Here is a 91,305-nt window from a genome sequence, read left to right as displayed (position 1 = left end):
TTCCAGATCGGGATTGTTGGCGATGCCGGCCTCGATGAGGCTGTTGAGCTGAGGCGAGCCGAAGTGGCGCCACCATTGGGCGGACACATCGGCGCCCCAGACCACACCCGCGGCCGCTCCGGCGCGACCGTCACGGGCCGGGCGTTCATCGGGCAGATAGCGGCTGACATCCGGCGACGGTGGCGTCACGAAGTCCGGTCCCACCGTGCAGGCCGCCAATAGGCCCGATGTGGTCACGACAACCGAGAGACGGCGGCCGAAGGCGAGAGGCCGTTTAAATTTTTGGCGATACACGGTGATGCTCCAAAACAATTGCAGGACTGGCTTGAGGCGCGAGAGCGCGGCTACTGCGCGGCTTGGGCCATGTTCATCTCTGTTTCGGAGGGACGGGGCGGTGTTTCGTCGGTGGGTTTTTCCTTCGCCGTGACCCGGCCAAAGCGGCTGTAGAGCGCTGGCAGCACCAGCAGGGTGAGCAGCGTGGCGCTGATCAGGCCGCCGATGACGACGGTGGCGATCGGCCGTTGCACTTCCGCGCCCGTGCCGGTGGCCAGCGCCATCGGCACGAAGCCAAGCGAGGCGACGAGCGCCGTCATCGCGACGGGGCGCAGGCGCGTCATCGCGCCCTCATAGATCGCTTCGCTGATCGATTTTCCTTCCTCCACCAACTGGCGGATGAAGGTGAGCATGACCAGGCTGTTGAGCACGGCGATGCCCGACAAAGCGATGAAGCCGACGGCGGCGGAAACCGACAGGGGCATGTCGCGCAGCCAGAGCGCGGCGATACCGCCGGTCAACGCCAAGGGTACGGCGCTGAAGACCAGCAGCGCATCGCGCACCGATCGCAAGGCTGAGAACAGCAGGATGAAGATCAGGAAGAAACAGGCTGGTACGACGATCATCAAACGCTGCTGCGCCGCCGCGAGATTTTCGAATTGCCCGCCCCAGGTGACCCAATATCCAGAGGGGACTTGCACCTTCTGTTCGATTTGCGCGCGCGCTTCATGCACGACGGAAGCGATGTCGCGGCCGCGTACGTTGGCGGTGACGACGACGCGGCGCTTGCCATTCTCGCGCGAGATCTGGTTCTGCCCCTCCACCAGCGTGAAGCTGGCGAGCTGTTTCAGCAGGATCGAGCGGCGCGCGCCGTCGGCGCTGACCGGCAGCGGCACCGGCAGGTTTTCCAGTGCGGCAATGTCCTGGCGGGCGCTGTCGGGCAGTCGCACGATGATCGGGAAGCGGCGATCGCCCTCGAAGACGACGCCGGCGCGCTCGCCGCCGATCGCCGAACCGATGACGCCATGGACCGTGCCGAGGCTCAAGCCGACGCGGGCGATCTGCGACTTATCGACATTGATTTCGAGGAAGGGCAGGCCGGCCGCCTGTTCGACGCGCACGTCCTGCGCGCCCGGCACCTGGCGCAGGATCGTCGCGACCTGATTGGCGGTGCGCAGCAGGGTGGTGAAATCGTCGCCGAACACTTTGACGGCGATGTCGCCACGCACACCAGCGAGCAGTTCGTTGAAGCGCATCTGAATCGGCTGCGTGAATTCATAGTTGTTGCCGGGCAGGCGCTCGACCGCTTGTTTGATGCGGGCGACAAGGCTTTCCTTCGGCTCCGATGGATCGGGCCAGTCCGCCTGCGGTTTTAGGATGATGAACGTATCCGACGTGTTGGGCGGCATCGGATCGGCGGCGATCTCGGCCGTACCCGTCTTGGAAAAGACGAAAGCGACCTCGGGGAAGGTGCTCACGGTCTTTTCCACTGCGAGCTGCATGTCCTGCGATTGGGTAAGCGCCGTGCTGGGAATGCGGATCGCATGCATGGCGATGTTTTTTTCGTCGAGCTGCGGAATGAACTCCTGGCCCAGGCGCGACAGCATGAGCATCGCGCCGACGAAGAGAAGCATGGCGGCGATGATGGTGACGCCGGGCTTGGCCAAAGCGCGCATCAGGGCCGGCCGATAGGCGCTCTTGAAGGTGCGCACGATGCGATTGTCTTTTTCCTCGACCGGGCGGCTGAGGAAAATGGCAATGGCGGCAGGAATGAAGGTCAGCGACAGAACGAAAGCCGCAACCAGAGCGATGATGACGGTGAGCGCCATCGGTTCGAACATCTTGCCTTCGACGCCAGTGAAGGTGAGCAGAGGCACATAGACTAGAATGATGATCGCCTGGCCATAGACCGAGGGTTTCACCATTTCGCCGGCCGAGGCGATGACGGTGTCCATTCGTTCCGAGCGTGTCAGTGCTCGACCGAGTTGATGCTGCCGCTCCGCCAGATGGCGCAGGCTGTTTTCGGCGATGATGACCGCACCGTCGACGATCAGGCCGAAGTCGAGCGCGCCGAGGCTCATCAGATTGGCGCTGATTCGGCCCTGCAACATGCCGGTCGCCGTCATCAGCATGGCGATGGGAATGACCAGAGCGGTGATGAAGGCAGCGCGGAAATTGCCGAGCATCAGAAAGAGGACGAGAATGACGAGCAGTGCCCCCTCGCTCAGATTCTTGGCGACAGTTTTCACCGTCGCGTCGACCAGCAGGGTGCGGTTCAAAACCGTCTGGATTTCGATGCCTGACGGCAGGCCGGTGCGGATTTCGTTGACCTTCTTATCGACGGCGGCGGAGACCGTGCGGCTGTTGCCGCCGATCAGCATCAGTGCCGTGCCGACGACCACTTCCTTGCCGTTTTCGCTGGCGCTGCCGGTGCGCAATTCGCGGCCGATGGAGACATCGGCAACGTCTCGCACGCGTACGGGCACGCCCTTGCGGGTGCTGATCACCACGTCGCGAATGTCGTCCATGGTTTCGAGACGGCCGCCGCTGCGCACCACATAGCCTTCACCATTGCGTTCGATATAGCCGGCGCCACGGCTGGCATTATTGGCCTGAACGGCTTCGGTGAGATCGCTGAAGGACAGGCCGAAGCTGTTGAGCTTCGCCGGATCGGGCTGAATGTGAAACTGTTTCTCGAAACCGCCGATCGTGTCGACACCGGCGACACCAGGCACATTGCGCAATTGCGGACGGATGACCCAGTCTTGCAAGGTCCGCAAATAAGCGGTTTTTTCCAGTTCCGTTGTCAGGCGCGCGCCTTCGGGCGTGAGATAGCTGCCGTCGCTTTGAAAGCCGGTGCTGCCGTTGCGGATTTCGTCGGGCTTCACGTCCTTGTAGTGGACGGTCCACATATAGATTTCGCCGAGGCCGGTGGAGATCGGTCCGACGCGCACTTCCGTGCCGACTGGCAAAGTCTCCTTGGCTTCCGTCAGGCGTTCGCCGATCTGCTGCCGGGCGAAATAGATGTCGGTCTTCTCAGAAAAAACGGCGGTGACCTGGGCGAAGCCGTTGCGCGAGAGCGAGCGGGTATATTCGAGGCCCGGAATCCCGGCGAACGCGGTTTCGATCGGGAACGTGACCTGCCGCTCCATATCGATGGGCGACAGCGCTGGCGCAACGGCGTTCACCTGCACCTGATTGTTGGTGATGTCGGGCACGGCATCGATCGGCAGGCGCGACAAGGACCAGGCGCCGAAGGCGCAGGCCAGAAACGTCAGCAGCAGGATGAGCCAACGCTGATGAACGGAAAAAGCGATAATACGGTTGATCATGACAGGTCCATCAATGCGCGTGTTCGGCTTCGGACTTGCCGAGATCCGCCTTGAGGGTGAAGGTGTTGCGCGTGGCGATTTCCTCGCCCGGATCGAGACCGAAGACGATCTGGCTGTTCTCGTCGTCGCTCTCGCCGATGGCGATTTCGCGCTTGGCGAATCCTTCCTTGGTGCGCACAAACACCACCTGTTCACTGCCGATGGTCTGCAAGGCCGACTTGGGCACTTTCAAATCCACCGGCTTGGCGTCGATGACGACCTTGGCGGTGAGATAAGTGCCGGGGCGGAGTTTCGCCTTGGCGTTGTCGAAAGCGGCGATCACTCGCGCCGAACGGGTTTCCTGATTGAGCATGGGGCTGACGAAGACGATCTGGCCTTCGATCGGTCCGGCATCCGTCGTGGCGACGACTTTATCGCCTTCATGGATATGGGTCAGATCCGCCGTCGGCACCGAGAGATCGGCCCAGACGCTGGAGAGATCGGCAATGACGTAGAGCTCCTTTTCCTGGCCCTCGCCGTTGACCGGCGCGCCGACGTCGACGCGCCTTTCTATGATGCGACCATCCATCGGCGCGCGAATCTCCTTGCGGCGCAGGCCTTCGACTGGCTGCTTGGGCAGAGCGTTGACCTCATCGGTGGTGAGATCGAGCGCCGCCAGTTTCTGGCGAGCCAGTTCGAGTTGCAGGCGCGCTTCCGTGGTGGTGGCGCGCACCTTGAGGAATTGCTGCTCGGCGCTAATCTTTTGATCGTAGAGGCGCTTCTCGCGCTGGAACAGATCGTTCTGCAGATCGTAGGTGACGTTGGCAGCGAGAAAGGCGCTTTTCGCTTCGGCCACTTCGCGGCTGTCGATGATGGCGATGATTTCGCCCTTGCGCACGGTGTCGCCGAGCTTCTTGCGCATTTCCGCGACCGTGCCGACGACCTTGGCGGCGACGCGGGCGATCTTGTCGGGATCGGGCGTGACGACGGCTGGCGCAGTCAGGCGGCGATACAATTCGCCTTTTGCCACGGCCGCGACAGCGAATTGGCCAGCCTCGACCTGAGCATCGCTCATGACGATCTCGCCCTCCTTGTCTTCGTGGCCGTGTTCTTCCGGCTTCGGCGTCTGGGCCTGAGCCGGTCCGTCGGACATGATGCCGATCGTCGTCAGCGCCGCGCGCAGCGGTTCGATTTTCGGCGCGATGAAGGCGCCCATGAGAATGCCGGCGAGCAAAGTCGCGGCCAGAACGGTATTGCGTGTCATGATCAGTCCCGAGAGCCCAGCCGGCATCACGCCGGTTGCAAGGCGAGAAATCGCTGCGAGTGGAGACCACTCGAACGGAGGCGATCAGGCTCTGGGGGGTTCGGGCAGGGGCGGCGGATCGCGCGATGCGAGGGGCGATGCCGTCAAAGCGAAACGAAGGCCGGAAACGCTGGGCGCGTCAGGCGAAACCTCTGCCGACTGAAAGGCATAGGTGGTGTGGCAGCCGCAATGGGCGTGGATGTGAACGGCGCCGGAGGTGCCATCTTGGTCCTGATCCGTATCGGAAGCCGCATGGATCTTTTGATCGACCGATGCGTGAGCCATCTGATGTTGGAACGAGGCGATGCCTGCATCGTGCTCGAACGTGACGTTCAAGGGTTGTGCGGTGTTGAGCGTGAAGATCAGAGACACGGCCAGAACCAAAGCGAAAACCAACCGCAGCCCGTAGGGCGCGGAAGCCAGTCGCAGTTGATCGAGGCGGAACATGCTCATGTGATCCGATTAACGCTTGATATCGGTATTATACCGGCCTTTACCGATTTCGCCATCCTGGCCCTTCAGCGTCACAGTGGCGCGGAGGCGGCCGTCAACAACGAAGTCGAACTTACCTGCCAGACGATTGTCACCAGAAGGTGTCAATTCCACGGTCTTCTGTTCATTGCCCTTGGCGAGCACGACGGCGGAGGCGCTGTAAGACGCCGCATTGACCTTCATGTCCTTGGCATCAGTGAGAAAAAGACTGATCTCTCCAGTGCGTGCCACCAGTTCGGCTTCGAGCTTGCCGATGTTGACGATCTGGCCTCCATTGGGCGCGCTATGCGAATGGCCTTGCGCGAAAGCCGGATAAGACAAGGCGACGAGCGCCGTGGCGAGAAGGGTTCGTCGTAATAACATAACGTATGGCTCCTCTGTTGCATCAGCCTGTTCATGTAACGCTATTGCATCACATGCAGCGCGAAGGCTGTGACAGGCCGCACAGGGAGGTAGCGATTTGCCATTAAGCCGCAAGGGCAGATGTTACGGACGTAGAATTTCTGTGCCTATGCGATGCGTGCCCATCGCGGCCGTGTGTAGAGGAAGGCCAGCGGCGTATTCTTCACGGCGATGTCGAGCGCGATCGGTATCGCGACCGCGATTGCGAGAACGATGAGCGAAGCAATATCGACATTGCTCACGCCCGCTTTGAGGAGCGCGATGCGCGTCGCCGCCATCGGCAGAACGAAGGTCAGATAGATCGCCAGTGAATGCGAGCCGATGCGGCGGAATAGGCCGAGGGGCTCATATTTGGCAAGCAGGACTGAGATTGTGACGACGGCCATGGCGCCGGCCAAGCCGAGGATGAAACCAAGGCCCGGCAGGCTGCTATAGCCGGCTTTCCAGATCGCACCATGCACGAGAGCCCAAGCCACGAGCGCTGCGAGCGCTGGCAAGGGTTGAGCCGCGATGCGCGAAGCCCATTGCAGGATGCGCGGGCCGGCTTTCGCGCCGATGTAGAAGTAGACGAAGAACAGGCAGAAGGCGTTGATCGCCGTCCAGCGGGTCAAGGTCGAACTCAGGCCATAGTCGCTGGGATCGAGATGAAAAGCAGCGAGGAGATGCAGCGCCAGGCCGCCGATGAGGACGAGCCAGACGGGCCAAGTCCAGACGAGACGCAGCGCTATGAAGAGCAGCGGCAACAGGTGAATGAACCACAAGGTGCTGAACGGCTCGATGAAGCCCCAGAGATATTCGCTGAGGAAGCTCTGCGGATCGGTGAGGCCCATGCCGCGGGCTTTGACGAGCAGGATGATGGCCATCCAGAGCGCCAGGAAATAGCCGAAGTAGACGAGCTTGCGATCGAGGAAGTCGCGCCAGGGACGTCCCATGGCGGCGGTGGCGAACAGGCCCGAGACCAGAAAGAAGTCCGGCATGCGGAAGGGCTTAGCGAAGGAAATCAGGTGATGCAGCCAGCCCGACGTACCGGGAAAGGCTTCGTCTACGCCGGTGACGGTGTGAAGCATGACGACCATGAGAATGCAGATGCCCTTGGCCGTATCGACCCAGGCGAGACGCGCGCTGGCAGGACGGACGAAAGATGCGCTCGCGTCAGAGACAATCTGAGCAGTCATCGTGAGTGTTCCCCGGTGGGAGCCAGCACAAGACGAATCTGACCCATTGATCGCCGCGCCATGTCTTTAGGCGCCTTGTCTTCCGGCGAAGTCAGCGCATTGTCCCACATGGACAGGCATAGGCCGATGCCCCGCCATCGGCAAGGGAAGTTTCGGATTACGATGAACAAGGCCTTTCCGAACCGCTCGCGCTGAAGCAGTTCGGAAAGACTTGAGGCTTCAGGCTTGCAGCAAGGACTTGCGCTGGCTCCAATCGGCGACCGCACCGATACATTGAGCAAGCTCGGCTGGCTGGCCCAGGAAGTAATGGGTGGCGCCCTTGATCTCGACATATTCCTTGTCGGGCGTGGCCAGCGCGGCGCGGATGGCGGGATTATGCGTCGCCGGCACGGCATCGTCGGCTTCGTTGACGATCTGCAAGACGGGTGTCTTGGTGATGCGGGCAGCATTGACCACGCCGCGTGCATTGGTGTTGTCGATCGACCATTGCGACAGCCATGAGCGCAGCGACGTATAGCGGGCGATGCCGGCCGGTGCCGAATTGGCGATACGGGGGTCGCCCAGGAAACACCAGCCCGGTTTACGGCCGTTCGGATCGACCGCCGGATCGAGCCAGCGCACGTCGCAATTGGTGCGATGGACGACAAAGCCGCGTTCCATCTCGCCGTCGTTCTTCTTCTTCAGCTTTTCCAGCATGGCCTGCACGTTGGCGGTGATGCGCCGATTGCGGGCCACTTGGGCGGCACGGAATTTTTTCACGAAGTCGGCGCTGTAGGGTGGCTGTGCCGGACATTGCGCATTGTAGATGTCGAGTTCGAGATCGCGATCGTCGGGATCAAGCTCATTGCGCAGCGACGGATCGAGCCATTCGGTTAAAGTTTCGGCGCGGCTGAGATGGGCCGCGATGAAGATCACGCCATCTGCCGGTTGCAGATTGGCGGTGGTGAGATCGTAAGGATCGCCGGCGGGCGTGTGGGTAATGGTCGGCGCTTCGGCTTGCGCCTGATAGAACAGGGACAGCGAGCCGCCGCCGGACCAGCCGACCAGCACCACCTTGCGATAGCCCAGGACTTCACGGGCATGACGGACATATTGGCCAAGATCGTAGACGACCTTTTCCATGATTAGGGCGCTGTCGTTCTTGGCATAGCGGCTGCCGCAGCACATCACATGCAGGCCTGAGTCGGCGAGTGCGGTGGGCATCGGCAACAGGTTCAACGTCGTGGCCGGATGCATGAACAGGAAGACGGTATCGGAGGGGCGGTTGCGCGGCACGAGCCGCTGTCCCTCCAGCACGGTGATGCCCTGGCTGCCGACGAAACCATAGGTTTCGACCATGCGGACGGTTTCGGCAAAGCTGATGACGATCGGAATCCGGTCCCATTCGATTTTCGTCATTTTAAACCTGGCGTGGTTCATCCTTAAGCGGAGCGGATGGCCGCTTCGCCTGAGGATAGGTGTTAAGGGAGGTGGTCGCTTCCGCGCGCCTCAGGCGGCCGCGGCGGATTGATGCTTCTTCTTCCAGTCGCGCAGCGCTTCATGCGCTTCGCTGCGGTACTGCTGCATCTGCTTGTCGTCGACGACCTGGGTCGTGAATTCGAGGCGGACACCGTTCGGATCGAAGAAATAGATCGAGTGGACGAAGTGATGATCGACTTCGCCGAGCACTTCGATGCCGTGCTTCTGCAGATGGGCCTTCATTGTGCTCAGCGCTTTGTCGTCTGGCACGTTGAACGCGATGTGATTGACCCATTTCGGCGTGTTCGGCGATGGCTCGCCCGCTTTGCCGTCGCCAAGATCGAAGAAGGCGATGCAGGAGCCGTCGGCGAGCTGGAAGAAAAGATGCAGGAAGGGATTGGGATCGCCGGTTGAGGGCGCATCGCCGCTCACCACGTGAACGAGCGGCAGGCCGAGAATGTCTTCGTAGAAATGGCGGGTTTCTTCGGCGTCGCGGCAACGATAAGCGGCGTGATGCAGGCCGAGAACGCTCGGAATGGAAGATGGTGCTGCACCAGACATGTGATCCCTCCGGATGTCCATTGCAAGAATATTAGCACTCTAATCTTTTTTGGGGCGCCGCGCTAGAGCAAATCACGTTTCGTTACGCCTGTTGCGGGCTCGACAGACTGAAATAAAGATCGTGGATGTCGGAGCGTTGCGACAGGCTCGGGCAGTCGCTTTCCAGGACGATATGACCCTTGATCATCACATAGGCCCGTTCCGTTGCCATCAGGGCGATGGGGAGCTTCTGTTCGACCAGGAGAAAGGTCAAGCCGTCGCGACGCAGCAACTGCAATGCGGCGAGGATTTCGTCGATGACTTTCGGGGCGATGCCCAGGAAAGGCTCATCGAGCAGCAACATGTTCGGCTTGCTCATCAGCGCGCGGCCGATGGCCAGCATTTGCTGTTCGCCGCCCGACATGGCGCCGGCGCGCTGGCTTTTGCGTTCGGCGAGGCGCGGAAACAGAGTGTAGACGTAGTCGAAACGTTCTTCGAGCGTCGCGCGGGAACCGAGCTTCATGGCGCCGAGGCGCAGATTTTCGACGACGCTGAAGGGCGAGAAGATCTGCCGGCCTTCGGGCACGAGCGCGAGGCCCTTGGCGACGAGGCCGTGGCTCGGCACGCCGCTGACATCCTCGCCGGCAAAGCGCAGTGTGCCGCGCCGATGCGGCAGCGTGGCTGTCAAGGCCGCCATGAGTGTCGATTTGCCGGCGCCATTGGGGCCGAGCAAGGCCACTGCTTCGCCTTCGCGAATGGTAATCGCAATCTCGCGCAGAATATCGCTCGGGCCATAGCCGCCGCTGAGCGCAACAGCTTCAAGCATGAGCGCCTCCTTGGCTGAGCTGATTGATGGAGCTGCCGAGATAGGCTTCGACGACGGCCGCATTGGCGGCAATCTCCTGTGCCGTGCCTTCGCCGATCTTGCGGCCGAAGTTGAGGACGACGATGCGCTCAGCCAGCGGCATGAGGAAATGCATGTCGTGTTCGATCAAAAGCACCGAAACGCCGTTGGCGGCGATGGTGCGGATGAGCGTGCTGAGCCGCTTCACCTCTGCCGCCGTCAGGCCGGCGGCCGGTTCATCGAGCAGGATGACTCTGGGATCGCCAGCCAGCGCGCGGGCGATTTCCAGCAGCCGACCTTCGCCGAAGGACAGGGTGGTGACATCGGCATCGAGATGATGGCCGAGGCCGACGAAGTCGATCAGTTCGGCGGCGCGGGCGCGGGCTTGCTTCTCTTCCGCCAGCACGTGACTGCGCTGGAGCAGAATATCCACGACCGAGGCGCTGAAGCGCCGATGCGCGCCGACCATGACATTGTCGGTGAGCGACATGCCGGCGAAGGGCATGTTGTGTTGGAAGGTGCGCAACATGCCGAGCGCGGCGATGCGATGGACGGGCAGGCCATCGATCCGCTGGCCGTCGAGTTCGATCTGGCCGGTGGTCGGCGCCAGCATGCCGGTGATGAGATTGAATGTGGTGGTCTTGCCGGCGCCGTTGGGGCCGATGACGGCGAGGATTTCGCCATGGCCGACGTCGAAGCTCAAATCTTCCACAGCGGTGAGGCCGCCGAAGCGTTTGCTCAATCCAGCGACACGGATCAGGGGCGCGCCACTCATGACTGGCCTCGTGGGCGCAGGAGCCCCAGGCTGCGATCGATGAGACCGGCGAGGCCGGCAGGCTGATACAGGATCGCTAGAACGACGAGGATGCCGAAGATCACCAGATAGCCGTGGCCGACGATCGGTTCGAGAAAGAACGGGGCGAGATAGAGCAGAATGGCGCCGACGACGGCGCCGAGCGGCCGGCCCATGCCGCCGACGATGATCATGAACAGCAGTAGAAAGACGTTTTCGAGCCCGAACACCGGTGGGTTGATGACATTGTCCGTATAGGCATAGGCAACGCCGGCGAGCCCCGCCAAAGTGCTGGTCAGCGTGAAGGTGATGACCTTGGTGCGCCGGACATTGATGCCCATGGCGGCGGCGACGGCCGGGTTTTCACGGATGGCGCGGCAGGCGCGGCCGAAGGACGACTTGTCGAGGCGGTTGAGCAGCAGCAAGGTGCCGGCCACCAGCAGGACGAGAACCACCGTGTACCACGGTCCGCGCAATTGCAGGCCGAAGATACTGGGCAAGGAATAGCCGGCGATGCCGCCGGTGCCGCCCGTCAGGTCACCGCCTTCGTTGATCAGCACGGTGAACAATTGCGCGAAGGCGAGGGTGGCGAGCGCCAGATAAAAACCTTCGAGCCGTGTCGAGGGTACAGCGACGATGAAGGCGATGAGCGCACACAGAGCCATGGCGCCGATGAAGGCAACGCCGAAGGGCAGGCCGAGTTTGGTCGAGAGGATGACGACGCCATAGGCGCCGACACCGGCAAAGGCGAAATGCGAGAAGGCGACCTGGCCGGCGGTGCCGAACAGAAAATTGTAGCTCAACGCCAGCGCGATCCAGATGAGCATCTTGCGATAGACATCGGTGGCATAGCCGCCGAGAACGAAGGCGATGGCGCTGGCCGCGACGATGGCGGCGATCCAGACGAGCGTGCGGATCATCTCACCTCGCGGGGCGAGATCAGCCCGGTGGGTCGCAACAGTAGGAAGAGGATCAGCAGGCTGAACGGAAAGGCCAGTGTCAGCCCCGAGGGAATAGGCAGATAGCGGGCACCAAGCTGTTCGGCGAAGGCGAGAATGAGCCCGCCGAGGAGGGCGCCTTCGACGCGGCCGACGCCGCCGATCACCAAAGCGGTGAAGCCTTGAATGGCGAGCGGCAGTCCCATCATGTAATGGGCCGAGGTCAGCGGGCTGATCAGGAGGCCGGCCATGCCGGCGACGGCCGCGCCGGCGGCGAAGGCGAGCGCGGTGACGCGGCCGAGATTGATGCCCATCAGCGCGGCTGCCCGGCGATTGATCGCCACCGCCTCGAAGGCGCGGCCCCAGACGGTGCGTTCAAAGAAATACCAGACACCGGCGAAGATGGTCAGCGTGACGGCGATGATGAAAAACTGCTGCGGGGCACCGGCGAACGGACCGATCTCCAAGCGCCGATAACCGAGCGGTGGCGGCGAGGGAAACGGATCGGCACCGAAGAGCAAAGTCAGCGTCTCGCGGAAGATCACCAACACGCCGAGCAGGGCCAGGATCGGACTGGTGACGGCGGCGCCGCGCTTGACGAGCGGGCGCACCGTCAGGCGTTCCACCGCCCAGCCGAGCAGGCCGAGGACGACGAGCACGATGGCGACGGCGACTGGATAGGGCGCATCGAGACGCGGCCAGAGCAAGGTCGTCAATACGCCGACGCCGACGAAGGCGCCCGTCGCCGCCCATTCGCCGATGGCGAAATTGATGATCGACGTCGGACGCAGCACGATCAGATAGGACAGGGCCATCAGCGCATAGATGCAGCCGGAGGCCGTTGCGCTGACTGTCAGCTCAAGAAAGTCTTCCATCGTTTAGTCCGCGCAGCTCCTGCTCGGTGTGAAGACTTATTTCTGGCCCGCATGGACGACGGGTCCGTGCTGATTGTTCTTGATGACACGCACCACCGCGCCCTGCGGATCGAAGCCAGTGCGCTTGCCATCGCGGAAGCTCCAGCTCGTGCCCTTGGCGCCGATCGCGCCGGTGAAATTCTGGGTCGAGGCGAGGGCTTCGCGGATTTTCTCCTTGTCGAGCGTTCCGGCCTTGGTGATCGCCGCGGCAATGAGGTGAATGCCGTCCCAGCCATAGGCGGGCAGGCTGCTCGGCTCTTCCTTGTATTCCTTGAGGTAGATGTCGTGGAAGACTTTCGCCTCGGGCTTGGTGTCGTCATAGGCGTCGACGAAGACCACGCCGTCCATGAGATCCTTGGCCATGGTGAGATAGGCGGGAATGCTAAGATTGTAGGAGCCGAGGATCGGTTCCTTCATGCCCAATTGCTGATAGGCGCGGAAAAATTGCAGCATTTCGGGGCCGAGAATACCGGCCTGCAGAATGGCGTCGACCTTTTCGGCGCGCACTTTCTGGAGATTGGCGACGGCGGATGTGGCGCCTTGTGGAATGACTTCCTCCAGCGCGACCTGGATGCCGACGCCTTCCAGTCCCTTGCGGAAGGATTCGGCGAAGGACTGCGACAGTGACGAGTTATCGCGGACGATGGCCACTTTCTTGAATCCGCGCGACTTGGTGTAGCTCATCAAAGTGGCGAGCTGGATCGAAGCCAGCGGGCCGGTCTGGAAGAACCACGGATTGTCCAATTGAGTGGTCAGCGTGTCGGCGCTGTTGGCTGGCGTCAGATGCGGCGTCTTGGTTTCGAGCGACACGGTCTGCGCCTGCTGGGTGGCGGGTGAGCCGGTGTTCGACAAGATGGCGACAACGCCATCGTCGACGAGCTTGCGCGCTTTGGCGGCGGACACGTCGGGGCGATTCTGATCGTCTTCGATGATCAGTTGAATTTTCTTGCCGAGGACACCACCCTTTTCATTGATGATCTTGGTGCCAAGCTCGATGCCGCGCGTCACCGGTTCGGCATAGAATTTACCGCTGCCGACGCGATCGGTGATGACGCCGATCTTGATAACGTCTTGGGCCGCAGCGGTTTGGACCAATGGGAGCGAACCGGCCAATAGACCAGCAGCAATGGCCATGACAGATGCAAATCGTGTGCGGATCATGAACGCTCCCCCTCCGTCGTTCGATATCCGCCGGCTAACTGCCGTGCTTGATATCGTCGTGCGCCCTTCCTAATCTGAGAATATGAGGTCTCTAATGATTTGAGTCAACGCAAGCGAGGAGGGAGCCCATGGCCAGCAAGACGCAAGACAACGACGGGCCGTTGATGCGCGGTGTTCATCATCTCGCGCTGTGCACCGATGATATTAAGAAGACGACGGAATTCTATGTGCGCGTGCTTGGCATGCCGTTGATCCATGCGTTGCGCGTGCCCCCTGGGCTCGGCACGGGCGCGGGCAATCGGGGCAATCCGCCGTATGAAAATGTCCGCCATTATTTTTACGACATGGGGAACGACAGCACGCTCGCCTTCTTCGAAATTCCGCAAGGCAAGGAGCCAGCCGCCAATCGTAACGCGATAGGTGCGATGCAGCATTGCGCCTTCGTCGTCACGCCGGAGCGCTTTCGCGACATCGAAGCACGGCTGAAGAAGAACAACGTTCCCTATATCGGGCCGATCCCGCAGTTGCCGGGACTCGACGGCATCTATTTTATCGATCCGAACGGCATTCGGCTGGAGTTTGCCTGCCAGGCGGCCGATGGCAGCGATCCGCATGTCATCGAGTGCTGCGGCCAGTCGAAGGACGAGGCGCTGGAGGAGCTGCGCACCCTGGCGGGCGTCGATACGGCCTGGCTCGAGGAAATGACCAGGGCCATGCCGGGCTGAGCACCGATTTATTCAGCGCGGGGCCGGTTTAGAACAGGTTAGGTTTGAAACGGCGGCCTTTGTGCAATAAACAAGGGCTTGGCTAATATTGGCCGGCCCTGGCCGAACCTGGACAGTTGCACATGCACGATAGGCTTCCCGCACGCGCAAGCCGTCTGACCCGGCGCGATTCGCAGCGCAAATATCGCGCGATCCTGGATGCTGGGATCGATCTGTTTCTCGAAAAGGGCTTTGTCCAAACCACGATGGACGCGGTGGCCGAAAAGGCATCGGTGTCCAAGCGCACGGTCTATGGGCACTTCAACAATAAGGAAGAGCTGTTCTCAGCGGTCGTGCGCGAAATGTGCGGTCAAGGCAAGGTTCTGCCCGAGGAGGTCATCACCACGTCGCACGGCACGCCCGAAGCCGTGTTGACGGAACTGGGCGCCGGCGCTCTGGCGAATTTCTATGCCAAGGACATGATCGCTCTGTTCCAGACCGTGGTAGCTGACTCCAGGCAATTTCCCGAAATCGGCAAATTGTTCTTCGAAGGTCCCGTCACCCGCTCTCACGTGTTGATCGGCAAATATCTGGCCGAGCAGGTAGAGGCCGGCACGATCAAGGTGAAATATCCCGATATCGCCGCACAGCAGTTTCTCGGTCTGTTGAAGACGGATTTGCACATGCGTCTGTTGTTCAGTCAGAAGCCGCGCGTCACCAAAGCGCTGCTACACGACATCGCCGCGCGCACCGCGGAAGTCTTCCTCAATGGTGTTGGTGGCCGAAACTAATCTTCGTCGGGCTCGGCGTTGACCTGTTCGAGCAAGGTCTTGGCGCGCGCACCGATCTTTTCCAATTGCTGGATGAAAACGGCGCGTTCCTTCTCGCTCATATCCGCGAGCAGGAAATCCTCGCGTTCGGCGGAGAGAGTGGCGACCCGCTGCATCATCTCTTCGCCCGCCGGGCTCAAGCGGATGCGCACTTCTTTCGAGGGGCGCTCCTTGAGCAGGAGACCGCGCCGGACGAGGGATGACACTTCGCGGCTGGCGAGCCCCTTGTCGAGACCGAGCCGGTCGGCCAGTTCGCGCAAAGATGTGGCGCCGCTCATGCCAATCGAACCAATGATCGGCCACTCATGGGTGCTCAGGTTGAGCGCACGTGCATAGAGCAGACTGCCGGAACGCCGCAGATTGGTGGCTAAAACCATGATTTTAGCCGCGACGACCTGCTCGCTCTTCGGTGGATTGGACGCGCGCTGCCGATCGGGTGGCGAACCGTTACGGCGTGTTTTGGTGGCTTCCATTCCTGTTTCCAAGATCAAGGGCGCTGTGTTTGCACATCTATAGCAGATGCCAGCGCCCTGTCGAAAAGCGTCAACCTCATTGAAAGCGCGGATTGCTTCGCGCCGTTTGATCTAGATCAAACGGCGCGAGACGCTTGTGACGAAGTTATTCTTGAGAAGTACTTAGGTCTTGAAGAAATTACCGGCGCTGACCTTCATCACCTGCTGGGCTGGATCATAGATGACCCCCAGTGGATCGCCGCCTTCTTCGACGATCTTGATCTGCTGTTTCAGTAGGCGCCGCAGCATGACGATGCCTTTGTCGCTGCCAGCCAGATTTTCTTCCGAATGCAGGCTGATCGGTCCTTGGCCGACCTGGGCCTCCCAATCGCCGGGGAAGCGCTGATGTTCCTCTTCGCTCTTCTCGCTCCACTTCTTGCCCGGCAGGCGCGGCATGCCATTAAAGCCTTCCGGCACACGCATGGCATGGAATAGGCGGAAGTTGGTGTCATCGACCGGAACCACCCAGCCGATGCCCATGGCCGGGCCCGGCGCGAGTTGCACGCTCGGCACGATGCGCACATGCGGAAACAGCGCCAGGGTGACACGGTCCACCTCGCGGCCATCATCGAGCTTGCGATAAGCGGTGTATTGCATGCCCGTCGGTGCATGTTCCCAATGAACTTGCGGCATGACTCCGAATTCAGGCACGAACTGCACGCCGCTGAAGCTGGTGTGCAGGATCGGGATATGGAACGGGTCCATGATGTTTTCCCAATCCTGCAACCAATTGCACGGTACGATTTCGATGGTGTCGTCGCCGCCGGCGCCGAAGCTTGAGCCGGTCACATAAATCTTTTCGCCAGGACTAACCGCTTCGAGCGTATCCCAATGGGGGAGAAGCGGCTGTTTGTCCGGCGGCCCCATATAGGCCCACACCAGGCCATAACGCTCCTGCAACGGATACCAGGGCTGGATGACGCGGTCGCGGCTGCGTCCGCCATCAGCTTCGCAGGGTTGCTCGAGGCAACGGCCTTCCACATCGAACAGCCAGCCGTGGTAGCAGCAACGGATGCCGTTCTCTTCGACCCTGCCGTAGTAGAGCGTGGTGCCGCGATGGGCGCAGCGCGCATGCAGTAGGCCAGGGCGTCCCTGGCGATCGCGGAAGATGACGAGATCCTCGCCGAGCAAACGCAGTTTCTGCGGGATGTCTTTGACCTTTTCCGACAGAGCGACGGGATGCCAATAGCGGCGCATGAATTCGCCGAGCGGCGTGCCGGGGCCGACTTCGGTCATCGTCGCGTCATGGGTGGAGGGCTTGCGGCCATAGCCGGTGGCGCGGGCGCGGTTTGGAGCATCGACAGTTGATAAGCTCATCCTCGTTCTCCCTATATTCGTTAAACCTGACTTCTACGCTCCGGCGCTGGATAGACCGTGCAGCGCGCTGGATTGAGCTCGATCCAGGCATCGGCACCTGTATCGGCCTGGACGGAAGGGTGAAGCATGGAGCGGACAAGCGTATCGCCGACCTTGAGGTGGCATTCGGTCAGGCCGCCCTGGAAGCTCAAACGGGCAATCGAAGCGCGCACCTGATTGTCGTTGTTGCCGGCGGAAAAGCGCAGCGCCGCGTCCTCGGGGCGAAAGACGATCTGGACGCGATCGCCTTTGTTGAGGCCGGCCGGCAGAGAGACGCGCACTGAGCCACGGTCTTCATCGAAAGCGGCGAGGCTGTTGATGCCATCGGCTTCGATGATCGTCGCATCGAGGAAGTTGGCGCCGCCGAGGAAGCCGGCAACGAATTCATTGGCCGGCCGGTTATAGACCGTGCGGGGCGGCCCCATCTGGGCAATCAAACCGTCCGACATCACCGCCACATTGTCGGACATGGCGAGTGCTTCCGACTGATCGTGAGTGACATAGAGCGTGGTGATGGCAACGCGGGCCACCAGTTCCTGTAATTCATAGCGCATCTGTTCGCGTAGCTTGGCGTCGAGATTGGACAGGGGTTCGTCGAGCAGCAGCACTTTTGGATGGCGGACGATGGCGCGGGCAAAGGCGACACGCTGCTGCTGGCCGCCCGACAGCTTGGTGGCGGAGCGGTTGGCGAGCCCGTCCATGCCGACGAGGCGCAGGGCTTCCATGGCACGATCGCGAATCTCGTCGCGGGGCGGACGGGGTTTGCGCACGACGAGCGGATAGGAAACGTTCTCGAGTACGTTCATATGCGGCCAGATGGCGTAGGACTGAAACACCATGCCGACGTCGCGCTTGAAGGCGGGGACGAAAATATCGTTGTCGGGCTGGGCGACGACAGTGCCGCCGATGGTGATGCGTCCGCCTGTCGGCTGTTCGAGGCCAGCGACGCAGCGCAGCGTCGTCGTCTTGCCGCAGCCCGACGGGCCGAGCAAAGTGAAGAACGAGCCGGTCGGCACTTCGAAACTGACGCCCTTGACCGCATGAACGAGGCCGTCGGGTGTGGTGTAAGAGCGTTCGAGACCTTCGACTTTCAGCATGGGAACCTCAATCGCGTCCGTCGCGCGCCAGGACGAAGCGGCGCAGGCCAAAAATAATGGGAATGACGAAGATGACGATCATCGTGCCGACGGCGGCGGCCTGGGTGGTCTTGCCGCCCTGAAACGCCTGCCACATCATCACGCTGAGCACGGTGTTATCAGGCGATTGCAGGATCGTCGGGATCGTAAATTCGCGAAAGCCGATAATGAAGAGCAGGATGAAGCTGGCGACGAGCGAGGGCCGTAGCAGCGGCAGCACGACGCGGCGGATCGTCGTCAGCCACTGGCCGCCGGCGACCGAGGAAGCTTCCTCCAACTCCGCATGGATCTGCATCAAAGCGGCGCGGGTGAGGCGGGTCGAGACGGCCATGCGATAGGAATAGGCGAGCACCAGCGCCAGCACCGTGCCGTAAATGCCTATGGGCATCGACAGATAGAGCAGCATCGAGGCGAGGCCGGCGATGACCGCGGGAATGCCGAGCGACAGGAAGCTGATGAAATCGAGCACCCAGCGTCCCATCAACTGGGTGCGCAGGATCGTCCAGGCGAGGATGACGCCAATCGTCGTGACGATGACGGCGCTGCCACCGGCGACGATGAAGGTATTGCGCGCCGCCAGCCAGAATTTCGGATTGTTGAAGAGATCCGCATAGCCGGCGAAACTGATGGTCGACAGGATGTCGAACGAGGGTAGGCTGTAGCCAAAGAGGCTCGCCCAGACCAGGACGAAGCCCGGCAGTAATGCACCAAACAGGGCGTAAACGCTGATGAAGAGAATGGCCGGCAGGCGCCAGCGGCCGAGCGCAAAGCGCATCGGCCTGAAACCTTTGCCTGTCACCGTGACGAAGCTTTCGGCGCGGCGGATGAAGTGATTGTAGAGCAGGAGCAGGAGAACGCCGCAGATGAGGAAGGGCAGCGCCACGGCGGCGGCGCGGCCATAGGCCGGCAGATCGGTGTCAGGATTGAGCTCGAAGAAAATGCGCGTGCTGAAGACATTGATGCGTGCCGGAAAGCCGATGACCAAAGGCGTCTCGAACTGCTCCAACGTGATCAATGTGGCCAGGATCAGCGGCGCCAGCAGGCCGGGCAGCAGCACCGGTAGGGTGACGCGGCGGATGGTGGTGAAGGGGCTGGCGCCAGCGGTATTGCTCGCCTCCTCGAGCGAGGGATTCATCGAGCGCAGCGCTGCCGACAGCAGCAAGAAGACGAAGGGCACGAGGCCGATGCCTTGGGCGAGGATCATGCCGCCCATGCTGAAAATGTTCAGTGGGCCAGAGCCTTCAAGGCCAAGAAGCGTGCGCAGGATGACGTTGATCCAGCCGGTGTTAGGAGCCAGCAGGAAGATCCAGGTGATGGACAGAACGATGCCCGGCACGAGCAGGGGAAACAGAATGATCGTATAGACGCCGTTGCGAAACGGCAGATCGGTGCGTTCCACCAGCCAGGCGAGGGTGAAGGCGATCAAGAACGTCACCGTCACTGAACCGGCGGTGAAGATCAGCGTATTGGGAATGATCGTCGTATAGAGATTGCGGTCGAAATAGACGGCGGCGAGGTTGTCCAAGGTCCAGCCGGCACCGTCCTCGAAGGGCAGAAAGTCCTGCGGGCCACGAAAGGCCGTCGTCAGCAGCATCAGCAGCGGGCCGAGGATGAAATAGCAGGCGGCGGCCGCGCCCAGCGCGATCGCCGTCCAGCCGGCCCAACCGATATCGGCCCGCTTTTCCGCCTTGGCGGCTCGTTTGATACGGGCGCGTTGCACCGCGCCCGAGGGCAAACTGATCTGGCTCATCAGGGTCCGCGAATGATGCTGGAGAATTTTTTGTAATAGTCGGCGCGCTGATCCATGGTGGCGAGGTCTTCGAGAATGACCTTCGCCTTGGACTGCACGACCTGTTGGGCGAGGGGCGATTTCGAGCCCGGCCGGATGCTGGCGCCATAGACGGCTTTTTCGCGCGCGGCCATGCCTTCATCGGATGCCATCCAAGCAATCAAGAGCCGCGCGGCATTGGGATGTGGCGCGTTCTTCATCGCCGAGAACATGAATTGCACGGCCGGCACGATGTCGAGAACGGTGTAGCCGGTCGGCACGCCATTCTCCGTATATTGGAAGGACTGGCTGACTGCATCGCCGATGGAGAGAACGCGCTCGCCGGTCTTGAGAAAGCTTTCGCGCGGCGCGTTGGTGATCAGCAGTTTCTGATCGTTCATCATGGCGCGCCCCCATTTGGCGGTGCGCTCCTCGCCCCAGGCGATGGCCAGGAAGCCCATCAGGCGGGGGAACAGAAAGTCCTGCGCCACCATCTTGCCGCGCCATTTGGGATCGAGCAGATCGTCCCAGGTCTTCGGCAGATCTTCCTGTTTGATGAGGTTGCGAGCATAAAGGGTCGAATAGACGAAGTTGTGCGCGGCGACGCCGTCGCCCTCGAACAGGATATTGCCCGGTGGAATGCCGAATGGCTGCCAATCGACCTTGGCGAACAGATTGCGCTTCTGCACTTCGAGCATGCCGCCGAGCGAATTCTGCCAGACGTCGACGGAGTGGCGGTTGGCGCGGGCCTCGGCGATAATCTTGGTGGCGGCCTGCAAATCGCCGGTGCCTTTCACCGTGATGCCGGGAAAGCGCTTGTTGAACTCCGTGCCGATCCAGTCGGCCTCCGCCTGAACCGGGGTCCAAACGTTGACTTCCTTTTCTTCCTTGGCTTTCTCATAGGCCGCCTTGACGGCGGGAAGGTCGTACCAGGCGGTCTGGGCTCTGACGATATTTGACGACAGGCCGAAAACCGCCGCGACAGCCAATGCTACCGTGCCGTAATGCCGGATCATCCCTTCCTCCCTGCTTTATCCCCTCTTTGCCGGTTCACCGGCAAAGTCTGCGATGGGCGCGTTGACCGCGCTTTTGGATGTTCATGCGGCCGCGCGTCAGGCGCGGCAGGTTATTCGGCGGCGATGCGCAAGGTGCCCGTCGGGTTTTTCGAAGCGCGCATTTCGTCGGAATAGGCTTGCAGCCAGCCGATCGTATTGGCGCTGACGAAATCGCCACCACGGGCGCCCTGGAAGGTTTCTGGATTGTCGACGCCAGGGGGCGCGATGCCTTCGGCGGCCGCGCGGGTCGCTTGCAGAATGCGCCGCCGCGTGCGGGTGATCATCAGATCGCTCACGGCCAGATGTTCGAACGTGTGATCGACGATGCCGCCCATACTCTCGGTCAGCGCCTGATCCTGCAAATGGATGCCGTCGATGCCGGAATAATTATCGAGCTGCTGGGCGTCGCGGTCGATCATGTAATCGTTGGACGTGTTGGCGGCGAGCCGCCAGCGACCAAGCCAGCTCGTATCGTTGGGCAGAAATTTATTGCCGATGGTGGCACCGGGGATCTGGCTGCCATCCTTCAATTTGCGCAAGCCTGGCGTGTTCTTCTTCCACGACACATGGAAGAACATGGTGTGGGTGTCGTCCATCGGCACCCAAGCGCGAGCGATGACGTGATCGGTGAAGGCGCCGTCCGGCGGGATCGTCCAGAACGGGAACATGAAATGCGCCACGCGCCAATAGGTCGATTGTTCTTCGGCCGGGCGATAGGCGGCATACATCGTGCCCCAATCGGTATCGGCGACATGATATTCCGGCGCCGGATTGATCAGCGCGTAGCGGCCGGTGCTGGTGGGATCGACCTTATCGGGCGTCATCGCGCCCATGTGCAGGAAGCTGAAGTGCGACGTATCGATGTCACCTTCGAGGCCCTGCAGCCAGTTGCATTCGCGCTGCACGCAGAACTGATTGCGTTCGGCTTCGTCGGCGATCATCACCGCTTCGAAACAGGGCAGCGGCGGCGGTTCGGCGCGCTGGCCCATATAGGCCCAGACGATGCCGTAGCGCTCGGTCGCGCGATAGGCCTTGGCCTTTACGCGTTCAGGAAAGGCCTGGTGCGCAGGCACATTCGGCTGATCGAGGCAATTGCCGTCGACGTCGAATTTCCAGCCGTGATAGGTGCACCGCAGACCCTTTTCCTCGTTGCGGCCGAAAAACAGCGAAGCGCAGCGATGCGGGCAGCGATGATCGAGGATGCCGATGCGGCCGTCGCTGTCGCGAAAGGCGATCAGCTTTTCGCCGAGCAGCATCAGGCGCGTGGGTGGTGCGTCAGCCTTGAGTTCGGAGGAAAGCAGAGCGGGGATCCAATATTCCCGCATCATGTTTCCCATCGGGGTTCCGGGACCAACACGTGTCAGCAGTTCGCTCTCACTGGCTGTGGTCATTGTCCTCTCCCACCTTCTTTTTTCCTGCGTTCTTGTTGGCGGGCTCTTACTGGCCCTTGAGCATGATCTCACTCCCTATAATTGACTTTGTCAAGTTTGAATCTGGCGGTGGATAAGACGGCTCCAGGCACGGGCATTGCTTCTTCTCCCTACAGTCGAGGGAGAGAGACGCATGCTGACATGGGATCGATGGACTTCCGCCGGTGCGTTGGAGCGGCCGTCGCTGCGCACCTGGCTTGCGGCTTTGCCGGAGAGAGATTTGCTGCGCGTCAGCGAACCCGTTGATCTCGATTATTATCCGACCGCCTTGGTGCTCGAGCTTGAGCGTCAGGGACGCTCGCCGGTGGTGTGGTTCGATGCGCCGACCGGCTTCCGCGGACCGGTGATCACCAATCTGTTTGGTTGTCGCGATCGGATCGCCGCCATGGTGGGGGTGCCGCCCGGCGGCTTCAACGCGGCCTGGAGCAAAGCGCAGGGGCAGCCTCTGCCTTCAATCGTGATCGGCGGCGGCCCGGTGCAGGACGTCGTGGTGGAGGGGGCGGCTCTCGATGTCGGCCGATTGCCGATCAGCCGGCACTTCGAGAAAGACGCCGGGCGCTACATCGGCTCCGGCATTCTCGTCTGCAAGGATCCTGATACGGGCGTGCGCAATCTCAGCTATCAGCGTTTGCAATTGAAAGGGCCGAACAGGTTCGGCGCCAGTCTGCATTCGCGCGGCCATATCTGGGAACATTTGGCTCGGGCCCGCGAGTTGAAGCGCAATCTCGAAGTGGCGGTGGTGATCGGCGCTCATCCGGCGATCAATCTCGCCGCTGCCGCCAAGGTCGCTAAAGAAGTCGACGAGCTCGATATCGCCGGCGCGCTGATGGGCGAGCCGGTGGCGCTGGTGAAATGTCGCACGATCGACGTCGAGGTGCCGGCTTTCGCCGAATATGTGCTGGAAGGCGAGATCCTCGCCGACGACTACGAGGATGAAGGGCCATACGGCGAATATACCGGCTATGCGACGGATCGCTCGACGCGCAATGTCTTCGTGGTGAAGGCGATCACCTCCCGGGCCGATCCGATCTTTCATGACATCATCCCCGGCTATTCGGCGGAACATCTGCTGCTGGGACGCAGCGCGCGTGAGGCGCATGTCTATCTGCGGCTAAAGGAAATGGTGCCCGGCCTTATCGCGTTGAACTATCCGAAGTCTGGTACGCATTTTCATGCCTATTTCTCGATGAGGCAGATGGCAAAGGGCCAGGCGCGCCAGGCTTTGATGCTGCTGATGGGACTCGATCCCTATATCAAGCTCGCGGTGGCCGTGGACGATGACGTGAATGTTTTCGATGAAAGCGAAGTGCTATGGGCGCTGGCGACGCGCTTTCAGGCCGATCGCGACATGTTCATGGTGCCCGATGCCTTCTGCAATCGGCTCGATCCGTCGTCGCATGATGGCGTATCGACCAAGATGGCGCTCGATGCGACGATGCCGCCGGGGTGGGAATTCGAGCGTAACGCCGTGCCGGCCGAGGCCGCAGCCTGGGCACGGCGTCTATTGGCCAGTTAATCAGACTCCCGTGGCCTGATCGCCCTGGCTGCGTGTTGCCCAACTGATCGTGCGCGTCTCGATGATCGTGGCGATCGTATACATGGTGACGCTCATGGCCGCCGTCACGACGACGCCGGCGAAAACTAGCGGCACGTCGAAACGACTGGAGGCAACAATCATCAGATGGCCGATGCCGCTCTGACCGGCGATCGTCTCAGCCAAAATACTGCCGAGGAAGGACGAGGTGATGGCGATCTTCAGGCTGGCGAAATAATAGGGCATGGAGCGCGGCAAACCGACCTTGCGGACGATCTTCAGCGGGCGCGCGCCAAGAGCGCGCAGCACGTCGCGCAATTCCGGTTCCACCGTGGCGATGCCAGCGGCGACATTGACGGTGATCGGAAAGAAGCTGATCAGGAATGAAGTGAGAACCGCCGGCATGGTGCCGATGCCGCACCAGATGACCAGGATTGGCACCAAGGCGACCTTGGGGATGCTGTTGAAGGCGATCAGCAGCGGGTAAAGTCCATGGTAGACCATGGTCGAGGAGCCGACGAGAACGCCGAGCGCCAATCCTAGGACATTGGCCATGGCGAAACCGATCAGCGTCGTTTTCAAGGTCTGAAGCGCATTGCTGACGATCGGGCTCCACCATTTGGCGATGCTTTGCGCCACCACGGTCGGCGCCGGCAGGACGAATTCCGGTATGTCGAAGACACGCGCGCCGATTTCCCAAAGCAGCAGCATGCCCGTGATCACAAGCCAGGGCAGCAAGCGCATGAAGCGGCGCCGCCGTGCGGCGGCTGCAACGATGGCGGCATCGCGGGCGAAGTCGCTGTCCAACATGCCGTCGGTCGCAGATACAGGCTTTGTCGGAAGTTTCGCCTGGGACGGCTCGGCTGGCTTCGACGGTGGTGCGTCGGTCAGAAGGGTGGCGACGGCTTCACTCTGCATGGGCTAATTCCTCACCCTGGCGGGCACGATCGATATGTTCACGCAGGTCCTGCACCAGATCCTGAAAATAGCTGCTGTAGGTCATCTGCGGCGTACGGGGGCGAGGCAGATCGACTTTGCGTTCGATCATGATGCGGCCAGGCCGCGCGGTCATCACCAGGATGCGATCGGCGAGGAAAGCGGCTTCTCTAAGATCATGGGTGACGAGAATGACCGTGGGCCGGCGCGCCAGCCAGAGATTTTGCAGGACACTCCACAAGTCCTCGCGGGTGAAGACGTCGAGCGCGCCGAACGGTTCGTCGAGCATCAGCAATTGCGGCTGATGCACGAGCGCGCGACAGAGCGAGGCGCGCTGCTGCATGCCGCCGGACAATTGCCAGGGGTTTTTATGCTCAAAACCCTTCAGGCCGACGAGTTCAAGAAGTTCGCGGCATTGCTGTTCATAAAGAGCGCGGTCTTTGCGCAGGCGTGCCGCCAGAGTGTCGACCACTTCGAAGGGCAGCATGACGTTGTCGAGCACCGTGCGCCACGGCAGCAACGTGGGATTCTGAAAAGCCATGCCGGCGATGGACAGGGGCCGGTCCACTTCCTTGCCGGCGACGATGACCGAGCCGGCGCTTGCCGGCCACAGGCCGGTGACGAGGCGCATCAGGGTCGACTTGCCGCAGCCGGAGGGACCGACCACGGCGACGAATTCCTGTTTGTCGACGGTGAGCGATGTGTTGCGTAGCGCCAGGGTGCCGCCCGATCCGTTATAGCGCATCCAGACGCGGTCGATTTCGACGAAAGGTCGTGTTGTCATTTTCGGTCCATCAGATCATGCGCTGCGACGCAGGCGGTAAATAGGCGTCGGTATAGACTCGTTCCGCCGTCAGCCGCTTCGGCAAGCCATAGGCGTCCTCGATGGTGCGAATGCAGAAAGCGAGACGTTCCGGTTCGACCGCCGAAATGCCGTTTTCCTGCATGTATTTTCCCAAAGGCATGACCTCTTTGACGAAGTTGACGCGCTCCGTCTCGATTTTAAGATCGGTCAATGGTTCGACTTCGGCCAATACCTTCAGCGAATCGGTTGGATCGCGGTAGTATTCCACGTAGGCGCGGAACAGACCGGCGAGCGCCGCCTTCAGCGCTTCTGGATTGCGCTCGGCGAATTTGCGCGAGGCGACGAAGCCGTTGGAGTAGAGATTGATCCCGAAATCGCGGTAGAAGAAGATGCGCTGTTGCGGCATGTCGATGCCGATGCGTTTTAGGCCGAGCGCTGTGCTGGAAGCGAGGCCAGTGATCCCAGTGGCCCGCTTCTGCACCAGCATCGGTTCGCGTAGTTCGGGCGCGACCGATATCCAGGTGATTTTGTTGAGGTCAATACCGGCGTATTTCGCATAGGCCGGGAAGAGCTGGCGTCCGGCATCGGATTCCGGCGCGGCGAGCGTGTTGCCCTCGATGTCTTTCGGCGCTTTGATCGGCCCATCGGCGAGGACGGTCATGGCTGTTTGATTAGTGTCTTCCAGAACGCCAACGATGATGACATCCGAATCCGGATTGTCCGCCATGAATTTAATCGTGGCGCTCAAGTCGCCGTAGCCGATGTCGAAAACGCCGCCGGCGATGTCTACCGGCAAGCGGCCCGACCCGAAACCACGCGAGACCACAACCTCGGCGCCCGCCTCTTTGAAATAACCCGCCTGGACGGCGCGCAACATAAAGGAGTGCGTGCCTTGGAACGACCAACCCGTGGTCAAGCGAACTCTCGGCAGCGCGGCTTGGCCGCGAGCAACCCAGGGCGCGGCAAGGATACCGGCTCCGCCAAGGAGTGCGCTGCGTCGGGTTAATAGGCCTGTCATTTCTCACTCTTTCCGGCGCTAAGCGCCTGCAAGTTCGGTTTCTTCGTCCGTCAGATCATGCGCTGGGTGGCCGGCGGCAGATAAGCGTCCGTATAGACGCGCTCCGGCGACAATCGCTTCGGCAGGCCATAGGCTTCCTCGATGGTGGTGATGCAGAGGCTGAGCCGCTCCGGGTCGACGGCCGAAATGCCTTTCTCCTTCATGCCTTTGCCAAGCGGCAGGATCTGTTTGAGGAAGGCGACGCGCTCGCTTTCGATCTTGAGATCGGTCAACGGTTCGGCCGTGGCGAGCACTTTCAGCGAGTCGGCCGGGTCGCGGTAGAATTCTACATAGGCGCGGAACAGGCCGGCGAGGGCGGCTTTCAGCGCCTGCGGATTGCGTTCGGCGAATTTGCGCGAAGCGACATAGCAGTTCGAGTACAGATCGAGCCCCGCATCGCGATAGAAGAAGATGCGCTGCTGCGGCAGGTCGATGCCGATGCGCTTCAGGCTCAGCGCCGTGCTTGAGGCATTGCCGGTGACGCCCGTGGCGCGCTTTTGCACCAGCATCGGCTCGCGCAGCTCCGGCGCCACGGAAACCCAGGTGATCTTGCTTGCATCGATACCGGCGAATTTGGCATAGGCCGGGAAAAGCTGCCGGCCGACATCGGATTCGGGCGCCGCCAATGTGTTGCCTTCGATATCCTTCGGTTTCTTGATCGGTCCATCGGCAAGCACCGTCATCGCCACCTGGTTGGTGTCTTCCAGAATAGCGACGATGACGAGATCGGAATCGGGATTCTCGGCCATGAATTTCAGCGTGGCGCTCATCTCGCCCGCACCGAGATCGAACACGCCGCCGGCGATGTCGACTGGCAGGCGGCCTGAGCCAAAGCCGCGCGAGATCGAGACGTCGACACCGGCATCCTTGAAATAACCCGCATGAGCGGCCCGCAGCATGTAGGACTGGCCGCCCTGGAACGACCAACCGGCGGTGAAACGCACTTTCGGCAGTGTTTCCTGCCCTCGGGCGACCCATGGCGCGGCGATGATCCCGGCTCCGCCCAGGAGTGCGCCGCGCCTCGTCAACAAGCTTGTCATCGCTCGCTCCTTTTGGCGCTCAGGCGCCCGCAAGTTCGATTTCCTTGGGAGTTGATTTGGCTCGCAAGTCGTCGCAGACAGAGCGGACTAGCTTGCGCATCAGAAGGCCTGGCCGGTCGCTCGCCATATGTTCCTCCTCGCCTTCAGAGTTATCGAAGGGAACGTCGGGATCGGTCGATTCGAGAATGGCTTTGTCTTCCAGGGTCACCATGCGATCGAAGGCGATCACCTGTTCCGTGCTGACTTCCGCTTCCGTGTCGTTGCGCAGAACGAACTGATTGAACCGCGTGTTGCGGTCATCAATCGGCGTCAGCGCGGTGACGAGGATGTTCTTTAGGCCGTTGGGATAAGCGATCTCGGTGACGCGGAAGAACGGTACATAGTAGCGGCCGGTGGTCATCCGGACCGTCGTGTCCTCAGTGGTGTGCAGCGAAACGCGTAACCCTTCGGGATTGCGCACGGCCGGGCGGCTGCGCGCGATGAAACCGTCGTCGAAGAGTTCGATGCTCGGCAGATTGGGGATGGGATCGGTGCTGCCAAAGCTCGTTGCGTGAACGAAGGAGAGATGCGCCGCGTCGAACTCGTTCTCCATGATGCGCAACGGCGTGCAGGCCCAATCCTCCGAGAATTCGAAGACCTGGCGGAAGCCCGGCATGCCATAGGGCTCGATATAGGGGATGTCGAAGGCCGGTTCGTCGAGACAGACCCAGACCTGTCCATAGCGTTCCGCGCAGTGGTAAGCGCGCACATGGATGGCGCGCTGCCGTACAGCAGTTTCCTGAGGGATGAGCTTACAGGTGCCCTCTCCGTCGAAGGCCCAGCCGTGATAGGGGCAGACGATATAGCCGTTGTTGAGAGTGCCAAGCGAGAGTTTGGCGGTGCGATGGGGGCAGCGGTCCTGAACCGCATGGGGTTTGCCGTCGAGGTCTTTCCAGACGACGATGTCTTCACCGAGAAGACGAAACGGACGGGGTTTTTCGGTGAGATCGGAAACGGGAAACAGGCAATGCCAGAAGCGCCTGAGCATCGGTTCCTGCGTCATCAACATCATGCACCTCGACTGAAAGGGGGGTCGTGAGCGACGAACGTTCCGCATCATTCACGCAAGCAAGAGAAGCGCCAATAATCGCAGCTTTATGCGACCCATAAGCTCGATCTCATGCGATGAATGTTGGTGCGGATCGTGCTCAGCAATGCGGCCGGTTGCGCGCGCTGCATGCGAGGCCCGATCGATCAGCCCAGAAAGCGGGCAGGATCAGCTACGCAATTATTCAATCACAAGCCGCATCGCGTGGTGAAATAAGTGTCGATTGAGGGTTATGCGCGCCGCAAATCGTATGGGCGTTGCCACGATGCGCCATAGAAAGGCGAAAAACGCTGGAGCCTGCTTCCGGCCGGCCAGCCAATAATCGACATCTTATGCGAGCTATAAACCTCGCCTCATGGGAGGGGACACCGGGCGCGCTCATGATGCCACGGATGGCGCGGCGACGATGAGCCTGGCTTGTCGATGGGGCTGCCGAGAGGCCTGCCGATGGGAGATTGATCCCGCTTGGAAAGGAGGCAGCGATGGCTGCGGTTATACCGGACCTGAAGACGCGATGGCTGAAGGACGGATTTGCGGTCGAGATTCTCGATCTCGATCTGCCGACGGCGAGCGAAGAGGAATTGCTGGCCTTTGACGATCTGTGTCGTCGTTATGCAGTGGTCGTCGTACGTGACCAAAAGCTCAGCCCGAAACAGGTCATGGACGTTTCCAGCCGTCTGGGACGGGTCAGTCCGCAAAACTATACGGGGCCGCACCCGGATTTTCCGGGCATCTCGATCTTGTCCAACAAGATGGTCGACGGCAAGCTTATCGGTGTGCGCGATGCAGGGCGCAACTGGCATACCGATGGAACGACCTATCAAAAGCTTGGCCTGCGCACGATGCTCTATGGTGTCGAATGCCCGCCGGAAGGCTCCGATACGCTCGTCGCCGATGCGGCGGCGGCTTTCGATGCCTTGCCGGAGAAGCGCCAGGCGGAACTGGAAAAACTGAGCATCGTTCACAATCGCGCGCATCTCATCCAGAAATACAGCCGCAGCGTGCTTTCGCCCGAGGAGATGGCGCGGATGCAGGACGTGATTCATCCGATCGTCGTGAAAAGCGACGTGGATGGGCGCAAATCCCTGTTCATCACCAATGGCTCCACCAAGCGCATCGAGGGCATGGAGGAGGAGGAAAGCTGGGCGCTGGTGAACGAACTCGTCGAACATTGCACGCAGCCGCAGTTCGTCTATGCGCATAAATGGCGCGCGGGCGACTGCTTGATCTGGAACGACGTCGGCACTTTGCATCGCGCCACGCCTTATGACGAGGAGAAATATATCCGTCTCGTCTACCGCACCTGGATGCGGCCGTTCGCGGCGGCGGCGATGACCTCCGATGTCGAGGCTGCGTTGCAGCACCATTGAACCGGAGCGAAGACAATTAAAAAGGCGGGGTCGCGGCCCCGCCTTTTTTATTTTCGTGATCTTATTTCAGGCGGGTATTTCTTCCTCGCCATGTTGCTTCATCAGGTCGAGCAGGCGGCGACGCATGATCATGCCCGGCCGGTCGGACGGCATGTGCATTTCAAGACGCCGACTCATATCGACGATGGCATCGGGCGACGTTGATTCGAGGATTTCGCGATCCTCGACCAGGATGGCCGCGTCCCAGTCGATCAGTTCCTGTGTCGAGCAGCTCGCTTCGTCGTCGTTGCGGAAGAGAATCTGCACGACTTGAATGGATTTGTCGTCAATCGGCGTGGCGCAATTCATAATGATATGACGCAGGCCGGATGGATATTCCATGTCGAGGCGACGCGAGAAGGGCACGAACCAGCGATTGCGCATATGCCGCTTGGTATAGGGATCGCGCGTGCCGGTGATACGCTCGGCATTGGGCGGATTGACCACGGTGACGATGGTTTCCGCCTCAAAGCCCCAATCCTTTTCGGTGATTTCGTATTTCTCGGGCTTCGGCTGGTTGATGTCGCCGAACGTGCCTTTGTGGACGAAGGCGAAGTGGGAATTGTCGAAGGAGTTTTCCATCAGGCGCAGGGATGAGGTTTGCCAGATGTCGTAGAACTGGTGGATGCGGCGCCAGCCCGGCATGCCTTCTTCCTCGAATTCGGGGATCGGCTGCAACGGCTCCTCCAGCGCCACCCAGACATAGCCGTAGCGCTCGGCGGTACGATAGTTTTTCACCTTGCAGTCAGGCAGGGCCTGGTCCGCAGGAAACTGTGGGATGGTGACGAGCTTGCCGTCGCGGTCATATTCCCAGCCGTGATAGCCGCAGACCAGATTGCCGTTCTTCATCCAGCCTTTCGACAATTTGGCGGTGCGGTGGCAGCAGCGGTCTTCCAGACAGCCGGTCTTGCCGTCGGCGTCGAGGAAGAGCACCAGTTTTTCATTCAAGAGAACGAATGGTTTCGGCCCGTCCTTCAGGGACTCGACCGAAACGGTCGCATACCAGAACTTGCGGAAGACATTCTGTTTCGTCACCAGCATTGGGTCGGCTCCAGCTTCATGCTGCTGATCCGCCCATGCTGATGCGCGGTCGCAGCCTTCATCTGGGAGTAAAAGCCTTGCTCCTTTGAGCGGCCATCTGCTGCGCCATTATGGGGGCCATCACCGGCGACTTATGCAGGGCGGGTGGCGTGTCGATCGAGCGAATTTCGGCGGCGACCTTGCGCACGATGTCGCGCAGCCAGCGTTCGAATGCGGAATTATGGGCCCGTTCGTGCCACAGCATATAGAATTTCATCCGACCCAGCTCCGGTGGTGCGCCAAGAATGGAAAACGGCATGAAGGAAGCAAGATGCTCGGCGAAGGGCCGGGCGGTGGTGAACAAGAGATCGGCGCGCGAAAGCACATAGGGGATCATCGAATATTCAGGCACGGAAATGGCGACATTGCGCTGCCGGTGCATCTGCGCCAGCCGTCCGTCGATCGGGCTCCAATGCATCACCGCCGTCGGCGTCGGCGAGACATGGGCCTGTTCCATGTAGCATTCGAGATCGAGCGCCGTCTGTTTGGCCAGCGGATGGGAGGGCCGCACCATGCAGACGATGTCGGTTTCCATCAAAGGCGCGATGCGTAGGTCTTCGGCCGGCGAGGGCCAATTGCCGATGATGAGATCGACTTCGCCGCTTTCGAGCCGCTTCGGCAGCGAGCCGTCGATCGGCACGCCACAGAATTCCAGTTCGACGCCAGGTGCCTCTTTTCGCAGCAATTCGACCAGGCGAGGTACGAACAGTACGGCGAGACCGTTCGACGCGACGATGCGCACGTGGCGGCGGGCGATCTCCGGCTGGATCTCATCGCGCCAGGTGGCGATTTGATCGAACCCGGCGAGCGTGGCATCGACCGTATCGGAGATTTCGACGGCGCGCGCCGTTGGCACCAGGCTGTTGCCGCTGCGCACGAGGAGCTGATCGCCAATGATTTCGCGCAGTTGGCGCAGGGTGGCGCTGACCGCCGGCTGGCTTTGGCCCAGCCGTTCAGCAACCCGTGAAACGCTGCGTTCCTGCAGCAGAAGCTGCAACACGCGCAGCAGGCGGATGTCGAGTTCTCGTCGTCCCAATACGCTCATGGTCCGGATTCCCGTGCATCGATTAGAATCATTATGCATTTGCGATGCCAGTCGAGGGACGACCTGTTCTCGGCCAAGAAGAAGCTTTGGAATTGCCGGCATAAGCAGCAGGTTATCGCGACATACGGCGGGCGCTGATGGGCGCTGATCCAGCTGCGTGGTGTGGTTCGCCCATCACCGTCAGGACAGCGCATGCATCTCTACGAGCCGCCGAAAGCCGCGAAAACCATACCTCTGATCGATCTCGCCCGTGCCGTCGATGCGGCCGGCGCGCAGGCCGTGGCCTGGGACATTCATCGTGCCTGTCGCGAGACGGGTTTCTTTTACATCACCGGGCATGGCGTGCCTGCCGCGCTGATGGAGCGGCATTTTCAATTCGCCAAGGCGTTCTTCGATCTGCCGCATGAGCGGAAGATGGCGATCCACATGAAGAAATCACCGACCACGGCCGGCTATGAGCCGGTCGGCGGCCAGGTGCTGGATAGCCAGGACGACAAGGCAAAGGCGGCGCCGCCCGATCTCAAGGAAAGTTTCTACAGCGGCATGGAATTGCCGGACGATCATCCCTGGGCGATCAAGCACATCCGCAACTTCGGCCACAATCAATGGCCGGAGGAGCTGCCGGAATTTCGCGCACATATGATCGACTATTGGGCAGAGATGCGTTCGCTCGGCGATCGGTTGCTGGCTTTGTTGGCATTGTCGCTCGATTTGCCGGCGAATTGGTTTGGCTCTTTCTTCGACATGCCTTCTGGCACGGCGCGGCTCATCAAATACCCGCCACAGCCCGAAAACGCTCTGTTCAATCAAATCGGCGCGGGGGCGCATACGGATTGGGGCGGCGTTACCATCCTGGCGCAGGACGCAACCGGCGGTCTGGAAGTGCGCAATGCCGATGGCGATTGGATCGAAGCGCCGCCGATCGACGGCTCTTTCGTCATCAACCTCGGCGATCTCATGGCGCGCTGGACCAATGGTCTCTACAATTCGAATTTCCATCGGGTGAAAAACAATCGTAGCGGGCATGATCGCTATTCGGCGCCGTTCTTTTACAGCCCGCGGCCCGATGCGATGATCGATGCGGTCCCCGGCAGTATCACGGCAGGGCATCCGCGCCGGTTCGAAGCCTGCACGGCTTACGAGCATACGGCGGAAATGTTTCGTCGCTCCTACGGCTATGCGCCGAAGGCGGTATCATGAGTGGCGCGCCGCGTATCGCTTATGTGAACATTCTGGCGCGCGATCCCGATCGTCTCGCGGCATTCTATGCTGATCTGTTCGGCTTTCCCGAGATCGAGGCGCACCGTTCGCCGATCTATCGCTGCCTCGATGCGCATGGTGTCGAGCTCGGCTTCAATGCGCCGCAGGCCTATGACCTGCTTGGCATTGCCGATCGCGCGGGAGAGGGACGCGCGCCGGTGCGCGCCTATTTCACCATCGAAGTCGGCGATGCGGCTGTCGTCGATGCTACGGCGGCGCAAGTTACGGAAAGCGGCGGACGCATCGTCAAGCCGCCCTACGACACCTATTACAATGCGCGCCAGGCGGTTCTCGAAGATCCGGAAGGCAATATTTTCCGCGTCAATCACCGCGTCGGCCCGCGCACGCCCTGGACCGAGATCGAGAAGAGCGGGGCGCTTCCCTTTCGTGTGACCACATGACGGCGCTGCGTCCGGTGAGGGCTGGCATGTGCGTTGCTTTCAATCTTTCAAAGGAGTCATCCATGTTTCATGCTGTGATCCGTGCTGTTGGCCGTCATCTCGTTGCGGCAACCATCGTTCTGGGCGCCGGTGCCGGTGCGCATGCGGCCGAGAAAGTCGTTTATATGAATGACTGGCTGCCGGGTGGCGACAAGGCCATTCCGTTCTATGCTTTGGAGAAAGGCCTGTTCGCCGCCGAAGGGCTTGATGTGACGATCCAGTCGGCGCGCGGCTCGTCGGAAGTGGTGACGCGTATCGCCACGGGAACGGCCGATGTGGGCAGCGGTGGCTTGGCGGCCTTCCTGCAGGCCAAGGCGCAGGGAGACGTGCCGGTGTCGGTGGTTGCCAGTGCTTTCCCGGTGCAGCCGGATGCGACCTTCACGGTCGAGGGTTCGGGCGTGACCTCGCTGAAGGATCTCGTCGGCAAGAAAGTGGCAACGGCGACCTTCACTTCGTCGAACGTCATCTGGCCACTGATCCTCGCCAATAACGGCATCGATGAAAAGAAGATCACCTTGATCAAGGTCGATCCGGCGGCGTTGGTGCCGATGCTGGCCACGGGCCAGGTCGATGCGACCATCAACTGGACTACCGCTTCGCCGCCCTTCGTGCGGGCACTGGGCGAGACCGGCAAGAAGCTGAAAATGCTGCCGTGGTCGGAATATGGCTATGACGGCTACGGCTATTCGGTCTTTGCTTCCGACAAGGCGATCAAGGAACGGCCCGAAGTGGTGCGCAAGGTTGTCAAGGCGTGGCTGAAGGCGGCGCAGATGGCACTGGCCGATCCCAAGGACGTCGCCCGCTCGATGAAGGTGCAGTTTCCGGAAATGGACGCCAAGCTTGTCGAGGAGCAGTTCCTGACCATCGTGCCCTTGCTCGACAATGCCATCACCAAGGCCGAAGGACTTGGCGCTCTGGATGCCAAGCGTGTTGCGGTGACTTGGGAATGGACGGCCAAGTCGCAGAACATTCCGCTCGACAAGATCGATCCGGAAAAAACGCTCAACCGTTCCTTCTTGCCCAAATAGGATGATGGGACAGGTGTGATGGACGAACCCGTCATCCGCTTTCGCAATGTGGTGCAGGATTTCACCCGCGACGATGGCGGACGGGTGCGGGCGCTCGACAATCTGTCGTTCGACATCGGCCGGCACGAATTCGTCGCAGTGCTTGGGCCCTCGGGCTGCGGCAAGTCGACCTTGCTGCGCCTGCTCGCCGGGCTGGTGTTTCCGACCGGCGGCAGCGTCGAAATCTTCGGCATGAAAGTCACGGAGCCACGCGACGAAATCGGCATCGTGTTTCAGCGGCCGACTTTGCTGCCCTGGTATAACGTGCTCGACAACGTCACCTTTCCGATGCGCCATAAATATGGACGCGTCACGGAAGCCGAAAAGACGCGGGCGCGGGAATTGCTCGATCTGGTCGAACTCGGTGCCTTCGCCGGTGCCGGGATCGATCAATTGTCCGGTGGCATGCAGCAGCGCGTGGCGATCGCTCGGGCGCTGCTGCTCGATCCCGACATTCTCCTGATGGACGAACCGTTCTCGGCGCTCGATGCCCTGACGCGCGATGAGATGAGTTTCGAACTCATGCGCATCTGGGCCGAAAAGCCCAAGACGGTCTTGTTCATCACCCATTCCATCCCCGAGGCGGTCCTGCTCGCCGATCGCATCATCGTCATGACGCCGCGCCCTGGTGCAGTGCGCGAAGTGCTCGACGTGCGCGTGCCGCGTCCGCGCTCCCTTGCTTCACTGTCGGATCCCCAGTTCAATGCTCTCGCCAACCACATCCGCGCCAGCCTCTTCAGCCGTCGCGCCGCCTGAGGCGGAGCCACGCAAGGCCACGTTGGGTCTCAATATCGCGGCCCTGGCGAATAAGGTCGCGCCGCTGCTCGCCTTCCTCACTTTGCTGATCGTCTGGGAGGCCGGCTGCCGGCTGTTCCGCGTGCCGAGCTTTCTGCTGCCGCCGCCGAGCGCCATCGTGATGGGCGCGCGCGATATCTCCGGCGATCTGTGGTTGGGGCATGCCTGGGCGACGATCCGCGTGGCTCTGATGGGTTATCTCGCGGCGGTGGTGATTTCGATTCCGCTGGCCATTGCCCTATCGTCGTCGAAATTGCTGTCGCGCACGCTTTATCCCCTGATCGTCGTGGTTCACTCCATGCCGATCGTCGCCGTCGCGCCGATCATCGTGGTGACCTTGGGGGCGTCCGATCTGCCGCGCGTGGTGATCACATTTCTGATTACCTTCTTCCCGATCGTCGTGACAACCACGGCCGGCCTGTTGGCGACGCCGGAAGAATTGATTGAATTGTCGCGTTCGTTGCGGGCCAGCCGCTGGCGTGAATATACGCAGATCCGTCTGCCGTTCGCACTGCCTTACATTTTTAGCGCGCTGAAGATCGCCACGACTTTGTCGGTGGTTGGTGCCGTGGTGGCGGAATTCGTCGCGGCCGAAAAGGGCCTCGGCTACATGATCATGTTCTCGACATCGTTCTTCAAGATCAATCACAGTTTCGCCTCGCTGGCGATCCTGGTGGCGATCAGCCTGTGCTTCTTCCAGTTGATGGTGTTCATCCAGAAATGGCTCGCGCCCTGGTCGCTGCCACGTTCGGAGAGATAAAGCCCGAAACTGGCTATTTTCGAGGGGATTATTGTCTGGCATTGTCCTTGCCCCGCAAGGAGTTTGCCCGATGTATATGCCCGCCATCTTCAAAGACGACGATCTGGAAAGTGTCAGGGCGACCATCCGTGCCGCGCGTCTGGCGCATTTCGTGACGGTCACGGCGGACGGGCTGATGGCGACGCCGCTGCCGCTCTTTCTCGATGAGAGCGAGGGCGAGCAGGGCGTCATCTACGGCCATTTCGCCAGGCCCAATCCGCAGTGCCAAGCCGCGCCGCTGGGCGATGGCCTGGCGATCTTCATGGGACCGGACGCTTACGTGACGCCATCGTGGTACGCCACCAAGCAAGAGACCGGGAAGGTCGTGCCGACCTGGAACTATGTCGCGGTTCACGCGCATGGCCCCGTCGAATTCTTCGACGATCCCGACCGGCTGCTGGCGGTCGTGAAACGCCTGACCGAGCTCCATGAGAGCGGGCGGGCCTCGCCCTGGGCGGTCACGGATGCGCCGCCAGATTTCGTGCAGGCGCAATTGCGCGGGATCATCGGTCTGCGCATGCCGATCACGCGGCTCGAGGGGAAGCGCAAGATGAGCCAGAACCGGAATGCCGCTGACCGGGCCGGTGTGGCGGCGGGCCTTAAGGCCAGCGAGCGGGCTTCCGACCGCGCGGTCGCCCCTCTCATTCCGTTGTAGCCGTCAGCGCAGGCTGAAGCTGATCGTCGTGCCGGTGCGGAAGGTGCCGCTTGGGGGCGGTGGCACCTGCAGGCTCGCCAGCATCTGACGGACGGCGGCATCGAGCAGGCCATTGCCCGACGAGCGGATCGACGAACTGGTGACGCGTCCGCCGGGGCCGATGGTGAAAGACACGCCGACGGAGCCTGACGCGCCGCTCTGGCGTGCCGCGGCCGGATAGACCTTCAATCGATTGAGGGCGGCGGCGACCAGTGAGGCATAGGCGGCGCTCGACATGCCGCTCTGTGCGGCGCGATTGGCGCTGGCCGCGCCGGCGGCCACGGAGTAACGGGCGGCACTGCGCGCGGCTGCCGGCGGTTCGGCCCTGGCTTCGGCCTTGGGGCGTTCCTTTGGTTTGGCCGCGATTTTTGGTTCCGGTTTCGGCTCAGGCCTGGGCTTCGGTTTGGCGACAGGCTTAGGGGATGGCGGCTTGGGTGTTTCGCGCACGACCGGCGGCGCCGTCACCGCCGGTTCAGGCGTGGGCGGGACGACGGGGGCGGGCGGTTCCGGTTCAGGCAAAGCCGCGGTCTGCTGCTCCGGAGGCTCGGGCTCCGGCTCGGTCTTGGCTTCCTGCGGCGTTTCCGTTGGCGTTTCTTGAGCGGCTTCCTGGCTTGCCTCCTGGGCCTGCTGCGGCTCCTGGGCGGGTGCCATATCGGCTGTGATCTCGGCTGATGGCACCAGATCGATGGCGATCGGTGGCAGGGGCACTTCGGGCGCATAGCTGATCAGCGCGGCGACGACCGTGCCATGGGCCGCGAGCGCGAGGGCAAAAGCCAGTCCGGTCAACCATATAGGTTGGCCGGAACGGGTTGCGTTCCGGCCTTCAGTCAGGCGTATGTCGGTTCCCAACGCGGTCACGGCTCGATTGTTATACTATTACAATCGAGCGCGCGAGATCGGGGGATCATTTTTTCGGGGCAACCAGATTGAACGCGGCGCCCTGGGGGTCGAGGCCGTTGACGATCCAGTCACCGCCGGGAACTTCCATCGGTTCCATCAGCACCTGGCCTCCGGCCGCTCTGACGCGGGCCGCGGCGGCATCGGCGCTTTCGACATTGAAATAGTAGGTCCAATAGGGGGCCGGCATTTGCGGCATCTTGTTCATCATGCCGCCCATCGGTTCGCCACCTTTGGCGAAGAGCTGGTAGATGCCCATGTCGCCCATATCGACGTGCTCCGCCTTGGTCCAGCCGAAGAGTTCGCCGTAGAAATCGAGCGCGGCGACATGATCCTTGGCATAGAGTTCGCGCCATCCCGCCTGGCCCGGCGTGCCGCGCGGCGGTGGAGGCGGTGCTTCGCCCTCACCTTTGAATAGAGCGAAGGCCGCACCTTGCGGATCGGCGACGATGGCAAAACGGCCGATGCCGGGAATATTGTCGGGTGCGCGATAGATATTGCCGCCCTTCTGCTTCACTTTCTCGGCCATGCCATCGACGTCATCGACGGCGATATAGCCGATCCAGCCCGGCTTGGCGCCGGCATCGCAAGCGTTTTCGGGAATGGCCATCATGCCGGCGGCCATCGCTTCGCCAAGCGACATCAGCCAATAGTCCATGTGCGGCTGGCCGGCGTTCTGACCTTTCCAGCCGATGACATCGCCATAGAATTTCCGTGCCGCTGGCAGGTCCGACGTCATCAGTTCGTACCAGCAGAATTTTCCCGTCCACTCAGACATGCGTGACTCCCACTCTTGCGATCTCGAAATCTACTCCGCGCAGCATGACGCTTTGACGTCCGGCGCATATTCGTCGTGGCGCCGCACCCAGTTCATGGTCGTGGCTTCGTTGCGGCCTTTCGGTGCGCGATCGAGGAGCATGAGCGCGCCGATCGCTTCTTCCATGCCACGCGCATAGCTCGAATAGGTGTGGAACACCTGGCCGCTCTCGTCTTGATAGAAACAGCTCATGCCGGGCAATTCGTCGTGCCCCTGCGCTACGCCGATCTGCTGGAAATTGTAGTTGATCCGATCACCAGCGAGATCCTCGGGCGTGTAGGAGACATGATAGTCGTAGTTGAAGTCGCTGCCGTTGGAGGAGACCCATGGGAAGCTCCATCCCATACGCTGGCGATAAGCTTCGATCTTCGACAGCGGCGCACGCGAGACCGCGACGAGATTGACGTCGTGATGGATGATGTGCTGCCGGGCGCCGTCGAAATGATCGGCGAGAAAGGAGCAACCGGAGCAGCCGGCGGTCCAGTCGGGGCCGAGCATGAAATGATAGATCATGAGTTGGCTGCGGCCGTCGAAGAGATCGGCAAGGGATTTACGGCCGGCCGGTGTGTCGAACATATAGGTCTTGTCGACCTTCACCCACGGCAGGGCCAGACGGTCCTGGTTCAATCGATCGCGGGCGCGGGTATGTTCCTTTTCACGAAGAAGCAGCGCTTTGCGTGCCTCAAGCCATTCCTCGCGTGAAACGACAGGGTGGTTTGGCATTGTCCATCTCCCTTCTTTCGTGTAGAAAGGTTGATATCAACATTATTTTGGAAGGTCAACCTGAGTCGCCCCGCACCATGATCAAATCGTCGAAACCTTCGCCGGTTCCCTACGCGACCACGCTGCACGTGCGCGACACATGCCTGTGTTTTCATGCGCAGAAAGCGGCGCGCGTGTTGGCGCGTATTTTCGATGAGGCGATGCGTCCTTATGGACTGACCAACGGCCAGTTTTCTTTGATGATGTCGCTCAATCGGCCGGAGCCCGCCGCCATGGGGGCGATCGCGCAATTCCTCGCCATGGACCGCACGACATTGACGGCGGCGCTCAAGCCGTTGGAGCGGCGCGGCTTCGTCGAAATCGTGCAAGACCCGCAGGATCGGCGCAGTCGCCTGTTGAAGTTGACGGCCCGCGGCCTCGCGACGCTCGCCGCCGCCGTGCCGGTCTGGGAGAAGAAACATACGGAGGTCGAGAAACTGCTTGGCGCGATCACGCCCGATGATCTGCGACAGGGCCTGCGGGCGTTGAGCTAGGTCGTCTTCGAACGACGGAACATGCGCATGATCTTCTGCGGCAGTTTCTTCGATGTCATGCGCGCGCCGGCATTGCGTTTTTCCAAAATGATCTTCCGGTCGTGAAACTCTTCGATACCGGTGCGATGGCCGACGCTGAGAACCGTGGCCTCCGCCAGGTCTTCGCGCAGAAGCGACAGAAGGGACTCCTGACTTTCTTCGTCAAGGGCTGATGTAGCCTCGTCCATGATGATGATCTGCGGCTTCTGGATGAGCAGCCGGCAAAATGCGACGCGCTGGCGTTCACCGCCGGACAAGGTTTGATCCCAACGCACATCGGGCTCATCCAACTGTTTGATCAGATAGTTGAGGCCGCAGCGCTTCATGGCGTCGTGAATCGTTTTGTCGCTGACGATTTCTCCCTCGCTTGGATAAACCAGGGCTTCGCGCAGCGTACCTAGGGGCAGATAGGGCTTTTGTGGAACGAAGGCGATGGTGACGTTGCGCGGCACCTTGATCGAACCCGACCCCCACGGCCAGAGGCCGGCCATGGCGCGAATGAGTGTGCTCTTGCCGGACCCGCTTTCGCCGGTCACCAGCACTTTTTCGCCGGGCTTGATGCGTGTCGATGCATCCTTGATGACGACACGTCCCGCCAGGTCGGCAATCGAAAGGTTGTCGAGATGGATCGTCCCGTCATCGCTGACGCCAAGCTCGATGGATTTGTCGTTTTCCATATCGGTGCCGAGATCGATCTCGTCCAACGCTCGGCCGAGTTCACTCACGCGGTTGGCCGACGCGTACCATTCGGCCAGCCGCACGATATTGTCGACAAACCAGACGAGTGCGCCTTGCACCGCATTGAAGGCCGCGACAACCTGCATGACCGCGCCAAGGGACAGTTCGCCCGCGAGATATTTGGGCGCGACCAGCAGCAAAGGCACGATGGGAAACAAACCGCCATTGGTGTTCAGCACAACGGCAATGATGCCTTGCTGGCGAATGATGTTCAGCCAGGCGCTCACGACATTGGCATAGGATGAACGCACGGAACCGAGTTCATCCTTGTCGCCACGGATGAGCGCGATGCTTTCGGCATTCTCGCGCAGCCGTGTCATCTCGGCGCGAAACTGCGCCTCCGCTTCATTCTTAGCTGTCACCCAGGGAACGAGTGGCTTGCCGACGACATAAGCGGCGGCCGAAGCTATGGCTGCATAGATCACCGCGGCAATCGCCATGTAGGCGGGGATGTCGAATGTGCTGCCTGCCAGTGTCACGCGTGCCGCGCCCGCCACGTCCCAGAGAATGGCGGCGAATGTCGCGGCGGTGATGAGGGCGCTGAAAAGGCCAAGCGCCAGTTCGACCAGGGGTTCTACGGCGAGACGAACGTCATCGGCGATACGGTATTCCGGCGCGGACTGATTGGGTGCGACGAAGCCCAGTCGATAATAGCGTTGGTCGGCGATCCACCAGCCGGCGATGCGATCGGTCAGCCATTCGCGCCAGCGCGTCTGGAACAGCATGCGCGTGACGACCAAAGCCGAGACGGATGCAGCGATACCGGCGACGACGAAAGGCACCCAGGCGATCGCTACCCAGACCGCGGCGAGATCCTTGCGTTCGAGGGCATCAAAGAAAATACGATTCCAGGCATTGAGGCCGACCTGGCCGCCGATTTGCGCGAGCTGGCTGGCGATGACGAGAAACGTCAGGGTCCAAGCGCGCATGGCGCTGTCGCCGCGCCAGAAGCCGCCGGAAAGAGCGAAGAAGTCAGAGAGGATCGAAGGCTTTTCGGCTTCTTTTTCTGTCGTCGTATTCGTTTTGAGGTCGTCCATCGTCCAATGGCCCTGCGGCATTCCACCGGGCGTAAGCCCGATGGACTAACTTCGCCGCATTGCCGAGCGGCAGTTCGGAATGCAAACCTGCTTTCCAAACCACACGCCAGACGTCACTCGGGCAGTGGTATGAACTCTGTTTCGTCAGGCACGGGCGCGAATTGTCCGCGCTTCCAATCTTCCTTCGCCTGTTCGATGCGCTCCTTGCTGGAGGAGACGAAATTCCACCAAATATAACGCGGTCCGTTCATGGCGGTTCCGCCCAGCAGCATCAGCCGTGCATTGGTCAACGCCCGGATGGTGATCTTGTCACCAGGACGGAAGACGAGCAGACGCGAGGATTCGAAGCGTTCGCCGGCGACGTCGATTTCGCCCTCGACCACATAGATTGCGCGCTCCTCATAGTCCGCATCGAGCGGCAGGCTGGTACCGGCGGCGAGGATGGCTTCGACATAAAACCAGTCCGACAGCGTATTGACCGGCGAAGCCTGGCCGTAGGCGCGTCCGGCGATAATCCGTGTTTCGACGCCCTTCTCGGACACGCGCGGCAGAACCGGCGCGGCGAAGTGCTGAAAACCCGGATCGATCTCTTCGAAACCTTCCGGCAGCGCCACCCAGCTTTGAATGCCGGAGAGACTGTGGGCGCCCGTGCGCAGGCTTTCGGGCGTGCGCTCGGAATGGGCAATGCCACGCCCGGCGGTCATCAGGTTCATGGCGCCGGGGGTGATCTCAAGCTGATTGCCCTCGCTGTCGCGATGCATGATCGCGCCATCGAACAGATAGGAGACGGTGGCGAGGCCGATGTGGGGATGGGGCCGCACGTCCATGCCGTGACCGGAGAGAAATTGCGCCGGGCCCATCTGGTCGAAGAAGATGAACGGGCCGACCATCTGGCGCTTGCCATGGGGTAGTGCGCGGCGCACTTCGAACCCACCGATATCGCGGGCGCGAGGCACGATCACCAGTTCCAGCGCGTCACAGGAGTGAGGGTCGCCCGCCACAGGGTCGTTTCCGGCATGCCAGCTCATGAATTCTCCGATGTTGCAGCGGCGTCGCGCCGAGCCAAGACCCCGCGTCCGCCTTTTCATTGGGCTAAATGTAAGCAAGCCCGCACCGAAACCCAAACGTCGCATGCGCGGCGGAGGTTCCTGTACGGGCTTGCTGATGACAAAAGTGAGAAACGGGCGGCTTAACAGCCCGTTTCTTCTCGCTTTTATGTGATTATAACGTTTTGCAGTTTGGCGGAATCGCCAAACGCCACAAAGACGCGTCAAAACAAAGGTCCTAGGCAAAATTGCGTTTCTGTCGAAACGCAATTTGCTCTAGACCAGCGGAACGGTCAGCGGATTGTACGAATACAGCCAGCGATTGCGGTCGTTCCCCTCGTCGCGCTTGGAGAATTCGGCGCGAATGGCGTCCTGAGACGGCAGGTGGAACAGGCGGCGGTTGTCGGTCGACTGGGTGACGATCTTCGCCGTCCGCTCGGCCCGGTTGCGCTGATAAACCTGCAGCGCCTTGGGCAACTCCGGCTCCTGCGCCAGCGCGCGCATCAGCACCGCGCCGTCCTCGATCGCCATAGCGGCGCCTTGGGCGAGATAGGGCAGGGTCGGATGAACGGAATCGCCGAGCAGGGTGACGCGCTTCGAGCTCCAGTTCATGGTCGCCGGCCGGCCGAACAGCGACCAGCGGAAGCACTGGTCCTTGTCGGCGGTGTCGATGATGGTCTGGATGGCTTCGTGCCAGCCGGCGAAATCCGCTTTCAGATTGTCCCACGGATAGCGCACGGTCCAGGATTCCTCGGAAATGTCGTCGGTTTCGACGATGCCGACAAAATTCATCAAAGTGCCGGAGCGCAGGTAGTAGCAGACCGCATGGCCGTTCGGTCCCATGAAGACCGACATCACCGGCTCGAGAAAATCCTTCGGTAGTTTTTCGACCGGCACGAGAATGCGCCAGGCGGCATCGCCGGTGTAGACGGCGGGTGCGGCGCCGAACAATTGTGCGCGCACCACCGATTTCAGGCCATCGGCGCCGATGAGCAAGTCGCCCTTCGTCGACGTACCGTCGTCGAAATACAGTTCGACGCCATCGGCGGTTTCGGTGAAGGATTTGACGCGCTTGTTGAGATGCACGACGTCCGGCTTCAGTTCGCGCGCGCGGGCGGCGAGGATTTCATGCAGGTCGGCGCGATGCAGCTGCGTATAGGGCGCGCCATGCATTGCCTCGTGTTCTTTCGACAGCGAGAAGCGCTGAATGACCTCGCCCGTGTCGTGCAGGCGGAACACATAGGCGCCGGGGCTGACACCGATGCTGGTGATCTTTTCGCCGACGCCGATGTGCCGCAGCACATGCATTGGATTGGCGCTGACCTGAATGCCTGCGCCGATTTCGCCGAGCGCCGGGGCTTGTTCATAGATTTCGACGTCGTGACCAGCCTGCATCAGGACACAAGCCGCTGTCAGGCCGCCGAGACCGGCGCCTGCAATGATGATTTTGTACTTTTGCACTCAAGACTCCAGCATTGTCATTCTTGGTTCTTGCCGGGATCCGCCCTGCCAGCCGGCCGACCCGTTTTCTCCGCAGCGGTCTTTAAGGCAAAGACCGTGCCGCCGCAATTCGCTTCCGGGATGCCTGCTATGTACCGGAACTCACGACAGGTTCGCACTCTTGCAGGCCGGCTGCATAGCGCTGCCCATTGGCGATATAGCCCTGGGCGTTGCGGGCCATGCCGGCCAGCGCCTTTTCGTCGAGCGTGCGTACGACCTTGGCGGGGGAGCCGACGATAAGGGAATTGTCGGGAAATTCCTTGCCTTCGGTAACCAAGGCGCCGGCACCGACGAGGCAGTTGGCGCCGATTTTCGCGCCGTTCAGGATGGTCGCGCCCATGCCGATCAAGGTGTTGGGGCCGATGGTGCAGCCGTGCAGGGTGACCCTATGGCCGATGGTGCAATTGGCGCCGACGCGCAATTGCAGGCCGGGGTCGGTGTGCAGGATCGAACCGTCCTGAATATTGGTGCCGTCGCCGATCTCGATCAGGTCGGTGTCGCCGCGCAGCACAGCGCCGAACCAGATGCCGACATCGAGGCCGAGGCGGACTTTGCCGATCACCACGGCGCCGGGCGCGATCCAGCAGCGCTTCGGGTCCGCGACGGTGGGACGGAATTCGTTGATGGCGTAAACGGGCATCGATCCTGTTCCCTGATCAGCCGTGACATGCAGGATGCCTATCGCCCGGCCCTGGTGATAGCAAGCCTTGGCTATGGCAGCCAGGGACCTTTGCCATTTGAGCGCTTGCTCCCGGTCGTGATTGTCGCCAATCTAGCCGCCATCAAGGCGCAAACGATCGCTGAAACCGTTGTGCCATCAAAGGGAGGGGCATTCATGCACAGCAAACGCCTGGGTACGCTATCGGCTGCGATCACGCGCCGCGACATGCTCGGTTCTGGCGCTGCCTTGGTGACGGCATCGGCCTTGGGCACGCCGGTTTGGGGGCAGGAAAAATATCCGTCGCGGGAAGTACGCGTCATCTGTGCTTTCCCTGCCGGCAGCGGTGCCGATGTGTTCGCCCGTTATTTCGCCGAGAACATGCGGCCGTTCCTGGGCGGCACGGTGATCGTCGAGAACAAGGTGGGCGCCAGCGGCAATCTCGCCATCAATTTCGCCGCCCGTGCCAAGCCGGACGGCTATACGATCCTCATCCATGCGCCGAGCGCCATCGCTGCCAACATGTCGCTGTTCAAGGATCCGGGCTATGACGCAGCCAAAGCGTTCGATGTCCTGGGCAGCGTCTGCCGTTTGCCTTTTACGGTGACGGTTGGCGCCAAGAGCCCGCACAAGACCTTGCAGGATCTGATCAAGACCTTGCAGCAGAAGGGCGATAAGGCAAGCTATGGCACGACGGCGCCGACCGGGCAGGTCGCCGGAGCGCTGATGAAGGACATTCTGAAACTCAAAATGGTCGAAGTGCCTTACCGGACCGCGGCGGATTCGGTGAACGATCTCGAGAGCGGCAATATCGACTGCATGATGTACGATCCGATCTTCGCCATGCCGTTCCATCGCAACGGCAAGATGCGGGTGCTGGCCTTGAGTTCCAAGGAGCGGATGACCACCGCGCCGGATATCCCGACGATGAACGAAAGCGGCGTTCCTGGCGTCGATGTCGTCGGCTGGTGGGGCGTGGCGGTGCCCAAGGGGGTGCCGGAGCCGATCAAGGCGCAGATCAGCAAGGCGTTCATCCAGATGGCGGAAAAGCCGGAAACCAAGAAATGGCTGGCGGAATTCGGTTCCGATCCCTTCATCGTGGGGCCGGAGGACGCTCAAAAACTGATGCTTCAGGACATCAAGGATTGGGGTCGCTACGTGAAGATCGCCAATATGGAACCGAAAGGCTGATCGTCTGTTGGCCTGATATTCCCCGACAATCGCTCTGGCCATCCGGGGTGGGGGATGCCTATATCAGTCACGGCTGCCGCCCGCGCCGGCGGGCGGCGTGTTGGAGACGAAAATGCCCAATATCGACGAGAAAACCCAGACCGAGCTCGAAGCTGCGGCCTTTCGCCGGCTCCTCGCGCATCTGCGCGAACGCACCGACGTTCAGAACATCGATCTGATGAATCTGGCCGGTTTCTGCCGCAACTGCCTGTCGAACTGGCTCAAGGATGCCGCCGACGAGCGCCATCTTGGGCTGAGCAAGGAAGAACTGCGCACCTATGTCTACGGCATGCCCTATGACGAATGGCGCGGTCGCTTCCAGCGCGAGGCCAATCCGGACCAGTTGCGCCAATATGCCGAGAAGAACAAGGACCATAAGCACGCCTGAGGCGTGCGGTCCCTGACGGCGGGCGCGGAGAAACCTGATGATCCTGCGGTACTTCGCGCTGGCGGTCGCGCTGGCTCTGGGGTTGGTGACATCGCAATTGCCGGAATTTTCGCAGCAGTACCGGCAGCGGCTGGGCGGTGCGATCGATGAACTGGCGCGTGTTCTGGCGGCCTTCGATGCGGATGCGTCGCGCCTCAATCTGACTCGTGAAGAAGGCATCGCCCGCATGAAGACCAATGCGGACGAATTGGTGCGCCAGCAGGGCGCCCATATGCAGGAAAATAGCGCGAGGCTTGTGCGGTTGCGCCAGCAATTGATCGAATATGCCAGCGCCGGCCCGCTGGCGCGTGTCGGCGTCATGCTCGGCCATTTCGATCAGGACGTGGCGCGGCGGGCCATGGACGATTTCGAGCCGGCCGTGCCATTGACCAGCGAAGGCGCAATCACTACGGCGGCAGGGGCGGTGGCCGGTTGGGGCTTGGTGCGCTTGGTGTTCCTTCCCATCGTTCTTCGGCGGCGGCGTCGCGCCGCAAAGCAGGGTTTAAGAGTATGATTGCACATGTGCTGTCGGTGGCTGGCTCGGATCCGTCGGGCGGTGCCGGCATTCAGGCCGATCTGAAGACATTCTCGGCGCTCGGCTGCTACGGCACGGCGGTGTTGACCGCATTGACCGCGCAGAACACGCGGGGCGTCACCGGCGTTCACATTCCACCGCCCGAATTCGTCGGCGCGCAGATCGATGCGATTTTCGCCGACGTGCGGGTCGATGCGGTGAAAATAGGCATGCTGGCGTCAGGCGCGGTCGTCGAAGTCGTGGCCGATCGGCTGAAGCGTCATGGCGCGCGCAATATCGTTCTCGATCCCGTGCTGGTGGCGACCAGCGGCGCGTCGCTTGGCTCGCCCGATGTAATCGATGCGATCAAGCGGTATCTGTTTCCGCTTGCCACCGTGATCACGCCGAATATTCCCGAGGCCGTGCGGCTTAGCGGCAGCGCGGAACCGCAAGATACGGCCGGACTGGAGCAGCTCGCGCGCATCCTGCACGGGCAGGGCGCGCCGGCGGTGCTCGTCAAAGGCGGCCATCTGGGCGGAGACTATGCCGAAGACGTTTTGTTCGACGGCACCGATGCGCGTGTTCTGCGCGCTGGTCGCGTCGACACCAAGAACACCCATGGCACGGGCTGTACTTTGTCCTCGGCGATCGCCGCGCAACTGGCCAAGGGCCAGTCGTTGTTCGAAGCGACGGCGAGCGCCAAGGACTATCTGACGGCGGCGCTGCGAGCCGCCGATCAATTGCAGGTCGGCTCCGGCCACGGGCCCGTGCATCATTTCCACGGGCTGTGGCGGTAGGCCAATCAGAGCTGCTCGAAGTGATCGACCATGCGCTTGCGCATGGTCGCATCCGGCAACGGACCCATGCCGGCCTTGAGATTGTCGACCATATATTGCGGCTTGTCGGTGCCCGGGATCACGCCATTGATCGCCGGATTGCCGAGCAGCCATTTCAGCGCATATTGCGCCCAGCTCGTCACCTCGATCTCCTTGGCGAAATCGGGCAACGGTTTGCCGGCGACTTTCTGAAAGAACTTGCCGCGACCGAAAGGCAGGTTGGTCAGAATGGCGCAGCCTGAATCGGCGGCGGTGGGGATCAGCCGTTCCTCCGAATTGCGATCGACCATCGAATAGTCGATCTGGAAGAAATCCGGCTTCTCGCGCTTCAAAGTCTGTTCGACCGCATGATAGTCGCGGTCGAACGACGAGGTGATGCCGATATATTTGCATAAGGAAGACTTCTTCCATTCGCGCAAGAGATCGAGATGCTGGTTGGCATCGCGCACGTTGTGGAGCTGCATCAGATCGATGCGATCGATCTTCATCTTGGCGAAGGAGGCTTTCTGCTCGGCGATCGTATCCTCGCGGCTGGCGACGCGCACTTTGCCGGCCAGGAAAATGCGATCGCGCAGGCCGGTCATGGCGAAGAGATCGCCGAGCCGATCCTCGGCCAGGCCATAGGAGGGCGCGGTGTCGATCAATCGGCCGCCGCCCGCGACGAGAGCCTTGATCACCTCGGCGCGTTCGTTGAGCTTGGTCTGGTCCGACTTGTCGAAATCGAAAATGATGGCGGTGCCGATGCCGACCACGGGCAGCATTTCGCCGCTGGAAGGAATCTTGCGGGCGAGAATGCCGCTCGATTGCGCCGAAGCCGGCAGGCTGGGCGCGAGGGCGGCGAAGCCCGCCGCGGCGGTCAGGGTCAAAGTTTCACGGCGCGTCAGATCGATGTTGGCCTTCATGTCTTTTCTCCTGTGAGTGCGGTCGTTTGTTGCGCGGAGCGTTTGTCCTGCGCGCGTCCGAGGCCCAGCGCCAGCACCAGCCAGCCGAGCGCGATGGGGATGGTGAGGAGGGCGATGCCGGTGACGTCGAGGCCGGTGCCGCGCAGCGCCGTGAAGGCCCAGGCCCACAGCGCATCGGCGCCACGGAACAGCGCGCCGTCGATGATGTTCTTGGCTTTGTATTTCTCCTCCCGGTCGACCGAGGTGAACAGCATTTCGCGGGCGGGATTGGAGATGGCGAAATTGGAAGTGCGCTGCAAGGACTGGAAGGCCATGGCAACGACCAGCAACGGTTGTGCGGCAAGAATGGCAAAGCCGATCGCGAAGATGAGCGGCAGGAAAGCCACGGCCGGTCCGGTGCCAAAACGCTGGATGAGGCGGCCGGTGGCGAGAAATTGCACGACCAGGGTCAACAGCCCCGAGGCCAGGTCGATGGTGGCGAAAATGCGCGTGCGCGTCGCCGGATCGCCGGAGGCGGCGGAAACGAGTTCGGCTTGGGCAAAATAGAGAAAGGTGCCGGCGAGCGACAGGAGTACGACCCACAGAGCGATGCCGGCGAGATAAGGCGAGCGCAGGATCAGCGAGAAGCCGGCGAAGGGATTGCCGCCGATCGCCTTCGGCGCTTTCTCGGCTTCGATCGGCTCGGTGCGCTCGGCCGTGCGCTCCAGGCGCAAGGCGCAGAACACAGCGATCTCCAGAAAGATCATGGCGACGAGAAGCAGATTGGCGGGGCCAAGAAGGCCGGCGAGCGAAACGGTCAGCGTTGGTCCCAGCAAGGCGCCGGCCGTCCCGCCGGCAGCGACAAAGCCGAAGAGACGCTTCGCCTGTTCGGTGCGGAAGAGATCAGCCAGGAACGACCAGAAGATTGAGACGACGAAGAGGTTGAAAATGCTGATCCAGACGAAGAAGGCGCGCGCCGCTTCTCCCGGAAAGATGCGGAAGGATAGAAGCAGCCAGAAGAGAACGAGATTGAGGGCGAAGAAATGATAGACCAGCGGAATGAAGCGCGCGCGGGGAAGCCGAGCCACGAGCGCACCATAAATGGGCACGGCCACCAGCATGGTGATCAACGTGGCGGAAAACAGCCAGGGCATGTTGCGCACGCCGCCGGCGACGCCCATTTCGTCGCGCACCGGGCGCAGGACGTAGTAGCTGGTCAGCAGGCAGAAGAAATAGGCGAAGGCCCAGAGCATGGCCCGGACTTCCTGGGGCCGCACATCGACGACACGTGACAAGGCACGCTCGATACTCTGCTCCCATTGCGCCATCTGGAGACTGATCCTTCCTTGCGGCATTTCCCCATGCGGCGGCCTTGTTCCCAGCCGATTCCGCGAACCGGATGGTAGCATGGGTTCCGCACCTTTCCAGGTGTGCGCAAAGGGCCGGATCGACTTTTCAGTCTCCGGGGCCTAAATCAAGTTAATCCTTATCCACATCGCATAGTTTTGATAGCGACCTCATGACAGAAGCCAGCGCCGCCGGCGCCGCAACCAGCGACAGTCCAGCTTATCCTTCCGGCAAGGTTGGCGTGTTGATCGTCAATCTCGGCACGCCTGACGCGACCGACTACTGGGCGATGCGTCGCTATCTGAAGGAGTTCCTGTCGGATCCCCGTGTGATCGAGGTGCCCAAGCTTCTGTGGTGGCCGATCCTCAATCTTGCCATTTTGACGATCCGCCCCAGTCTCTCTGGGCGCAAATATGCGACGATCTGGAACAAGGACCGCAACGAGAGCCCGTTGCGCACTTATACGCGGGCGCAGGCGCAGCGGCTCGCACGGCTGATCGGCGAAGGGGCGCTGGGCGATCCGGCGCGTCCGGTCGTGGTCGATTGGGGCATGCGCTACGGCAATCCATCGATCAAGTCGCGCCTCGAGGCTTTGCAGGCACAGGGCTGCGACCGCATCCTGTGTGTGCCGCTCTATCCGCAATATGCCGCTTCCGCTTCGGCGACTGTGGCCGACAAGGCTTTCGCCGCCTTGAAGACCATGCGCTGGCAGCCGGTGACGCGCATAGCGCCGCCCTGGCACGACGATCCCGTTTACATCGATGCTTTGGCGCAGAGCGTGCGTGACGCCCTGGCCAAGCTCGATTTCGAGCCCGAGGCGGTGATCGCCTCGTTTCATGGCATTCCACAAAGTTATGTGGACAAGGGCGATCCTTATGCCGCGCAATGCGTCGAGACCGTGCGGCTCTTGCGGCAGAAGCTCGGGTTCAGCGACGCGCGGATGCCGCTCGCTTATCAGTCCCGTTTCGGCCGCACCGAATGGATCAAGCCTTATCTTGACGCGACCGTACGCGAGATGGCGCAGCGCGGCGTCAAACGGATCGCTATCGTGGCACCTGGCTTCGTGTCCGATTGTGTCGAGACGATCGAGGAAATCGGCGTCGAGGTGCGCGACATCTTTTTGGGCGCGGGCGGCGAGCATTTCGCCCGGATCGACTGCCTGAACGATACGGACGCGGGGATGAACGTCCTTGCGCATGTGGTGCGGCGCGAACTGCAGGGGTGGATATGACCGAACCGGCCTCCGATAGCGGCTATTCGATCGTCGTGACCACGACGAGCAGCGACGACAATGCCCGGCTCATCGCCGAGCGTCTGCTGTCGGATAAGTTGGCCGCCTGCGTACAGCTTCAGCGGATCGAAAGTCTCTATGTCTGGGAGGACAGGCTGCGCGACGAACCGGAAATCGAAATTCGCGCCAAGATCAAATCCGGCGACTATGCCGACGTGGAGCAGGCGATCCGCATGGTCCACGTCTATGAAGTGCCGGAGATCGTGCGCATCGCCATCGCCGAAGGGCATGGACCTTATTTGCGCTGGATCAGCGATGTGACGCGCTGATCGCGGCCTTGGAGATCAGTTGCCGAATATTTCACGCACCCGCTTTCGTATGCTGTCGTCTACCTTGACGGTCTGTTCGACGACCTGCTGCAGAAGCTGATGATCTGCCGGTTCGATGGAAACTTGCATCTTGGCGGCATCTGCGAGCAGATCTGGATCTTGCGTCATTTTTTGAAAGCCGTCGCGTAATGCCGCCGCCGCTGCCGCAGGTAGATTCGGCGGAGCTGTATATGCGCGGCCTATGGCCCCGCCTGATGCGTAGAGCCTGAGTAACTGCCTGTCGGCATCATTTTTTGCGAGTTCAAGAAGAGTGGGAACGTCTGGAAGTTCCGGATCGCGTTCCGGCACATCTTGCAGAATGATCCGCACCTGCTTATCTTTGAGCCAAGCCTGATGCTGCGCTTTAACGACTGCCCAGGACGTTGCGGTTCCATCGACTTCGCCACGCTCCATCGCCAACATGGCCGGTCCGGACGACGGGTAGCCGGATACGATCTTAAATTTGGTTCCAAGAAGGCTATTGAGAAGCTTGGGGACCGTCTCGGCCAAATTGGCCGGGCCAGTACCTGCCACGGACATCTCTATCGATTTAACATCCTCAATCGACTGTGCCTTGGCCGAATGCCAAACAAGATGAATGTTGTTGCTCGATGCGATGCGCCCGATCCAAGTTAGCTTCGTTGCGTCATACCGAGCTCCCGGATTTTGCAAGGCCTGTTCCATCGCGATCGTTTCGCCGAGAGCGGCGATGGCTGACCCGTCTTTGGGGGCAACTGCGTAGATGTAGTTGGCAGCTTGCAGGGACCCCGCGCCCGGCATGTTTTGGGGAACGATAGCTGGCTGTCCAGGCATATGCTTGCCAAGGAAGCGAGCTACCAGGCGAGCATAGAGATCATAACTTCCTCCTGGCGCGTAACCAATGACCAGGTAGATGGGTGACTTTGATATATATGACTGTGTCGTCGAGGTTTGAGCTTTCGCGGGCGTAAGGCCCATGCTTGCGATAGCCGCGACAATGCCCAAGCGAACAATCATGAACTCCTCCCTTGAAAGATTATTGGAAGACGTCCCGTCTAGCGGAACGGTGGTTCGTCGAAACTGCGCAGTTTGCGCGAGTGGATGGTGGCGCCGGCTTCATTGAGCTTGCTTAACGCGCGCAGCCCGATCTTCAGATGTTCGCCGACGGCGCGCTCATAAAATGCATTGGCAGCGCCCGGCAGTTTGATTTCGCCGTGCAGCGGCTTGTCGGACACGCACAGCAAGGTGCCGTAAGGCACGCGCAAACGGTAGCCCTGCGCTGCGATCGTACCTGACTCCATGTCGACGGCGACGGCACGCGATTGATTGATGCGGCGGCGTTCCTTGGTCCATTGCAGTTCCCAGTTGCGATCGTCCTGGGTGACGACGGTGCCGGTGCGCAGACGCCGCTTCAAACGCTCGCCCTTCTCGCCGGTGATTTCGGCGGCGGCTTCCTGAAGCGCCACCTGAATTTCAGCAAGCGCGGGAATGGGGATGTCGGGCGGCACCAGTTCGTCGAGGATATGATCCTGGCGCAGATAGGCGTGGGCGAGAACATAGTCGCCGATCACCTGTTCCTGCCGCAAGCCGCCGCAATGGCCGACCATCAGCCAGCAATTTGGCCGCAGCACAGCGAGGTGATCGGTGATGTTCTTGGCGTTGGAGGGACCGACGCCGATATTGACCAGGGTAATGCCCTCGCCGTTCTTGCGGATGAGATGATAGGCCGGCATCTGGAAGCGATGCCACGGCGCCGCCATCACCCGCTCAGCCGTGCCGTCATCGATGTCGCCTTTGCCGATGCGGCCGCCGCCCGGTACGGCTAAAGCATCGGCGGTGCCGGCCAGAACCTCGGCCAGGCCCAGCCGAACGAATTGATCGACATAACGGTGATAGTTGGTGAGCAGCACCCAGGGCTGCATGTCGCGCCAGTCGGTGCCGGTGTAATGGACGAGACGGCGCAGCGAGAAATCGATCCGCACCGCGTCGAACAACGACAAGGGGCGCGGCTCGCCATCGACAAAGTCGAACGTACCATCGGCGATCTCGTCGCCGACCAAGGACAAAAGCGGGGTCGGAAAATAGCGCGCGAGTTCGACGGCGGTAGCCTTGCCGCGCGCCAGTTCATCGCCGCCGTCGAGGGCGTAAGGATAGGGGATTTCCTGCTGGCTGACGCCGGTCTCGATCGTCGCGCCATATTCTTCCACCAGCAGGCGAAGCTGGTCGAGCAGGTAGGCGCGGAATTCGGCGGGCTGCGTGACGGTGGTCGAATAGATGCCCGGCGCCGGGAATTTGGCGAAGCCGCGCCATGTGGTCGGCGCGCTCAGCGGCAGTGCATTGGCGTGCGTATAAGTGACGCGGAGCACCGGATAGCGATAGCGCGCGCGTTCCTCTGCCGTCGGCGGCACATGGGTGTCGAAGAAGCGTTGCAGATCGTCACGTAGAGCCTGGCAGGCCGCATCATAAAGCGCTTCGAGCCGATCGATCGCGTCCTCGGGCGTGGCAGCGATCTCGAAGGTCATGCAAGGCTCCTGAATAAACGGCTGGTCCGCAGCCAGAGGTCGGATTTGGCGTCGGATTGTTCCGTCGTAGCAAATGGAAGGCTGTTCGTCCGGCCCACGATCGTCTCAGTTGACTCGTTTAATTCACTCTTGGCCAGGAGAAATCGTCGGCGCGGCCGGGCCGCGTGTCCATTGGTGCGCCGGTGACGAGGGCGCGTTGCGTCAGATCGTTGGGATCGCCGGTGCGTGGCGTGCGGGCCCGTGTGGCGAGCTGACCGCCGGGCGACATATCAGGCGCCGTCAGGGTCAGCACCGGGCCTGCCGGCGGGCGTACCGGGATGACGATTTGCGGCGGCGGCGGTGGCAGCGGAATCAGAAGGCCGGCATTCGGCGGCGGCACTTCTGGCGGCAGATCGACCCGAACCGTAACTTGCTGCTGGGACGGCGTCGAGGGCGGCCGACCGGCGATAGCAGGCTCGTTGGGCTTCTGCGCATCGAGAATGCGGCGGATGTCGCCTTCGACATAATAAGCGAGCTTGCGGGCACCGGCACCGGTGAAATGCACGCCATCGCCGGTACGCAGCCGCACGATCTGGCCGTTGAGATCAGGGCCGAAGATCGAGAACTGGTTGCGGTCGTCGACGAAACCTTCCCAGACGTCGATATAGGTGGCGCCAGTCTTGGCGGCGACATCGCGGTAGATTTCGTTGAAGTTCAGTAGTTCCGCCGTCAGCCGCTCGTTCTTCATCACCGGCAGGCCAACCCAGAGCAGCGGAATCTTGCGGTCACGGAACTGCGTGGCGATCGCTTCGACACGCGCCGTATAGGCGGCGTTCCATTTCGGCGTGCGCGGTTCGAGTACCGTATTGCCGTCGCGCAATTGCTGGCGGTCGTTGCTGCCGATCAGGATGACGGCGAGTTTGATCTTGTCGTTGCTGGCCAGAAGCTCGCGGACGTTCTTATTCCAGTCGTAATAGTCATCGCGCACGAGACCGGAATTTTCGCGGGTGCGGCGCAGAATGGCGATATCGGGCCGCTCCTCGAAAGCTTCCTGCAGGCCCTGGGCCAGCAATTGGCCGATGTTGTCGCCGATGACGGCGATGGTGGTCGTCGCTGCCTGAGGCGTCTGGGCGGCAAGGGTCGCCGGCGCGGATGGGGTGCTGGGGGTTGCGGGCGCCGCCGGTGCTGCGTTTTCGGTCGGGGGTGGCGTCTCGGTGGGCGGACGGGTGGGTTGCAGTTCGTGCGGCACTTCGCGGCTGAAGCCGCGCTTGGGCGCGGCGCGGCGGATGAGCTGGGTCGGCCGCTGCACGACGATGGGGGGCTTGCGCGCCTGCTGCATGCGCTGGCGCTCGCGCTGCCAGTAGAGCGCGCTGTTGGAATCGTCGAATTGGGCTATGACCGCCGGGCCGCCGGTCAGGAACAGGAAGATGGCGACCAGGCTGAGCTTGAGCGCGCGTGCGAAGCCGCCAGTCCAACCGCCAATCCGGCCGCTATGCCGGCCTGGAAGGCTGGGAGGAGCTTCGGCGTGCGACACGGCGGGCTGCATGCCCACGTTTTACCAGATCAGCGGTGCGAGCGCATCTGTTCGAGCAGGCTGACGGTGGCATAGCCGTCTGGCGTCAGGCCGCGCCGTTTCTGGAACGCCCGGATCGCCGTCTGCACCTGTTCGCCAATCTTGCCGTCGACCTTGCCGGCATCGAGCCCCATCCGATTGAGATGACGCTGCATTTCCATGGCCTGGGCGGTGGTGAGCGGCTTGTCGCCGGTCGGCCATTTGGCCGCCAGACTGCCGGCCCCGGCGATGCGGTCGCTGAGGATGGCGACGCCCAGCGCATAGGCCTGGGAATTGTTGTAGGACTTGATGACGCGGAAGTTCGGCGTGATCAGGAAGGCCGGGCCGCGCGCGCCCGCGGGCAGGAACAGGGAAGCCTCACCGCCAGATGGCATGGCCTCGCCATCGGCACGGCGCACACCCAGGCCCGCCCATTGCGGGAAGGAACGGCCGGTCTGCGGCTCGTGCGCGGAGAAGTCGAAGCCCGACGGGATAACCACTTCATAGCCCCAGGTTTCGCCGCGCCTCCAGCCGTAGCCGGCGAGATAATTGGCGGTGGAGGCGATGGCATCGGGGATGCTGGTCCAGATGTTCTTGTGGCCGTCGCCGTCATAGTCGACCGCATATTTCATGAAGCTCGACGGCATGAACTGGGTCTGGCCCATGGCGCCGGCCCACGAGCCGTTCATCTGCCCATAGCCGATGTGGCCCTGCTGCAAAATGGTGAGCGCGATCAGCAGTTCGTTGCGGAAGAAGTCGCGGCGCTCGCTGCCGTAAGCCAGAGTGGCGAGCGAACGCACCACATTCTTGCCGCCGGTCATCTGGCCATAGCTTGTTTCCATGCCCCAGATGGCCAGAACGACGTAACGGTCGACGCCGTAGCGGCGCTCCACATCGGTCAGCACCTGGCCATAGCGCTTGGCCATGTCCTGGCCTTGCGAAATGCGCGAAGCCGTCACGGCGCCAGTGAGATAGCTCCACACCGGCTTGACGAATTCGGCCTGTTTGCTGCTGTGCTTGAGGAGCGACATGTCGGGTGTCATGCCGCTGAAAATCTGGTCGAAGAGCTGGCGAGAAACGCCGCGTGCCTGGGCTTCCGACCAGAGGCCGGAGACGAATGTGCTGAAGCCGCTTTCGGCGGCCGCGCCACGGGGGGCTCCTTGCGCACGTGCCGTCGAGTGCAGAACGCCAGCCAGGAGGAGAAGCGCGGAGGCGACGAAAATCAGGGTGCGCAGGATCTGGCCATGGGTGGCCGTGGCCAGGGAAGGGGAGATCGGCGGTTCCGCGTGGAACGGCCGCAGTCTCTTGCGCGCGAACGCCATGCTTTGCTCCGGTATTCCTGTCCCGCAGACCGGCGGGATTTGGGTTTTCGACAGCGGAAATTAGGGGCAAGTCATTTCGGAATTGTTTACCATCCCCATTAAGGGTGCAACTTGCCCCATTCAGGGGTGCAACTTGATGTCTCATTGGGGCGAAAACCGGGGTGTTCTCACGTATTGGCCGTTCGTTTGGGCGCTTAAGTTCTGCGCGGACTGGCGCTCGCCACCCGGTCTGTGCGATTTGTCATGCATCAGCCGCATGGTGTGAGACAGAGTGACGACTTCTTGGGAAAGGATTCCATCATGATGATTTCCGGGCTGGGGCTTTTCGCCATCGCATTCGTTCTGTTCGTCATCGTCACGCTGCTGATGGGCGTGCGGCAGGTGCCGCAAGGCTATGCCTATACGGTCGAACGGTTCGGCAAATATTATAAGACCCTGTTTCCGGGGCTTGGCATCATCATGCCGTGGATCGACCGCATCGGTCGCAAGATCAACGTCATGGAGCAGGTGCTCGACGTGCCGACGCAGGAGGTCATCACCAAGGACAATGCCAGCGTCTCCGTCGATGGCGTGTTGTTCTTCCAGGTACTCGATGCGGCACGGGCCTCCTACGAGGTCTCCAATCTGGAGATCGCTCTGCTCAATCTCACCATGACCAATATCCGTACCGTCATGGGTTCGATGGACCTCGACCAACTGCTGTCACATCGCGATGAGATCAACAATCGGCTGCTGTCGGTGATCGAACAGGCGGCGCAGCCCTGGGGCATCAAGACCAACCGCGTCGAGATCAAGGATATCGTGCCGCCGCGCGATCTCGTCGACTCGATGGCGCGGCAGATGAAGGCGGAACGCGAGAAGCGCGCCAGCGTGCTTGAGGCGGAAGGCCAGCGGCAGGCGGAAATCCTGCGCGCCGAAGGCCGCAAGCAGGCCGTCGTGCTGGAAGCCGAAGGCCGCAAGGAAGCGGCCTTCCGCGATGCCGAAGCACGCGAACGTCAAGCCTTGGCGGAAGCCGAAGCAACACGCTCCGTCTCGGAAGCCATCGCCAAGGGCGACATCGCCGCGCTCAACTATTTCATCGCCGAAAAATATGTTCGGGCGATCGATGCCCTGGCGCATTCGACCAATCAGAAGACGTTCCTGATGCCCATGGACATGGCCGGGATCGCCGGTACGCTGGCGGGCATTACGGAACTGACGCGGGAAGCCGCGTCGGCGCACAGCTCGGCTGGCGGCGAAGCGCGGCGCGGCAGCAGTCTGCCGCCGACCAATCGCGGCTGATCGCGTAGAGGACGAGGGGCAAAGATGGATTTCCTGGGGTTGCACGTGGCGTGGTGGTGGCTGGTCGGGGGCATATTGCTCTGCGCGGCTGAAGCCATCGCGCCGGGAATGTTCCTGTTGTGGATCGGCTTGGCGGCGATCGCCACCGGGCTGGTGCTCAGCGTGATAAGTCTGTCGCTGCCGTGGGCGCTGCTGCTGTTTGGCGTTCTCGCCATCGTGTCGCTCTTGCTCGGCCGCAAGTTCTACGGTTCGCGCGACAGCGCCGGCGATCAGCCGTTTCTCAACCGCCGGGCCGACGCGCTGGTGGGGCGCAGCTTCATCCTCAGTGAAGCGATCCGGCAGGGCGAAGGGCGCATTCGCGTCAACGACTCGCAATGGGTGGTGCGCGGCCCCGACCTGCCGGCCGGCACCAAGATCAAAGTGGTCGGGGTTGAGGACGCCATGGTGTTGCAGGTCGAACAGGCCTAGCAGCCTGCTTAAATCTCTCCCCGCTGTCATTCCCCGGTGCGCGAAGCGCGAGTGGGAATGACACCTAGAACGTGCCTTGCATGGGGTTGTTCCTCAGATTTTGCCGATACCCCCCTCCACCGCGATGAAGCGGGGCGACAACCGTCGTGATCGCTTTGAAAATACGAAAGCGAAGCGGCGGAATTATGTGCTGGCTGAGGCGCCTGGCGCTCACCGTCACTGGGAGTGCTGCTTCAGTGTCCGTGCCCGAGATAGGCGGCGCCGATCTCGGGCCGTTGGCGCAATTCGTCCGGCGTGCCTGACGCGATCATCTGGCCGCAATCCAGCACATAGGCGCGCTGCGCCGCTTCCAAGGCTTTGGTGGCATTCTGCTCGATCAGCAGAATGGAGACCCCGGTCGCGTGGATGCGGGCGATGGTCTCGAACACCTGTTTGATGATGACCGGCGCCAGGCCCAGCGACGGTTCGTCGATCAAGAGCAGGCGCGGACGTGCCATCAGCGCGCGGGCGAAAGCCACCATCTGCTGCTGCCCGCCCGACAGCGTGCCGGAAATCTGCCGGCGCCGTTCGCCGAGAATGGGGAACATGGCATAGGCCTGCTCCAGCCCTTCGCGCTTATGGGCACGGGCGGCGGCCCGATAGCAGCCGAGTTCGAGATTTTCCTCGACCGTCATCGAGGTGAACAGGCGGCGGCCTTCGGGAATGATGGCGACGCCGCGATCGGCCAATTGCTGCGGCGTCAGTCGGGCGATGTTCTCGCCATCCAGCAGAATGCCGCCGCTGCGGATCGGCAGCAGGCGCGCCAGCGCATTGACCAAAGTGGTCTTGCCGGCGCCGTTCGGGCCGATGATGGCGACGAGTTCGCCCGCGCCCAGATCGAAGGAGATGTTCGAGAGCGCGAGGGCCTCTCCATAGCCCACGCAGACCGCGTCAGCCTTCAGCATCGCTCGTCCCCAGATAAGCGCGGATCACCGCCGGATCGTCCATCACCGTGCGCGGATCGCCTTCGGCAATCAGCTTGCCCTGGTTGAGGATGATCAGCCGGTCGGTCAGTTCCATCACGGCACGCATATTGTGTTCGACGAAGACGATGGTGCGCTCGCCACCATGGATGCGGCGGACCATGGCGATGGCGCTGGTGATTTCGCTCGGCGTGAGGCCCGCCAAAACTTCATCGAGCATGACGAGGCGGGCATCGGAGACGAGCGCGCGCGCCAGTTCGAGGAATTTGCGCTGGTGCAGGTTCAACTCGCTCGGAAAAGCGCCAGCGCGATTGGCGAGGCCGACGAAATCCAGCGTTTCAAGCGCCTTGCGTCGCGCCGTTTCCTGCGGATAGGCGGCGCCGCCGAACATGGCCGCCACCATCACATTGTCGAGCACGCTCAGATGCGGGAAGGGGCGCGGGATTTGGAAGGTGCGGGCGAGGCCGAGGCGCGCGATGCGATGCGCCGGCATTTGCGCCAGATCGTGGCCCTCGAACAGCAGCCGCCCGGTGTCGGGCTTGTAGAAACCGTTCATCACATTGATGAGCGTCGACTTCCCCGAGCCGTTGGGGCCGATGAGGCCGAGAATCTCGCCCTGGCGAATGTCGAAATTGACGCCATCGAGCGCCTGTACACCGCGAAAGGCGAGGCTGATGTTCTCGCCTTTCAAGAGAATGGGTCGTTCTGTGGCTGTCGGCGCTGCGGCAACGGGTGCGGCTGGCACGAGCGCGTGCGGGGCAGTGTCGGTGTTGCTGCTGGCTGCGGCGCGGCGCTTGTGCACCTGTTTCTGCACGAAACCGGCGACGCCTTCCGGCAGGAACAAAGTGGCGAGGATCAGCGCCAGGCCGATGACGATGCGCGCGGCGAGCGCGGAATCGCCGGAGACGAAGACGAAGTTGATCGTCGTGACGAAGACCGCACCGATGGCCGGACCCAGCCAATGGCGCATGCCGCCGATGACGCTCATCAGGATGACGAACAGCGCCACCGTGCTGGAGAAGGTTTCCGACACGGTGACATAGCTGACGAAGATGGCATGGACGGCGCCGATGACGCCGGCGATGGCCGAGGAAATGGCGAAGGCGATCAGCTTGTAGCGATAGGAGGGAACGCCCAGGCCTTCGGCGACATCCTCATCGTCGGCGATGGCGAAGAGGCCGCGGCCGAGCCGGCCGTATTGTATGAAATAGGTGATGGCGAGCGTGCCGATGGCGACGCAGGCGCCGAGCAGGTAGATCGTCGTGGCGGAATTGTCGTAGATGCGCGGCAATTGCACGCCAAGCAGATATTTGCCCGGACCGCCGTCGATCGGCGTGTTGAGGACGATCGTGGCGACGACGATGGTCATCGCCAAAGTCAGCAGCGCGAACAGTTCGCCGCGCAATCGGCGCACGCGAAAGATCACGGCACCCATGCCCAGGCTCAGCAAGGCGGCCAATGCCGCGGCGATGACGAGGCAGACGAGGATCGGCAGCGAGGCGCCGAGATTGGCGGTCGTATACATGCCGACGCCGTAGAAAGCGCCATGGCCGAAGGAGAAATAACCGGTGAAGCCGCTGATGATGGTCCAGGAGGTCGCCAGCGAAATCCACAGGCATAGAAGATAGAGGAAGGATTCGAAGAATGGCGGCAGGCCGAGCGCGGGCAACAGGAGGAGCAAGACCAGCGCGACGGCAAGCGTGGTTGGCACGCCAAAGCGTGCGGCAGCGGAGCGGGTGGGAATGACGGGCGTGTCTGCGGTTACCGAGGCCATATTCCACTCACACCCGTTGCGGCCATAGCACGAGAAGCAGGATCAGGATGGTGAAGGGCACGACCGGTGCCCAGGACGGAGCGGTGATCGCCATGGTGATCGCTTCGCTGACGCCGATCAGCATGCCGGCGGCGAGAAGTCCCAGAGGATTGCCGAGGCCGCCGAGCAGGACGGCGGCGAAGACGACACCGAGCCAGGACAGGATTTGGCTCGGCGCCAAGGTGTAAAGCAGCGCGACGAAGACACCGGCGACCGATGCAAGCGCGGCTGAGAAGCCCGAGACCAGCAACAGCAAACGCTGGTTCGGCACGCCGAAGGCGGCGGCGATGGCGGGATTGTCGAGCCCGGCGCGCAAAGCCTTGCCGAGCCAGGTGAAGCGCATGGCGGCCCAGGTAGCGACGCACAGGCCGACAGCGATGACGACCAATAAGATATCCGCCACCGGCAAGAGCAGCGTGCCGACCTCGACATTGCCGTGCAAGGCGCGATTTTCGTAGCGTACGAAATCGGCCGACCAGATGAGCTGGATCACCGCTTCGGCAATGATGGCCAGACCATAGGTGACGATCAGCGAAGAGAATTCGTTGACGTTGAAGCGCAGGATCAGCACCTGCTGGATCACGCCCAGCACGAAGAACAGGGGGATCAGCAGGAGGGCGACGGCGAGCGCGCTGTAGCCGCGCACGCCGGCGAATTCATAGGTCATGTAAGCGGCCAGAAACACCAGGCCGAAATGGGCGATGTTGATGACTCGCAGGTAACGCCAGGAGAGGCTCATGCCGAGCCCCATCAAGGCGTAGAGACTGCCGGCGAAAATCCCCGACAGTACCGATTGTCCAAACAGCGTTGCGCTCATCGGGTGATGGCTTGTTTCTCTGATGACGCTTTACTTGCCCTGGACCGTATAGCCGGGCGTGATCATATCCTTCGGCCAGATGATGACCCATTTGCCCTGCTGCACTTGCTTGGTGCGCATCAGGTTCTTGCCGTAGTTGTTTTGGCCGTCGAAGCTGATGTGACCGAGCACGGTGTCGGAGCCATTCTTCTTGATGTGGTCGGCCAGCACCTTGTCGTCGAGCGACTTGGTGGCCTTGATCGCGCCGGTGAGGATTTCCCACATCGACCAGCTCGCGCCCGCCTGGGTTTCCGGCTCCGTATAAGGCAGGCCGGCCTTGGTCGCGGCTTCCGTGAACGCCTTGGCGAAGGCGGCGGCCTCGGGGTTCTTGTTGAGCGGCGGCAGGTTTTCGAAGGCAGTCGTCGCCATGGCATCATTGCCGAGCGGCGAGGTCGCCAGCGGGCCTGGTGTCGGATAGACGTAGAAATGATTGCGCGGCTTGTAGTTCAGCTTGTCGAGCGCTTCGAGCAATTGGTTGCCCTCAAGGCCGATGGCGCCGACGAACAGCAGATCGGGATCGGCCTCGCGCACGCGCGCGGCGATCGGTCCGAAGTCGCGGGTGCCGAACTCGAATTCGAGATAAAGCGCTTCCTTGACGCCGCGCGCCTTGGCGACTTCGCGGGCGCCGACGGCGACGAATTGCACCGACGGGAATTTGCTGGTGACGATGGCGATCGACTTCGGCGTCTTGCCGATGGAAGCCAGCGCGTCGAGCAAATCGTTCGGCATGGTCTTTTCAGGGTCGATGCCGAGCGGCCAGGCCGGGAACTGGCGATCATAGGCGGCCATTTTCGGAATGCCGAACGTGCTGTGCACGAGGACCTTGTTGTAGCGTTGCGCCACCGCCATCGCCGACAGAATGCCCGCCGTCGCATAGGGGCCGATGATGAGATCGACCTTGTCGACGGTGATAAGACGCTCATAGAGCGTGCGTGTGATGTCCGGTTTCGACTGATCGTCGAGCAACACCCATTCGACCGGGCGGCCGAGCAGGCCGCCCCTGGCATTCAACTGCGCGACGAAGAGATCGCCGACGATCTTATGAATGGCGCCGGTCTGTGCCAGCGGTCCGGTCAGCGCCAATGTGCTGCCGATGCGGATCGGCGGTCCTGATGGTGCTTGAGCCTGTGCTTGAAAGGCCGTGGCGGCCAAAGCAGCGCTTGTTGCAAGACCGGCAGCAAGCATGAAACGGCGCGTTGCGCCGACGATGTCGCGTCCCCGCATATATCTCTCCCTCGCGCCGAGGGGTTGATATCCCTCTCCCTCCCTCGGACATGAAGCGAGCATGACGCGGAACGACGCGTTCTGCAAATCTGCAAATGCGCGTGCAACGCAATCTTGCAGAAAAATTTCTGCAAAAATTTTCGATGCGATCGGTCGTTATAGCTCTGTTATAGCGCGCCGAACCGCCAAGCGGTCAGGCCGCGCCGAGGTGCAGCAGGTCGTGCAGGTGGACGACGCCCACTGGACGTTGGGCCTCGTCGACGACGAGCAGGACCGAGCGGCGCTTGTCGTTGAGCAGCGCCAAAGCTTCCGCGGCCATCAGATCCGGCGAAACGGTGATCGGCTTGCTGGTCATGATCGCGTCGACCGGCTCGTTGATGAAATCACCGGACTTTTCCATGCGGCGGCGCAGGTCGCCGTCGGTGATGATGCCGCAGAGGCGGCCGTGGCCGTCGACAATACCGACGCAGCCGAAGCGCTTGCCACTCATCTCGATAATGGCCTCGCGCATGGCCGAGCCTGTCGCGACCAGCGGGATTTCGTCGCCCTTGTGCATGATGTCGCGCACGAACGAGAGGCGCGCGCCCAGTTTGCCGCCCGGGTGGAATTGGCGGAATTCGTGCGCCGTGAATCCCTTGGCTTCGAGGAGAGCGACGGCCAAAACGTCGCCCATGGCGAGCTGCATGGTCGTCGAAGTGGTGGGCGCCAGCCCGTTCGGACAGGCTTCCTCGGCGCTGGGCAACTGCAGGCAGATGTCGGCCTCACGGCCGAGCGCGCTGTCGGCATTCGACGTGATGGCGACGAGCTGGATCGAAAAGCGGCGCGAATAGGTGATCATGTCGGCCAGTTCCGCCGTCTCGCCCGACCAGGACAGGAGCAACAGAATGTCGTTGGGGCGAATCATGCCGAGATCGCCATGGCTCGCTTCGCCCGGATGGACGAAATAGGCGGGTGTGCCGGTCGAGGCCAAAGAAGCGGCGATCTTGCGGCCGATATGGCCGGATTTGCCCATGCCGGAAACGATGACGCGGCCTTCGCTGGCGGCGATGCGGCTGACGGCGATTTCGAGCGCCGCGGCGAGACCGCTCTGCGGCTGCAGCTTCAGCACGGTTTCGATGGCGGCAAGGCCGGCGCGCTCCAGGCCGAGGGTGCGCAAGGCGGAGGCCGTGGTGGCGCCGGGGGTGGGGGAAGCGGGATTCGGTGCGCTCATGGCGGGTTCCCTAGAGCAAATTGCCCGATCTGTCAGCCAAAGCTCGCTCTCCAGGCCTTTCTTAATGTCTCCGCTGCGTCGGCAAGCATCTGGTAACGCGACATTAACCATAAATCCTTAACGCTAGATTCACCATTCGAACCGCCGGAGTGGACCGGCGCCAGGTGCCAAAGTTGAGACTTCCGACTGCCCGAATCCGGCTTGCCGGCAGTGTCGGCGCCCTGCTTGTGGCTGGGGCGCTCAACGGCGCCTATGGGCAGACGGCCGGCTCATCCTCCAGTTCGTCGGCCAGCAGTCGGTCTTCCAGCAGCCAGTCTTCCAGCCTGCCGCTTCGGCAGTCATTCGGGCCTTCTTCCGGCTCCGGGGCGTCCTCGGGGTCGACGTCCGGAACATCGACGGCACAGGCGGTTGGCGCCGGAACGGACATGCCGATGGCGCCGACGGACGGCAGCAGTGGACAATCCGGCGGTCAGAGCGGTGCCGGCAACGATGCTTTCGGTGACGATACCGACAATAATCTCGTGACCCCGGCCGCGCGTCGGCCGGTCGGGCCGTTCACCTCGACCAATTACGGCCGGCCTCGCCAGCAGCCGGACAAACGCCTGAACTATAAAGGCCGGCGCAAAACGCCCGCGCGGCCGTTGCCGGCCCTGGTGCCTTATCCGGGATCGCCCATGGCCAAGCGTCCGGTCGATCCCATCGCCAATCCACCGCCGCCTCCGCCCAATTATGCGCAGGTGCCGACCATCGCGCGCAAGAAGCCGCCGATCGTCGATCCGGCGCCCTATGCGCCGCTGGGGATCGATGTCGGCTCGTTGCGCCTGAAGCCGTTCGTCGAGACGTCGGCTGGTTATGACACCAATCCCAACCGCACGGCGGATGTGAATTCGCCCAAGGGCTCGACACTGCTGCGCTTCGATGCCGGCCTCCAGGCCCAATCGAACTGGTCGAACCATGAGCTGCGCGCCGACATCAAGGGCGGCTATTCGCGTTATTCAAAAGTGCCGGAGGCCGACCGTCCCGATGGCACGGGCACGGTCAATCTGCGGGTCGATGCGACGCGCGACACGGCGTTGAATTTCGAGCTGCGGGGATCGTTGACGACACAACGTCCCGGCACGCCGGGCCTGCCGACCAGTCTGCAGGGGCGCCCGCTGGTGGCCTCTTACGGTGCGTCGTCAGGCATTACGCAGAAGCTTGGGCGGCTGGAAGCCTCGGTCACGGCACTGGCCGATCGCGTGCAATATGAGGATGGCCGCCTGAACAATGGCACCAACGTGCCGCTGTCGGACAACAACTACAATACTTATGGTCTGCGTGGTCGCCTCGCCTATGAAATCACGCCGGGCATCATTCCCTTCGCCGAAGTCACCGTCGACACCCGCAAACGCGACAAGCCGATCGACGATTCCGGCTATGCCCGCAATTCGAACGGCATTCTCGCGCGGCTCGGTTCCTCGTTCGAGTTCAGCCAGATGCTCACCGGGCAGATTTCCGGCGGCTATGGCAATCGCAAATATGACGATACGCGCCTGCCGAGCTTGAGCGGGCCGGCGATCGATGCCTCGTTGATCTGGACGGCGACGCCGCTGACGACGGTGACATTGCGTGGCACGACCAATTTCTTCGAGACGACCTTGGCGGGCGCTTCGGGTGCGATCAGCCGCACGGGGTCGGTCGAAGTTTCCCATGCGCTGCTGCGCAATCTGACGATCGGCATGACGGCGTCGTTGACCAACAATCAATATCGCGGCGTGAGCCTCACTGAAAATTATTACACCGCCGGCCTGAAGGCGGAATACAGCCTGACGCGCTCGATCGTGATCAAAGGCAGCTATACCTACGAGCGGCTGAAGTCGTCGCAGCTCGGCGCGGATTATACGGCCAACGTCTTTCTGCTTGGGCTTCGCTTGCAGCGTTGAGCCTGGCCTTCAGGCCATCGCCGCGATTGCTTACAACAGGCCTCATCCGTGATAAATCGGAGGATCGGCATCGCGTCCGCCGCGCATTGCCGAAGCCAGTATCTGTTGTTGTCAGCAGAGGAGAGTGTCCATGGGGCAAGCGCGCAGAAACGTCCTCAAGAGCGGATTGCTGTTGGCTGGTGGAGTGGCTTTGCCCAGCGTGGCGAGAGCGGCCGCCGAGTCGAATGCGCTCATGGAGCAATTCGCCGCTCGGCTGAGTGCCCATGATATCGATGGTTTCGCCGCGCTTTTCGATGACGGCTATGTCAACCATCAGGTCAGTGCGGCGACGCCGCCGCCACCGCAAGGCATGACGCCCAAGCAGGGAAGCGTCGCCTTCTTCAAGGCGCGTCTGGTGGGCATGCCCGATCTGAAGGTGACGATCGAGGCGCAGCTCGCGGCCGACGACAAAGTGGCGGCGAGTTTCGTCTATCAAGGCACCCATGGCGGCACCTATTTCGGCATGCCGCCGACCGGCAAGCCGCTGCGCTTCACGTCCTGCGATATCTTCCGCGTGCGAAACGGCAAGCTTGCCGAGCATTGGGGGATGGGCGACCTCGCCGGCGTGCTCGCCCAACTCAAAGGTTGAGGCGCACGCCGAAGCGCGGATGGTCAGATCGTGCCGACGATCTTCTTCAATTCCGCCAGGAAGCCTGGACGGATGTCGTCGCGTGCCATGGCGAAGGCGATGTTGGCGGCGAGGAAGCCGACCTTCGAGCCGGTATCATAGGTCTTGCCGTCGAAGCGCACGCCGAAAAAGCCCTGTTTCTCGGACAGTTTCTTCATGCCGTCGGTGAGCTGGATTTCGCCGCCGGCGCCTTTCTCGACATTGGCGAGAATGTCGAAGATCTGCGGTTCCAGCACGTAGCGGCCGGAGATGATGAGATTGGACGGCGACGTGCCCTGGGGCGGCTTCTCGACCATGCCGTTGATCTCGAACGTGTGGCCGAAATCCTTGCCGACGGAGACGATGCCATACATATGCGTGTCTTCCGGCCGCACTTCCTCGACGGCGATGACGTTGCCGCCGTGCTTTTCGTAAGCCTCGATGCACTGGCCCAGGCAGCGCGTCTTCTTGGCGCCGGGCAAAGTAATCATGTCGGGGAGAATTACGGCGAACGGTTCGTCGCCGACGATGTCGCGGGCGCACCAGACCGCATGGCCGAGACCCAGCGGCGCCTGTTGGCGGGTGAAACTGGTGGCGCCGGCCGCCGGCAGGTCGTCGCGCAGCGCCTCGTATTCCTTAAGCTTGCCGCGCTTCTGCAACGTATCGTCAAGCTCGTAGGCCATGTCGAAATGATCTTCGATCACCGCCTTGTTGCGGCCGGTGACGAAGACGAAATGTTCGATGCCGGCCTCGCGTGCCTCGTCGACGCAATGTTGCAGAACGGGCCGGTCAACGACGGTGAGCATTTCCTTCGGGATGGATTTGGTGGCGGGGAGCACACGCGTGCCCAAGCCAGCGACAGGGAAAACGGCTTTGCGAATACGTTTGGCCATAAAGCATCCATCCCAGAGTTGTTACGGTCCTCATCCCCCTGCATAGCCTTAAGCTTACAAGTTTAACCTCGTCTGGCAAAAGCCTATGCTTCGGCCAAAAATTCATATGAATTTAGGTTCATAGGGATTTCATCGTCCGGAGCGATGCGACCAGTTAGGGGCGAATCCGTTAAGATCGGGTGATGCGTTTTTTTGATGTCATCCGCAGGCTGTGAGGACAGATGACCGTACTTGTCACCGGCGGTGCCGGCTATATCGGCAGCCATATGGTTCTGGAACTGCTCGATGCCGGCGAAAAAGTCGTCGTGCTCGACAATCTGTCGACCGGGTTCCGCTGGGCGGTGCCGGCGGAGGTTCCCTTCGTCCAGGGCGATTTCGGCGACGAGGATCTGATCACGGAGACGCTGGCGCGTTACGACGTGACGGCCATCGCTCATTTCGCCGCCAAGATCGTGGTGCCGGAATCGGTGGCCGATCCGCTTGGCTATTATCTCAACAACACCGCCAAGGCGCGCAGCCTCATCGAGAGCGCGATCGAGGGCGGGGTGCAGCATTTCATCTTTTCATCGACGGCGGCGGTTTATGGCGACCCGGAAAGCAATCCGGTGACCGAGGATGAATCGCTCAAGCCCGTCAGTCCCTATGGCCGTTCGAAGCTGATGGTCGAGTGGATGTTGCAGGATGCGGCGAAGGCGCACGGCCTGCGCTATGCGGTGCTGCGTTATTTCAACGTGGCGGGGGCCGATCCAAAGGGGCGTACCGGCCAATCGACCGCCAATGCCACCCATTTGATCAAAGTGGCGGTGCAGGCGGCGCTGGGTCACCGCGCGGGCATGGAAGTGTTCGGCACTGATTATCCGACGCGCGATGGCTCGTGCCTGCGCGACTATATTCAGGTGAGCGATCTCGCCGCCGCCCATATGGACGCGTTGCGCTATCTGCGCGGTGGCGGGGACAGCATCACCTGCAATTGCGGCTATGCGCGGGGATATTCGGTGCTGGAAGTGATCGACGTCGTCAAGAAAGTCTCGGGCGTTGATTTTCCGGTGACGATTTCCGGCCGGCGCGCCGGCGATCCTGCTGCCATTGTCGCCGGCAACGATCGCATTCGCGCCGTGCTGGGCTGGACGCCGAAATATGACGATCTCGACGTCATCGTCCGCCAAGCGTTGCTGTGGGAGCAGCATTTGCAAAAGTTGCGCACCGCCGCCGCGCCGAGTGCCTGAAGCCGCCAGAAGCATGACATTTCGGGGCGTTGTCGTTTCTCGACACAAAATGGCCACGTTTTCTAAGCCTTTTCATCGAGCTGCGGATTGACTAAAGTCACGCCGCATCTCGGGCAATTGCTCGCACCGTTACGCGCCGTTAACGGTTTTCGGTAACAATTTGCTTGCGTTAACAATGTATTACCCTGCGTACCGGGGCAATCATCGTTAGCGGAGTGATTGACCGCAACCCGTGTCTCGGTCTGACGAAAAGGTGAGTTTGGCTTTGCAGAACCCGCGCCTCCGCACGGCATCGCGCCGTTTTTTCAAATTTTTTGCGGCCGGCGGGTCGCTCGCTTTCGTTCTCACCGCGCTATCCACAAGTTCGACTCAGACGGCCATCGCCAACGGCGACACCCGCACCATCAATCTGGTGCATGCCCATACGGGCGAAACGATTTCCGCCACTTTCCGCGTCAACGGCAGTTACGACCCGACCGTTCTGAAACAATTGAACTGGTTCCTGCGCGATTGGCGGCGTGACGAACAGATCAGCATGGATCCCCGCCTGTTCGACGTGATCTGGGAGGCGCAGCGCGGCGCCGGTTCGCGTTCCGTCATCCGGGTGCAGTCGGCTTACCGCTCGCCCGAGACCAATTCCATGCTGCGCCGCCGTTCGCGCGCCGTGGCCGAATATTCCCAGCACACGCAAGGCCGGGCGATGGACATCCACGTCGATGACGTGCCGATGTCCTATATCCGCGAGACCGCCATGCGCATGCAGCGCGGCGGTGTCGGCTATTATCCGTCCGCGAATTCGCCTTTCGTCCATCTCGATGTCGGTTCCGTCCGGGCCTGGCCGCGCATGAGCTACGATCAGCTCGCCCGCCTGTTCCCCGACGGCAAGACCGTTCACATCCCGGCCAACGGCCAGCCAATGGCGCGCTACGAAGAAGCGCGGGCCGAGATCGAGGCGCGCGGCGGTGGTTTTGTGCCGAGCTTGGCGCAGGTTCAGAGCAAGGGCTTCTTCGCCACCCTGTTTGGCTGGGGTGAAGAGGAAGAGGATACCGCTCCGGTTCGCACTCAGGTGGCTTCGCGCCGTGGCGCGCCGGCGCCGGTTCGCACCGCCGCGGCGACCCCACCGACGACAGCCTATGCCGCGGCCGAGGATAATTCCTCCGCCTCGTTCTTCCGCTCCGACGCAGCTCGCCGCGATCCGTCGCAGGTGGCCGCAGCGCAGCTCCAGGCGACGGCTCAGCCGGCGCCGCAGCCGCAACAACAGGCGGCCCCCGTTGCTGCAGTTCCTGCGCCCGTGGCCACCGCGCCGACAGGCCCGGCACCGCGTGGAAAGCCGGTTGATTTGCAGACCGAGATCCAGGTCGCCGACGTGCCGCTGCCGCCGCGCCGTCCGTCGGACACGCAGGTCGAGGCGATGATCATGGCGGCCGTTCCGCTGCCGCCGCAGCGTCCCGCCAGCCTCATCGTTCTCGCCAAAGCTGATCCGGCCAAAACCGACGTAGCTAAAACCGACGTGCCGATGCCGACCGCGCGGCCGGCCGCGCGCGAAGCGCTTGCCGCGCTCATCGGTGGTACGGGGTCGAGCAAGGTGGCGGCGACGCCGGGCCTGCCTTCCGTCATCACCCAGGGCACGCCGGTTGCGGCCAGCGCGGGCAGCAGCGTTCTGGCTTTCGCGCCGCTGCAGGGCGAGCCCGTCAAGCCGGTGGCGCGGCCGCAACAACAACGCAGCGCGCCCGTCGTCGCGCGTCTCGTTGGCGTACGCGCAGCGCGCGATGCGCATCCAGCACCGCTCTCGGCCGCACGGCTTGATCGCTCCAATTTCTCGTCGCTGCTGTCGCCGGCCAGCATTTCGCAGACGCCGGTGGCGAGCCTCGTGGGCTCCACCGTGGCGCCGTTGCGCGCGTCGTCGCGCAACGATTTGAAAGCGGCGATGTTCGGACCGCCGATCCCGGTGCAGGCGGAAACGTCCGACAACATGGCCTCGGCCGTTGGCCGTCGCGCCGAAGCGGATACAGCGCGCGCGAACTGAAAGTTGCGCTGAAGCCATCGCTTGATTGTGATACACTGCTGAGGGCAATTTGAGCTATTGACCTCAACGTGTAATTTTGTAACTCAATAAAAAAAGATTAGACATCGAATAATTCTGGGAAGGGAACTGTCGTCCGATGGGTTCTGTGCAAACAGCGACGCGGCCTGGCGCGAGCCTCGACGCGGATAAGCCGGTATTGATCATCGATGACGTCTACAAAACCTTCGGCGATGCCGAGGAGGCGGTCACCGCTGTCGATCATGTGTCCTTCAATGTGAAGCAAGGCGAATTCGTCGCCGTCATCGGTCCGTCGGGCTGCGGAAAATCGACGCTCTTCAACATCATTGGCGGCATGCTGGGCGAATATGGCGGCGACGTGCGCATCGACGGCGAACGCATCGCTGGGCCGCATCCGGCTGTCGGCATGGTGTTTCAGGAGGAATCGACTTTCCCCTGGCGCAGCGTCATCGACAATGTCGCCTTTCCGCTCGAATTGCGCGGCGTCGCCAAATCGGAACGTTACGATCGCGCCCGTCACTTCATCGGCATGGTCGGTCTCGATGGTTTCGAGAAGCGCTATCCTTCGCAACTCTCCGGCGGCATGAAGCAGCGCGTGTCGATCGCGCGCACGCTCGTCTCCAATCCGCGTATTCTCCTGATGGATGAGCCGTTCGCGGCGCTCGATGAGCAGACGCGCCTGCTGCTCGGCGACAAGATCACCCAGATTCAGCAGGAGCTGAAGCAGACGACCCTGCTGATCACCCACAATCTGACGGAAGCGGTGCAATTGTCCGATCGCATCGTCGTCATGACCTATCGCCCGGGTAAGGTGAAGCGGATCGCCGATATCGATCTGGCACGGCCGCGCACGTCCGACGTGGTCGGCAGCGATGCGTTCGGCCGCCATGTGGCCGACATCTGGAACGACCTGCGTGAAGAGGCGAGCCGCGGCATGCAGGAGAGCGAACAGGTGGCGCGTGCGGATCGCCGCCGTGGCTGAGCGTCGTGCGCCGCTGACGGCGACGCGGTGGTTTCCTCTGACGGTTGGCGCCCTGACCATCGTGGCCGTGGGCGTGATCTTCGAGGTGCTACTGCGGATCGGCGTCCTCAACCGTTACATCATTCCGCTGCCGAGCGAAGTGCTGGCCGCTTTCGAACGCATCGTTGCCGAAGAAGGCGTCATCGAACGCACCGGCACATCGGCCTTCGAAGTGCTGAGCGCGGGCTTTGCCTGTATCGCCGTTGGCGTGCCGCTTGGCGTGCTGCTCTATCGCTTCAACATCCTGCGCCGGGCGCTGGAAGATTGGGTGGCGGCGCTGGCTGCGGCGCCGATCGTTCTGGCCTATCCCCTGTTCATGGTGTTGTTCGGCCGTGGTTCAATGACGGTCATCGTCATCGCCTTCGCTTATGGCCTGGCACCGATCGTGCTCAAGACCGTGGAGGGCCTGTCGGAGACGCGCAGCGTGCTCGTCAACGTCGGCAAGAGCCTGAACCTCAGCGAAGCGCAGATGTTCTGGAAAATCCTCTTCCCGTCGGCGATCCCGTCGATCTTCACGGGCATTCGCCTGGGCTGGACGTTCTGCGTCATTGCGGTGATCGGCGTGGAGTTCCTGGTCAATCTCGGCGGTCTCGGCCAGCTCATCAACGATCTGGCCGAGCGCTACGACATGCCTGGCACCTATGCGAGCATCGGCTTCGTCATCGGCATCAGCATGATCTTTTTCATCATTCTCGAATGGGTCGAAAAATGGCTGCAACCGGCGCGATGACGATGGCCGCTCCCGTGACGCGCAAAGTGCGCGAACGGCGCGAGACGCGTCAGGTGCTCTACGTGCGCCTGGCGGTGATTTTCGCCTTCGTCGCCATATGGGAATTCCTGTCGCGCTCGGGCTGGTTCTTCGCCGACATCATTCCCTCGCTGGTGTCGATCGCCCAGGCGCTTTTCAGGCTGCTGGTCAATCCGGCGTTCTGGGCCAATCTGCAGGTGACGTTGCTGGAAGCGGCGGCGGCGCTGTGCATCGGCACGATCGCCGGCGTCGTCGTCGGCATTCTGCTCGGTGCGAACCGTTTTCTCGGCGCCGCCTTCGAGCCCTATCTCTATTACTTCTCGCCGACGCCACGCATCATTCTGTTTCCGATCATGATCATGTGGTTCGGCGTCGGGCTCGCCTCAAAGATCGCGCTCGGCGCGCTGGCGAGCTTTTTCGCCGTGGCGCTGTCGACGGCGGCGGGCATGCGCCAGATCGATAAGGTGATCATCCGCGTCGGCCGTTCGTTCCGGGCGACGCCGTGGCAGATGGCGACGAAAATCTATTTGCCAGCCATGCGCATCCCGGTGCTGACCGGCATCCGGCTTGGTCTCGGCAATGCGTTGATCACGGTTCTTTTGGCGGAAACGAAGCTGTCCAATCAGGGATTGGGCTATATGGTCAACACGATCTATCAGCGCTTCGATATTCCAACGCTCTACGCGCTGCTGATCATCGTCTTCATCATCGCCGGCGCCTGCAATGCGGTGCTCGGCTATGTCGCGCGCCGGGCCCGATAGGCGGGACGTATTATTCGACCATGCCGAGCGCGTTGAGGTAGAGATCGAGGATTTCGGCCTCTTCCTTGCGCTTGTTCACTTCCTGCCGGCGCAACGAGACGATCTTGCGCATGATCTTGATGTCGAAGCCGGTGCCCTTGGCTTCGGCGTAAACCTCTTTGATGTCGTCGGAAATCGTCCGTTTCTCCTCTTCAAGGCGCTCGATGCGCTCGATGAAGGAACGAAGATGCGAACCGTTGACGCCGGAAGTGTCGTCCATGACCTGCTCTGAACTGGAAATGTGTGGGCGCCTGGGCCGAGGCCCAGTGCCATTTGGCCGATGACGTTGCCGTTTCCACAGGCCGCGCGTCAACGCCCGGCTGGGGATAATCCACACTATCCCCGCCGCCTGTGTCGTGACCTGATCCGGGTGAAAGAGGGCTGGCCCAGCCAATCGGCTGATTTCGCATCACGTTTTAAACTGGGACGGCCCTTGCCTCAAAAACGCTGTCTGAAACCCGCCAAAGTGGCAGGCTAAGAGCGGTTGTTCACGCTCGGCGGATGGGCGGGAGCGGGATTGAAGGAGATCGGCCGTGGCCATTTTTCAAAGACCTGTTTTGGAGCTTCCGCCTTTCGGCAAGCTTGAATATTTCAGCGCCTATTGGCGCGGCAGTCTTCTCCTCAAGGCATTCCAAAAAGAGTTCGATCTCATCGTCCGCGCCGAGCGGGAAGGGCCGTCGAGTGCGCAGGCCGCCGCCATGTCCCGTTTGCTTACCGACGTGGCGGCGATCAAAAGCAGCGCCACCGAACCGATGATCGACGTGCACCGGCGCTCCGGCTTGATGCCCGACGATCTCGTTGGGCAGCCGGAGAATATTTGGAATTCGCTGGATCCGGAGGAAATCGAGGTCAGCGATGCCAGCTATTACGACAACGGGCGTATCGCCATCCTCATGATTTTCGGATCGCTGCTGAATACCGATTTTGCCCCCGCGATCGAAACCGCGGATGGTCAGTTCATGCAGGTGCTGGACGGGACTTAGATGTTTCTATCGAACCTATTTAGTCGCCAGCTTTGAATCCGGTGGAGCGCACCAGCTTGGCCCAGCGCTCGCTGCCAGCCGAGATCGCCTTGGCGAAACTGTCGCCGGTCTCGCCGGAGATGAGGAATCCCTGGGCTTCCAGCAGTTTTCGCACCTCCGGATCGCCATGGGCGGCGACGGCAGCCTTCAACAACGGCTCGACGAGATTGGGCGGCGTGTCCTTGCGGACCAGCAGCCCAAACCAGATGCCGGTGTTGAATTCCGGATAACCCAATTCGGCGAAGGTCGGCGTGTCAGGCAATTGCGGGAAGCGTTTCTCGCTGGTGACGGCCAAAGCGCGCATCTTGCCCGTCTCGACATTGGGCACAGCCGATTGCGTCTGGGTGAAGCCGAAGAGTGCGTGGCCGGCGAGCAGGTCGACGGTTTGCGGCGCCGAGCCGCGATAGGGCACATGGTTGAGATTGAGATCGAAGCGCTCGTTCAGCAGTGCGCCCAGAAAATGCGAGGGGGTGCCGGGGCTGTAGGAGGCATAGCTCAGAAAGCCGCTTCTGCTTTTCGCCCAATCGAGAAATTCCTTGAAGGTTTTGGCCGGCACGCTCGGATGGGCGACGAGGACCAGCGGCGCTTCGACGCCTTTGATGAGGGGCAGATAGTCCGACTGCGACCAGCGTGGATGATTGAACACATGCGGATTGATTTCCATCAAGGCCTGGGTGCCGATCATGATCGTCGTGCCGTCGGCTGGAGCACTGACGACATATTGCGCGGCGAGATTTGACGAATTGCCGGGCCGGCTTTCGACGATATAGGTCTTGCCCAACGTCTTGCTCATATGCTCGGCGATGACGCGTACGTAAGCATCGATGGCGCCACCAGCGGCCGTGCCGACGATGAATTTCAACTGCTGTGCCGAGGCCGATGTGATCGCAGTCATCGATGCCAGCAAAGCCATGACGGCGATCGTCGAAGCGCGTTGGCGCTTACGCATGTGTTCCCTCCCCGATGTGCCCTCTCCATCGACGAACCTGCACGCGAAAATCAGACGGTGCAATACGCAAAAAAGCAAACGCCCGGCTTTTGGCCGGGCGTCGTCATGCGCTCTGCAATGCAGAGTGAATGGATCGGTTTACTTGATGCCGAGATGGGTCTGCGCGTTCTTGTAGCAGATCTTCTCTTTATCGGCCTGGCTCATGTTGAGCTCTTCCATGATGGCGATCGTCTCGCGGATATAGCCGGGGCCTTTCTCCGGATCGAACGGGCAGTCGGACGCGAACATGGCACGATCGGGACCATAGAAGGCGAGACCGCAATCGGTCGCCGCCTTCGAGCCGAACACGGCGGTGTCGGCGTAGAAGTCCTTGAAGTAGTCGAGCGGGCGACGCTTCATGTTCTTCAACAGAGTCTTGTAGTCTTCGTCGGTGGTGCGGTTGCCAAGCTGATCCCAGCCCGGGCCGACGCGGCCTTCGAAATAGGGCACCATGGCGCCCAGATGATGCGCCAGCACTTTCAGCTTGGGGAATTCGTCCATCACGCCGCCGAACACCAGACGCGCCATGGCGACGGAGGTTTCGTAGGGCCAGCCGAAGGTCCACCAGATTTCGTACTTCGACTTCTTCTCACTCTTGTAGTCGGCGAGGTCGTAGGCGCCGCGCGAAGGATGGATGAAGACCATCTTGTTATGCTTCTCGGCGACTTCGAAGACCGGACGGAATTCTTCCTCGTCGAGCGGCTTGCCGTTGATGTTGGAATGGATCTGCACGCCGCAGGCGCCGTTCTTGAAGGCGCGTTCCAATTCCTTGGCGGCGTTGGGCGAGTTCATCGGCAGCGAGGCGAGCCAGCCGCAGAAGTAATCCTTCTCCTTGGCGCAAAGATCGGCCATGCCATCATTGCCGAGCTTGGCGAATTCCTCGACCTGTTCGGGCGTGCCGAGCGCTTCCAGCGGCGGCATGCCGAGCGAGATGACCTGGGTATAGTCCTGCTTGGCGCGGAACTGATCGCAGACCTGCTTGCGCCGGTCGAGATCGTAGATGGCGGGAATGCCGCGCATGCGGGAGCCGATGTCGGCGGCGGCACCGGGCGTGGACAGCATCTTGTCCCACAGGTTCTGCGGGAAGAAATGGTTGAAACAGTCAATATACCGCATGGGAACGTTATCCTCCTAGGTGCCGATATCGCCCAGCCTGATGGTTGGTGCGTGGCGGTTGCGGCTTGCCGGTGCGGGCGGTTCGCCGAGGTCGCGGGCTGCTATAGCGCATCGTTTCGGGATCGGAAACGGTCTTTGGAGCCGCAGGGCGAGGTACGAGAAATAGTTCAGACCGATGATTTAGCGGCAGTTGCCCGCTAAAATGGCAAGGTTTCATTAACTATGGTGGGGCAGTCTGCGGGAGGCCACGGGCCAGCGCGCCTGGCCTTGGGCGCAGCATAATTCGACCGCAGTTTCACCGGAATCAGCCCTGAAAGATGCGGGCCGAATGTCCGGCAAGGATGAGGGACGACAATGCGCAACACGATTTCGCGCAGGGATTTCATGACCGCTCTGGCCGCCGGGTCGGCTGTCGGGCTGAGCCCGCTTGGCGCGCTGGCGCAGGAGCGTCCGCAGCAATTCCAGCCGCATGAGCTGCTCGATAGCGGGCATCGCTTTTTCGGCACGATTTCTCGGGGCCTGGCCTCGGTGGTCGAGGAAGCGACCCGCCGCTGGGGTCAGCCCAATGCCTATGTGCTGGGCCAGGAGGCGAGCGGCGCTTTCGTCGCCGGCGCCCGCTACGGCGAAGGCACCATGTACACCCGCAATGCCGGCGATCAGAAAATTTATTGGCAGGGGCCGTCGGTCGGCTTCGACGCGGGCGCCGAGGGCGCGCGCACCATGATGCTGGTCTACAACCTGCCGAGCACCCAGGCGATCTACCGCCGTTACGGCGGCATCGACGGTTCGGCCTATTTCATCGGCGGCTTCGGCATGACGGCCCTGGTCGCCGACGGGGTGGTCGTGGCGCCGATCCGCACCGGTGTCGGCGCGCGGCTCGGCGTCAACCTCGGCTATCTGAAGTTCACCGACCAATCGACGTGGAACCCGTTCTGAGAACAGGGAAAACGGCTTGAAATGGCGGCGCGGTCCTCCCAGTTGAAGGGCGGCCCGGGGGATGGTGTTTACCGGTAAATCTTTGATTTGTCCGGTCATACGTGGCATTGTCCGGGCCTAAACGATGGGCATGTGACCCCTTGATCGAACAGATCATGATATTCGCGCTGGGCTTCCTGTTCGCGGGGCTTCTGACGCTGTTGTTCCTGCCGGCCTTCTGGCGGCGGGCCGTGCGGCTGTCGACGCGGCGCCTCGAAATGCAGATGCCGTTGTCGATGACCGAGATTGTTGCCGAGCGCGATCAATTGCGCGCCGAATTCGCCGCCGCCACCCGCCGCATCGAGCAAAAGAACGAGCATCTGGCTGAAACCTCCGCCGTACAGCAGGTGGAAATGGGCCGGCAGGCGACGGCGCTTGTGGATCTCGACGGCAAGCTCGCCGCCTCGCGCAAGGATATTGAAACTTTACGCGCCGAGCTGGCGACGACTGAGCGGCTTCTGCGCGAGGCCGAAGGCGAACTCGGCGCCTTGCGCACCGAAGTGTTCGACGTGACGGGGCTTGCCGATCGCCGTGGCGCGGCGCTTGCTGATCTCGAGGGCCGGCATGCGACGCTCGAACAGATCGCCAATGAACAGCGCACCAGCCTCGGCGCTCTCGATACGCATGTTTCCAGTCTCGAGATGGAGCTGGAGGACGTGCAGCGCCGCCTCTCGGCGAGCCAGTTGCAACTGACCGACAAGATCGCCGCAGCCGATCTGTTGACGCGCGAGCGCGAAGCCGCCCGGTTCGATGCCTCGGCCGCCCATGCCAAACGCAACATCCTGCAATCGGCCTTGGATGAAGCCCAGGCGCGCGTCGAGGCGATGGAGACGCAGGAGCGCGCCAACCAGCGCGCCCGTTCGCGTCTGGCGGCCCAGGTCACCGAACAGGAAGGGGCCATGGAAGCCTTGAGCGCACGGGAAAGCGCGCTGCGCCAGACCGTCGACGCTCATGGCCGCAGCGCCAAGGAAGCCGAACGTCTCGCGTCCGAACGCCTGGCTGCGATGCGCGCCGAACGTGATGCTCTGCAGGGCGCCATCGATATTCTGCGCAAGGACAATCAAGCCATGCGGCTGGAGCTGACGGCACTGCGCCAGGCGGGACGGCCGCCGGCGGATGCCGGCAGCGCGGCCCATGTTTCCGCCAATCTTCTCTCCACCAATCTTCCTGCCAGCGTGACGGCGGCTACCGAAGGCGATGCCTTGTTGCGCCAGGCGATCGTCGATATCGGCGCCGAGGTGACGCGGATCGCCAGTAAGCTGGAAGCGCAGATGCAGGCCGAAGCCAAGAAGGGTAAGGTCGAAATGTCCGCGCCCTTGGAGGCGGGGGAGGAGTTGCCCCCCAGCGTCGCCGATCGCATCCGCGCCCTTCAGGCGGCCGGTCGAGCCGGCTGACCACGTTTCTTTGCCAAAACTGTTTGCCCGCGGCCGAATATGCTCTATAGAGCCCGTCTTGGTTGCGGTTTCGCCGCACCCCCGCTCCCTTCGTCTAGCGGTTAGGACGCGGCCCTCTCAAGGCTGAAACAGGGGTTCGATTCCCCTAGGGAGCGCCAAAGTTTCCCAAGCCAGAATTCTGCCTTCCCGAAGACGGCTCAGCCGCAAGAAGCCCGGACGATCCGCCCTGTACGGGGGCTGGTTTCGATCGTCACGCGCTCGCGCCGGAAATCCATCGTCACGGGGGCGCCGGGCCTGATCTGGCGCACAAGGGATGCGCCGGTCAGCCGCTTCGCCCGCCTGTCACTGACGCGATGTTTGCCGATGAGGGCTTGAGCTGCATCCGGCCGACAGAGGCCGGGCTGGCCGCGCGTGGCGGCCGAAGCGTTCTGCGTCATTCCCATGAGCTGCCCGGCCATGAGCAACCCGGCAAGTGCGATGCCTATTCTTCCGTTCCGTGTCATGGCGAAGCGTCCTTGCAGCAAGAAGGGCTTGGTCGTGCGATCTTCCGGTTCAACGCGGTGATCGCGTCCAGCGGCTTGCCGAAGTCATAGGGTTTGACGAGTTGGATCGTCAAACCCTCAAGCCAGGGAACGCTTTATAAGCCCGCTCCACCGATCAATGGCAATGCGCGTTGAAGAATGGCCAGCAGCGCGATGACGCCGACGATGATACGCGCGATCTGATGCACTTGTCCGGGCAGTCCGGGGATCAGGCCGATGAGCAGGATCACCACATAGGCCACAAGGATGATGATCAAGGCGGCGATGAGAAATTCAATCATATCAGCCTCTTTGGCAGATTGTAGTGTAGAGGCAATTCGGGAGAGCGGCTGAAAGTTCCATTTCGACCAGGGGGCGCCACAGAGCTGTTTGGCACCACATGATGTCCAAATGCGTTGATAGCAGTGGTGTTGGCGCAGACGATCCCGGTATCATGGGGCTTGTCTCGCCGGATGAAACGGAGCGTGGCATGTTTGAAAAGCTGACACGTATAGCTTTCGGCGTTGCCGGCGTATTCCTCATGGCGCTCGCGACCGGCCTCATCATCTTCTCGGTTTATCGCGTCGGCGATGTGTTTTTGAAGCAAACGGCTCAGGTGGGCGCCGAACTCCTGCAAGCCGTCGGCTACACGATCATCGCGATCGCGGTCTTCGATGTCGGCAAATATCTGATCGAGGAAGAGGCTATTCGCGCCCGCGAAATGCGCAAGGCGGGCGAGACGAGGAGAAGCCTGACCAAGTTTATTTCGACCATCACGATCGCCGTATTCCTGGAAGCCTTGGTTCTGGTGTTCGAAACCGGAAAAGAGGATGCGCGCCTGATGCTGTATCCGACGCTGCTTTTGCTGGTGGGCGTGACGATGATTGTCGGTCTCGGTGTCTTCCAGCGCCTAAGTGCCTCGGTCGAGCAGGATGTCGCCGAGGAAGGGAGCAAGGAAGGTTAGCTGTATTGCCGGCTCCAGCATTGCGGGAGCCGGCCGCTCGAGGGCTATCGACGAAACTGCGTGTAATAGTCCAATGCAGGCGAAGGGCCGGAGCCGTCGTTTTTGGTAAGGTCGTTCAGATCGTAAACGGGCGCCTTCTGCAATTGCTCCTTGCTCAAGCCGACGACATAGCCGCCCTGATCGGGAACGTAGTTGAGAGATGCCCAAGGCATCGCATGATATTTCTCGCCGATGCCGAGAAAGCCGCCGAAGCTGAGCACCGCGAACATAATTTTGTCGGACTGCTTATCAAGCACGATGTCGTGAACGTCTCCGATGGACTTTCCTGAGGTGTCATAGACATTGCTTCCGATGACGCGGGAAGCAGCAATGGCGCGTGTGTGGCCTGTAGCGGTGGGCATGTCGTTCTCCTTGCGACTGGCAGTGTCTGCTGGAGAACATCCCTGTTGGACGTATTGTTCCGCTATCTCTCGATTGAGACGCGATATTTCTCACGGGAACTTCAAGCATGGTCGGCGATTATGTTGACACTCCAAACAACTCAGGGAGTGATCATCATGTCAACAGAAGGTATTGCGCTTCCAATCGTGGAATTGGCGTTTGCGATGGCGCGGAGCGGTCGTTACCGAGACGTCAAAGAGATATCCATCGGTCTCGTTGAGGCCGGGCATAGCCGAGATCGCATTCGTCGATATTTGACGGGGTCGGTGGCGTGGCAATTGACGCGCATCTGCGGTGGCAAAGACAGCACTTTGCAGTTTCGCCGGCGGCGCTTGAAAGGCCGTCGTCGCATCGATCGCGGGCAGGCCATCGCGCCGATGTGGAACAAGCATCGGGCAGTGCGGACGGGTGTCGATGGCGACTAGTCCTGCTGCGGGCAGATCGGACTCATTCTATCCCATCGTTTGGTGCGTAGCGCGCCATGCATTTGCATCAGCGACGATGATGCAAATGATCCTGTTGCGGCTTGGCCTCTTTGGTAGTGCCCCGCTACTTGCCGGGCACGTCTTGCGCGTGTGGAAGCAGCGGGGCGGCGAGCTGAGAGCTTTTTGGTAAGCTCTCCATCCGCATTGTGAGATGCAGATCTAGTCCAATGCTGCAATCAAACCGTTGTTCCCACCGGCCATCGAGCATGAGGCTCTAATGCTCCGGCAATCCCGCATCGACCATGAGTTGAATGTTGCGAGCAGCGGCCGCGAGATAAATAGGGCTGCTGTTCTTCGCCGGCGGCGCGACATTGAGCTTTGTCGTGCCGGGCCGCAGTCTTAATCCCTCCTGCATGGCCGCTCTGGCTTCATCGTGTTTGCCCATTTCTTGATAGGCGGCCGCCAGCATCATGTGCGTGCGCCCGGACCCCACCGTAATGGCGATCGACCGTTCGAACCACGGCGCCGCATCTGCGCCGCGTCCCATCAGAAGGTTTGCCCAACCGGCACCGAGAAGCCAGGTCCAGCGAGAGACGCGCGGTGTGTCGAAACGATCGGCCTGTTGGAAGGTGGCAAGCGCATCTTCGAAGCGGCCGAGATAAATCTGGCCGAGACCGATCAGATAGAGCGCGCCGCCATTCCACGGATCGAAGCTCAAGATTCTGGCGCAGGCGACAAGGCTGTCAGCGAAACGGTTCGTCGCGCTGAGAAGCCGGCAATAGGTTTCCAGCGCGGCGATGGAATTGGGCCTTGTGCGCAAGGCGCGCTCAAGCGTCGCGCCGGCCTGGGCTTCGATCGTGAGCGCCTCGTCCGGATTGAACCAGCGCATTTGGATGCCGCGCAATTGCAGTGAGGAGAGCGCGACGGCGATATCGACGTTATCGGGTTCGTCGGCGAGCGCCTTTTTCAACATGGTCTGGGCCACGCCAAATCGCTCTTCGGTCGTTTGATTGATCGAGGCGATCGCCTGTTCGATGACAACTTTGCCGGCTGACGTATTCCGGTTCGCGGATGAAGCGCTTGCCTCGAAAAATTCGTTCAGGCTGCGGGCCAGAGGATGGCCGACACCAGCGGCAAGCCGGGATTGCTGCAATTCCACGTCGGGATCATCCAGGTCGACCGAAACGGTCGCGACCGATTGAACCTCTTCGGTCCCTGTCTTGATGATGCGCGCGCGTAAAATCCAGGCGCGTTCGCTGTGCTGCAATTCACCGCGTATCTCGAAATCGGAGGATGCCGCAGGTACGGCAGCACTATCCGGGCGCGGCGCCGAGGATTGTGGCGCGACGATCCTGATATTGCCGATCTTGGCGAAGCCGTCGGCGAGCCGGACCGTCACCTCCGCCGCCATGGCCGTGTCGCGGGCATCTTGGCTCATGGCGGTGATTGGCATCACGGCGACGACGGGCAGCGGGCGTTTGAAGATGAGGTCCGGCCGCAGAGTTGGCGCTGCGACCGCAAGGCCTATCACCGCGCAAAGGCCGGCCGCGGTGATGGCCCACCCGCGAAAATCGAAGAGGGGCCGCGACGTCGGTTTGGCATTGGCGGGCCCGGAGGGGGGAGCCTCGGCCGAGGCGAATAGGCCAGCGGGTTCGGCGGGCGCCAGGACCGCCGGTTGGGTCGGGGGCTCGACCTCCACCGTCAGCCGGTAGCCGCCGCCGGCCGCGAGCTTGATGATCTGCCGGCGCTCGTCGCCGAGCACGGCGCGCAGCTCGCGGATGCATTGGAACAGGCTGTCCTCGCCGACATGGACGTTCGGCCAGACCGCCTCCATCAGCTCCTGCTTGCTGAGGACGCGGCCGGGATTGGCCGCGAACAGGCGTAGCATTTCGAAGGTCTTCGGCCGAAGCTTGACCATAATGCCATCAGGGCCCCGCAGCTCGGCACGCTGCTGGTCCAGCTCAAAACCGATGAAACGGTACACCTTATCCCCCAAGCCACTCTCCAACCGCCTCATACAACGGATGTTTATCGAAATGACCTCGTTGGCGGGTCTGAACTGAAAATATCAGAAATTTTCAGAAAGATACCGGCCCCCTATCAGGACGTTCCTCCGCGACGATGAGATGACTCCGACGCTGACAAAGCTCTTTCGGCTGGCTGGCCGATGGCGGCTGCGTGACGGAATTGGGGGACGCGTTGGGGACCGTACGGGATCGATTTGGGGTGGCGGGCGGCTTCCGGTCCGCTCTGCTGACGACCACGGCTTTGGTCATGGCGGCGCTGCTGCCGATGGCCGCGCCGGTGCGCGCGCAGGACGCCACCTGGACCGGAAATTTTTCAGGCGTCTACACCGGCGGCGTCAACTGGGACAGCGGCGCCATGCCGACCGGCACGGCCTTCTTCGGCACGTCGGCCCGGACAAGCATCACCATCGGGGGCGCCCCGCCGGATGGCGGCATCAACATCGGCGGATGGACTTTTAACGCCGGTGCTTCGAGCTACACCATCACCAATGCGACCAGCGCCTATCTGAATTTCACGGGCGCGGGCATCGTCGTCAACGGCGGCGCTGTCACCTTAAATAACAATACGGAGCTGTATTTTAGGAATTCCAGCAGTGCCGGCGCCGCGACGATCAACAATAACTTCTTTCTGGAATTCCACGACACCAGCAATGCTGGCACCGCCACCCTCACCAACAACAACACCGCGCTGTTCTATGACTCGAGTTCGGCTGGCGCGGCCAATATCACCAATAATGACACGCTGAATTTCCAGAATTCTAGCACGGCTGCCAACGCCCAAATCCTCAACCTTGCCCTTCTGCAGTTCTACGATTCGAGTTCGGCCGGCAGTGCCATGATCACGAATAAAAGCAGCATGGCATTCTACGGCGTCAGTTCGGCGGCAAGTGCTTCCATCCTCAATAGCGGCAGCCTGACCTTCGACAGTTTCAGCACGGCTGGTACGGCGACAATCCTGACCCAGGGTGGCGGCACGACGCGATTCCTCGCCAATGCCAGCAGTGCCGGTGCGCGTTTCAATACCTGGACCGGCGGCACGGTGGACATTTCGGGTAGCGGGCTGGCGCAGATGACCGCCGGCTCGATCGAGGGCGCCGGCAATTATGTCATCGGAAACAAGCAATTCATCGTGGGGTCGAACGATCTTTCGACCGAGGTGAGCGGCGTCATTTCGGGTATCGGCGGTTCGCTGGTGAAAACCGGCAGCGGCACGCTGACCTTGTCGGGAACCAACAGCTATACCGGCGGCACCACGGTGAATGCCGGTGCCTTGCAGCTAGGCACGTTCACCAACACGGGCACGATTGCGGGCGCGGTCACGGTCGATCCAAACGGCACGCTCTGGGTCGTCAACGCGGATACCAGCGGCATCACCAGCCTCACGAACCGCGGCAGCGCAAGATTTTATAACAGCACCAGCGCGGGTTCTGCCACCATCGACAATCGCGGCGTGCTGGCTTTTGAAGACGCCAGCACGGCTGGCTCCGCCAACATCTCCAATCTCCTGACTCTGGCTTTCGCCGGTACGAGCACCGCCGGCAGCGCCATCATCGACAACTCAGCCAGCGCATCCTTCAGTGATAACAGCACGGCCGGCAGCGCGACCATCACCAACAATGCGACTTTGAATTTCTCTGGCGCCGCTACTGCAGGTAACGCTGGAATCACCAATAACGCTTACCTCACCTTCTACGATGCCAGCACTGCCGGCAACGCCACCCTCACCAACAACAATTACCTTTACTTCAAAAACACCAGCACGGCTGGGGCCGCCACCATTAACAACGGCTCTAATGGTAAGCTCTATTTTAATGACAGCAGCACCGCTGGCGGGACCATCACGAACAGTGGCGCTGTGACGTTCGACGGCAATGCCTCGGCTGGCAATGCCCTTATCACGAACAATAGCAACGCAACGATCGATTTTTCCGGCAGCAGCACAGCCGGGACCGCAATCACCACAAACTACGGTCTGATCAGTTTCCTCGACAACAGCAATGCCGGCAGTGGGATCATCGTCAATTACAAAACGCTCAACTTCCAGGGTGCCAGTTCTGCCGGTACCGGCCGCATTCACAACAATCTTAGCACTACATTTTCCGACACCAGCACGGCTGGCACCGCCAGCATCACCAACAATAAAACCATGGTCTTTGCGAACAGTAGCTCGGCTGCTGGCGCCACAATCGGCAATGTCGATTCGCTCTACTTCAATGACAATTCGACCGCGGGCAGTGCCGCACTCAACAATATCTATTCCAGCTCGGTGATCGATTTTTCCGGCACCTCAGGCCCGAACAGCGACCATAAGATTTCCGCCGGTTCGCTCGACGGCCGCGGCCAGTTCATTCTCGGCGCGAACGAACTGATGGTCGGTTCGAACGGTCTCTCGACCGAGGTGAGCGGCGTGATCTCGGGCGTTGGCGGTTCTCTGGTGAAGATAGGCACCGGAACGCTGACCCTGTCAGGTGCCAATACTTATGACGGTGGCACGACGGTTAACGGCGGCACTTTGCAGCTCGGCACCTACATCTCTCCCACGGCGGGCTCGGTCGCCGGCGTTGTCACCGTGGGGGCGCAGGGCACGTTCAATGTCATCAAAGCCGACACCAGCGGCATCACGAGCATTTCGAATAGCGGCAGCACCAATTTTTTCAGCAACGCGAGTGCGGGTACTGCCACGATCACCAGTAGCGGCGACCTGAGCTTCAATGATTCCAGCACGGCTGGGAACGCCAACATCAGCCAAACCGGTCTAAATGGTCGCTTTTACTTCAACAGCTATTCCAGTGCAGGAAGCTCCACCATCAACAATGGTGGCGTTATGGGTTTCCGCGATTACAGTACGGCCGCTTCAGCCAACATCACCAACAATCGTTCTCTCTCTTTCTTCGGCTATAGCACCGGTGGCACCTCGACCATCCTCAACAACAGCCGGATGTATGTCTACGACCAGGCCACGTTGGGGAACGCCGTCATCACCAACAGCGCCCGCAACGCCAGCATCGACTTCTATCTAAATAGCTCGGCGGGTGATGCCGCGATCACGAATGACTCCAACATCAATTTCAGTTGGAGCAGCACCGCGGGCAATGCTCAGATAACCAATAACTCCAGCCTGTCCTTCAAAGACAACAGTACGTCTGATGCCGCCACCATCGACAACAAGAGCGGTGGAACCCTCGGGTTTTGGGGGAACTCAACGGCCGGTACTGCCACCCTCACGAATGCCGGAACTTTGGCATTCAACGAGAACAGCAAAGCTGGCAATGCTACCATCGGTAATGATGGCTCCTTGTATTTTTACGGCTCCAGCACGGCCGGTTCCGCCACGATCACAAACAACGCGAACGGGACGGTCGAATTTCGCGACACGAGCACGGCCGGTACCGCGACCATCAACAATTATGGGCCGATGTACTTCTCCGATACCAGCACGGCTGGTAGCGCGACCATCAATAATTATGCGTCGACGTACTTCTCCGGTAGCAGCACGGGCGGCAACGCGACCATCGTCAACAATCTCGGCGGTACGATCGATTTCTCGGGCACGAGCGGGCCTAACGGCGATCATAAGATCAGCGCCGGATCGATCGCGGGCGAGGGCAACTACATTCTGGGGGCCAACGAGCTGACGGTCGGCTCGAACAATTCTTCGACCGAGGTGGCAGGCATTATCTCAGGCGTCGGCGGTTCGCTGGTCAAGACCGGGACCGGGACGCTGATCCTTTCGGGCGCCAATACCTACACCGGTGCCACGCGCATTGCGGGGGGCATTCTGCAAATCGGCAACGGCGGTTCGACAGGATCGATCGCTGGCGATGTGATCAACGACAGCGTGCTTGCCTTCAACCGTACCGGCACGTTGACCTTGTCGGGGAATATCTCCGGCAGCGGCGAGGTGCGGCAGATCGGCCCCGGTTCGACAACTCTGACCGGGACGAACAGCTATACCGGCGACACCATCATCTCCAACGGCCGTCTGCAGTTCGGTGATGGCAGCGTTGGCGGCGTCAACACGCTCGCCGGCAATGTGATCGTGAACGGCGGGACGTTGGCGATCTCGACGCCGTCGACCCTGAATGTCGCGCAAAACGTGACCCTCGCCGATAATACAGCGCTGTCCATCGTCGCCGGCGTGAATAGCCCGGCGCTCTCGGCCGATCGCGTTTCAATTGGCACGGGCGTGTCCTTCAACCTGAGCGGCATCAGCGATGCGAGCCAGCTCGACAAGGTGCTGATCAACACCAACTCCGGCATTGCTGGCGACTTCGCCAATATCACCATAGGCGGCTTCAGCGGCGCGGTGGACTATCTCACCGTGTCGACCCATAAGTCAGCCGACAATCTGCAATATCTCGCCAGCTATGGGCTGAGCTGGTTTGCCGGCAACAATCTTGCCCATGGCACGTTCACGCTGACCAATCCCTCCGACACGTTCACGGTGGGGGCGGCGCTGACTGACCAGGCGGCGAACCCGGCGACGGGTTGGAGCGGCACAAATCTGGTCAAGGAAGGCGCCGGCACGCTCATCTTGACAGGCACGAACACCTACACGGGCGGCACCACCGTTAACAACGGGACCTTGCAGCTTGGCAATCTTGCCAATACGGGCACGATTACGCGCGCGGTTGCTGTTGAGACGAATGGTACTCTCTCGGTCGTCAACGCGGACACCAGCGGCGTCACAAGTCTCTTCAACCGCGGCAGTGCTATATTTTACAACAGCACGAGCGCGAGCAACGCCCTTATCGAAAATCGTGGTCTGCTGGCCTTTCACGACACCAGCACAGCCGGCGCTGCCAATATCACCAATCTCGTGACTCTGGTTTTCGTCGACGCAAGCACCGCCGGCAGCGCTCTCATCGAGAATTCGGCCAGCACATCTTTCGACGACACCAGCACGGCTGGCACTGCGACCATCACGAATTACGCAACTCTAAACTTCGCGGGTGCCAGTCGGGCTGGCAGTGCCAGACTTACCAACAGCGCACAACTCAATTTCAACAACACCAGCACGGCCGATGCTGCCACGATTACCAACAACAACGATCTAAGCTTCAATAATGCCAGTACCGCTGGCGCCGCTCAAATCTCCAACGTCGGCAGCGGCACGCTGACTTTTAACGACACCAGTACGGCTGGAACGGCAACGATCACCAATACCAGCAATGTGTATTTCTACAACACCAGTTCGGCTGATGCCGCGACCATCATCAACAATACCAACGGTCGGGTCGATTTCCGGGATAGCAGCACGGCCGGTACGGCCCAGATCACCAATGATTTCGGGCTTTACTTCCGCGGCACTAGCACCGCCGGCAGCGCCACGATTACCACCAATGAATATACGGAGTTCTTCGACAACAGTACGGCCGGCACCGCCACCATCACCAACAACAGGTTTTTGTACTTTTCGGACAACAGCACTGCTGGGAATGCCGCGATCATCAACAACGACACGGTCGGCTTTGGGCAGAAGACGACCGGCGGCAATGCGCGGCTGATCAATAGCAGTTCAAGCGCGGTGTTTAATTTTTCCAACAGCGCGGGCCCCAACAGCGACAGCAAGCTCTCCGCCGGTTCGATCGAGGGCGGCGGCCAATTCTTCCTTGGCGCCACCGAACTGACGGTTGGCGCGAACAACCGCTCGACCGAGGTGAGCGGCGTCATTTCGGGCGTCGGCGGTTCGCTGGTCAAGACCGGCACCGGCACGATGATCCTGACAGGCACCAATACCTATACCGGCGGCACGACGATCGACAACGGGACCTTGCAGCTAGGCACTATAAGCACCGCCGGCAAGATCGTGGGCGCTGTTACCGTGGGCGTTGGCACGCAACGGACGCTCGATATCGTCAATGCCGACACCAGCGGCATCACGAATATTTCCAACAATGGTTTTCTGTTCTTCCGGACGGGGACGAGCGCGAGCAGCGCCACCATCACGAGTGGCGGCTCTATCTATTTTTATGGCAACAGCACGGCTGATACGTCCACCATCAACCATAATGGTGGGTTGTATTTCAATGACACCAGCACCGCTGGCGCCGCCACCATCACCAATGGCGGCATTATGAGCTTTGTCGATAGTGCCACGGCAGGCAGCGCCTACCTTAACAACAATTTTGCTCTGTCGTTCTTCAACACGAGTACCGGCGGCAACGCCCATATCACCAACAAAAACCGGATGTATCTCTATCAGAACAGCACGTTGGGGAATGCCATCGTCGTCAACGATGTCGGCACTGCCAGCATAGAGTTCAACAACTCCAGTTCGGCGGGCGCCGCCAATATCACCAACTATACCAATATCACTTTCAAGGACAGCAGCACCGCCGGCTTCGCGAATATCATCAACTACTACGGCGTGAATTTCGTCGATAACAGCACGGCCGGCATGGCCACCCTCGACAACAAAAGCGGTGGAACCATCGGGTTCTGGGGGAACTCATCGGCCAATAACGCGACCATCACGAATGCTGGAACTTTGGCATTCAACGATGGCAGTAAGGCCGGCAATGCCACCATCGGCAATGATGGCACCATATCTTTTTACGGCACCAGTACGGCCGATACCGCCAGAATCACGAACAGCACCGACAGCACGAATCCGCCCGCTTTTCTTTATTTTGAAGATAGCAGCACGGCGGGAACCGCCACGATCACGAACCATTCCGTCGGAACGATCGAATTCCG

84 protein-coding genes, 1 tRNA gene and 1 pseudogene (1 of these 86 cut by a window edge) are annotated in these 91,305 nt (G+C 61.4%); 33 read left to right on the top strand and 53 right to left on the bottom strand.

What is annotated here, in order from left to right; all coding sequences use genetic code 11:
* The 13 genes and pseudogenes from OIM99_RS24620 to OIM99_RS24560 form a co-directional block, all read right to left on the bottom strand.
* Positions 1-294: pseudogene (locus OIM99_RS24620) on the bottom strand (histidine kinase); the annotation flags it as partial.
* Between the two features lie 50 nt (positions 295-344).
* Complete coding sequence (locus OIM99_RS24615; protein WP_311853139.1) at positions 345-3,605, bottom strand: CusA/CzcA family heavy metal efflux RND transporter; 3,261 nt, start codon at positions 3,603-3,605, stop codon at positions 345-347.
* Positions 3,606-3,615: 10 nt separating this feature from the next.
* Positions 3,616-4,848 carry an efflux RND transporter periplasmic adaptor subunit gene (locus OIM99_RS24610; RefSeq protein ID WP_311853138.1) on the bottom strand — a complete coding sequence of 411 codons (1,233 nt, stop codon included), beginning with the start codon at positions 4,846-4,848 and terminating at the stop codon, positions 3,616-3,618.
* 84 nt (positions 4,849-4,932) lie between these two features.
* On the bottom strand, positions 4,933-5,340 hold the full coding sequence (locus OIM99_RS24605) for a hypothetical protein (RefSeq protein ID WP_311853137.1): 408 nt from the start codon (positions 5,338-5,340) through the stop codon (positions 4,933-4,935).
* A 9-nt stretch (positions 5,341-5,349) separates the two neighbouring features.
* A complete protein-coding gene (locus OIM99_RS24600; RefSeq protein WP_311853136.1) occupies positions 5,350-5,742 on the bottom strand; it encodes a hypothetical protein in 393 nt (130 codons plus the stop codon).
* A gap of 146 nt (positions 5,743-5,888) precedes the next feature.
* Positions 5,889-6,956 carry an acyltransferase family protein gene (locus OIM99_RS24595; RefSeq protein WP_311853135.1) on the bottom strand — a complete coding sequence of 356 codons (1,068 nt, stop codon included), beginning with the start codon at positions 6,954-6,956 and terminating at the stop codon, positions 5,889-5,891.
* A gap of 219 nt (positions 6,957-7,175) precedes the next feature.
* Entirely contained in the window at positions 7,176-8,354 is a 1,179-nt protein-coding gene (locus OIM99_RS24590) for an alpha/beta hydrolase (protein ID WP_311853134.1), read from the bottom strand.
* Positions 8,355-8,444: 90 nt separating this feature from the next.
* Entirely contained in the window at positions 8,445-8,975 is a 531-nt protein-coding gene (locus tag OIM99_RS24585; RefSeq protein WP_311853133.1) for a VOC family protein, read from the bottom strand.
* An 82-nt stretch (positions 8,976-9,057) separates the two neighbouring features.
* Positions 9,058-9,780: an ABC transporter ATP-binding protein gene (locus OIM99_RS24580; RefSeq protein WP_311853132.1), complete on the bottom strand. Its 723-nt coding sequence runs from the start codon at positions 9,778-9,780 to the stop codon at positions 9,058-9,060.
* The gene (locus OIM99_RS24575) at positions 9,773-10,573 is read right to left on the bottom strand and encodes an ABC transporter ATP-binding protein (protein WP_311853131.1); all 801 of its coding nucleotides are present in this window, start codon (positions 10,571-10,573) and stop codon (positions 9,773-9,775) included. Before OIM99_RS24575 ends, OIM99_RS24580 begins: the two co-directional genes overlap by 8 nt.
* Complete coding sequence (locus tag OIM99_RS24570; protein ID WP_311853130.1) at positions 10,570-11,511, bottom strand: branched-chain amino acid ABC transporter permease; 942 nt, start codon at positions 11,509-11,511, stop codon at positions 10,570-10,572. The genes OIM99_RS24575 and OIM99_RS24570 overlap by 4 nt, the downstream gene beginning before the upstream one ends.
* A complete protein-coding gene (locus OIM99_RS24565; RefSeq protein WP_311853129.1) occupies positions 11,508-12,404 on the bottom strand; it encodes a branched-chain amino acid ABC transporter permease in 897 nt (298 codons plus the stop codon). Before OIM99_RS24565 ends, OIM99_RS24570 begins: the two co-directional genes overlap by 4 nt.
* Before the next feature lie 36 nt (positions 12,405-12,440).
* Complete coding sequence (locus OIM99_RS24560; RefSeq protein WP_311853128.1) at positions 12,441-13,604, bottom strand: ABC transporter substrate-binding protein; 1,164 nt, start codon at positions 13,602-13,604, stop codon at positions 12,441-12,443.
* Between the two features lie 128 nt (positions 13,605-13,732).
* Between OIM99_RS24560 and OIM99_RS24555 the strand changes: the two genes are divergently transcribed.
* Together OIM99_RS24555 and OIM99_RS24550 are read left to right on the top strand one after the other, a co-directional pair.
* Positions 13,733-14,329 (top strand): VOC family protein, encoded by a 597-nt coding sequence (locus tag OIM99_RS24555; protein WP_311853127.1) that lies wholly within the window; start codon positions 13,733-13,735, stop codon positions 14,327-14,329.
* A 122-nt stretch (positions 14,330-14,451) separates the two neighbouring features.
* Positions 14,452-15,099, top strand: coding sequence for a TetR/AcrR family transcriptional regulator (locus tag OIM99_RS24550; protein WP_311853126.1), 648 nt, complete (start codon positions 14,452-14,454; stop codon positions 15,097-15,099).
* Here OIM99_RS24550 and OIM99_RS24545 read toward each other — a convergent pair.
* From OIM99_RS24545 to OIM99_RS24520, 6 genes are all read right to left on the bottom strand, one after another.
* Positions 15,096-15,611: a MarR family winged helix-turn-helix transcriptional regulator gene (locus tag OIM99_RS24545; protein WP_311853125.1), complete on the bottom strand. Its 516-nt coding sequence runs from the start codon at positions 15,609-15,611 to the stop codon at positions 15,096-15,098. The genes OIM99_RS24550 and OIM99_RS24545 overlap by 4 nt on opposite strands.
* Before the next feature lie 162 nt (positions 15,612-15,773).
* Positions 15,774-16,967, bottom strand: coding sequence for an aromatic ring-hydroxylating dioxygenase subunit alpha (locus tag OIM99_RS24540; protein ID WP_311853124.1), 1,194 nt, complete (start codon positions 16,965-16,967; stop codon positions 15,774-15,776).
* Positions 16,968-16,987: 20 nt separating this feature from the next.
* Positions 16,988-18,103 (bottom strand): ABC transporter ATP-binding protein, encoded by a 1,116-nt coding sequence (locus OIM99_RS24535; RefSeq protein ID WP_311853123.1) that lies wholly within the window; start codon positions 18,101-18,103, stop codon positions 16,988-16,990.
* Between the two features lie 7 nt (positions 18,104-18,110).
* On the bottom strand, positions 18,111-19,892 hold the full coding sequence (locus tag OIM99_RS24530) for an iron ABC transporter permease (RefSeq protein ID WP_311853122.1): 1,782 nt from the start codon (positions 19,890-19,892) through the stop codon (positions 18,111-18,113).
* On the bottom strand, positions 19,892-20,926 hold the full coding sequence (locus OIM99_RS24525) for an ABC transporter substrate-binding protein (protein WP_311853121.1): 1,035 nt from the start codon (positions 20,924-20,926) through the stop codon (positions 19,892-19,894). Before OIM99_RS24525 ends, OIM99_RS24530 begins: the two co-directional genes overlap by 1 nt.
* Before the next feature lie 110 nt (positions 20,927-21,036).
* Positions 21,037-22,356 (bottom strand): Rieske 2Fe-2S domain-containing protein, encoded by a 1,320-nt coding sequence (locus OIM99_RS24520; RefSeq protein WP_311853120.1) that lies wholly within the window; start codon positions 22,354-22,356, stop codon positions 21,037-21,039.
* Positions 22,357-22,528: 172 nt separating this feature from the next.
* On the opposite strand from OIM99_RS24520, the gene OIM99_RS24515 reads away from it, so the two are divergent.
* Positions 22,529-23,911 carry a UbiD family decarboxylase gene (locus tag OIM99_RS24515; RefSeq protein WP_311853119.1) on the top strand — a complete coding sequence of 461 codons (1,383 nt, stop codon included), beginning with the start codon at positions 22,529-22,531 and terminating at the stop codon, positions 23,909-23,911.
* Here the strand turns inward: OIM99_RS24515 and OIM99_RS24510 are convergent, their stop codons facing one another.
* The 5 genes from OIM99_RS24510 to OIM99_RS24490 all read right to left on the bottom strand — a co-directional run bounded on the left by OIM99_RS24510 (position 23,912) and on the right by OIM99_RS24490 (position 28,815).
* A complete protein-coding gene (locus OIM99_RS24510) occupies positions 23,912-24,739 on the bottom strand; it encodes an ABC transporter permease (protein ID WP_409371563.1) in 828 nt (275 codons plus the stop codon).
* Between the two features lie 97 nt (positions 24,740-24,836).
* The gene (locus OIM99_RS24505; RefSeq protein WP_311853117.1) at positions 24,837-25,649 is read right to left on the bottom strand and encodes an ABC transporter ATP-binding protein; all 813 of its coding nucleotides are present in this window, start codon (positions 25,647-25,649) and stop codon (positions 24,837-24,839) included.
* A 10-nt stretch (positions 25,650-25,659) separates the two neighbouring features.
* The gene (locus OIM99_RS24500) at positions 25,660-26,586 is read right to left on the bottom strand and encodes an ABC transporter substrate-binding protein (RefSeq protein ID WP_311853116.1); all 927 of its coding nucleotides are present in this window, start codon (positions 26,584-26,586) and stop codon (positions 25,660-25,662) included.
* 152 nt (positions 26,587-26,738) lie between these two features.
* Positions 26,739-27,767 (bottom strand): ABC transporter substrate-binding protein, encoded by a 1,029-nt coding sequence (locus OIM99_RS24495; RefSeq protein ID WP_311853115.1) that lies wholly within the window; start codon positions 27,765-27,767, stop codon positions 26,739-26,741.
* Positions 27,768-27,786: 19 nt separating this feature from the next.
* A complete protein-coding gene (locus tag OIM99_RS24490) occupies positions 27,787-28,815 on the bottom strand; it encodes an aromatic ring-hydroxylating dioxygenase subunit alpha (protein WP_311853114.1) in 1,029 nt (342 codons plus the stop codon).
* A 521-nt stretch (positions 28,816-29,336) separates the two neighbouring features.
* Between OIM99_RS24490 and OIM99_RS24485 the strand changes: the two genes are divergently transcribed.
* Entirely contained in the window at positions 29,337-30,224 is an 888-nt protein-coding gene (locus tag OIM99_RS24485; protein ID WP_311853113.1) for a TauD/TfdA family dioxygenase, read from the top strand.
* A gap of 66 nt (positions 30,225-30,290) precedes the next feature.
* Here the strand turns inward: OIM99_RS24485 and OIM99_RS24480 are convergent, their stop codons facing one another.
* Both OIM99_RS24480 and OIM99_RS24475 read right to left on the bottom strand, forming a co-directional pair.
* The gene (locus OIM99_RS24480; protein ID WP_311853112.1) at positions 30,291-31,304 is read right to left on the bottom strand and encodes an aromatic ring-hydroxylating dioxygenase subunit alpha; all 1,014 of its coding nucleotides are present in this window, start codon (positions 31,302-31,304) and stop codon (positions 30,291-30,293) included.
* Between the two features lie 58 nt (positions 31,305-31,362).
* Complete coding sequence (locus OIM99_RS24475) at positions 31,363-32,388, bottom strand: LysR family transcriptional regulator (protein WP_311853111.1); 1,026 nt, start codon at positions 32,386-32,388, stop codon at positions 31,363-31,365.
* Between the two features lie 192 nt (positions 32,389-32,580).
* On the opposite strand from OIM99_RS24475, the gene OIM99_RS24470 reads away from it, so the two are divergent.
* From OIM99_RS24470 to OIM99_RS24445, 6 genes are all read left to right on the top strand, one after another.
* Complete coding sequence (locus OIM99_RS24470; RefSeq protein WP_311853110.1) at positions 32,581-33,588, top strand: 2-oxoglutarate and iron-dependent oxygenase domain-containing protein; 1,008 nt, start codon at positions 32,581-32,583, stop codon at positions 33,586-33,588.
* Positions 33,585-34,049: a VOC family protein gene (locus OIM99_RS24465; protein ID WP_311853109.1), complete on the top strand. Its 465-nt coding sequence runs from the start codon at positions 33,585-33,587 to the stop codon at positions 34,047-34,049. The genes OIM99_RS24470 and OIM99_RS24465 overlap by 4 nt, the downstream gene beginning before the upstream one ends.
* Before the next feature lie 62 nt (positions 34,050-34,111).
* On the top strand, positions 34,112-35,116 hold the full coding sequence (locus tag OIM99_RS24460; RefSeq protein WP_311853108.1) for an ABC transporter substrate-binding protein: 1,005 nt from the start codon (positions 34,112-34,114) through the stop codon (positions 35,114-35,116).
* A gap of 18 nt (positions 35,117-35,134) precedes the next feature.
* Positions 35,135-35,911, top strand: a complete 777-nt coding sequence (locus tag OIM99_RS24455) for an ABC transporter ATP-binding protein (protein WP_311853107.1) — start codon at positions 35,135-35,137, stop codon at positions 35,909-35,911.
* Entirely contained in the window at positions 35,859-36,710 is an 852-nt protein-coding gene (locus tag OIM99_RS24450; protein WP_311853106.1) for an ABC transporter permease, read from the top strand. Before OIM99_RS24455 ends, OIM99_RS24450 begins: the two co-directional genes overlap by 53 nt.
* A gap of 70 nt (positions 36,711-36,780) precedes the next feature.
* Positions 36,781-37,404 (top strand): FMN-binding negative transcriptional regulator, encoded by a 624-nt coding sequence (locus OIM99_RS24445; protein WP_311853105.1) that lies wholly within the window; start codon positions 36,781-36,783, stop codon positions 37,402-37,404.
* A 3-nt stretch (positions 37,405-37,407) separates the two neighbouring features.
* On the opposite strand, the gene OIM99_RS24440 is transcribed toward OIM99_RS24445, so the two are convergent.
* The 3 genes from OIM99_RS24440 to OIM99_RS24430 all read right to left on the bottom strand — a co-directional run bounded on the left by OIM99_RS24440 (position 37,408) and on the right by OIM99_RS24430 (position 39,880).
* Positions 37,408-38,229 (bottom strand): TonB family protein, encoded by an 822-nt coding sequence (locus tag OIM99_RS24440; protein WP_311853104.1) that lies wholly within the window; start codon positions 38,227-38,229, stop codon positions 37,408-37,410.
* 118 nt (positions 38,230-38,347) lie between these two features.
* Positions 38,348-39,118: a VOC family protein gene (locus OIM99_RS24435; RefSeq protein WP_311853103.1), complete on the bottom strand. Its 771-nt coding sequence runs from the start codon at positions 39,116-39,118 to the stop codon at positions 38,348-38,350.
* A gap of 30 nt (positions 39,119-39,148) precedes the next feature.
* Positions 39,149-39,880 carry a thioredoxin family protein gene (locus tag OIM99_RS24430; RefSeq protein WP_311853102.1) on the bottom strand — a complete coding sequence of 244 codons (732 nt, stop codon included), beginning with the start codon at positions 39,878-39,880 and terminating at the stop codon, positions 39,149-39,151.
* Positions 39,881-39,957: 77 nt separating this feature from the next.
* On the opposite strand from OIM99_RS24430, the gene OIM99_RS24425 reads away from it, so the two are divergent.
* On the top strand, positions 39,958-40,413 hold the full coding sequence (locus OIM99_RS24425; protein WP_311853101.1) for a MarR family transcriptional regulator: 456 nt from the start codon (positions 39,958-39,960) through the stop codon (positions 40,411-40,413).
* Here OIM99_RS24425 and OIM99_RS24420 read toward each other — a convergent pair.
* The 4 genes from OIM99_RS24420 to OIM99_RS24405 all read right to left on the bottom strand — a co-directional run bounded on the left by OIM99_RS24420 (position 40,410) and on the right by OIM99_RS24405 (position 45,413).
* Complete coding sequence (locus tag OIM99_RS24420; RefSeq protein ID WP_311853100.1) at positions 40,410-42,227, bottom strand: ABC transporter ATP-binding protein/permease; 1,818 nt, start codon at positions 42,225-42,227, stop codon at positions 40,410-40,412. The genes OIM99_RS24425 and OIM99_RS24420 overlap by 4 nt on opposite strands.
* Before the next feature lie 113 nt (positions 42,228-42,340).
* Positions 42,341-43,255: a pirin family protein gene (locus OIM99_RS24415; protein WP_311853099.1), complete on the bottom strand. Its 915-nt coding sequence runs from the start codon at positions 43,253-43,255 to the stop codon at positions 42,341-42,343.
* 294 nt (positions 43,256-43,549) lie between these two features.
* Positions 43,550-44,734: an FAD-dependent monooxygenase gene (locus OIM99_RS24410; protein WP_311853098.1), complete on the bottom strand. Its 1,185-nt coding sequence runs from the start codon at positions 44,732-44,734 to the stop codon at positions 43,550-43,552.
* 127 nt (positions 44,735-44,861) lie between these two features.
* Positions 44,862-45,413 (bottom strand): gamma carbonic anhydrase family protein, encoded by a 552-nt coding sequence (locus OIM99_RS24405; protein WP_311853097.1) that lies wholly within the window; start codon positions 45,411-45,413, stop codon positions 44,862-44,864.
* Between the two features lie 195 nt (positions 45,414-45,608).
* Between OIM99_RS24405 and OIM99_RS24400 the strand changes: the two genes are divergently transcribed.
* The 4 genes from OIM99_RS24400 (at position 45,609) to thiD (ending at position 48,399) form a co-directional block, all read left to right on the top strand.
* The gene (locus OIM99_RS24400; RefSeq protein WP_311853096.1) at positions 45,609-46,622 is read left to right on the top strand and encodes a tripartite tricarboxylate transporter substrate binding protein; all 1,014 of its coding nucleotides are present in this window, start codon (positions 45,609-45,611) and stop codon (positions 46,620-46,622) included.
* A 112-nt stretch (positions 46,623-46,734) separates the two neighbouring features.
* Entirely contained in the window at positions 46,735-47,049 is a 315-nt protein-coding gene (locus OIM99_RS24395) for a DUF1244 domain-containing protein (RefSeq protein WP_311853095.1), read from the top strand.
* A gap of 37 nt (positions 47,050-47,086) precedes the next feature.
* On the top strand, positions 47,087-47,602 hold the full coding sequence (locus OIM99_RS24390) for a DUF2937 family protein (RefSeq protein ID WP_311853094.1): 516 nt from the start codon (positions 47,087-47,089) through the stop codon (positions 47,600-47,602).
* A complete protein-coding gene (gene thiD, locus OIM99_RS24385) occupies positions 47,599-48,399 on the top strand; it encodes a bifunctional hydroxymethylpyrimidine kinase/phosphomethylpyrimidine kinase (RefSeq protein WP_311853093.1) in 801 nt (266 codons plus the stop codon). The genes OIM99_RS24390 and thiD overlap by 4 nt, the downstream gene beginning before the upstream one ends.
* Before the next feature lie 5 nt (positions 48,400-48,404).
* Here thiD and OIM99_RS24380 read toward each other — a convergent pair whose 3' ends face one another.
* Positions 48,405-49,340, bottom strand: coding sequence for an aldo/keto reductase (locus OIM99_RS24380; protein WP_311853092.1), 936 nt, complete (start codon positions 49,338-49,340; stop codon positions 48,405-48,407).
* Entirely contained in the window at positions 49,337-50,647 is a 1,311-nt protein-coding gene (locus OIM99_RS24375; protein ID WP_311853091.1) for an MFS transporter, read from the bottom strand. Before OIM99_RS24375 ends, OIM99_RS24380 begins: the two co-directional genes overlap by 4 nt.
* Before the next feature lie 191 nt (positions 50,648-50,838).
* On the opposite strand from OIM99_RS24375, the gene hemH reads away from it, so the two are divergent.
* A complete protein-coding gene (hemH, locus tag OIM99_RS24370) occupies positions 50,839-51,897 on the top strand; it encodes a ferrochelatase (protein ID WP_311853090.1) in 1,059 nt (352 codons plus the stop codon).
* Positions 51,894-52,226: a divalent-cation tolerance protein CutA gene (gene cutA / locus OIM99_RS24365; RefSeq protein ID WP_311853089.1), complete on the top strand. Its 333-nt coding sequence runs from the start codon at positions 51,894-51,896 to the stop codon at positions 52,224-52,226. Before hemH ends, cutA begins: the two co-directional genes overlap by 4 nt.
* Before the next feature lie 15 nt (positions 52,227-52,241).
* On the opposite strand, the gene OIM99_RS24360 is transcribed toward cutA, so the two are convergent.
* From OIM99_RS24360 to OIM99_RS24345, 4 genes are all read right to left on the bottom strand, one after another.
* On the bottom strand, positions 52,242-53,261 hold the full coding sequence (locus OIM99_RS24360) for a tripartite tricarboxylate transporter substrate-binding protein (protein WP_311853088.1): 1,020 nt from the start codon (positions 53,259-53,261) through the stop codon (positions 52,242-52,244).
* Positions 53,262-53,299: 38 nt separating this feature from the next.
* The gene (locus OIM99_RS24355) at positions 53,300-54,766 is read right to left on the bottom strand and encodes an AMP nucleosidase (RefSeq protein WP_311853087.1); all 1,467 of its coding nucleotides are present in this window, start codon (positions 54,764-54,766) and stop codon (positions 53,300-53,302) included.
* A gap of 118 nt (positions 54,767-54,884) precedes the next feature.
* A complete protein-coding gene (locus tag OIM99_RS24350; protein ID WP_311853086.1) occupies positions 54,885-56,279 on the bottom strand; it encodes an SGNH family hydrolase in 1,395 nt (464 codons plus the stop codon).
* Positions 56,280-56,308: 29 nt separating this feature from the next.
* A complete protein-coding gene (locus tag OIM99_RS24345; protein WP_311853085.1) occupies positions 56,309-57,619 on the bottom strand; it encodes a lytic murein transglycosylase in 1,311 nt (436 codons plus the stop codon).
* A gap of 306 nt (positions 57,620-57,925) precedes the next feature.
* Here OIM99_RS24345 and OIM99_RS24340 point away from each other — a divergent pair, with 306 nt between their 5' ends.
* Positions 57,926-58,900: an SPFH domain-containing protein gene (locus OIM99_RS24340; protein WP_311853166.1), complete on the top strand. Its 975-nt coding sequence runs from the start codon at positions 57,926-57,928 to the stop codon at positions 58,898-58,900.
* Between the two features lie 24 nt (positions 58,901-58,924).
* Positions 58,925-59,368, top strand: a complete 444-nt coding sequence (locus OIM99_RS24335) for an NfeD family protein (protein WP_311853084.1) — start codon at positions 58,925-58,927, stop codon at positions 59,366-59,368.
* Between the two features lie 233 nt (positions 59,369-59,601).
* Here OIM99_RS24335 and OIM99_RS24330 read toward each other — a convergent pair whose 3' ends face one another.
* The 6 genes from OIM99_RS24330 to OIM99_RS24305 form a co-directional block, all read right to left on the bottom strand.
* Positions 59,602-60,312: an ABC transporter ATP-binding protein gene (locus OIM99_RS24330; RefSeq protein WP_311853083.1), complete on the bottom strand. Its 711-nt coding sequence runs from the start codon at positions 60,310-60,312 to the stop codon at positions 59,602-59,604.
* The gene (locus OIM99_RS24325) at positions 60,299-62,104 is read right to left on the bottom strand and encodes a branched-chain amino acid ABC transporter ATP-binding protein/permease (protein ID WP_311853082.1); all 1,806 of its coding nucleotides are present in this window, start codon (positions 62,102-62,104) and stop codon (positions 60,299-60,301) included. The genes OIM99_RS24330 and OIM99_RS24325 overlap by 14 nt, the downstream gene beginning before the upstream one ends.
* 7 nt (positions 62,105-62,111) lie before the next feature.
* Positions 62,112-62,960 carry a branched-chain amino acid ABC transporter permease gene (locus OIM99_RS24320; RefSeq protein WP_311853081.1) on the bottom strand — a complete coding sequence of 283 codons (849 nt, stop codon included), beginning with the start codon at positions 62,958-62,960 and terminating at the stop codon, positions 62,112-62,114.
* 30 nt (positions 62,961-62,990) lie between these two features.
* Positions 62,991-64,223, bottom strand: coding sequence for an amino acid ABC transporter substrate-binding protein (locus OIM99_RS24315; protein WP_311853080.1), 1,233 nt, complete (start codon positions 64,221-64,223; stop codon positions 62,991-62,993).
* A 193-nt stretch (positions 64,224-64,416) separates the two neighbouring features.
* A complete protein-coding gene (locus OIM99_RS24310) occupies positions 64,417-65,433 on the bottom strand; it encodes a KpsF/GutQ family sugar-phosphate isomerase (protein ID WP_311853079.1) in 1,017 nt (338 codons plus the stop codon).
* 250 nt (positions 65,434-65,683) lie between these two features.
* Positions 65,684-65,860 (bottom strand): hypothetical protein, encoded by a 177-nt coding sequence (locus OIM99_RS24305; RefSeq protein WP_311853078.1) that lies wholly within the window; start codon positions 65,858-65,860, stop codon positions 65,684-65,686.
* 4 nt (positions 65,861-65,864) lie between these two features.
* On the opposite strand from OIM99_RS24305, the gene OIM99_RS24300 reads away from it, so the two are divergent.
* Together OIM99_RS24300 and OIM99_RS24295 are read left to right on the top strand one after the other, a co-directional pair.
* A complete protein-coding gene (locus tag OIM99_RS24300) occupies positions 65,865-67,355 on the top strand; it encodes an outer membrane beta-barrel protein (RefSeq protein WP_311853077.1) in 1,491 nt (496 codons plus the stop codon).
* A 130-nt stretch (positions 67,356-67,485) separates the two neighbouring features.
* Positions 67,486-67,983 (top strand): ester cyclase, encoded by a 498-nt coding sequence (locus tag OIM99_RS24295; protein WP_311853076.1) that lies wholly within the window; start codon positions 67,486-67,488, stop codon positions 67,981-67,983.
* Positions 67,984-68,006: 23 nt separating this feature from the next.
* Here OIM99_RS24295 and galU read toward each other — a convergent pair whose 3' ends face one another.
* Positions 68,007-68,894, bottom strand: coding sequence for a UTP--glucose-1-phosphate uridylyltransferase GalU (galU, locus tag OIM99_RS24290; protein ID WP_311853075.1), 888 nt, complete (start codon positions 68,892-68,894; stop codon positions 68,007-68,009).
* Positions 68,895-69,115: 221 nt separating this feature from the next.
* On the opposite strand from galU, the gene galE reads away from it, so the two are divergent.
* From galE to OIM99_RS24265, 5 genes are all read left to right on the top strand, one after another.
* A complete protein-coding gene (galE, locus tag OIM99_RS24285; protein WP_311853074.1) occupies positions 69,116-70,120 on the top strand; it encodes a UDP-glucose 4-epimerase GalE in 1,005 nt (334 codons plus the stop codon).
* Between the two features lie 259 nt (positions 70,121-70,379).
* Positions 70,380-72,146: a DUF882 domain-containing protein gene (locus tag OIM99_RS24280; RefSeq protein WP_311853073.1), complete on the top strand. Its 1,767-nt coding sequence runs from the start codon at positions 70,380-70,382 to the stop codon at positions 72,144-72,146.
* A 136-nt stretch (positions 72,147-72,282) separates the two neighbouring features.
* Positions 72,283-73,146 carry an ABC transporter ATP-binding protein gene (locus OIM99_RS24275; RefSeq protein WP_311853072.1) on the top strand — a complete coding sequence of 288 codons (864 nt, stop codon included), beginning with the start codon at positions 72,283-72,285 and terminating at the stop codon, positions 73,144-73,146.
* On the top strand, positions 73,139-73,915 hold the full coding sequence (locus tag OIM99_RS24270; protein WP_311853071.1) for an ABC transporter permease subunit: 777 nt from the start codon (positions 73,139-73,141) through the stop codon (positions 73,913-73,915). Before OIM99_RS24275 ends, OIM99_RS24270 begins: the two co-directional genes overlap by 8 nt.
* Positions 73,894-74,694, top strand: a complete 801-nt coding sequence (locus OIM99_RS24265) for an ABC transporter permease (protein WP_311853070.1) — start codon at positions 73,894-73,896, stop codon at positions 74,692-74,694. The genes OIM99_RS24270 and OIM99_RS24265 overlap by 22 nt, the downstream gene beginning before the upstream one ends.
* A 10-nt stretch (positions 74,695-74,704) precedes the next feature.
* Here the strand turns inward: OIM99_RS24265 and OIM99_RS24260 are convergent, their stop codons facing one another.
* Positions 74,705-74,953, bottom strand: coding sequence for a DUF2312 domain-containing protein (locus tag OIM99_RS24260; RefSeq protein ID WP_311853069.1), 249 nt, complete (start codon positions 74,951-74,953; stop codon positions 74,705-74,707).
* A 313-nt stretch (positions 74,954-75,266) separates the two neighbouring features.
* Between OIM99_RS24260 and OIM99_RS24255 the strand changes: the two genes are divergently transcribed.
* A complete protein-coding gene (locus OIM99_RS24255) occupies positions 75,267-75,716 on the top strand; it encodes a DUF6985 domain-containing protein (protein ID WP_311853068.1) in 450 nt (149 codons plus the stop codon).
* A gap of 19 nt (positions 75,717-75,735) precedes the next feature.
* On the opposite strand, the gene OIM99_RS24250 is transcribed toward OIM99_RS24255, so the two are convergent.
* Entirely contained in the window at positions 75,736-76,704 is a 969-nt protein-coding gene (locus OIM99_RS24250) for a tripartite tricarboxylate transporter substrate binding protein (RefSeq protein ID WP_311853067.1), read from the bottom strand.
* A 138-nt stretch (positions 76,705-76,842) separates the two neighbouring features.
* Positions 76,843-77,859 (bottom strand): amidohydrolase family protein, encoded by a 1,017-nt coding sequence (locus tag OIM99_RS24245; protein WP_311853066.1) that lies wholly within the window; start codon positions 77,857-77,859, stop codon positions 76,843-76,845.
* 354 nt (positions 77,860-78,213) lie between these two features.
* Between OIM99_RS24245 and OIM99_RS24240 the strand changes: the two genes are divergently transcribed.
* The 3 genes from OIM99_RS24240 (at position 78,214) to OIM99_RS24230 (ending at position 80,386) form a co-directional block, all read left to right on the top strand.
* Positions 78,214-78,795, top strand: a complete 582-nt coding sequence (locus OIM99_RS24240; RefSeq protein WP_311853065.1) for a DUF1134 domain-containing protein — start codon at positions 78,214-78,216, stop codon at positions 78,793-78,795.
* Positions 78,796-78,950: 155 nt separating this feature from the next.
* On the top strand, positions 78,951-80,228 hold the full coding sequence (locus OIM99_RS24235) for a hypothetical protein (RefSeq protein WP_311853064.1): 1,278 nt from the start codon (positions 78,951-78,953) through the stop codon (positions 80,226-80,228).
* Positions 80,229-80,311: 83 nt separating this feature from the next.
* Positions 80,312-80,386: transfer RNA gene (locus OIM99_RS24230), tRNA-Glu, on the top strand.
* A 39-nt stretch (positions 80,387-80,425) separates the two neighbouring features.
* On the opposite strand, the gene OIM99_RS24225 is transcribed toward OIM99_RS24230, so the two are convergent.
* The gene (locus tag OIM99_RS24225; protein WP_311853063.1) at positions 80,426-80,731 is read right to left on the bottom strand and encodes an I78 family peptidase inhibitor; all 306 of its coding nucleotides are present in this window, start codon (positions 80,729-80,731) and stop codon (positions 80,426-80,428) included.
* A gap of 134 nt (positions 80,732-80,865) precedes the next feature.
* Positions 80,866-81,051, bottom strand: a complete 186-nt coding sequence (locus tag OIM99_RS24220; protein WP_311853062.1) for a hypothetical protein — start codon at positions 81,049-81,051, stop codon at positions 80,866-80,868.
* 188 nt (positions 81,052-81,239) lie between these two features.
* Between OIM99_RS24220 and OIM99_RS24215 the strand changes: the two genes are divergently transcribed.
* Positions 81,240-81,713: a GNAT family acetyltransferase gene (locus OIM99_RS24215; RefSeq protein ID WP_311853061.1), complete on the top strand. Its 474-nt coding sequence runs from the start codon at positions 81,240-81,242 to the stop codon at positions 81,711-81,713.
* Between the two features lie 44 nt (positions 81,714-81,757).
* On the opposite strand, the gene OIM99_RS24210 is transcribed toward OIM99_RS24215, so the two are convergent.
* Positions 81,758-82,114: a PRC-barrel domain-containing protein gene (locus OIM99_RS24210; RefSeq protein ID WP_311853060.1), complete on the bottom strand. Its 357-nt coding sequence runs from the start codon at positions 82,112-82,114 to the stop codon at positions 81,758-81,760.
* A gap of 45 nt (positions 82,115-82,159) precedes the next feature.
* Here OIM99_RS24210 and OIM99_RS24205 point away from each other — a divergent pair, with 45 nt between their 5' ends.
* Positions 82,160-82,579, top strand: a complete 420-nt coding sequence (locus OIM99_RS24205) for a hypothetical protein (RefSeq protein WP_311853059.1) — start codon at positions 82,160-82,162, stop codon at positions 82,577-82,579.
* Between the two features lie 274 nt (positions 82,580-82,853).
* Here OIM99_RS24205 and OIM99_RS24200 read toward each other — a convergent pair whose 3' ends face one another.
* Entirely contained in the window at positions 82,854-84,575 is a 1,722-nt protein-coding gene (locus OIM99_RS24200) for a winged helix-turn-helix domain-containing protein (protein ID WP_311853058.1), read from the bottom strand.
* A 203-nt stretch (positions 84,576-84,778) separates the two neighbouring features.
* Between OIM99_RS24200 and OIM99_RS24195 the strand changes: the two genes are divergently transcribed.
* Positions 84,779-91,305: the start of an autotransporter-associated beta strand repeat-containing protein gene (locus OIM99_RS24195; RefSeq protein ID WP_311853057.1), read on the top strand. 6,964 nt of this gene lie beyond the right edge of the window; 6,527 of the gene's 13,491 nt are visible here — the first part of the coding sequence; the start codon lies at positions 84,779-84,781; the stop codon falls past the right edge of the window.

The sequence above is a fragment of the Methylocella sp. CPCC 101449 genome (genome assembly GCF_031921685.1).
GTDB lineage: Bacteria > Pseudomonadota > Alphaproteobacteria > Rhizobiales > Beijerinckiaceae > Terripilifer.
This window is presented reverse-complemented; position numbering and strand designations above follow the sequence as displayed.

Bases quoted from the DNA above. Each gene is read 5' to 3' on its own strand.
- OIM99_RS24330 (WP_311853083.1), bottom strand. From the start codon at position 60,312: ATGCTGAAGGCTGACGCGGTCTGCGTGGGCTATGGAGAGGCCCTCGCG.
- OIM99_RS24405 (WP_311853097.1), bottom strand. From the start codon at position 45,413: ATGCCCGTTTACGCCATCAACGAATTCCGTCCCACCGTCGCGGACCCG.
- OIM99_RS24325 (WP_311853082.1), bottom strand. From the start codon at position 62,104: ATGGCCTCGGTAACCGCAGACACGCCCGTCATTCCCACCCGCTCCGCT.
- OIM99_RS24210 (WP_311853060.1), bottom strand. From the start codon at position 82,114: ATGCCCACCGCTACAGGCCACACACGCGCCATTGCTGCTTCCCGCGTC.
- OIM99_RS24390 (WP_311853094.1), top strand. From the start codon at position 47,087: ATGATCCTGCGGTACTTCGCGCTGGCGGTCGCGCTGGCTCTGGGGTTG.
- OIM99_RS24605 (WP_311853137.1), bottom strand. From the start codon at position 5,340: ATGAGCATGTTCCGCCTCGATCAACTGCGACTGGCTTCCGCGCCCTAC.
- OIM99_RS24225 (WP_311853063.1), bottom strand. From the start codon at position 80,731: ATGACACGGAACGGAAGAATAGGCATCGCACTTGCCGGGTTGCTCATG.
- cutA (WP_311853089.1), top strand. From the start codon at position 51,894: ATGACCGAACCGGCCTCCGATAGCGGCTATTCGATCGTCGTGACCACG.
- OIM99_RS24580 (WP_311853132.1), bottom strand. From the start codon at position 9,780: ATGCTTGAAGCTGTTGCGCTCAGCGGCGGCTATGGCCCGAGCGATATT.
- OIM99_RS24520 (WP_311853120.1), bottom strand. From the start codon at position 22,356: ATGACCACAGCCAGTGAGAGCGAACTGCTGACACGTGTTGGTCCCGGA.
- hemH (WP_311853090.1), top strand. From the start codon at position 50,839: ATGACAGAAGCCAGCGCCGCCGGCGCCGCAACCAGCGACAGTCCAGCT.
- OIM99_RS24495 (WP_311853115.1), bottom strand. From the start codon at position 27,767: ATGACAAGCTTGTTGACGAGGCGCGGCGCACTCCTGGGCGGAGCCGGG.
- OIM99_RS24610 (WP_311853138.1), bottom strand. From the start codon at position 4,848: ATGACACGCAATACCGTTCTGGCCGCGACTTTGCTCGCCGGCATTCTC.
- OIM99_RS24535 (WP_311853123.1), bottom strand. From the start codon at position 18,103: ATGCTGAAAGTCGAAGGTCTCGAACGCTCTTACACCACACCCGACGGC.
- OIM99_RS24430 (WP_311853102.1), bottom strand. From the start codon at position 39,880: ATGCCAAACCACCCTGTCGTTTCACGCGAGGAATGGCTTGAGGCACGC.
- OIM99_RS24515 (WP_311853119.1), top strand. From the start codon at position 22,529: ATGCTGACATGGGATCGATGGACTTCCGCCGGTGCGTTGGAGCGGCCG.
- galU (WP_311853075.1), bottom strand. From the start codon at position 68,894: ATGGCCAAACGTATTCGCAAAGCCGTTTTCCCTGTCGCTGGCTTGGGC.
- OIM99_RS24530 (WP_311853122.1), bottom strand. From the start codon at position 19,892: ATGAGCCAGATCAGTTTGCCCTCGGGCGCGGTGCAACGCGCCCGTATC.
- galE (WP_311853074.1), top strand. From the start codon at position 69,116: ATGACCGTACTTGTCACCGGCGGTGCCGGCTATATCGGCAGCCATATG.
- OIM99_RS24260 (WP_311853069.1), bottom strand. From the start codon at position 74,953: ATGGACGACACTTCCGGCGTCAACGGTTCGCATCTTCGTTCCTTCATC.
- OIM99_RS24560 (WP_311853128.1), bottom strand. From the start codon at position 13,604: ATGATCCGCACACGATTTGCATCTGTCATGGCCATTGCTGCTGGTCTA.
- OIM99_RS24615 (WP_311853139.1), bottom strand. From the start codon at position 3,605: ATGATCAACCGTATTATCGCTTTTTCCGTTCATCAGCGTTGGCTCATC.
- OIM99_RS24425 (WP_311853101.1), top strand. From the start codon at position 39,958: ATGATCAAATCGTCGAAACCTTCGCCGGTTCCCTACGCGACCACGCTG.
- OIM99_RS24600 (WP_311853136.1), bottom strand. From the start codon at position 5,742: ATGTTATTACGACGAACCCTTCTCGCCACGGCGCTCGTCGCCTTGTCT.
- OIM99_RS24375 (WP_311853091.1), bottom strand. From the start codon at position 50,647: ATGGCGCAATGGGAGCAGAGTATCGAGCGTGCCTTGTCACGTGTCGTC.
- OIM99_RS24545 (WP_311853125.1), bottom strand. From the start codon at position 15,611: ATGGAAGCCACCAAAACACGCCGTAACGGTTCGCCACCCGATCGGCAG.
- OIM99_RS24295 (WP_311853076.1), top strand. From the start codon at position 67,486: ATGGGGCAAGCGCGCAGAAACGTCCTCAAGAGCGGATTGCTGTTGGCT.
- OIM99_RS24345 (WP_311853085.1), bottom strand. From the start codon at position 57,619: ATGGCGTTCGCGCGCAAGAGACTGCGGCCGTTCCACGCGGAACCGCCG.
- OIM99_RS24320 (WP_311853081.1), bottom strand. From the start codon at position 62,960: ATGAGCGCAACGCTGTTTGGACAATCGGTACTGTCGGGGATTTTCGCC.
- OIM99_RS24465 (WP_311853109.1), top strand. From the start codon at position 33,585: ATGAGTGGCGCGCCGCGTATCGCTTATGTGAACATTCTGGCGCGCGAT.
- OIM99_RS24575 (WP_311853131.1), bottom strand. From the start codon at position 10,573: ATGAGTGGCGCGCCCCTGATCCGTGTCGCTGGATTGAGCAAACGCTTC.
- OIM99_RS24235 (WP_311853064.1), top strand. From the start codon at position 78,951: ATGATATTCGCGCTGGGCTTCCTGTTCGCGGGGCTTCTGACGCTGTTG.
- OIM99_RS24450 (WP_311853106.1), top strand. From the start codon at position 35,859: ATGCTCTCGCCAACCACATCCGCGCCAGCCTCTTCAGCCGTCGCGCCG.
- OIM99_RS24310 (WP_311853079.1), bottom strand. From the start codon at position 65,433: ATGAGCGCACCGAATCCCGCTTCCCCCACCCCCGGCGCCACCACGGCC.
- OIM99_RS24460 (WP_311853108.1), top strand. From the start codon at position 34,112: ATGTTTCATGCTGTGATCCGTGCTGTTGGCCGTCATCTCGTTGCGGCA.
- OIM99_RS24455 (WP_311853107.1), top strand. From the start codon at position 35,135: ATGGACGAACCCGTCATCCGCTTTCGCAATGTGGTGCAGGATTTCACC.
- OIM99_RS24590 (WP_311853134.1), bottom strand. From the start codon at position 8,354: ATGACGAAAATCGAATGGGACCGGATTCCGATCGTCATCAGCTTTGCC.
- OIM99_RS24570 (WP_311853130.1), bottom strand. From the start codon at position 11,511: ATGATCCGCACGCTCGTCTGGATCGCCGCCATCGTCGCGGCCAGCGCC.
- OIM99_RS24490 (WP_311853114.1), bottom strand. From the start codon at position 28,815: ATGTTGATGACGCAGGAACCGATGCTCAGGCGCTTCTGGCATTGCCTG.
- OIM99_RS24250 (WP_311853067.1), bottom strand. From the start codon at position 76,704: ATGCGTAAGCGCCAACGCGCTTCGACGATCGCCGTCATGGCTTTGCTG.
- OIM99_RS24510 (WP_409371563.1), bottom strand. From the start codon at position 24,739: ATGTTGGACAGCGACTTCGCCCGCGATGCCGCCATCGTTGCAGCCGCC.
- OIM99_RS24470 (WP_311853110.1), top strand. From the start codon at position 32,581: ATGCATCTCTACGAGCCGCCGAAAGCCGCGAAAACCATACCTCTGATC.
- OIM99_RS24525 (WP_311853121.1), bottom strand. From the start codon at position 20,926: ATGATCCGGCATTACGGCACGGTAGCATTGGCTGTCGCGGCGGTTTTC.
- OIM99_RS24595 (WP_311853135.1), bottom strand. From the start codon at position 6,956: ATGACTGCTCAGATTGTCTCTGACGCGAGCGCATCTTTCGTCCGTCCT.
- OIM99_RS24485 (WP_311853113.1), top strand. From the start codon at position 29,337: ATGGCTGCGGTTATACCGGACCTGAAGACGCGATGGCTGAAGGACGGA.
- OIM99_RS24315 (WP_311853080.1), bottom strand. From the start codon at position 64,223: ATGCGGGGACGCGACATCGTCGGCGCAACGCGCCGTTTCATGCTTGCT.
- OIM99_RS24415 (WP_311853099.1), bottom strand. From the start codon at position 43,255: ATGAGCTGGCATGCCGGAAACGACCCTGTGGCGGGCGACCCTCACTCC.
- OIM99_RS24305 (WP_311853078.1), bottom strand. From the start codon at position 65,860: ATGTCCGTTCCGGCGCCAACCGCCTGTGCCGTCGATGTTCCGGACGTC.
- OIM99_RS24380 (WP_311853092.1), bottom strand. From the start codon at position 49,340: ATGAAGGCCAACATCGATCTGACGCGCCGTGAAACTTTGACCCTGACC.
- OIM99_RS24445 (WP_311853105.1), top strand. From the start codon at position 36,781: ATGTATATGCCCGCCATCTTCAAAGACGACGATCTGGAAAGTGTCAGG.
- OIM99_RS24245 (WP_311853066.1), bottom strand. From the start codon at position 77,859: ATGCGGTATATTGACTGTTTCAACCATTTCTTCCCGCAGAACCTGTGG.
- thiD (WP_311853093.1), top strand. From the start codon at position 47,599: ATGATTGCACATGTGCTGTCGGTGGCTGGCTCGGATCCGTCGGGCGGT.
- OIM99_RS24360 (WP_311853088.1), bottom strand. From the start codon at position 53,261: ATGATTGTTCGCTTGGGCATTGTCGCGGCTATCGCAAGCATGGGCCTT.
- OIM99_RS24565 (WP_311853129.1), bottom strand. From the start codon at position 12,404: ATGGAAGACTTTCTTGAGCTGACAGTCAGCGCAACGGCCTCCGGCTGC.
- OIM99_RS24480 (WP_311853112.1), bottom strand. From the start codon at position 31,304: ATGCTGGTGACGAAACAGAATGTCTTCCGCAAGTTCTGGTATGCGACC.
- OIM99_RS24300 (WP_311853077.1), top strand. From the start codon at position 65,865: ATGGCGCCGACGGACGGCAGCAGTGGACAATCCGGCGGTCAGAGCGGT.
- OIM99_RS24505 (WP_311853117.1), bottom strand. From the start codon at position 25,649: ATGACAACACGACCTTTCGTCGAAATCGACCGCGTCTGGATGCGCTAT.
- OIM99_RS24355 (WP_311853087.1), bottom strand. From the start codon at position 54,766: ATGACCTTCGAGATCGCTGCCACGCCCGAGGACGCGATCGATCGGCTC.
- OIM99_RS24215 (WP_311853061.1), top strand. From the start codon at position 81,240: ATGTTTGAAAAGCTGACACGTATAGCTTTCGGCGTTGCCGGCGTATTC.
- OIM99_RS24265 (WP_311853070.1), top strand. From the start codon at position 73,894: ATGGCTGCAACCGGCGCGATGACGATGGCCGCTCCCGTGACGCGCAAA.
- OIM99_RS24420 (WP_311853100.1), bottom strand. From the start codon at position 42,227: ATGGACGACCTCAAAACGAATACGACGACAGAAAAAGAAGCCGAAAAG.
- OIM99_RS24435 (WP_311853103.1), bottom strand. From the start codon at position 39,118: ATGTCTGAGTGGACGGGAAAATTCTGCTGGTACGAACTGATGACGTCG.
- OIM99_RS24335 (WP_311853084.1), top strand. From the start codon at position 58,925: ATGGATTTCCTGGGGTTGCACGTGGCGTGGTGGTGGCTGGTCGGGGGC.
- OIM99_RS24555 (WP_311853127.1), top strand. From the start codon at position 13,733: ATGGCCAGCAAGACGCAAGACAACGACGGGCCGTTGATGCGCGGTGTT.
- OIM99_RS24400 (WP_311853096.1), top strand. From the start codon at position 45,609: ATGCACAGCAAACGCCTGGGTACGCTATCGGCTGCGATCACGCGCCGC.
- OIM99_RS24240 (WP_311853065.1), top strand. From the start codon at position 78,214: ATGCGCAACACGATTTCGCGCAGGGATTTCATGACCGCTCTGGCCGCC.
- OIM99_RS24585 (WP_311853133.1), bottom strand. From the start codon at position 8,975: ATGTCTGGTGCAGCACCATCTTCCATTCCGAGCGTTCTCGGCCTGCAT.
- OIM99_RS24395 (WP_311853095.1), top strand. From the start codon at position 46,735: ATGCCCAATATCGACGAGAAAACCCAGACCGAGCTCGAAGCTGCGGCC.
- OIM99_RS24275 (WP_311853072.1), top strand. From the start codon at position 72,283: ATGGGTTCTGTGCAAACAGCGACGCGGCCTGGCGCGAGCCTCGACGCG.
- OIM99_RS24540 (WP_311853124.1), bottom strand. From the start codon at position 16,967: ATGAGCTTATCAACTGTCGATGCTCCAAACCGCGCCCGCGCCACCGGC.
- OIM99_RS24220 (WP_311853062.1), bottom strand. From the start codon at position 81,051: ATGATTGAATTTCTCATCGCCGCCTTGATCATCATCCTTGTGGCCTAT.
- OIM99_RS24550 (WP_311853126.1), top strand. From the start codon at position 14,452: ATGCACGATAGGCTTCCCGCACGCGCAAGCCGTCTGACCCGGCGCGAT.
- OIM99_RS24475 (WP_311853111.1), bottom strand. From the start codon at position 32,388: ATGAGCGTATTGGGACGACGAGAACTCGACATCCGCCTGCTGCGCGTG.